This is a genomic window from Devosia sp. XGJD_8 (assembly GCF_046614475.1).
Lineage (GTDB): Bacteria > Pseudomonadota > Alphaproteobacteria > Rhizobiales > Devosiaceae > Devosia.
This window is the reverse complement of sequence record NZ_JBKJHF010000001.1, coordinates 2,304,673-2,416,654: the sequence shown is the minus strand read 5'-3', so window position 1 is coordinate 2,416,654 and position 111,982 is coordinate 2,304,673. Positions and strand designations below refer to the sequence as shown.

Here is a 111,982-nt window from a genome sequence, read left to right as displayed (position 1 = left end):
GCGCGAGGGGGAGACCACGGCGGCGAGCTGGTCGAGCTGCTGGGGGTGGTCGATTGTGAAGGAGCGGACGCCGAACTCTTCGTAGGCGCGGGCGATCTCGCGCTTGTTCTTGATGGGGTTGTTGTAGTGCATGACCGCGCCCGGCGCGTAGTCGCGGACCAGTTCCATCTCGGTGTTGGATGCCACGTCGAAGGCCTTGACGCCTTCCTGGTGCAGCTGGGCGATGATGTGCGGGGAGGGGTTGCACTTGACCGCATAGGTCAGCAGTCCGTCAAAGCCCTTCTTGAAGACCTTCGTGGCCTTGTGAAGCTCACGTTCGGAGAACAGGAAAGCCGGAAAGTCCGGCTGTTCGGCCGCGATCAGGGCGGAGGTGTTCGGGTAAACGTGCTTCGGCTCGGTGGTCATCGACGACTGGCCTTTCGGGGCTGGGGAATGCGTGAAACGAGCGCTGCATATAGGGCTCACGGACCCCTGGCGCAAACGATTATTTGCCCGGCAATTGCGACCGTCGCGTGACGCCATTTTCATGACAGAATTCAAGCGTTTGCCTCGGCTCGTGCGATAGACGAGGTGGTTCGATGAACATGCGGTCGCTGATGCTTGCAGTCGGGACGGTGGTGGTTCTCGCGGTTGGGGGCACGCTGGCCTTTTCACCCTGGAATGCCCCGAGCCTGGCCCAGGCGGACACATTGGCGCCGGCCGAGGATGGGCGGCAGGTGCCCGAGAGCGACGCGCAGGTCAAACTGAGCTTTGCACCGGTGGTGCGCGCGGTCGCTCCCTCGGTCGTCAATGTCTATGCCACCCGCATCGAGCAGCAGGCGGTTTCGCCCTTTGCCAATGATCCCTTCTTCTCGCGGTTCTTCGGGCAGGGCCAGTTCCAGAGCCGGCCGCGCCAGTCGCAGTCGCTTGGGTCTGGCGTGATTGTCGAGGCAAGCGGGGTCATCCTGACCAATCGGCATGTGATCGAGGGCGCCACCGATGTGCGCATCGCCTTGTCCGACGGGCGGGAATATGCCGTGGACATCGTGATCGAGGATGCCCAGACCGACCTGGCCGTGCTGCGGGTGCGGGAGCCCGGCGGGGCGGCCTTTCCCGCGATCGGCTTTGCGGATTCCGACGCCTTGCAGGTGGGAGACCTGGTGCTGGCCATCGGCAATCCCTTCGGGGTGGGGCAGACTGTGACCAGCGGCATCGTCTCGGCCCTGGCCCGGACGGGCGTCGAGAGTTCGGATTACGAGTTCTTTATCCAGACCGATGCGGCGATCAATCCAGGCAATTCCGGCGGCGCACTTGTCGACCTCGACGGGCAACTGGTTGGGATCAATACCGCCATCTATTCCCAGACCGGCGGCTCTGTCGGCATTGGCTTTGCCATTCCGGCCAATATGGCGCGGCTGGTCGCCGAGGCCGGCGTCAGCGGAGGCGAGATCGTTCGCCCCTGGTTTGGCGCCAAGCTGCAGGCGGTCAATGCCGATATTGCCGCCAGCCTGGGCATGGCAGCGCCGCACGGCGCGCTGATTGCCGAAGTGGCGCCGGATGGGCCGGCCGACCGGGCGGGGTTTGCCGCAGGCGATGTCATCCTGTCGGTGGATGGCGTGGCGGTCGACGACCCCAGTGCGTTCAATTTCCGTTTAGCCACCAAGCCGATCGGGCAGGCGACCACGCTGGAGCGGTTGCGCGGCGGCGTGAGCGAGGCGGTCTCGTTCACTGTCGAGGCAGCGCCCGCGGCCGGGGCCGACATGGTTGCCAGCATCGTGGGCAATTCCCGCTTTGCCGGCACCAGTGTGCGCCAGCTCGACGCGGCGCTGGCCGAGGCCAAGGGGCTGCCCTATGATGCCGAGGGCGTCATCGTGACAGCGGTGCAGCCGGGCTCCCCGGCCGAGCAGATGGGCCTGCGCGTGGACGACATCATCCTGGCGCTCAACGACATGCCGATGAACACGGCCCGCGCCTTTGCCGATGTGGCCAACCAGCGGGTGCGGACCTGGCAGATCATCCTGCAGCGGGACGGACGGGTCACGCGGAGTATTGTCAGCGGGTAGGGCCTCCGGCACGGCTGTAACAGCGCGCCGCAATCCGCTAGAAGACAGCCATGTCCGATCTCTTCGCCGCCGACTCCTCCGAAACCGACCGCGCCCGGCCGCTGGCCGATCAACTGCGTCCGCGCTCGCTCGACGAGGTCATCGGGCAGACACACCTGCTGGGGCCAGACGGCACGCTGCGCCGCATGATCGCCAGCGGGCGGCTGGGTTCGCTCATCCTCTGGGGGCCGCCGGGCACGGGCAAGACAACGGTGGCGCGACTGCTGGCCGACCAGATCGGCTATACGTTCGAGCAGATTTCGGCGGTATTTTCCGGCGTCGCCGACCTCAAGAAAGTGTTCGAGAAGGCGCGGTTCGAGCGCTTTTCCGGGCATCGGACGCTGCTGTTTGTCGACGAAATCCACCGCTTCAACCGCGCCCAGCAGGATGGCTTTCTGCCGGTGATGGAGGACGGCACGGTGGTGCTGGTCGGCGCCACCACTGAAAATCCGTCTTTTGAACTCAACGCGGCTTTGCTGTCGCGCAGCCAGGTGCTGCGGTTCGAGTCGCTGGGTCTTGAGGATCTCGAAAAGCTGGTGCAGCGGGCCGAGGCGCTGACCGGGGCGGCGCTGCCGCTCGATGCGGAGGCGCGCCATACGCTCCTGACGCTGGCGGACGGCGACGGGCGGGCGCTGCTGGGGCTGGTAGAGGAAGTGCTGGCCTCGGCCAAGGCCGGTGAAACGCTGGATGCGGCGACCATGCTCACGGTCATCCAGCGCCGGGCGCCGATCTATGACAAGGCGCAGGACGGCCACTACAACCTGATCTCGGCCCTGCACAAGACCATCCGCGGTTCGGACCCGGATGCGGCGCTGTACTATTTTGCGCGCATGCTCGATGCGGGGGAGGATCCGCTGTTTCTGGCGCGCCGACTGATCCGCATGGCCTCCGAAGATATCGGGCTGGCCGATCCGCAGGCGCTGACGCTGGCCGTGGCGGCCCGGGACGCCTTCCAGATGCTGGGCTCGCCCGAGGGCGAGCTGGCCCTGGCGCAGGTGGTGGTCTATCTGGCGCTCGCGCCGAAGTCGAATGCCGTCTATACGGCCTTCAAGCAGGCCATGGGCGTCGCCAAGGCAACCGGCTCACCCATGCCGCCCATGGTGATCCTCAACGCTCCCACCAAGCTCATGAAGGGCTCCGGCTATGGCGAGGGCTATATCTACGACCACGATACGCCGGAAGCCTTCTCGGGGCAGGAGTATTTTCCAGAGAAGATCGGCCGGCAGAAGTTCTACGAGCCGGTGGAACGCGGCTTCGAACGCGACCTGCGGAAGCGGATCGATTATTTCGAGCGGCTGCGGGCGGTCAAGCGGGGTGACGCCGAGTGAGAGACATGCCAGCAGCGCCCATTGAGCGGCCGGAGCACACCTGAATGTATCCCTTCATCCTCGTCGGCGCCGGTGGCGCGATTGGTGCCATGGCACGCTATGGGCTTGCCAGCGCTGTCGGCCGGCTGTGGCCCATGGGTTTTCCGCTGGCTACGCTGCTGATCAACATCATCGGCTCCTGCGCGATGGGCGTTTTCGTTGGTCTCATGGCGCGCTTCCTGCCCGATTGGCAGGAGGATGCGCGGCTCTTCGTGGCCGTCGGCCTGCTCGGTGGATTCACGACATTCTCGTCGTTTTCGCTCGATACGATCGTGCTGATCGAGCGCGGCGCGTTGCTGCAGGCTGGGGCCTATGTGTTGTTGTCGGTTGTGGTTTGCGTCATTGGGCTTTATCTCGGGCTTTTGGTGACCCGAGGCGTGGCATGAGTGGCGTTCAACAGCGGCAGGTGAATGACGATGAAGACGGGATGCGTCTTGATCGCTGGTTCGCCACCCATTTCCCCCAGCTGGGTTTCGGGCGGCTGCAGAAGCTGATCCGCAATGGCGAGATCAAGGTCGACAAGGCCAAGGTGACCACCAGCACGCGCCTGGCGCCCGGGCAGACCGTGCGCATCCCGCCGATCGACGATGCGGAGACGGTCAAGCCGGTCAAGCTCAACGATGCCGATGCGGAATTCCTTCGCGGGTTGATCCTCTATGAGGACGAGGACATCTATGTCTTCAACAAGCCGCATGGCCTGGCGGTGCAGGGCGGCAGCGGCACCAAGCGGCATCTGGACGGCATGCTCAAGAGCCTGCCCAACAAGAAGGGCGAGGCGCCGCGCCTGGTGCATCGCCTCGACCGCGACACGTCCGGCTGTCTTGTCGTCGCCAAGACCAAGCAGGCTGCCAGCCATTTCGGCAATGTGTTTCGCTCGCGCTCGGCCCGCAAGATCTACTGGGCCATCGTGGCTGGTAACCCGCATCCGCAGCAGGGCGAAATCTCGTGCTTCCTGGCCCGCCAGAGCACCGAGGACGGCGAGCAGATGGTGGTCGTGCGGAACGGCGCTCCCAATGCGCAGCACTCGCTAAGCTATTATTCGACCACCGACACGGCCAGCAAACGCTTCGCCTGGGTGACGCTGAAGCCGGTGACAGGCCGCACGCACCAGCTGCGCGTGCATATGGCGCAGCTGGGCACGCCGATCATCGGCGATCCGCGCTATTTCAACATCGAGAACTGGCAGGGCGCCCCTGGGCTCAGCGAAGGGCTGCACCTGCATGCCCGTCGCATTGCCATCCCGCTGCGCAATGGCAAGCGGCTGGATATTTCGGCGCCGCTGCCGCCGCATATGCGGCAGAGCTTCGAGACGCTGGGCTTTGACCCAGACCGGTACGATGTCAGCGGCGATCCGGAGGATGGCGCGTGAAGCTCGTCGTCTTTGACATGGATGGCACGCTGATCGACACGCAGGCGCTGATCGCCGAGCACATGGCGACGACGTTTCTGGGCGCAGGCCTCGCGGCGCCGACCCCGGCGCAGTCGCGCCGGATCATCGGGCTGTCGCTGCCGCTGGCCATGGCGCGGCTCTCCCACAGCGACGATCCGATACTGATCGACAAGCTCGTCAACGACTACCGGGCGCATTATCGTGCCGCGCTGTTGACCGAGGACAGCCGCGAAGGACTGTTTCCGGGCGCAATGGAGGCGCTGCAGCGGCTTCGGGAGATGCCCGACGTCCAGCTGGGCATTGCGACCGGCAAGGGCCTCGGCGGCGTGCACCGCATCCTGGCGCTGCATGGCCTGTCGGACTATTTCGTCACCCTGCAGACGCCGGACCACAATCCATCCAAGCCGGATCCCGGCATGCTGGAGACGGCGATGCGCGAGACCGGGGCGACGCGCGCCGAGACCGTGATGATCGGCGACACCACCTTCGATATCGAGATGGGCGTTGCGGCGGGCTGCAAGACCATCGGCGTCACCTGGGGCTATCACGAGCCGCGCGAGCTGATCGCGGTGGGCGCCCATACCATGATCGACCGCTACGACCAGCTCGACGCTGCGGTTCGCCAACTTCTGGACTAGACCCATGCGCGACCAGCTTGATGACATTCAAAAGCACCTGAACGACGGCTACGGCCGGGCCCAGCACCTCAACAAGGTCGAGTTGCCCAAGCGCTTCTACAAGGATGTCGGCGTGGCGCCGGTCGACGCCGGCTTTGTCGTGACGCTGGACGGGCGACAGGTGCGCACGCCGGGCACGAAGCTGCCGGTCGTGGTGCCGGCTGCCTCGATCGCTACGGCTATGGCGGAGCAGTGGGCCGCGCAGGGCGAGTTCATCGATCCGGCGACCATGCCCACGGTGCGGCTGATCAATTCGGCGATCGAAAGCGGGGACGCGATGATCCCCGCCTTCCGGGATGAGGTGGTCAAGTTCGCGGCCAGCGATCTCATGCTCTATCGCGCCGAAAGCCCGCAGGAGCTGGTTTCCGAGCAGGAACTGGCCTGGGACAATGCACTGGTGACGCTGGCTCGGCATTTCGGCGTGAGCTTCCAACCCACAGTGGGCATCATTCACCAGAGCCAGCCAAAGACGACGCTGGATCGGCTGGCGGAGTCGCTGCAGGGGGAGAACCTGCTGGTATTGACCGCGCTTGTCTCGATTACCGGACTTACCGGTTCAGGACTTCTGGCCATAGGCCTCTGGAACAAGCTGTTTTCGACCGACCAGGTCTGGAAAGCGGCGCATATCGACGAGGATTTCCAGATCAGCCAGTGGGGCGAGGACGAGGAAGCGGCGGAGCGGCGTGCGAAGCGGCGGGTGGAATTCGATACGGCCGTGGCCGTGCTGGATGCGCTGCGCAGCTAGCGGGACGTGATCCAGCTTGCGACGCTTTCGTCGATCTGCCGGAGCGGATCGAGGACGAAGCTGCGCTCGTGGGCGTGGGGATGCGGCAGGGTGAGGCGCGGGGACTTCACCTCGATCCGGTCATAGGCAATGATGTCGATGTCGATCAGCCGGGGGCCCCAGACCTCGTCGCGGACACGGCCCATGTCGCGCTCAATGCCGAGGACAATATCAAGCAGTTCAAGGGGTTGGAGGCTGGTCTCGATGGCGATTGCCATGTTGGCGAAGTCGGGCTGATCGGTCTTGCCCCAGGGCTTGGTGGTGAGCACGGCGGATTGGGACGCGACGGTGATATCCTGATGCGCGGCGATGCGGCGGACGGCCTCGGCCAGTTGCGCGGGCGGATCGCCGATATTGGCGCCGAGACTCAGCCAGGCCTTTGACATCATTGGCTTTTCCGGTGGCGGTGCAATTCGATGCCGGCTTCACCGCGCACCATGGCGATGGGGGCTTCGGGCTTGCGGACGCGGATTACGATCCAGTTAACGCTTTGAAAAGTCTCGAAAATTCCGTCGACGATGTTTTGCGCCACGGCTTCGAGGAGCTTCATGCGGCGGGTTTCGAAGCCGGCTTTCACCACGTCATAGATATCCGCATAGGATATCCCCGTGCTGAGCCGATCCGTCGTCGCCGGAACGGAAAGGTCGATGCCCAGCTCGATGTCGATGAAGAATCGCTGGCCGAGCGTCGCCTCCTCGGCGAAGACGCCGTGGTAGCCGTAAAAACCCAGATCCTTCAAGATGATACGGTCGCCCGTAAATGTCTCGGCCATGTGCTAACCCTGTTGCGCCGGCGGACCATACAGCGTCGCCTGCGCCACGCGAAGGGCGTCGCGATTGGCGCGCACGTCGTGGACCCGAAAGATATGCCCGCCATTTGCATAGCCCAGGACCGTGGTGGCGATGGTGCCCGCGAGACGGTCCTCGGGCTGGTTGCCGAGCAGCTTGCCGATCATGGATTTGCGCGATGTGCCCACCAGGATCGCAAAATGGTCACGTTGCTGAACGGTGAATGAACGCAGTTGGCCCAGCTTTCCCAGCAGTTCGTAGTTTTCGGCCAGCGACTTGCCGAAGCCGAAGCCCGGATCGAGGATAAGCTGGTCAAGACCCATCCCGGCGCGCTGCGCCAGGTCGATGCTGCGGGCGAAGTAGCTGCGCATGTCGTCGAGCAGCGGAACCGTGCTGTCGCGATCCTTCTGCCAGTGCATGACGATGACGGGGACGCGGTGCAGGGCGGCGACGTCGGCCATTTCCGGCGCGCCCTGCAGGCCGTGCACGTCGTTGATGATGGTTGCGCCAGCCTGGACGGCCTGGTCGGCCACCAGGGGCTTGTAGGTATCGATGGAGAGCGGCGTGGTGATGCCGGCGGCCACCAGCGCATCGATGACCGGCATGACGCGATCAAGCTCTTGCTGCGTGCCGACGGGCTCGGCGCCCGGGCGGGTGCTTTCGCCGCCGATATCGATGATGTCGGCGCCCTCGGCGATCATCTGGCGGGCATGGGCGACGGCGCTCTCCACCAGATTATGCTGGCCGCCATCCGAGAAGCTGTCCGGCGTGACATTGAGGATGCCCATGACGAGCGGCGCCTGGCCCAGGATGAGCGGGGCACGGTCGGGCAGGGGGATGATATGGCTGGTGTGCATGGCGTGGTTCCGCGTCAGCGGAGGCTTACCTCCACCCTGAGGGTGACGACAAGTGTTCATCTTGGTCCGGCCCCGCTGTGGCCTCCATCACCCCACCCTCGGTCCCTCCCCATTCAGGGGAGGGAGGCGCCAGAGCCAGCGTTTGTGCTCATAGGCTCCCTCCACTCCGTGCGGGGGAAGGTCCGCTGCGGCTAGAACGGCCAGACCAGCATCAGCATGGGAACGGCGACGAGGACCACCAGCAGTGAGAGCGGCGCGCCGAGGCGTGCGTAGTCGCTGAACTTGTAGCCGCCGGGACCCATGACCAGGGTGTTGCACTGATGGCCGATGGGGGTGAGGAAGTCGCAGCCGGCGCCGATGGCCACGGCCAGCAGGAATGCCTCGGGGGCATAGCCGAGCTCGGTGGCGAAGGTGGCGGCGATCGGCGCCATGACCAGCACGGTGGCGGCATTGTTGAGGAAGGGGGTCACCGCCATGGCGGCGACCATGATGAGAGCCAGCGCGCCCCAGCCCGGAAGCGTGCTAGCGGTCATGGAGAGCCAGCTGGCGATAAGTTCGGTGCCGCCGGTGGTGCGCAGGGAATCCGAGACCGGAATCAGGCAGGCGAGCATGATGAGAATGGGCGCGTCGAGCTGGGTATAGACGTCGCGCAGGGGAATGGAGCGGGTGAGGACCGCCGCCACGGCGGCAGCGAAGAAGGCCGGGGCGACAGGGACCACGCCAAAGGCGGTGGCGGCCATGGCGACCAGCAGGATGCCCAAGGGAACAAGCCCGTTGCGGACGCTGCCCAGCCGCAGGCCGCGCTCGACGAGGGGAAGGCAGTCCCATTCGCGCAACAGCTCGGGCAGGCGCTTGAGATGCCCCTGCAGGAGGATCACGTCGCCATTCTGAAAGCGGATCTGCCCGAGCCGTTCGGTGAAGCGCTGGTCGCGCCGGCTGATGGCCAGGAGGTTGAGGCCGGTGCGATCGAACAGGGTGAGTTCCTGGGCGGTGGCGCCGATGAGAGCAGAGCTTTCCCCGATGACGGCCTCGATGATGCCGATGTCGGCGGCGTCCTTGGTGGCCGCGCCGCGCCGTTCGGAAAAGACGAGGCCGGACTGGGAGACCATCTTGTCCAAGGCATCGGCGGCGCCCTCGATGAGCAGGATGTCGCCGAGGCGCAGCTTGACGTCGGGCAGTGGCGTACGGCGCTGGCCGGTTGCGCCGAGGATGCGGATGATCATGGCCTGGCCGTCGGCATTGCGCTGGATTTCGGAGACGGTCTTGCCGATGGCCGGAGAATCTTCGGTGACGCGCGCCTCGGTGGTGTAATTCTTGATCTCGATGGCGCTTTCGAGCCCGGTTTCCTCGCGCCGGCGCTCGGGCAGCAGGCGGTAGCACAGCGCCAGGAAGATCACGCCAACCACGGACAGGGCCAGGCCCGTCGGGGTGTAATCGAACATGGTGAAGGGCTGACCGGTCATATCCTGGCGGACGCGGGACACGATGATATTGGGCGAGGTGCCGATCTGGGTCATCAACCCGCCCAGCAGCGAGCCGAAGGACATCGGCATCAGGAAGAGCGAGGGCGAGACGCCGGACTTGCGGGCCATCTGGAAGGCGATCGGCATCATGATGGCCAGGGCGCCGATATTCTTGACGAAGGCGCTGAGCACGGTGACCACGACGACCAGCAGGATCAGCTGGGCGCGCGGCGTGCTGATATTGGGCGCGAAGCGGCGCATGGCCACTTCCATGATGCCCGAGCGCGACACGGCGGCGCTGACCACCAGGGCGCTGGCGACGATGATGACGATATCGTCGGAAAAGCCGCTAAAGGCTTCGCCCGGTGACACGACTCCCAGAGCGAGGGCGGCGAGCAGGGCGCAGACCGCTACCACGTCATAGCGCCAGCGGCCCCATATGAAGGCCACCATCATGGCGCCAATGATCAGAAAGGCGAAGATTTGCGGCAGAGTCATTGCCATTCCATAAGTGGCGCAGGCGTCAATCGCAACACATCGCAGCTTGGGGCGGGCGGCAAGGGCGAAAATCGACATGCGATGATATATAGATGTGGAACCAGCCCAGAGACGCCGAATGGCGCGGAGGAAATACCCAATGAAGCAGCTTTTCACCACACTCGGCCCACGCAGCAAGGCGGAGCTCGGCATGATCCTGCCGCACGAGCACGTGTTTGTGGATCTGCGGACGCCCGACAAGGAGGGGTATGCTCAGGCGGACGTGGCGGAGGTGGTGGCGCTGATGGCGCCGCAGATCGAGGCGATCAAGGCGCAGGGGGTGACGGCGCTGGTGGAATGCTCCACCGGTGGGGTCGGGCTGCGGGTGGATTTCGACCTGGCCGTGTCGAAGGCCACCGGCTTTCCCATCGTGGTGCCGACGGGCAATTATCGCGAACCGTGGATCCCCGACTGGGTGCGGGCGGCGAGCGAGGATGAGCTGGAAGCCTGGATGCACAAGGAGCTGAGCCAGGGCATCGGCGAAACTGGGGTGCGGGCAGCCTGGATCAAGGTCAGCGCCGGCGATGACGGAATTACGCCGCTCGAGAGCAAGATCCTGCGCGCCGCGGCGCGGGCGGCCAAGGCCAATGATGCGGTGATCGGCTCGCACACCATCAAGGGGCGGGTGGTGATGGACCAGCTCGATATCATCGAGGCCGAGGGCCACAGCGCCAGCCGTTTCATTTCGATCCATACCCAGGCCGAACCCGATTTCGAGATGCACAAGGCGGTAGCGGCGCGTGGCGCCTGGATCGAATATGACAATCTGGGCTGGGTGCCGGACGAAGAAAGCGTGCCGCTGATCCTCAAGGCGCTGGAAGCCGGGCTCGGCAAGCAGCTGCTGCTGAGCCACGACATGGGCTGGTTTGACCCCGCCAAGCCCGGCGGCGGCGAGCCGCGGCCTTATACGCATCTGGTGGGCAGCATATTGCCCAAGCTGCGGGCGGCGGGTGTGGACGAGGCGATGATCGTGCAACTGACGGAGATCAATCCGTTCGAGGCCTTTGCGCGGTAGGGGCTTGGGGCACGCTGCAACGGGGGTGTTCGTGGAGATGACCCCCACCCAACCTCCCCCTGGAAGGGGGAGGGGCTGATCGCGTGTGGGGCACGATCTGCAACACCCACCAAGCGGTTCCTCCCCCTGTCAGGGGGAGGTTAGGTGGGGGTACTCGGATCTGCCGACTACCCCAGGAACGCCGCCCGATACGCCCGCGGCGTCGTGCCCTTCAGGGCCTTGAACTGGCGGTTGAAGTTGGCGAGCGAGTCGTAGCCGACCTCGCCGGCGATCGTGCCGATGGGCATGGGGCCGGAGGAGAGCAGGGCGCAGGCGCGACCGATGCGCAGGCGGATGAGATACTGGCTCACGGTCTGGCGCGTGTGGCGCTGGAAGGTGCGGTGCAGGCCCGAGGGGCTGAGCGCGGCGATATCGGCAAGCTGGGAAATGGTGATCGGCTCGGCGAAGTGGGCGTGGATGTGATTGAGCACGCGGTCGATGCGGCCCCGGTCGGTGGCGGCGGGCGCCAGCTCGGGGGCGGTGGCCGAGAGCGGCGTCGCGGCGCGGTCGCCGGCCAGCCGGGTCAGGATGCTAACCAGGCGCAGGAAGCGCTCGACGGGCGGCTGGGTGAAGAGATCCTCGACCTGTGGCCGGACGGCCTCCGCTGTCTCGGGGGAGAATTGCAGGCCATGCGCAGCGCGGGCCAGCATGGCGGCGACGGCGCGCAGCTCGGCATTGGCGGTGAGCCGTTCGGCCCAATCGGGCAGGAACCACATGACAAGCGCGACATGGGGCTGGCCGGCGTCCGGACGGTCCAGCGAATGCCAGGTATGGGGCAGGTAGGGGCCGATCAGCACCAGATCGCCGGGCTCGTAGCGGCCGATATGGTCGCCGATGAAGCGCTGGCCGCGTGAATTGAGCGTCAGCGTCAGCTCGAATTCCGGATGGTGATGCCACTGGAAGGGAATGCCGTCATCGAGGCGCCGGTTGAGACTGGCCCAAGAGGCGCCTTCGTCGGGGGTGAGGCGTTCCAGATAGGGCTTCATATGGCGCCGTTCGGTCTCCGTACGCCAGAATAATATCAATATTGGCCAGCCTTGGGCAAGCGGGACTGGAGGCAGGCGGCTAGGATCACTGCATCAGCAAGCCCGAAGGGGACGCAAAATGGGAGTGAACCATGCAGCCGAGCACCAAACGCGACAGCCATCCCACCACGCAGGTGGTGACCACCCAGCTCAAGGACATCGTCAAGAAGCTGCCCCTGCGGGTGCTGAGCCCGGAAGACTGGGAACACTGGGTGACCAGGGGCTATGTGATTGTTCGCGCTGCGGTGCCGCCGGAAAATGTCGAGCGGCTCAAGGCCTTGCTCTGGGAATTTGATGAAAAGAATCCGGACGACCAGTCCACCTGGTACGCGCCGCAGCGTCGCGATCACATCATGAAGGAGCTCAACGGCACGGGCATGGTGGAGATCTACAACCACCAGTATCTGTGGGACAACCGCATGGAGCAGCGGATCTATGATGCCTTCGTGGACATCTGGGACATGGAGGAGCTGTGGACCAGCATCGACCGGGCCAATCTCAACGTGCCCAAGAAGGTGCATGGCAACCCGAACGGGTTCATCCACTGGGACAGCGATACTTCGCTCGATCCGCTGCCGATCGGCGTGCAGGGGGTGTTGAGCCTGGTCAAGCAGGACGGCGATGTCGGCGGGTTCCAGTGCATTCCCGAGCTGTTCTACGACTTCGACAACTGGGTGAAGACCCAGCCGGCCGACCGCGACCCGATGCATCCGGATACGACCGGGCTGACGATCACCAATATCGAGATGGAGCCGGGCGACCTGATGATCTTCAACACGCTGCTGGCGCATGGCGTGCGGCCCAACCACTCCAAGGACCGGGTGCGCATGGCGCAGTATATCTCGATGTTCCCGGCCGATGAGGCCAACGTGGCCGAACGCGCCGAGCGCATCAGGCTGTGGCGCGAGCTGGACCACCCGCAGCGCGATGCCTTTCCCGGCGATCCGCGCGAGTGGGAGAAGAAGCACGCCACGACGGCCAAGCTGACACCGCTGGGCGAGAAGCTGCTGGGGCTCAAGAGCTGGCACCAGGCGGGTTGAGACACAAGGCGGCACGGCAGGAATGAAATTCCCGTCGTGCCGATTTCTTCGGAATATCCAGTGCCTGTAGCCGGTTGGCGGGGCTGCGTGCGCCTGCTACATCCCGCGGCAATGTCCAGCGTCATCCCCTTCATCAAGCGCTTTGTGCCCGGCCTGGCGCCTGTCAGCCTGGGCGAGCGGCTGCGCGCGTCGATCGGTGCGCTGATCGGCATCCTGGTGACTGGGGCGGTGGCGAGCCTGGCCCTGGGGGGAAGCCCCGATGCACCGCTGCTGATCGCGCCCATGGGGGCTTCGGCGGTGCTGCTGTTTGCCGTGCCGACAAGTCCCCTGGCCCAGCCCTGGTCGATCATTGGTGGCAATACGATCTCAGCGCTGATCGGGGTGAGCTGCGCGCGCTATGTGGGCGACCCGATGCTGGCTGCGGCGCTGGCGGTGGGGCTGGCGATCGCGGCGATGATGGCGCTCAAATGCCTGCACCCGCCGAGTGGCGCGGTGGCGCTGACCGCGGTGCTGGGCGGGCCGGCCATCCAGGCGGCGGGCTTCGGTTTCGTGGTCTGGCCGGTGCTGGTGAACTCGATCCTGCTGCTCGTGGCGGCGCTGCTGTTCAACAACCTGACCGGGCGGCGCTATCCCCACCTGGCGCCTGTGCCGGGCAATCCGCACCGGACGGCCGATCCGCTACCGATGGGGCGGCTGGGCGTGACGCAGGACGATATCAGCGCGGTGCTGGCGCAGTATGATCTAGTTATGCCGGTGGCGACGGATGACCTCGAGGATATCCTGCATAGGGCGGAATTGCGGGCCTATGACCGGCGCTCGGGCGGTGTGACCTGCGGGCAGATCATGAGCCGGGACGTGCAATCGGTGGGGCCCAAGACGAGCCTGCGCGAAGCCCTGCGGCATCTGCGCGAGCATCACATCAAGGCGCTGCCGGTGGTGGACCTCGACAACAAGGTGATCGGCATCCTGACGCAGACCGATTTGCTGGACAAGGCCGACTGGGGGATGTCGGCGACGGGCTCGGGGCTGGGCTGGCGGCTGCGGGCAATCAGCAATTCGGACCGGGCGCTCAAGGGCAAGGTCGAGGATATCATGAGCGCGCCGGTCAAGGCCGCGCGGCCGGAGACGCATATTGCCCAGATCGTGCCATTCATGGCGGATGCGGGGCTGCATCACCTGCCCGTGGTGGATGGCGAGGGGCATCTGGTGGGCATGGTGACGCAGTCGGACTTGATGGCAGCCATGTTCGCCGTGGCGACAGACAGCCCGGCCTAGCGCCAGCCGCCCCTGGCTTCGAGGGTGGATTTCAGCAACAGCGTGAGCACGGCCATGAAGGCCAGCGTCGAGCTGGCGGCGAAGGCGCCGGTGACGTTGAAATCGTTGAAGAGCTGGCTGATCTGGAGGGGCAGGGTGTTGGTCTGGCCGCGAATGGAGCCCGAGACGACCGAGACGGCGCCGAACTCGCCCATGACGCGGGCATTGGTGAGGATGGCGCCGTAGAGGATGGCCCAGCGGATATTGGGCAGGGTGACGAACCAGAACATCTGCCAGCCATTGGCGCCGAGCGAGAGCGCGGCTTCCTCATCCTCGGTGCCCTGCTGCTGCATCAGCGGGATCAGCTCGCGGGCCACGAAGGGCGCGGTGACGAAGAGGCTGACAAGCACGATGGCGGTGGTGGTGAACATCAGCTGGATGCCGGCGCCCTGCAGGGTGGGGCCGAGCAGGCCCTGGCCGCCATAGAGGAAGAGATAGACCACGCCGGCCACGATGGGGCTGACGGCGGCGGGCAGCTCGATGATGGTGATGAGCACCTGCCGGCCGGGGAACTTGAAGCGGGTGACTAGCCAGGCGACGCAGATGCCAACCACGATATTGATCGGGACGACGATCAGCGCCGTCAGAACGGTGAGGCCGATAGCGTGCAGGGTGTTGGGTTCGACGATATTGGCGAGATAGACGCCCAGGCCCTCGCGCAGCGCAAAGGCGAAAATCAGCAGCAGCGGCACCACCAGGATGGCGGCGGACAGCCCGAAGGCGAGGGCGATCAGCGTGATTTCGGCGAGGGAACGCGGCTGGGTGCGTGTGGCGTGCATCAGCGGCTCCGATCGGCATAGCGCGTCTGCCAGGCCTGGAGGGCATTGGTCAGCAGCAGGGTGAGGAAAGCGGCGAGGAGGAGGACGAAGGCGAGGGCGGCGGCGCCCTCGTAATTGTATTCCTCAAGGCGGATGAAGATTAGCAGCGAGACGATCTCGGTGAGGCCGGGCAGGTTGCCGGCGATGAAGACCACGGCGCCGAATTCGCCGAGCGAGCGGGCAAAGGACAGCACGCAGCCGGCCATGAAGGCGGGGAGGATGGTGGGCCAGATGACGCGGGCAAAAATCTGCCATCGCGTGGCGCCCAGGGTACGGGCGGCCTCTTCCAGCTCGACCTGCACCTCTTCGAGCACCGGCTGGACGGTGCGCACCACGAAGGGGATCGAGGTGAAGGCCATGGCGAGGATGATGCCGAGCTGGGTGTAATTGACCTTGATGCCGTTGGGCTCGAGAAACTGGCCATACCAGCCGCTATCGGCGAAGAGGGTCACGAGGACGAGGCCAGCCACCGCGGTGGGCAAGGCGAAGGGCAGGTCGACCAGGGCATCGAGGATGCGCTTGCCGGGGAAGCTGTAGCGGGTGAGCACCCAGGCCAGCAGCAGGCCGAAGGCGCCGTTGAACAGGGCGGCGATGAAGGCCGAGCCGAAGGTGATGCGATAGGCGGCGAGCGAGCGGTTGGAGCCGACGATGCGCCAGAACTCTTCCCAGCCCATGCCCCCGACCTTGAGCAGCATGGCGAGCAGGGGCAGGGCGATGATGATGGTCAGATAGAGCATGGAGACGCCCAGCGTCAGCCCGAAGCCGGGCAAGAGGTGCTTGCTGCGTCGCGATGCCATGGATGGTCCTCAGAGGCGGACGGCGTGGCCCCGGGCCACGCCGCAAAGGTCGGAACGGCAGATTACTGGTTCAGGAAGACCCGGTCGAGCAGGCCGCCATCGGCGAAGTGCTCTTCGGAGGCCTTGTCCCAGCCGCCAAAGGCATCCTCGATGGTCACGAGGCGCACTTCGGGGAAGTCCGCGGCATGTGCTGCGGCGACGGTTTCGTCCTGCACGCGGTGGAAATTGGCGGCGGCGACTTCCTGGCCGGCGGGCGAGAACAGGAAATCGAGATAGGCCTTGGCCAGGTCACGGCTGCCACGGGCGTCGACGACCTTGTCGACGATGGCGACCGGGAATTCGGAGAGGAAGCTCACCGAGGGGATGACCGTCTCGTAGTTGTCGGCGCCGAGCTGGTTGCGCACGCTCAGCACCTCGGCCTCGAAGGTGACCAGCACGTCGCCAAGCTGGCGCTCGGTGAAGGCGGTGGTGGCGGCGCGACCGCCGGTCTCGAAGACCGGGACATTGGCGAAGAGCTTGGTGAGGAAGGCCTCGATCTGGGCTTCATCGCCGGCATATTCCTCGACCGCCCAGGCGCGGGCGGCGAGATAGGTATAGCGGCCGTTACCCGAGGTCTTGGGATTGGGGAAGATGACCTGCACGCCGTCGCCGGCCAGATCGCCCCAGTCGCTGATGCCCTTGGGATTGCCGGCGCGCACCAGGAAGGCCGGGAAGGAATAGAAGGGCGCGGCATTGTTGGGGAATTCGCTGGCCCAATCCTCGGACACGACGCCGCCCTCAACGAGGCGGGCGATATCGGTCACCTGGTTGAAGGTCACGACATCGGCGGCGAGGCCTTCCAGAATGGCGCGGGCCTGGGTGGAGGTGCCGGCATGGGACTGGTTGACCGTGACAGTGGCACCCGAGGCCGCATAGGCGGCGTTCTGCGCCTCGAACAGCTCGCGGGCGATGTCGTAGGAGGCGTTGAGGATGTCGGTGGGCTGGGCAAAGGCCGGGGTGCCGAGGGTGAAGACCGCTGCGGCGACGGCAAGGAGCTTGTGCATGGACGCTGTTTTCCAACGATTGAGAGGCATTGGGCAGGGTGATGCAACGGCCCCCGTTGCGCCGTCCAGCGGTAAAGCACTGGTTTGGATGAGTAATTTACGGGCAGGCGCAGCGGCGCTAGCGGCATTGCGCGGGAAGGGAAGGTGGAGGGATTTTGTTTCGAGGGCAGTTGGCACCACAGACGGCAGCAGCCCGCCTTCCCCTTGTGGAAGAGAGTAGGGGGTGGGGTGGGTTGGCCCCGATATCGGGGCTCTCTCACCCCCTCCCGGCCTCCCCATCAAGGGGGGGAGGTGCTGTCCGGCGTGTTTGGCAAAATATTGCCTCAAAAACGGAGAGGACCTCCCCCTTGATGGGGGAGGTAGGAGGGGGTGGTGTGACGGGTGCCGGACACGCGGCGACATACCCCCACCCGACCCCTTCGGGGCCACCCTCCCCACAAGGGGAAGTCGGCAAAGAAAAGGCGCCGCTGGTGCGGCGCCTTGTGGAGTTGAGTCCGGAAAGGGCGCTAAGCCGCTGTCAGTTCAGGGACTTTACCGGCTCGGCGAAGAGGTCGTATTCGTCGCTTTCGGTGACGAGGACGTCGATCATGTCGCCGGGCTTGATGCCGGTGGCGTTGGAGACGATCACCTGGCCGTCGATTTCGGGCGCGTCCCACTTGGAGCGGGCGATGGCCTTGTTGGTCTCGGGCTGCACATCGTCAACCAGCACCTGGATGGTGCGGCCGACCTTCTTGGCGAGCTGGCCGGTCGAGACATTCTGCGCCACTTCCATCAGGCGCTCGAAGCGATCCTGCATGACATCGTCGGGGACGATGCCCTCGAGCTCATTGGCCGGCGCGCCGGTAACGGGCTCATATTTGAAGCAGCCGGCGCGGTCGATCTCGGCCTCTTCGATGAAGTCGAGCATCATCTCGAAGTCTTCCTCGGTCTCGCCGGGGAAGCCGACGATGAAGTTGGACCGGACCGTGAGATCGGGGACCTGCTCACGCCACTTCAGAATGCGGTTGAGCGTCTTGTCCTGGTGGGCAGGACGGCGCATCGCCTTGAGCACCTTGGGCGAGGCGTGCTGGAAGGGAATGTCGAGATAGGGCAGGACGAGGCCCTCGGCCATCAGCTCCATCACCTGGTCGACATGGGGATAGGGATAGACGTAGTGCAGGCGCACCCAGGCGCCGAGCTGGCCCAGCTCCTTGGCCAGGTCGTAGAACTTCGCCTTGACCGGGCGGCCGCGATAATTGCTCTCGGCATAGCGGATATCGACGCCATAGGCGCTGGTATCCTGGGAGATGACCAGCAGCTCCTTGACGCCCGAGCGGATCAGGCCCTCGGCCTCGCCCAGGATTCCGGCGGCAGGCCGGCTGGCCAGGTCGCCGCGGATCTGGGGGATGATGCAGAAGGAGCAGCGATTATTGCAGCCTTCGGAAATCTTGAGATAGGCGTAGTGGCGCGGGGTCAGCTTGAGGCCGGTCTCGGGCACCAGGTCGACGAACCTGTTGGGCACGGGCGGCAGATGCTCGTGCACGGCCGACACGACGTTCTCATACTGATGCGGGCCGGAAATGGCGAGCACCGAGGGATGGGTGGCGCGGATCAGCTCTTCCTCGACGCCCAGGCAGCCGGTGACGATGACGCGGCCGTTCTCGCTGAGGGCTTCGCCGATGGCTTCGAGCGATTCCTGCTTGGCGCTGTCGAGAAAGCCGCAGGTGTTGACGAGGACGATGTCGGCGCCGGCATAGTCGCGGCTGAACGAATAGCCCTGGCTGCGCAGGGTCGACATGATGCGCTCGCTGTCGACGAGGGCTTTGGGGCAGCCGAGGCTGACGAGGCCAATTTTTGGCGCTTGGCTCATGTGAGCGGTATTTCCGATGTGGGAATGGTTGCGCGCGTCATACAGAATGTTTGACGGTTACGCAATGTGACTGCCCCTCGCATGGCGCGGGGCAGGCCTGATCGTGACGGATGGCCGCGGGGTGATTGGTGCCGATCAGCGAACGCTGCGTTACGAATTGTTTAGTTTTCACTGAGGGTTGCGGCGGCTATGGGTTCGGCTGCTGCGCCAGCGCGGCCAGTTGATTCAAAGGAAATTCAATGTTCGATCGTCTCTCCGCATATGCGCCGCAGGCCCTCGCCGTGCTGCGCATCGTCGCCGGCCTGCTGTTTCTCCTGCATGGTACCCAGAAGCTGTTCGGCTTCCCCGCGACCGAAATGTCGCCGCCGCTGATGAGCCTGTTCGGCGCTGCCGGCCTTATCGAGCTGATCACCGGCGTGATGATCATTGCCGGCTTCTTCACCCGTCCGGGCGCCCTCATCGCTTCGGGCACCATGGCCGTGGCCTATTGGATGGTCCACGCTCCCAACAGCCTGTACCCGACGAATAACGGTGGCGATGCCCCGATCCTGTTCTGCTTCGTGTTCCTGTACCTGGTGTTTTCCGGTCCGGGCGCCTGGAGCGTCAACAACAAGTAAACTTGTTGGGTGAATGAGAAAGGCCGCCGGGATGGATGTCCCGGCGGCCTTTTTTGTTCTTGCCGTTGCCTCAACCGATGCCCCTGCCCATCACAGATCGTCACCCTCGGGCTTGACCCGAGGGCTCTGTACTTGCGGAGCGCCCATCAAGTTAAGTGCCCTCGGGTCAAGCCCGAGGGTGACGTCCGGTGGGGGTGAGGCACCGGGCGTGTAGTTGCTGCCAACGAGGTTCCCCCAGCTCACACCTTTGGCGGTGGGGTGCGCTTGGCGGTGCGGCGGGGCTTGAAGACTTCGCCGGAGGTGGTGGCCGGGGCACGGGGTGGTTCCGGCGTGGCGGGCGTGGCCGGCGTCACATAGGGTGCGGGCTCGGTGGCCGGGGTGATGTATTCATCGGCCTCGGCATAGTCGGCGTCTTCGCCCTCTTCGGCCAGGTCGCGGATGGCTTCGCGGACCTCGTCGAGCAGGGATGCCGAATAGCGGGAGCGGTTGACCGTCTCGCCGCTCGATTCATGGGCCTTGAACCACACCAGCAGCGCCTCGCAGGCAATGCGCAGGCCGACCAGGGACAGCAGGCCGAAGACGGCGATTTCGAGCAGGCCCCAGAGGCCGGTGCCGAAACCGAAGCCGAAGCTCCAGAACAGATGGCTGATGGCCCAGAGCAGGATGCCGGCCAGACCCAGCGCATAGAGGATGGGCACCAGCTTGGGCGACAGGATCGCGTCGAGCCGGAACAGGGTCTGGCGCGTAAAGAGTCGTTTCAGGTCGTCCAAGGTCATCTCGTCCCTCCAGGGCGGCGCGATTGAATGTTACGCAACTAGGCCATGCAGACCAGTGCTGACAAGGCTTTCCTCTGTTGCGGAAATGGTGGGGCCGAAATGGCGCTCGAAAGCGGTGCGGAGCACCGAGTCGACCTCGGGCATGGAGGCCAGCTGGCCCAGATCCTCAAAGCTGGTGACGCCCTGGTCGGAAATGCCACAGGGCACGATGCCGTCATAGTGGCCGAGATCGGGCATGACGTTGAGCGAAATGCCGTGGAAGGTCACCCATTTGGAGACGCGGACGCCGATGGCGGCGATCTTGTCTTCCCTGAGCACGCCCTTGTCCGGCCGCCGGACCCAGACGCCGATGCGGCCCTCGCGGCGCTCGCCGACGATGTTGTGGGCGGCCAGTGTATCGATCACCCAGCTTTCGAGCCCCTTGACGAGACAACGGATGTCGCGCCCGCGCCGGGTGAGGTCCAGCATGACATAGGCCACGCGCTGGCCCGGGCCATGATAGGTATATTGGCCGCCCCGGCCGGCATCATAGACGGGGAAGCGATCGGACAGCAGGTCGGCCGCGAGAGCAGAGGTGCCTGCGGTATAGAGCGGGGGGTGTTCGAGCAGCCAGATGGCCTCCTCGGCCTCGCCCGCGGCAATGGCGGCGGCGCGGGCGCGCATGGTTTCCAGCGCCAGCGGGTAGGGCACCGGCTCGGGCGAAATGATCCACTGCACCGGCCGGGCATCGCTGCGTGCCAATTTGCTACTGATTTCGCAGTCCGCGGGGCTCGTCGTTAACGCTTCCATAACCATGCTTGCCAGAGAGTTGCCTGTAACAGATTCAGCGGCGCCATGATGTCGGCGCCGGAACGGGTTCAATCCATATCTATGAACACACTAGACAATATTGAAGTGGACATCACCGTCGAGCTTGGCGCGACGACGATGCCAATCCATCACCTGCTTCGGATGGGCCGCGGCGCGGTGATCGAACTCGATGCCGACGAAAACGACCCGCTCAACATCTACGCCAACAATACCCTGATTGCCCATGGGGAAGTGAGCGTCGAGGACGGACACCTGCGGGTACTGATCTCCGAAAAAATCTACCGCCGCGGCTAGGGGCATCGCCTTTCAGGTGATGCCGGCCTGCAAGCCCCGGTTTGCTGCGCTCCGGTGCTCACGTACATTTCGGTACGCTCCGCTCCGGTGCTCGCAAACCGCGCCTTTCGGCTCGGCCTGACCTGAAATGCGACGCCCCTCGTGCCCGCCATGAGCGCCTCATGGGAAATCTCGATTTAATTGCTTGAGGTTCCGGGAGACCTTTGCTACATCCCCACTCGCTTCGCCCCCGGGCGTGGCTCTACCAAAGCGTGCGGTCGTGGCGGAATTGGTAGACGCGCAGCGTTGAGGTCGCTGTGTCGCAAGACGTGGAAGTTCGAGTCTTCTCGACCGCACCAAAATCTTCCCCTCGGGGTCGATCTGCAATAAAACGCAACGGGTTAGCTGAGTGATATCGGCGCCCGTTGTTTTTTTGCCCAAATGTTCCCCAGTTGATTGCCATGCCTTGCCGTTTCGAGCGCCCCGGCTCTTGCCAGCGGGGTTCGCGCTGCTCCAAGCTCGCGAGGGGCCGGTGGAACCGGAATGGGTAGTGCGGCGTTTCCTCGCGTTACCTTGGGGGTCAGATGACATCGATTGAATTGGCGGCTCCATCCGCTGAACAATATCGTCTGCTGGTCGAGGCCATAACGGATTACGGCATCTATATGCTGACACCCGAAGGACTGGTGTCGAGCTGGAATGCCGGCGCAAAGCGCTTCAAGGGCTATGAGGAACACGAAGTGCTGGGGAAGCACTTTTCGATGTTCTATACGCCCGAGGACCTGGCGAGGGGGCTGCCTGACCACGCCTTGCAGGTGGCGGCCAGCGCGGGACGGTTCGAGACGCAGGGCTGGCGGCTGCGCAAGGATGGCACGCGCTTCTGGGCCCATGCGGTGATCGATCCGATCATGGGCCAGGACGGGGCCCTGCTGGGCTTTGCCAAGATCACCCGCGACATCACCGACCGGCGCCGTGCAGAGATCGAGCTGGCGCGCTCGCAGGACATGTTCCGGCGGCTGGTGCTGGGCGTGACCGACTATGCGCTCTACATGATCAGCCCCGATGGCATCGTCACCAACTGGAATGCCGGGGCCGAGCGGATCAAGGGCTATACGCCCGAGGAGATCGTCGGGCAGCATTTCGAGCGCTTCTATACGCAGGAAGACCGGGCGTCTGGGGCGCCGGCCCGGGCGCTGGAGGTAGCGCGGGAGACCGGCAAGTTCGAAAAGGAAGGCTGGCGCGTCCGCAAGGACGGCACCCGGTTCATGGCGCATGTGGTGATCGACGCCATCCGCGACCCGGATGGCAGCCTGATCGGGTTCGCCAAGATCACTCGGGACATTACCGAGCGGATGCGGGTGCAGCAGGAGCTGGAGACGGCGCGCGAGCAGCTGCTGCAGTCCCAGAAGATGGAGGCCATCGGCCAGCTCACCGGGGGCGTGGCGCATGACTTCAACAATCTGCTGATGGCGGTGCTGAGCAGCCTCGAACTGCTGCGCAAGCGGCTTCCGGACGACCCGCAGGCCTTGCGGCTGCTGGAAAATGCCCGGCAGGGCGCGGAACGCGGGGCAGCGCTGACGCGCAGCATGCTGGCCTTTGCGCGGCGCCAGGACATGGCGATCCAGCCGGTGGATGTGGCGGACCTGGTGCGCTCGATGCAGGAGATGCTGAGCAGCTCGCTGGGCGCCATGATCGCGGTGGATATTGCCTTTCCCAGCAATCTGCCTCCGGCGCTGAGCGACCCCAATCACCTGGCCGCGGCCATCCTCAACCTCACGGTCAATGCGCGCGACGCCATGCCGGGGGGCGGCACGATTCGAATCTCGGCCAGTCAGGATGGCGAATTCGTGCGGCTCAGCATTGCCGACAGCGGCGAGGGCATGGATGAAGCGGTTCTGGCGCGGGCACGCGAGCCGTTCTTCACCACCAAGGGCGTGGGCAAGGGGACCGGGCTGGGCCTCTCCATGGTGCATGGCATTGCCGAGCAGTCTGGCGGGCGGCTGGAGCTGAGGAGCAAGCCGGGCGAGGGGACGGTGGCCGAACTCTGGTTGCCGGTGGCGCAGGCTGAGGCGGGCGTGCAGACGCCGGCGCCGGTAGCGGTGGTGGCCGCCGAGCCAGAGCAGCGCCGGCTGCGCGTGCTGGCGGTGGACGACGATTATCTGGTGCTGATGAACACCGCGACGATGCTGGAAGATCTGGGCCACGAGGTGGTGGAGGCCACGTCGGCGGCGGAGGCGCTGTCGCGGCTGGAGGAAGCGACGTTCGACCTCGTGATTTCCGACCACGCCATGCCCAAGATGACCGGTGCCCAGCTGGCCGAGGTGGTCGCTGGGAAATGGCCGGGCATGCCGGTGCTGATCGCCACGGGCTATGCGGAGCTGCCCGAGGGCGCCGGACGGCGCCTGCCGAAGCTGTCCAAGCCATTCTCCCAGAACCAGCTGCATGACGCGATCTGGGAGATCGTACGGTGAAGGCCTAGTCGGGGACCTTGGCGGCCTCGAGCGCCGTCGTGATGGTGCCCTGATCCGGCGGAAGATCGAGATAGCCCTGGCCGATAAGCCAATCGCGCAGGATGACGTTGAGGGCGTCATTATGCGTCATGCGACCGCGCGGCGGCTCGTCCCGATGCGCGATGAAGCGTTCGAGGGCTTCGATCAGATCATCTTCGAGGGTGATGTCGGGTTCGGAGCGCAGCAGCTCGGTCATCGCCGCGGACCCTCGTCCTCGACATTGCGGGGCTTGGGAGGCGCCTTGCCATCATGCTTGCCGCTGTTGGGGCCGATGTCCTTGCGAGGCGGGTTGGCGCCCCCGGGTCGCTCCTGCCGGTCATAGTGTTCTTCGGTCGCCGGATGTGGATCGGCCACATCATGCGTTTTCGACGTGTTCGAACCGGTTGGCAGGCCGTCGCGGCCGGTTGATGTTGGGGTGGTCATGTGACCCTCCTGATCCCTGTGGGACCAGTAACGCTGCGGACACCGCGAGGTTCACGCCGCGCCGGGCAAAAGAAAGGGCCGCCCTTGGGCGGCCCTGATTTCGCGCGCTAGCTGGCGGGCGGCGTTACCGGCTCGGTGGTCGGAGCGGCATCGGCCGGGGGGGCGGTGCTGTTATCGGCCGGCGGCGCCTCGCCACACGCGGCCAGCGCAAGAGCCATCACCACGGCAAGTGGCGCGAGCAGTTTTCGGGACATGGGATCTCCTTTGGATGAACCTCTGATTGATCTTGGTCTTCACACGGCCGTGAGCTAACGGCCCCTTTGAGGCAAAGATGCGGCCAACGAAATCCGGACTGCTGATAGCCTAGCTGGGGGGACGCGCCTTGCGATGGGCCGCCAGGCTGGGCGGCGCCTCGAAGAACCAGGCGTCTTCGAGTCGGAGCGACAGCTCTTCATCGGTGATGGCGTCGAGGTGGATGAGCAGGGCGGGCTGGCCGATATAGGGATCGGTCTCAAAGTAGATATCAGGCGAGATTTCCATCAGCAGCGCCTTCTGGTCGGGCGGGCACTGCAGCACGAGCGTGGTGGCGTCGAGCAGGTGGGCGAAATCATTGTCGTGAACCTTGAGCGCCGGCGTGCCATTGCTGGTGGCTCGCGCGATGCCGGGCAAAGCGCGCTGTCGGGCCAGTTGCTCGATGCGAATGAATGCCTGGTCGAGATCGTTCGTCATGTGCGCCTGACCATCCTGAATCTCTTCCCCCTAGTCTGGCGCATCGCGAGCCAATTGGCTACAGCTTGGCCTGCCCCGAAACCCGGTCACACAAGGGCCTCCAATGAGCACAGATCCCGAGACAGCGCCCGGCCCTGAGGCCGGGATGGACCCCAATGCGTTCCGCGATCGCGAAGACCGCATCAGCACGCTCTGGATGGAGCGGCTGCGCGCCTATCTGGCCGCCAACCGGGATGACGATGTCGCCACCGTCATGGAGCCGCTGCATGCGGCCGATGTGGGCGACGTGCTCGAATCGCTCGATGCCGATGAGCGGCTGCACCTGGTGCGGCTGCTGGGCGATCGTTTCGACTATTCGGCACTGACCGAAGTCGACGAATCGGTCCGCATGGAGCTGATGGACGAGCTGGCCAACGCGGAAATCGCGCGGGGTGTGGCCGGACTCGACAGCGACGACGCCGTGGCGATTCTCGAGGATCTCGAGCAGGAGGACCGGGACGAGGTCCTGGCCAAGCTGCCGACCTTCGAGCGGTTGAGCCTCAAGCGCAGCCTCGATTTTCCCGATGATTCCGCCGGGCGGCGGATGCAGACCGATTTCATCGCCATCCCGCCATTCTGGACGGTGGGGCAGACGATCGACTACCTGCGCAGCGAGCCCGACCTGCCGGACGAATTCTACCAGATCTATGTGGTCGACGCCTCCTATCAGGTGCTCGGGACCCTACCGCTGGACAAGTTCCTGCGCGCCCAGCGCGCCACCTCGATCGAAGCGCTGATGAACACCAATTTCGTGCTGGTGGACGCCAACGAGGACCAGGAAGAGGCGGCACGCGACTTCGAGCGCTACGATCTGGTCGAAGTGGGCGTGGTCGACGAGAGCAAGCGGCTGGTCGGCGTGCTGACCATCGACGACATCGTGGACGTGATCCACGAGGAAGCCGACGAGGACATCAAGCTGCTGGCCGGCGTCGGCGACGAGGATATTTCGGACACCACGATCGACACGGTGCGCAGCCGTGTGCCGTGGCTGGTGGTCAACCTGTTCACGGCGGTGGGGGTCTCCTTTGTCATCGGTCTGTTCGGGGCGACCATCGACCAGATGGTGGCCCTGGCCGTGCTGATGCCGATCGTCGCCTCGATGGGCGGCAATGCCGGCACGCAGACCATGACGGTGACCGTGCGCGCGCTGGCCATGCGTGAACTGGACGGGCGGCGGCTGCGGCGGCTGATCGGGCGCGAGGTGATCGTCGGTTTCGTCAATGGCGTGATCTTTGCCATCCTGATCGGGCTGGTTACCTGGCTACGCTTCAACGACATGCAGCTTGGCATCGTCATTGCCCTCGCCATGGTGATCAACCTGATCGTGGCCGGCACGGCGGGCATACTGATCCCGCTGATGCTCGACAAGTTCAAGGCGGACCCGGCCATTGCCTCGGCGGTGTTCGTGACGACGATCACCGACGTGGTCGGCTTCTTTGCCTTTCTGGGCATTGCCGGGCTGTGGTTCGGGCTGTTCTAGCCGTGGCGGAGCCGGGCAAGATCATCTTCCTGCATGGCGCGTCGAGCAGCGGGAAATCGACCATTGCACGCAGCATACAGGCCCGGATCGGGCTGCCGTTCTGGCACATTTCCATCGATCACCTGCGCGATGCAGGCGTGCTTCCGACGGCGCGCTTCAAGGCCGGCGAGTTTGACTGGAAGGCGGCCCGTCCAGCCTTCTTTGACGGGTTCCATCACTCGCTGGCCGCCTATGCCGGTGCGGGGAACAACCTGGTGCTGGAGCATATCCTGGACACCGATGGCTGGCTTGACGACCTCGTACGGCTATTCGCACCGTTCGACGTGTTCTTTGTCGGGATCCATTGCCCCTTGCCGCTGCTCATCGCGCGGGAAAAGGCGCGCGGGGACCGGCCGGTGGGGAGTGCGGAGCAGGATTTCCACACCATTCATGTCGGCAAGAGCTACGATCACGAGGTTCATACCGACGGTGACGCGCACGGGAATGTGACCCGGATCATAGCCGCGTGGGACGCGCGGTCCGGGCTGTCAGTCTTTGCGCGGCTCGCGGCGGAGCAATCCGGACGCGGTAGTTAAAAGGCCGTGGAATTGGGTCTTGGGCGGTTAACCGCATTGTCAGCGGGGCGGGGCCGTCGGGCAACGCCTTGGCCTTGGGACCGTTTCTTGTGTTGGCGGCAGGCTGGTTATTGGAACTGCTGAAGGAATTGCGAGCCATTCGGGCGTAGCCCTCATGGCCTCGCTGCCTAAAATCGCTCCACTGGAGCGATTTTGCCTGTGGCCGGCAGCGAGTGTGGCAACTTGGCCGCTTGCAAAGCATTTATGACGCAGTTAACGATTTGCTACCGGGTGCTGTAGGCGAGCAACGCCGACGTCCCGGAGTGAACGGCTGACAAGGAGCGATTATGCGTAGTCAACCGAAGGCCACTATGTGGCGAGCAGCAAGCTGGACTATGGTTTGCCTGTTCTCAATGGGATTGGTTTTCTCCGTCGTTGCTGGCGTCTAGGCGCTAGAGTTATTCACGAGCAGCAATTCGGAAGGGCGCCCGTGCCACTGGGCGCCCTTCTTTTTTGAACAGGAGGCATCGCATGAAGCTGTTGATCGGCAACCGCAATTATTCGACCTGGTCGCTGCGGCCCTGGCTGGTGCTGAAGCATTTCGACATCCCCTTCGAGGATGAAGTCCTGCTGCTTTCGGGCGAAGGCTGGCGCGACGTGCTGGCCGAACGTTCGCCGACCGGCAAGGTGCCGGTGCTGATCGATGGCGACCTGGTCATTCCCGAGACCATCGCGATCATCGAATATGTGGCGGACAGTTTCCCCGACAAGACGATCTGGCCGGAAGACCGCGGCCAGCGGGCACTGGCGCGCGCCGCGGCCGCCGAGATGCATGCGTCGTTCCAGGCGCTGCGCAGCCATGCGCCGATGAACCTGCGGGCCTCCCATCCCGGCAAGGTCAATTGCGACGCGGTGGCGCGCGACCTGCACCGGCTGGAAACCCTGTGGGGCGAGCGCCTCGCCCAGTCGGGGGGGCCCTTCCTGTTCGGCGCCTTCACGGCGGCCGACGCCATGTTTGCGCCGGTGGCGACGCGCATCCGCACCTATGCCCTGCCGGTGTCGGACCTGCTGGGTGGCTATGTCGAGGCCATCTACAGCCTGCCCGCCTTCCAGGAATGGCTGACCCTGGCGCTGCGCGAGCCGTGGATCGTGGATGATGACGAGATCGATGTCATCCAGGGCCGCGTCAAACCCGGAATGCTGGCATGATCCACATGATCAAGCTCTGCGTGGGCGTATCGAGCCTTGAAGAGCTCGAAAGCTATCGTAATGAGCGGGCGCATTGGTGGGATGCCGACTATGGCGAGGACGTGCATGTGCATCGCACCCGCATGATGCCCAAGCGCGCGACGGAGATGGAGGGCAAGGCCTCGATCTACTGGGTCATCGCCGGGCAGGTGGTCTGCCGGCAGCCGATCCTGCGGCTGGCGCGCCATACCAATGCCGAAGGCATCGACTATTGCGACATCATCATGGCTCCGGACATGGTGCGCACCGTGCCCTATCCCAAGCGGCCATTCCAGGGATGGCGCTATCTGCGCCCCGAGGATGCGCCACCCGACCTTGGCGCCAACGAGAATGCCGAATCGCTGGCGCTGGCGGCGGACTTGGCCAAGCTGGGCCTCATTTAGGTCACCTCTGCGTGGGACGCGGCCAGCGGGCTTGCGGCAGGGCCGGGGGGGCCACATATTCAAGCCATGACAGACAAGGACGCCATAGCACGACATAGAGCGGGCCTGCCCGAGCAGGGCAAGGTGAGCGGCGATATCGCGGCCTTCGTCCAGAAGGTGGGACAGATGGCGCGGCCCGGAGCGGCGCAGGACGGCAGGCTGCTGTTCGCGCTGGACGCGACCATGAGCCGGCAACCGACCTGGGACCTGGCCTGTTCGCTGCAGGCTGAAATGTTCCGGGCGATTCCCAAGGCCAGTGCGCTGCAGGTGCAGCTGCTGTATTTCCGCGGCTTCGGCGAGTGCCGGGCCTCGAAATGGGTGGTAGATGCCGATGCGCTGGCCAAGCTGATGACCGGCATTGCCTGCCAGGGGGGCAATACGCAGATCTCCAAGGTGTTCGCGCATGCCCGCACGGAGCATGCCAAGAGGCGGATCAATGCCGTGGTCTATGTCGGCGATGCCATCGAGGAAAATGTCGACGACCTGGCCGAGAAGGCCGGACAGCTTGGCCTGCTCGGCTGCCCGATGTTCGTCTTCCAGGAGGGACGGGACGCGCGGGTCGAAGCGGCGTTCCGCGAATTCGCGCGGCTCACCAAGGGCGCCTATGCCCGCTTTGATGCCTCGGCACCCCAGGAGCTGGCGGCGCTGCTCAAGGCGGTGGCGGCCTATGCCAGCGGCGGCAGGGACCTGCTCAAGCTGCAGGGCAGCGGCCAGGCGCAGGCCTTGCTGGCGCAGTTGCCAAGATGACCTATTTCTTCATCGGCGGAGCGCTGCTGCTGGCGGCGCTGGCCGCCTATCAATACATGCGCAAACTGGGGCGGCGGCAGCTGATGCGCGGGCTGCGCTGGGTGGTGGGCATCGGCGCGGCCATGGTGGCGGTGTTCATGCTGCTGGCGCGCCGGATCGATATCGCCATTTTTGTCGGCGCGGTGGCCTTTTCCGTGCTGCGCAGCGGACGGCTGGGCCCGTTCTCGTTCGAGAGCGCGGCCGAGGACGGGGGCAATGTCTCCAAGGTCAAGAGCTACCGCTTCGCCATGGAGCTGGACCACGATACCGGCGCCGTCACCGGCCGGGTGCTGAACGGCCAGTTCGCGGGCGCCGACCTGATGGACCTGGGCGAGATGGAGGTGCGTACGCTTTTGGCCGAGGTGGAGGGTGACAGCGACAGCCTGAGCCTGCTGGAAAGCTGGCTGGATGCCAACCGCAGCGGCTGGCGGGAATATTTCGCCGAATCCCAGACGGCTGATGCCGCCACGCCCGAGACCGCTGCCGACCCGCTGGCGGAGGCCTATGAGGTGCTCGGGCTGCAGCCGGGAGCCTCGGACGAGGCGATTCGGGCGGCGCATCGGGAGCTGATGAAGGCCGTGCATCCCGACCATGGCGGGTCGAGCTATCTCGCCTCCAAGATCAACGAGGCCCGCGACCGGCTGCTCCGGCACTAGGCGCAGCAAGTTTGCGGCGGCATTAACGCCCCGTTAACCATGCCGGGCCTTGTTAGCAGCAAGTGGAGAATTCACTGATTTGGGGGCGGGCGATGGCGCGTGATGGTGCGCATGTCATTGTGGTGGGGAATGAAAAGGGCGGGTCGGGCAAATCGACCACCGCGTTTCACCTTGCCGTCTACCTGCTCTATGCGGGCCATCGCGTCGCAACGATCGACGTGGACAGCCGCCAGCAGACGCTGACGCATTACCTGCGCAACCGGCGCATGCATGCCCAGGAGACCGGGCGGAAGCTGCCCAACCCGACGCATTTCCACCTGCCGTCGGCCTGGGGCGACTCGGTCAAGGAAAACCAGAAGGCCGAGTTCGAGGTGTTCCGCCGGGCTGTGGGCGAGGTGGAGCGCGGTGTCGACTTCCTGATCATCGATACGCCGGGCTTTGACACCAACCTGACGCGGCTGGCGCATTCGCTGGCCGACACGCTGGTGACGCCGGTCAATGACAGCCTGATCGATCTTAACGTGCTGGCGCGCACCGATCCGGAAACCGGGCTGCCGGTGGAAACGAGCCATTATGCGCGGCTGGTGCAGCGGGCGCGGTCTGAGCGGCTGGCGATCGGGGGCGAGACCATCGACTGGGTGCTGGTGCGCAACCGCATCTCGATGCTGTCCTCGCGCAATGCGCGGCAGGTGCATACCACGCTGGAAGGGATTGCGACGCGGTTTGGCTGCCGCATGGCGGACGGGATTGCGGAGCGGGTGATCTTCCGGTCGCTGTTTCCCAGCGGCACCACGGTATTCGATCCGCTGGACGAGGAGGGCGAGACGTCCTCGGTGTCCCATGTCAGTGCGCGGCAGGAATATCGCAACCTGGTTTCGGCACTCAACCTGCCGCTGATCGAGAAGCGGGTGGCCGAGCCGATCCTGCTGTCGGCCTGAAGGCTAGCGCTGGCTGCCCAGGCTGAGGCGGATGGCGCGGGCGCCGCCGGGTGCGAAGACGTCGAGGTCGATGCTGACGGGATCCTGCACCATGCGCCGTGTGCGCGAGGAGAGGGCCAGCACGACGCCCAAAAGGTCGCCGACGCTGCGCTTGCGCGGCAGGATGCGCCCGGTAATGCCGGCCAGGGCGCGGTTGCGCACAGCCATATTTTCCGAGGCCAGGCTCGAGCGGCCGACAAAATTGGCCAGCTCGGTGAGGGCAGTACGTTCGCTCATTGGGCTACTCCAAACACAGGCACCAATTTGCTTCCCTGGGTGGACGGCGCTTCAGCGGCGCCGTCTCATTTGTCCGGTGTGATCAGCTCTGCATGGCCAGGCAGCTGAGATTCTGCTGCTTGAGCTGGTTGCACATGGCCGTCGCATCATCGCGTCCGCCGAAGCCGACGAAGCGGGCGCGGAAGAAGGTCTGGCCGTTCTTTTCGAAGCGCTCCACATAGGAGCGGAAGTCGCCCAGCGTGCCGACCTTGCCGGCGGCATCGGACAACATGGCGCGGGCGCTGCCCTCGGATGGGCCGGCGCCGATCTGCACGACCCAGCCACCAGGCGCGGCATCGGCGGTCTGCACGCTGCCCGAGGTCAGCAGGTCGACCGGCTGGCTGGGTGCGCCGACTTCGGCAGGCGGCTGGATGCCGAGCGGGGCGGAGGGGACGGTCTGGCCCAGGGCCGCCGGAGGGGCGCCCAGATTGTAGCTTTCGCTGAGCCAGGCGCCGATGATGTCCTGGCTGGGATAGGCGGGCTGCGGCGCCTGGGAGGGCGCGGCGAGGGTATTGGCGGCCTGGACAGCCGGTTGCAGGCCCAGATCGGCCGGCATGGGCGCAGGCTGTGGCGCGGCGCTCGCCACGACCACTTCGGGCATGGGCTGGATGGCCGGCGCCTGCGGCTGGGCACCATTGGCGGCCACGAGCTGGGCAAGGCGGAAGCCGGGCAGGGGCATGGGCATGACGAAAACGGGGCGGGTCGGCTGGGCAACGGCAACCTGCACATTGCCCTGGCGGCCCGGGACCGGGATCATGGCGGTCTGCAGGTAATCGCCGCGGCGGCCCTTGGAGAGATAGTTGGCGACAAGCTGGCGCACCTTTTCGTCGCGGGCGCCGGCGGAGTTGAAGCCGAAGGCGACGACGACGATATGGCGGCCGTCCTTGCGGGCGGCGGTCAGCAGGTTGGAACCGGCGGCGTTGATATAGCCGGTCTTGATGCCGTCGACGGCGCCCATATAGCCCAGCACGCGGTTGTGGTTGCCGTAGGTCGACTTGCCGTAGCGGAAGCTGGTGGTCTGGAAGAACTCGTAATAGCTCGGGAAATGCTGGTAGACGGCGATGCCGAGAATGGCCTGGTCGCGCACGGTGGTGACCTGGCCACCATCGGGCAGGCCCGAGGCATTGCGATAGGTGGTGCTGCGCATGCCCAGGGCGCGGGCCGTGGCGGTCATGCGTTCGGCGAACTTGGATTCGGTGCCGGAAATGTGTTCGGCGATGACGCGGGCCATGTCATTGGCCGACAGGGTCACCAGCGACTTGATGGCGTCTTCCACCGTGATGGTGGCGCCGGCGCGCAGGCCCAGCTTGGTGGGCACGGCTGCGGCCGCATGGCGCGACACAGTCATCTTGGTGGAAAGCTTGAGGTTGCCGGCGCTCAGCTCCTGGAAGAGCACGTAGAGCGTCATCACTTTGGCGACGGAAGCGGGATAGCGCCGGCTGTCGGCGGCCTCTTCGTAGAGGACGTGACCGGACTTGGCGTCGACCACGATGCCGGCGTATTTGCGCAGGTTTTCAATGGCCTGCGCTGGCGCCATGGTCGGGACGGTGACCGCGAGGGCGATCAGAACTGCGGCAAAGGCGCGCAAAAATACAGCGCGCCATGGGGATTTCGCCTGGGAAGCCACCCGGTACTCCAACTTTACTCTCGGGCAACTCTGCGCCCGTACGCAACACAACTGCTCGGATATCCGGGTGAGCCCCACGCGCCCGGACGATCCACTAATCCCTGAAGGATAGGGCAGCCCCGTTACGAATCCGTAAAATGCCAACGATTTGGGCGAGGGTGTGGAAACGTGGTCACGGCTGGGTGATCAATCCGCCGCCAGCGGCTCAGCAGGTGGGTTGGGCGAGAGAGGCGGGGCTATTCCGCTGCGGCTTTTTCCGCCACGGGCTGGCTGCCGGCCAGGGCGACGAGATCGAGGCCGATCAGGGCGAAGATCAGGCGGTCGAGCAGGGCGCGGATGGGATCGAAGCCCTCATTCTTGGCCAGCGTGACCTCGTTCATATAGAGGTGCCGGCTGATCTCTATCTGCAGGGCATGCACGCCGTGTTGCGGGCGGCCATAGGTGCGGGTGGCAAAGCCGCCGGCATAGGGCCGGTTGCGGGCGACGCGCAGGCCGGCGCTGGTGAAGATGGTCTCGACCAGATCGACCAGCATTGGCGCGCAGGTGGTGCCGTAGCGGTCGCCCAGCACAATGTCCGGCGCCGCCTTGTCGTTCGTGCGGGTGATGCGCGGCATGGAGTGGCAATCGATCAGCAGGGCCACGCCAAAGGCGCCGATGGCTTCGCTCAGCAGCTTCTGCAGGGCTGCGTGATAGGGGTGGTAGATGCCCTCGATACGCATGCGCGCATCCTCGAGCGTCAGGCGGTCCCGATAGATCGGTTTGTTCTCGGCGACGACGCGGGCCAGCGTGCCCAGGCCCGCCGCGACGCGCGGGGAGGTGGTGTTGAAGCGGTCCGACAGGGGTTCGACGAACATTGTCGGATCGAGTTCCCAGGGCTCGCGATTGACGTCGAGATAGGCCCGGGGGAAATGCGCGCGCAGCAGGGGCGCACCCAGATGGGGGGCTCGGGCGAAGAGTTCATCGACCCATGCATCTTCCGATTGCCGGATGGAGAGGTGATCCAGCCGGGTCATGGCCATGAATCGCTCGGGATAGACGCGGCCGGAATGGGCGGAGTTGAACACCAGCGGCGCCACCAGCCGGCGGGGCCGGATCGTTTCAAATGCTGGCTGATCCCAATAGTCGGACCGCACGCTGCCTCCCAGGCGCCGTTTGCCGCGCCCCACTGATTTACCCAATGAGTGTGGCCGTTTGCGCCCGATTTGTCCAGATTCTCGCAAAATCGGGAACTGAGCCTGCAGTCGTTCGGGCATAGGCCTCATGGCCTTCTCGCCCTGACTTCGTTGTGCGGCATCGCTCTAGCCATTCGGGCATAGCCCTCATGGGCTTCTCGCCTTAAATCGCTCCACAGGAGCGATTTACCCTCCGGGACGGCTCAAAGAGTTGCAGAACGGCAAACTTCGCTTAAACATCGCGGGCTACAATGCGACTCAATCATGCCAAACTGGCGTGCAGTGTGTTTCGCGATGCGCCGGGCCGGATAAAACCCATCCAGCGGCGCAAATCGAACGGCCGGAGATTTCCATGAAGCGAATTCTGCTCGCAGAAGACGACAATGACATGCGTTCCTTCCTGACGCGTGCGCTCAAGAACGCGGGCTATGAAGTCGTTTCGTTCGACAACGGGCTCTCTGCCTATGAGCGGCTGCGCGAGGAGCCCTTTTCCCTGCTGCTCAGCGATATCGTGATGCCGGAAATGGACGGCATCGAGCTGGCCCGCCGCGCCACCGAGCTCGACCCCGATCTCAAGGTGATGTTCATCACCGGCTTTGCCGCCGTGGCGCTGAACCCGGACAGCGATGCGCCCAAGGATGCATCGGTGCTCTCCAAGCCGTTCCACCTCAAGGATTTGGTCAACGAAGTCGAGCGCCTGCTGGCCGCCTGATCACGGAATTTCCACAAGGCCAAATAGACCACTTGACCCCAAACCGGGTTTTATGGTCTATCCGCGCCACTGGAAGGGCTTAGCGGTTCTTCCTTCCCGGAGAGATGGGCGTATAGCTCAGCGGGAGAGCACCTCGTTGACATCGAGGGGGTCACAAGTTCGATCCTTGTTACGCCCACCATCTCTCTAAGACTTTCGCCTTTGGCGATGGGAGTATAGCTCAGCGGGAGAGCATTCGCTTCACACGCGAAGGGTCACAAGTTCAATCCTTGTTACTCCCACCATTCCCCTTTTCGTGACGCCGGTCTGCAAATGGCAATCGGCTGCGCTTGTGGTGCTCACGCACCAAAGCGTACGCTGCGCTCATAGCCCTGCGAGCGTAGCTCTCCGGACCTTCTCCAAGAAAGCTCATCACTCTCGCCGATCACCGTTTTCGACTCGGCCTGACGAAAAGACCCGACTGAGAAGCCGGGCGCTTGCCTGATCGTTTCACCCCACAAATCGTCACCCTCGGGCTCGACCCAAGGGCTCTTCATTTGCGGCGCACCTTTGCAGCCCAGGGGATCAGTCGTCCCCGACAAAAATCTCTGCATTGCCGTCGATGAAGTCGTCGAACAGCACCGTGGTGCTATCGGGCGTGCCGATGACGAAGGCCATCTGGCCAGGGCCGGAGAGGTAGCGCATCGGGACGTGCGGCTGGTCGACACTGACCGAATAGTGCCCGCCTGCCAGCGTGGTGAAGGGCAGGCCGCGCCAGGTCGCGGTCGAGGTCAGGTGCACATGGCCGGCGATGACCTGGCGGATGTCGGGATGGGTCTTGAGCGCATCGATGAAGGCGTCCGGCTCGAGCATGCGGATATTGTCCGCCTCGATATGCAGGGCATTGGCATTGTGGTGGAGAATCACGATCACCGGACGGTCCATGGCTTCGGCCAGCCGGGCATGCAGCCAGGCGATCTGGCCGGCATCCAATACGCCATCGACGCGGCCCGGTTCGGACGAATCGAGCAGGATGATGCGGTAGCCCTTGACGTCGATGATCTTGTCGACCTTGCCGGTTTCGGCCAGCAGGCCCTTGCCGAAGACGGAGACAAAGGTAGCGCGGTCATCGTGGTTGCCCAGGGTGATATGCACCGGGATGGGGATGTGGGCGATGATGGCCTTGAGGTGCTCATAGGCCGCCGCCTGGCCCAGATCGGCCAGGTCGCCGGCCAGCACGCAGAAATCGGCATCATGATAGCGGGCAATCACCGCATCGACGGCTTGCTGCAGCCGGGCGCCGGTATGGAGCGTCATGGACAACTCGCCCTCCGGCATCACATGCAGGTCGCTCATCACCACGAATTTGAGGGTCATTTCCCGCCTCTGGAAAGATCGATGCTCCTGCCTATCGGTAGAGCATGACTGGCGGGTGACAGAACAGGTTCAGATGCCCTTGGCCGCCGCATAGCGTTCGCGGGCCCGAGCAACCCGATCGCCATTGCGCTCGGTCCACTCGCTGATGGCAGTCAGCGGCGCCTGGAGTTCGCGACCCATGTCGGTGAGTTCGTAATCGACGCGCGGGGGAATGATCGGTGTGACCGTGCGATGCACGATGCCATCTTCCTCCAGCTCCCGCAGGGTCTGGGTCAGCATCTTTTGGGAAACGCCGTGCACCTGACGGCGCAGCTCGGAAAAGCGCATCGGGCCACGCATCAAGGCCATGATGACGTAGAGCGACCAGCGACCGCTGATACGGCCGAGGACCTGGATCATCGGGACGGCGACGCGGGTGCATTCCGCGAAGGTGTGGGGTGGTTCCGTCGGGGTAATCGGGGTTTCCATCGGGTGCCTCCGGAGAGAAAAAAGTGCCGTCTTGCGCGGTCTGTGGACAGTCACCAACATAGAGTGAGTTACGCTAAGTGACTAGATATCGAATCGTTCCTCAGTCAATAAAAGAGACCAAATCCATGAGCAAGCCCCGCATCGGCATCGTCATTTCCACCACCCGCGAAGGCCGCTTCGGCGAGCGGGTGGCGCGCTGGGTGACTGACCTGGCTGCCGGCCGGACCGACATCACCACCGAGATCGTCGACCTGCGCGATTATCCGCTGCCCTTCTTCGAATCGGTCGCCTCGCCGCGTTTCGTGCCGATCGATACGCCCGAGGCCAAGAAGTGGTCGAGCAAGCTGGCGGAACTGGATGGCTATGTGTTCGTCACCGCGGAATACAATCACTCGATATCCGGCGTGCTCAAGAATGCGCTGGATTTCGTGTTTGCCGAGCCGGCGCGCAAGCCGGCCGCCTTTGTCGCTTATGGCGCCGTGGGTGGGGCGCGGGCGGTCGAGCACCTGCGCAATATCGTGGTGGAGCTCAGCATGGTGCCGCTCAACCGGGCGGTCCATGTCAACATGGAGCCCTTCCTCGGCTTGATCCGCGATGGCAAGGACTTCGCCGACTATCCGTATCTGGCGCCGACGGTCGAGACGATGCTGGAGGAACTGGCCTGGTATGCCGAAACGCTGAAGGCCGGCCGGGATGCGGCGGAGCTGAAGGCGGCCTGAGCCGCCTTCACCACATCGTCTGCTTGGCGCGCTCCGGCCAGGCCTGGTCATAGGCCGTTCCGCCGACCTGGTTGTCGGTCATGCGGGCGAGGATTTCGCCCGGTGTCGGCAGGGTTTTCGGGTCGAGGTGGCGGGCCGGGTTCCACAGGTCGGAGCGCACGATGGCCCGGGCGCACTGGAAATAGAGTTCGTCGATCTGCATGACGATGACCGAGCGCGGCGCCTTGCCCTCGACCTCGAAACTCGCCAGCAGGGCGGGGTCGATGCTGAGATGTGCGCGGCCATTGGCGCGGAAGGTGGTGCCGCTACCGGGCAGGAGGAAGAGGAAGGCACAGCGCGGATCGCGCACGATGTTGCGCAGCGAATCGATGCGGTTGTTGCCGCGCCGGTCGGGCATCATCAGCGTCTCGTCATCATGGATGCGGACAAAGCCGGGCTGGTCGCCGCGCGGAGAGCAGTCGATACCCTCGGGGCCGACGGTGGCGAGCGCGGCAAAGGGGCTGGCTTCCACGAGGCGTCGATATTCCGGCGTCATGCGGCGGGCTACCTTGACGGTGGAGGCGGCGGCGGGAGCGGGCGCATAGAGCGCTTCGAGCTGCTCAAGAGAGGTAACGATGGTCATCGGAACGCCTTCGGGCCCTTCAGGCCGATGTGATGCAAGGGGTCTATGGGCGGGGTGTAACTCATCCTATATGTTGGCCGAATGACAGTGCGACGAGACTTTAGTTTGTGGCGCTTCCTGTTCGGAGGCGCCCGGAAGGAGCAAATGATGGACACCCACGCCTTCAAGGTGACCCGCACCGATGCGGAGTGGCGCGCGAAGCTGACGCCGGAACAGTATCAGGTGATGCGCAACCATGGCACGGAGCGCCCGGGCAGCTGTGCGCTGCTGCATGAAGAGCGGCAGGGCACCTTTGCCTGTGCGGGCTGCGATACGCCGCTGTTTGCCTCGACGCTGAAATTCGAGAGCGGCACCGGCTGGCCCAGCTTCAATGATCCATTGCCGGGCTCGGTGGAGACGACGACCGACAAGAGCTTCGGCATGGTGCGCACCGAGGTGCATTGCGCCACCTGCGGCAGCCATCTGGGCCATGTGTTCCCCGACGGTCCGCCGCCGACCGGATTGCGCTATTGCATCAATGGCGTGGCGCTGAACTTTAGTCCTGCTGCGTAAGAAGAGGCCCCGGAGTGATCCGGGGCTTTTTTTATGTGGTAGAGGTCGGCGTACCCCTCCAGCTCACGTCCCCCGCGGCTTCGCTCGTGCCGTGGGCGCGGCCCTTGCGGGATCGTCCGGCCAGGGGTGGCGGGGGTAGCGGCCCTTGAGGTCCTTGGCGACGTCGGCCCAGGAGCCGCTCCAGAAGCCGGGCAGGTCGCGGGTGGTCTGGATCGGGCGGTGGGCCGGGGAGAGCAGTACCAGCAGCAGGCGGATGCGGCCCTGGGCGATGGTGGGATGGCGGGTCAGCCCGAACAGTTCCTGCACGCGAATCTCGATCGCCGGGCCGCCTTCGGCGGAATAATCGATCGGCACGGCATTACCGGTCGGGGCGGTGAAGTGACTGGGAAGCAGGGCCTCGATCTCCTGGCGGCGGGCATAGGGCAGCAGCAGGTCGAGCGCGGTGCGCAGGTGTTCGCCGGTGATCTCAGAGAGTTTGGTCAAGCCGAACAGGGCCGGCGCCAGCCATTCGGCGACGCCGGGGGCCAGGGTTTCGGCGCTGAGGTCGGGCCAGTCGTCGCCCAGCGTGCCGCGCAGGAAATTGGCGCGGGCGCGCCAGGCTTTCTGCTCGCGGCTCCAGGGCAGGGCGTCAAGGCCGCGGCGGGCGGCAGCTTCGGCCAGGAGAAGAGCCGCGGCTTCCGGGTCTTCGACAGCGACGGGTTCATCGGCGAGGCGGAGGGCGCCCAGGCGCCGGATGCGGCGGGCGCGGACGCTGGCCGACGGCTCGTCGAAGGTGAGGACAGTCTCGCTAACAATATGGGCGGCAAAGAGATTTTCGAGATCGGCTCGGTCGAGCGCAGCGGCGCCTCGGATGCGGGCGGTGGCGGCGGCACCGGTTATGTCGGTGACAACGAGAAAGGGTGATGCGGCAAGGGCTTCGGTCAGCTCGAGGCTGGCCTGGCGGCCATTGGCGAGACGGAACTTGCCGCGACCGGTGGCCTGGGCGACGCGGTCGGGAAAGGCGCGGGCAAGGTGCCAGCCTGCCGGCAGATTGCTGGCAGCATGCTTGCCGTTTGCTTGCGCGGCCCAGCGACGCGCCAGGGCACGGGCATCGTCGGCGCGTTTCGAGCGATCGGTGCGGAAGCGGTCGAGGCGATGGGCGAGGTCGATACTGTCGCCGCCCAGGCCGCGTTCGCCGATGAGGACGGCCAGTTCGGCGGCGGTGAGGGCATCACCTTCCGCGGCAGCGGCGACAACCATATGCGCCAGGCGCGGATGCAGCGGCAGGCGGGCGAGGGCCTTGCCGTCGGCAGTGAGGCGGCCGGTGGCGTCGAGCGCGTCGAGCGACTTGAGCAGGGACACGGCCTCGGACCAAGCGGGGGCGGGCGGGGGATCGAGAAAGAGCAGGGCGGCTGGGTCGGAAACACCCCAGGCGGCCAGGTCGAGGGCGAAGCCCGCGAGGTCGGCAGCGAGAATTTCCGGCGTGTCGAAGGGCTCGAGCGCGGCGGTCTGGCCCTGGTTCCACAGGCGGATGGCGACGCCGGGGCTGGTGCGGCCGGCGCGGCCGCGGCGCTGGTCGGCGCCGGAGCGGGAGACGCGGGTGGTGGCGAGCGTGGTGAGGCCCGTGCCCGGCTCATAGACCGGGACGCGGCGGAAGCCGCTGTCGATGACGATGCGGACGCCATCAATGGTGAGGGAGGTTTCGGCGATGGAGGTGGCGAGCACGACCTTGCGGCGGCCGGGCTCGGCCGGGCGGATGGCGCGATCCTGCTCGGCGGCGGTGAGCTGGCCATAGAGCGGGGCGATATCGGTATTGGCGGGCACGCGGGTGGCGAGGCGTTCGGCCACGCGGGTGATCTCGCCCTGGCCGGGCAGGAAGACGAGGGCGGAGCCTTCATGTTCCCGCAGGGCAGCGAGGACGGCATTGGTGACCTGGTCCTCGAGGCGCTGCAGCGGGTCGGGCTCGCGGTGGATGGTTTCGACCGGGAAGGCGCGGCCGAGGCTCTCGATGACAGGCGCATCATGCAGCAGCCGGGCGACGCGGGCACCGTCGATGGTGGCCGACATGACGAGGACGCGCAGGTCGGGGCGCAGTGCGGCGGCATCGAGGGTGAGGGCAAGGCCCAGATCGCCGTCGAGGCTGCGTTCGTGGAACTCGTCGAACAGCACGGCGGCAATGCCGGTGAGTTCGGGATCGTCCAGCAGCATGCGGGTGAAGACGCCTTCGGTAACGATCTCGATACGGGTTTTGCCGGTGACCCGGCTGTCCATGCGGACGCGATAGCCCACGGTCTGGCCGACCTCTTCGCCGAGCAGGCGCGCCATCTGGGCGGCGGCGGCCCGGGCGGCGAGGCGGCGCGGTTCGAGCACGATGATACGGTGATCCGCGCGCCAGGGGGCGTTGAGCAAAGCGAGCGGGACGCGCGTGGTCTTGCCGGCGCCGGGCGGGGCGACGAGGACGGCGTATGGGCCATCGGCGAGCGCGGCGTGCAGCGCGGGCAGGGCATCGTCGATCGGGAGGGGCGGCAGGGATGCGGGCATTGCCGGTTCATGGCGGATCGGCGAGGGTAGGGCAATAGTTTCGTCAGCTTCGGAGACCCTCGCGCATGCAACTGACCCGGATCGGCAATGAGCACGTCACCGTAGAAGTCTCCCCGCTGGGATCGGAGATGCAGTCGATCGTGACCAGCGACGGGCAGAGCTGGCTGTGGGATGGCGATGCGGCCTTCTGGAATGGACGCTCGCCCGTGCTGTTTCCGATGGTGGGAAGGGCGCCCAATGATCATGTCAGCATAGACGGACAGCGCTATCCGATGGGGCAGCACGGCTTTGCGCGGCGCAGCGAATTCGACCTCGTGGAGAGCGGGGCGGATTACTGCCGGTTCGAGCTGCGTTCGAGCCAGGCGAGTCAGTCGATCTATCCCTTCGCCTTCCGGCTGGCGCTGGAGCATCGGGTAGTGGGCCGGGCGGTGAGTGTCACGGCCGAAGTGAGCAATCTCGATCACCGGCCGATGCCGTTCGGGATCGGTTTTCACCCGGCCTTTGTGTGGCCGCTGCCGGGCTGCGAGGGGCTGGGGCACCGTGTGGTGCTGGAGAATGGCGGAGAGCCGCCGCTGGTGCGACTGTCGGGCGGGCTGGTGAAGCCGGAGCGGCTGCCATCGCCGTTCGAGGCGGGCGAACTGGTGCTGGAGCATGACCTCTTTGCCAGCGATGCCATGCTGTTTCCCGAGGGTGCCGGGGCAGGGCTGCGCTATGGGGCGGGGAGCAAGGCGATCCGGTTTACGTGGGAGAATCTGCCGAACTTTGCGCTGTGGTCCAAGCCGGGGGCACCCTTTGTGTGCCTCGAGCCCTGGCATGGGACAGCGGCGGAGGTGGGTGGCGGCGATGACCTGGCGGAGCGGCCCTATGGCGATGTGCTGGGGCCGGGGGCGACCGGGCGATATGGGTTCAGGGTGGAACTGGTGGAGTAGGTCGGGGCCCCTCAGCGCTCGGCGAGCGTGGCTCCTCCCCCTCCTACCTCCCCCATCAAGGGGGAGGTTTCCCTCCACTCTGGGGGCACGATCGAGTTCAATCCACTGGAGGAGGGTGGGAGGGGGTGGCGGTTGGCCCGGATATCTGGGCCAGACACCCCCCTCCCTTGATCCCTCCCCGCAAGGGGGGAGGGTGTCGACTACACTTTCAGCGCCGCACCCCCAACCTCGCCATTTTCTCGCTCAGCGTTCGCCTTGGCACCTGCAGCGCATCCACCACGGCGGCGATGGAATCGCCGTGCCTTGCGAGCTCGGCTTCGATGACGTGGCGTTCGTAGGCGGCGACGCGGTCGGCGAGGCTGGCGGAGGAGCTGACGGGTTTCGATCTGGGGCCGAGGATGGTGTCGAGGGAGCGGCCGGTGGCGTCGAGGCCGAGGGCGAAGCGGTCGGCGGCGGCCTTGAGTTCGCGGACATTGCCGGGCCAGGTGTGGACCAGCAGGGCATTGACGTCGGCCGGGTGCAGTTGCGGGGCGGGCTTGTTGAAGCGTTGGGCGGCAAGGCCTAGGAAATGGTGGAAGAGCAGCACGCTGTCTTCGCCGCGATCGCGCAGGGGGGCGAGCTGAATGGTCGCCATGTTGAGGCGATAGTAGAGATCGGCACGGAAGCGCCCGGCCTCGCTTTCGGCAGCCAGATTGACCTTGGAGGCGGCGACGATGCGCACGTCGAGCGGGATCTGGCGGTTGGAGCCGACGCGCTCGACCATGCGCTCCTGGATGACACGGAGCACCTTGGCCTGCGCCAGGAGCGGCATGGATTCGATCTCGTCGAGCAGCAGCGTGCCGCCATTGGCGAATTCGAACTTGCCGATGCGCTTGTCGCGGGCGCTGGTGAAGGCGCCGGCCTCATGGCCGAAGAGCTCGGATTCGATCAGCTCGGCCGGAATGGCCGCGCAGTTGACCGCAACGAAGGGGCCGGCGGCGCGGGCAGAGAAATCATGCAGGCAGCGGGCGACGACCTCCTTGCCGGTGCCGGTCTCGCCCAGGATGATGACATCGGTGGGGATGGAGGCCAGTTCGCGGATGGCGTGGCGCACGTCTTCCATGACCCGGGACGAGCCGATCAGCCTGGTGGCGAGCTCGGTCTCGCCGCCATCGAGCCTGCGGCGCAGTTCGGCGACCTCGCGCTTGAGGCCGGTCTGTTCGGCGGCGCGGCGCAGGGTCTTGACCAGCTGGTCGGGGACATAGGGCTTTTGCAGAAAATCGAAGGCGCCGGCGCGCATGGCTTCGACGGCCATGGGCACGTCGCCATGGCCGGTGATCAGGATGACTTCGGCGGCCAGAGCGCGTTCGCGCACCGTGCGCAGCAGGTCGAGGCCGGACAGGCCCGGCATGCGCACATCGGTGAGGATGACGGACGGGTGAATGTCGTCGAGCATGCGCAGGGCATCGGTGGCGCTGCTGGCGACATGGGTGTCGAAACCGGAGAGGCGCAGCCACTGTTCAAGCGCGGTGCGCACCATTTCTTCGTCGTCGACGATGAGTACGGCGGGGTTGGTCAAGCCTGTTGCCCTTCGGTTCTTGCTGTCTGGGTGAGCGGGAGGCGCACGGTGAAGGTGCTACCCTTGCCGGGAACGCTGGCGACGGTGATGGCGCCGCCGATATCGCGCACCAGCCCGTAGGAGATGGAGAGGCCCAGGCCCAGGCCGCGCCCGGCCTCCTTGGTGGAATAGAAGGGGTCGAAGAGGTTGGCCAGTTCCCCCTCGGGAATGCCCGAGCCGGTATCGGAGACGGCGACCTCGACATTGCGGCCCTTGGCGCGGATGCCGATGGACAGGACGCGGATGGCGGTGTGCTCCATGGCGTCGGCGGCATTGGCGATGAGGTTGATGAAGACCTGTTCGAGGTGGATCGGATTGCCGGTGACCACAAGCTGGCCGCGGTGGCGGGTGTATTCGACGTCGATGCCGAAGGCGCGCAGCTTGTGATCGACCAGGTCCAGGGCATTGGCAAGGACCGCGCCCAGGTCGGCCTGCATCTCGATGCGGGTTTCCTTGCGGGCAAAGGTCTTGAGGTGGCCGGTGAGGGCGGCGAGGCGATCGACCACCCGGTCCATGGTGGAGAGGATCGAGCCGATATCGGCATCCTGCTTCTGGGCGGCGACGAGGCGGGCGCTGGCAATGTGGGTGGTTAGGGCGGCGACAGGCTGGCTTACCTCATGGGCGACGCCGGCCAGGGCCTGGCCGAGACTGGCCATCTTGGCGGCCTGGACCAGCCCGGCCTGGGCCTCGCGCTGGGCATTTTCGGCGCGAATGCGATCGGCGATTTCCTCGCGCAGGGCGGCATTGGCGATGTGCAGGTCCTCGGTGCGCTCGGCGACGCGCTGTTCCAGCCGCTCGTGATCGGCCAGGCGCTGGGCGATGATGCGGCGGCGCTGGACCAGCAGCACGACGATCAGCAACAGCGCGGCGGCACCAAGGCCGGCAGCAGCGGCGGCGGTCCAGGCGCCGCCATAGAGCGGGGCAAGCGGCGTGAAGGCGATCAGCTGCCAGCCATGCTTGGGCAGGCGGAGTTCCTGAAGGATGAAGTAGCCCGAGGTTTCCGGATCGTTGCCGGCCAGCAGGGCGAATTCCGCCCCACGCGAAAACCAGCGGTCGGTGATGATGCCGGTATTGTCGACGCCGTATTCTCCATAGCGCTGCTGACTCGAAATACTCTCGATCCGGGCGCGGGAAATGGACTGGAGTGGGCGATAGCGCCAGTCGGGGCGGGTGGAGAGGATCACCACGTCATTGACGTCGACAATGCCGATCAGCTCGCCCGAGCGCCACCAGGCGGCTTCGATCTCGCCCAGATTGATCTTGGTGACGGCGACGCCCAGCGGACCATCGGGTCCATCGACGCGCTGGGAGAGGAAATAGCCCGGCACATTGGTGGAAATGCCGAAGGCATAATATTCGGCACGGCCCAACCGCAGGGCCTCGGCGAAATAGGGGCGGAAGGAATAATTGGTGCCGACGAGGCTGGTGAGGGTCCACCAATTGCTGGCGGCGACCACGGCGCCATTGTTCTCCATGAGGAAGATCTCGCCGGCGCCGGCCGTCTCGTTGAGCTTGGAGAGAAAGCCGTTGGCTGCCTCGACGGCGGCAGCATCATCGGGATTGGCCAGTGCCGCGCGGGTTTCGCGCGCCTGGGAGATGGCCACGGGCAGGTAATGGAAGCGCTCGATGATGGCCTCCAGCGTGCGCTCGAACAGCGCGAGGCGGCGCTGGGCCTGTTCGCGGGAATCGTGGATCCGGGCGTTGAGGGTGGTCTCGAAGGCGAACCAGGCGATCAGCGTGACAGCCAGCAGGCCGAGGGTGCCGAACACCAAGTGGCGGCGACCAAACCAGTTCCGCAATGTGGATCGAAGGGCCACGGGCATGTTTCCGCTCGGCCAATCGGCAAGAAGTTGCCGATAACTTGGCCGAACCTGAGCAAGTTCTTGCCGGTTTGGTCGTTGCGTTCAAGAGAAAAAGCATATCAGCATTGCGTTTGGCGCGTGGCACGCGGCTTGCATTGCTGAAGGCGACCCCCGGGGAAACGCCGGGATCAAAACCAATGGGAGGACAACTCTATGAAGACCATCGTCAAGATTCTGGCCGCGGGCCTTGTGGCCGGCTCGGCGCTCAGCGCCGTCACCGTCATGGCACAGGACTATCCGAACCAGCCCGTGACCATCGTCGTGCCCTTCGCGGCCGGCGGCCCCACCGACACGGTGACGCGCCTGGTTGCCGCGGCCATGAGCGAAGACCTTGGCCAGCAGGTTGTGGTGCAGAATGTCGGCGGCGCCGGCGGTACGCTGGGTGCCGGCCAGGTGGCTGCTGCCGCCAATGACGGCTATACGCTGCTGCTGCACCATATCGGCATGTCGACCGCCCCGGCGCTCTATGCCAGCCTGCCCTATGACCCGATGACCGATTTTGCCCCGATCGGGCTGGTCACCGAAGTGCCGATGACCATCGTGGCGCGCAAGGATTTCGAGCCGGCGACGCTCGAAGACCTCATCGCCCATGTCAAGGAAAACGGCGAAGACATCACCTATGCCAATGCCGGCATCGGCGCGGCAAGCCAGCTCTGCGGCCTGCTGTTCATGGATGCGCTCGACACCAAGATGACCGAAGTGCCCTACCAGGGCACCGGCCCGGCCATGACCGACCTGCTGGGTGGCCAGATCGACATGATGTGCGACCAGACCACGAACACGACCAGCCAGATCCTGGCCGGCGAGATCAAGGCCTATGCGGTGACGACGTCTTCGCGCATCGCCGTGCTGCCGGACGTGCCGACCATGGCCGAAGGCGGGGTGGAGAATTTCGAGCTGGGCATCTGGCACGGGCTCTATGCGCCCGCCGGCACGGACCAGGCCATTATCGATCGCCTGGCCGCCTCGCTGCAGAAGGCCCTGACCAGCGAAACGGTCGGCACCAGCTTTGCCGAGCTTGGCACCTATCCGGTGCAGGCAAGCGAAGCCACTCCCGCCGCGCTGGCACAGAAGCTTGAAGGCCAGATCGGCCTGTGGGCTGAAGTGATCGCCGCGGCCGGCGTTTCGGCGCAGTAAGCCGACCAGCCGGAAGAGAAAAGGACCCTCGGCCCCACGGGCCGGGGGTTTTCACAGGGGAGAGGGACAATGGCACTGAATGCATCACGGAACGACCTTGCCTCGGGGGCGCTGTTCGTCGCCCTGGGCGGCTATTTCGCGCTCGAAGCCATGAAATACGATTTCGGCACGCCGTTCCGCATGGGGCCGGGCTTCATGCCCGTCGTGCTCGGCGGCGTGCTGGTGGCGCTGGGGGTGGCGGTGGCCGCCACGGGCATCGGCAAGCCGGATGCGGAGGCGCCGCCGGCCTGGCCGTGGCGCGGCATTGCCCTGGTGCTGGGCACGATCCTGTTCTTTGCCACGACGATCCGCGGGCTGGGCTTTGTGCCGGTCGTGCTGATTTCGGGCTTTGCGACGGCGCTGTCGAGCCGGCGCAACTCGCTGCTGGCGGCGCTGGTGGTCAGCGTGGGGCTTTGCGTGCTGTGCCTGCTGATCTTCGTGGTGGGGCTGGGGCTGCAATTGCCCTGGTTCGGCCCCTGGCTGCGCTTCTAGACCGGGAGAGACCAGATGGACCTGCTATCCTCGCTTGCCCTGGGCTTTTCGGTCGCGCTTGACCCGATCAATATTCTCTACTGCTTTATCGGCGTGCTGCTGGGCACGCTGGTGGGCGTGCTGCCGGGCATCGGCCCGACGGCGACCATCGCCATGCTGCTGCCCATCACCTTCACGCTGGGGCCCGAGACCTCGCTGATCATGCTGGCGGGCATCTATTACGGCGCGCAATATGGCGGCTCGACCACTGCGATCCTGATCAACCTGCCGGGGGAAAGCTCATCGGCGGTGACGGCGATCGACGGCTACCAGATGGCCCGCAAGGGCCGGGCGGGCGCGGCACTGGCCACGGCGGCCCTCGGATCTTTCTTTGCCGGCACGGTGGCGACACTGCTGCTGGCCTTCTTCGCGCCGCCGCTGGCCCGCGCGGCGCTCAATTTCGGGGCGCCGGAATATTTCTCGCTGATCGTGCTGGGTCTCCTGGTCTCGATTGCCCTGGCGCATGGTTCGATCCTCAAGGCGCTGGCGATGATCGTGCTGGGGCTGCTGCTGGGCATGGTGGGGCAGGATATCTATACCGGCACGCCGCGCTTCACCTTCGGGGTGCGCGAGCTGTTCGGGGGGCTCAACTTCGTGGCGGTGGCCGTGGGCGTCTTCGGCGTGGCCGAGATCCTGCGCAATCTCGAAAACGAGAAGGAGCGCGAGGTCGGGGTCAGCAAGGTCAGCGGACTATGGCTGACCAAGGACGATATCCGGCGGATCATCGGGCCGGTGCTGCGCGGCACGGCGCTGGGCTCGGTGCTGGGGGTGTTGCCGGGGGGCGGGCATATCCTCTCCTCCTTTGCCTCCTATTCGGCGGAAAAGCGGCTCTCCAAGACACCGGAAGAGTTCGGGCATGGGGCCATCGAGGGCGTGGCCGGGCCGGAATCGGCCAATAATGCGGCGGCGCAGACCAGCTTCATCCCGCTGATGACGCTGGGCATTCCGGCCCATCCGGTGATGGCGCTGATGATCGGGGCCTTCATCCTGCAGGGCATCACGCCCGGCCCCAATGTCATCAACCAGGAGCCGGCGCTGTTCTGGGGCATCATCGCCTCGATGTGGATCGGCAACCTGCTGCTGGTCATCCTCAACCTGCCGCTGATCGGGCTGTGGGTGAAGATGCTCTCCATCCCCTATCGCGTGCTGTTCCCGGCCATCGTGCTGTTTGCCTGCATCGGCACCTTCTCGATCAACCAGAATATCTACGACATCTACGCGATCGCCTTCTTCGGCATCGTGGGCTACCTGCTGATCCGCTTCGGCTGCGAGCCGGCGCCGCTGCTGCTCGGCTTCGTGCTGGGGCCGCTGCTGGAAGAGCATCTGCGGCGGGCGATGATCATTTCACGCGGCGATCCGATGATCTTCATCGAGCGCCCCATCTCGGCGACGCTGCTGGGACTGGCGCTGCTGGCAGTGATCGTGGCGGTGCTGCCGAGCATAAGGAAGAAGCGCAACGAGGTGTTTGTAGAGGACGACTGAGGTTCTCTGAATTCTCAGTCGACACCCTCCCCCTTGCGGGGAGGGATCAAGGGTGGGGGGTGTTTAGCCCGGATATCCGGGCCAACCGCCACCCCCTCCAGCCTCCCCCGTCAAGGGGGAGGTGCCGCTCGGTGCCTGTGGCGCCATCACGGACCTACTCGGCTGCGCCGCGTTCGTCGATCATGGCGTCGGGGCCGTTGGGATCGCCGGGGGCGGTTTCGGCGCCGAGGTCGGGGAAGGCGACGACGCGGTTGTTGCGGAAGTCGAGGCGGACGACCAGCAGGCCGCGTTCCTCGAACCAAGTCAGCAGGCGCCGGGCGCGGCTGGCCGAGTGGGTGCCGTAGAGGCGGGCGAGGGTCGCGTCGGAGGGGCAGGGGGCGCCGGTGACGGCGGCCTGCGCCAGCACCAGGAACACGCCCTGCACGTCGTCGGTCAGCGCCTCGGACATGGCAAGCGCCTGCCGCCAGGCATCGCTGCTGGCGACTTCGGCATCGGGGGCCACGCGGGCGACGGCCAGCTTGCGCTTGAAGGCGGGCAGGGCCGGGGGCTCGCCCGGAACGCGCCGGATGCGGCAGCGCACCAGGAAATCCTGATAGAGCACGGCGACGGTGCGGAAGCTCGCGTCGGGATCGCCCAGCAGTTCGGCCATGATGGCGTCGATCTGCCGGTCGCGCTCGGCCTCGTCGATTTCGGGGAAGAGGCTCTGCGGGGCTTCCTCGGCCGGGGCGCGGGGGCGCGAGAGCTGGGCCAGCAACTCGTTGGTGGAGGGCGGCGGAGGCGGTGCCGGCCGGCGGGTGACCGGACGCGCCTGCTCTTCGGGCGAGGCGGTGAAGATGAGATCGGCCGCGTCGACCGGCGCCTCGGGCAGGGGGGTGAGCTTGGGGCTCGAGGAACGGGCCGAGGTTTCGACTGCGCCGATGGTGACCGGCAGGGGCCGGCGGGAAATGGCGGGGCCGAGGGCGACGAAATGGCCGCGGGCGAGGTCGCGGAACTGCTCGGCCTGGCGCTTTTCCATGCCCAGGAGGTCAGCGGCGCGGGCCATGTCGATATCGAGGAAGGTGCGGCCCATGAGGAAATTGGAGGCCTCGGCGGCGACATTCTTGGCCAGCTTGGCGAGGCGCTGAGTGGCGATGACGCCGGCCAGACCGCGCTTGCGGCCGCGGCACATCAGGTTGGTCATGGCGCCGAGCGAAAGCTTGCGCGCCTCGTCGCTGACTTCGCCGGCCACGGCGGGCGCAAAGAGCTGGGCTTCGTCGACGACGACGAGGACGGGATACCAGTAGTCGCGATCGGCATCGAACATGCCGCCGAGAAAGGCGGCGGCGGCGCGCATCTGCTGCTCGACATCGAGCCCTTCGAGATTGAGCACGACGGAAACCCGGTGCTGGCGCACGCGGGCGGCGATGCGGGTCAGCTCGGCCTCGGTGCGGGTGGCGTCGACGACGGTATGGCCATAGCGCTCGGACAGGGTGGTGAAATCGCCCTCCGGATCGATGATGCATTGCTGCACCCAGGGAGCGGACTGCTCGAGCAGGCGGCGCAGCAGGTGGGACTTGCCCGAGCCGGAATTGCCCTGGACGAGCAGGCGGGTGGCGAGCAGCTCCTCGAGGTCGAGCGTCGCGGGCGCGGCGCCCGTGGTGGCGCCCATGTCGATTGCTACCTTCATCGGGTCTCCGGATCGGCGGGTCACGTCCCGGTCGATCGGGAGGCACGCACGCAACTTGTCAGGCCACTGTTAGCACATGCGGGCAGCGATTCGTCGCCGCTGCGACAGCGGACTCCACAGGCGAGCGGGCCGGGTGTCGATCGGCGGGGGCTTGTGTCGGTGGCGGGAAGATTGAAGACGCATGGCAGGGCAGCGTCAGGGCGGAGGTTCACGACCGGGCGCGGCTAAAGCCGCCAAATCCGGGGCTTTTGGCTCATCACGAATTCGGGACACGATGCCCCTTAACACGGCGCTGTTTTTGCCTACATAATGCTCCTCACCATGCTGCTTCGTTTCCACTACGACAGATGTCTTGCCATGAATTTTGATGACCTCCTCGCTTTGACCGATGAGGCCCCAGTCGCGATGCGTCTGGCGCCTGTGCCTGCCCATGCCGGGCCGAAGGAGGATGATCCCGGCAAGGGTGGTGGGGACGGCAAGGGCGGCACCGAAACCGGGACCATCACCAAGACCCGGCCCAAAACCAAGCGTCCGAACCTCTATCGGGTGCTTCTGCTCAACGACGACTACACGCCGATGGAGTTCGTCGTTCTGGTCTTGCAGGACGTCTTCAACAAATCGCGTGAAGAGGCCATGCAGATCATGCTGCACGTTCACCAGAAGGGGGTGGGTGAGTGCGGCGTATATCCATACGAAGTGGCCGAGACCAAGGTCACACGGGTCATGGATACGGCACGCAAGAACCAGCATCCGCTGCAATGCGTGATGGAAAAGCAATAGGAACATCATATGCCCTCATTCTCCCGCGGACTTGAAAAGGCTCTGCATCAGGCGATGAACCTGGCGCGTGAGCGCAACCACGAGTTCGCTACGCTCGAACACCTGCTGCTGGCCCTGACCGACGACCGTGAAACGATCGCCGTGCTGACCGGCTGCGACGTCGATATCGACGCGCTCAAGAGCGACCTCGAAGATTTCATCAATGAAGAGCTGGACAGCCTCATCGTGGCCAATGGCCAGGATGCGCGGCCGACCGCTGCCTTCCAGCGCGTGATCCAGCGCGCCGTCATCCACGTCCAGTCGTCCGGTAGAGAAGAGGTTACGGGTGCCAATGTGCTCGTGGCGATCTTTGCCGAGCGCGAAAGCCATGCCGCCTACTTCCTCGAACAGCAGGACATGAGCCGGCTGGACGCGGTCAATTTCATCAGCCACGGGATTACCAAGTCGGGTCCCAGCGAGGAGCGCAAGGTGCGCGGTGCCGAGGACGGGGAAGGCAATACCGAAGGCGGAGCAGAGGCCAAGAAGAGCTCGGCTTTGGCCGACTTCTGCGTCAACCTCAACGAGAAGGCCCGCTCGGGCAAGATCGACCCGCTGATCGGGCGCGATGCCGAGCTGCGCCGGACCATCCAGATCCTGTGCCGCCGGAGCAAGAACAACCCGCTCTATGTCGGCGATGCCGGCGTGGGCAAGACCGCCATTGCCGAGGGCCTGGCCCGCAAGATCATCGAGGGCGACGTGCCCGAAGTGCTGCGCGAGGCCGTGATCTATTCGCTCGACATGGGTTCGCTCCTGGCCGGCACGCGCTATCGCGGCGACTTCGAGGAACGCCTCAAGGCCGTGATGAAGGAGCTCGAAAAGCTCCCCAATTCGGTACTGTTCATCGACGAGATCCACACCATGATCGGTGCGGGCGCGACGTCAGGCGGGGCGCTCGACGCCTCCAACCTGCTCAAGCCCGCGCTGGCATCGGGCGCGATCCGCTGCATCGGCTCGACCACCTACAAGGAATATCGCCAGTTCTTCGAGAAGGACCGGGCCCTGGTGCGCCGGTTCCAGAAGATCGATGTCAACGAGCCGTCCGTGCCCGATGCCATCGAGATCGTGAAGGGCCTGCGGCCCTATTTCGAAGAGTTCCACAAGATCAAGTATACCGACGACGCCCTCAAGGCGGCGGTGGAACTGAGCGCGCGCTATATCAGCGACCGCAAGCTGCCGGACAAGGCCATCGACGTGCTCGACGAGACGGGCGCCAGCCAGATGCTGGTGACCGAGGACAAGCGCAAGAAGGTGATCGATGTCGAAGACATCGAAGCCACCATCGCCACCATTGCGCGCATTCCGCCCAAGTCGGTCTCCAAATCCGATGCCGACCTGCTGGGCAGCCTCGAGCAGAGCCTCAAGACGGTGGTGTTCGGCCAGGATGCGGCGATCACCGCCCTGTCCTCGGCGATCAAGCTGGCCCGCGCCGGCCTGCGCGAGCCGGAAAAGCCGATCGGTTCCTACCTGTTCACCGGCCCGACCGGCGTGGGCAAGACCGAGGTGGCCAAGCAGCTCGCCGATACGCTGGGCGTGGAACTGCTGCGGTTCGACATGTCGGAATATATGGAGCGGCACACCGTGTCGCGCCTGATCGGCGCGCCTCCGGGCTATGTCGGGTTCGACCAGGGTGGTCTGCTCACTGATGGCGTGGACCAGCATCCGCACTGCGTGGTGCTGCTCGACGAAATCGAGAAGGCCCATCCGGACCTCTACAACATCCTGTTGCAGGTGATGGACCACGGCAAGCTGACCGACCACAACGGCAAGTCGGTGGATTTCCGCAATGTCATCCTGATCATGACCTCCAATGCCGGGGCCATGGACCTGCAGAAGGCGCCGATCGGCTTTGGCCGCAAGCGCGAGCAGGGCGACGACGAAGAGGCGATCAACCGCCTGTTCACGCCGGAATTCCGCAACCGTCTCGACGCGATCATCTCGTTCGCGCCGCTGCCGCGGGAAGTGGTGCGTCGCGTGGTCGAGAAGTTCGTGCTGCAGCTGGAAGGCCAGCTGGCCGAGCGCGGTGTCACCATCGTGCTGCAGCCGGAAGCCGCCGACTGGCTGGCCGAGCGGGGCTATGATGAACGCATGGGCGCGCGTCCGCTGGGTCGCGTGATCCAGGAATACATCAAGAAGCCGCTGGCCGACCAGGTACTGTTCGGCGAACTGGTCAATGGCGGCACGGTGACCGTGGCCGTGGTCGGCGAGGGCAACGAAGCCAAGCTGGAGCTGATCGCGGTTCCGCCAAGGCCGGCCAAGCCCAAGGCCCTGCCCAAGCCGAAAAAGCCCAAGGCGACGGCCGACAAGAACTAAGCAAGAAGCCCCGGAGTGATCCGGGGCTTTTTTGTTGGGGGGTAGGACTTTCGGTCCGATGATGAGCATGTGCTAGTAGCTGGCAAGGCGGATACGCGGTCATAGAAATGCCTAGAACAACCACGTCTTTCAGTTAGCCGCCGCGTAGCAGTTGCGGTACAGAACCTTTTGCCCGTTGCACAGTTTCAAGATGCCGAAGGATCAATGCCCGATTTTGACAAAGAGTGCTTTGTTGTTTGCGCTATCGGCGGGAGCGGAAGTCCCGAGCGAAAACACGCCGACTGGGTTCTTGAAGAGATTATCGAGCCGGTTTTTGAGAGACATTTTGCCGACTTCAAGGTCACTCGCGCCGACAAACTCAAGACGCCGGGGCTCATCGACGCCCAAATCATCGACCGGCTGCTCAATGCGAAGCTTGTTATCGCCGATCTGACGTTCCTCAATCCAAATGCCTTCTATGAGATCGGCATTCGGCACGTTGTCGGCCTGCCAGTTATCCACATGCATCTGGAAGGCGAAAATATCCCGTTCGATGTCAGCTTGTTCCGCTCGCTGCCTTTCGATCTATCGGAACCGAAACATCTGAAGGCCGCAAGAGCGGGATTGAAGGAGCTGCTGGCTGAGGTCCTGCACAAGGACCACAAAGTTGAGAACCCTGTCACGAAGGCTCGGGGGCAAGTGGCTTTTGAGAAGAACGCAACACCTGCGGACGTCGTTCTGATGGATCAGGTTGAAGCGCTCACAGCTGCGGTTTCTCAAGTCCAAGGCCGTCTTAACCGAATGGCGCATGATCCGCTTGGGCTGGCCATTGGCGCGCCCGGCGAGAGTTGGAGACAGCGTTATGGTGGAGAACCGATTGTTTCGAATGATGGCGTCTTGCTGAGGGTTGCGTTTCGGAACGTCACCCGTGGGGACACCCAGACGCTTCTTGATTTTGTGGAGCAACGATTGGCGCCATCGCTCGGTGGTTGTACAGTAATAGAGAGCAACTCCAACAACATAGTCGTACAAATTGGTCACGAGGGAATTCCAGAATTTGTTCTCAAGGACATAGATGTTCTTGCTAAAAATTCAGGGGTCCTAGTCCGAAAGGTCTAGATAGTAACGCGTGGAGAAAGGCAATCCGGCATGAGTATTTCGACCTGGAGCGAGCTGGTCCAAGACAATGTCGCGCGCTTTGGCGATCTCGTTGTCGGCATTGACCCATCATTGGCGGACCTTCCGGAGTTCTTTGGCGAGGAAAGTTCCTGGATTGCCGACTATGTGAATTTCACCCTCGACGTGGTCGAGGGGCAGGTCGGGTTCGTCAAGTTTCAGTCGGCCTATTTCGAAGCCTGTGGCTTGGCGGGGCTTGCGGCGCTGTCGTCCGGCATGAAGCGGGCGCGGGAGGCGGGCATTGCCGTCATTCTCGATGCCAAGCGCGGCGATATCGGTGCGACGGCTGCTGCCTATGCGCGGGCCTACCTCACCCCGGCTGCCGCCGGCGGGAGCGGGGATTTCGAGGCCGATTGCCTGACGGTCAATCCGCTGATGGGGCCCGATACGCTCGAACCTTTCGTCGATTGCGCCACGCGCCATGGCAAGGGGCTGTTCGTGCTGTGTCGCACCTCCAATCCCGGCGCCAGCTGGCTGCAGGACCGGATGGCCGGCAACCGGCTGATCTCGGACCGCGTGGCCGAGCTGATCGGGGGCTATGGCAAGGCCGATCCGGCTTCGCCCGGCCTGGGCGTGGTTGGCGCGGTGATCGGCGCGACGGTGCCCAATGAAGGGCGGCGGCTGCGCCAGCTGCTGCCGCGCACCATCATCCTGGCGCCCGGCCTGGGCGCCCAGGGCGGCGATCCGGCGGCCATCCATTCGCTAAGGGGCGATACGCCGGGAGACCTGCTGGTGCCGGTTTCGCGCGGCCTGAGCCGGGTCGAAGACCGCGGCATGTCGCCGGCCGACTATCGCGCGCTCGTGCTGGACCGGATCACGGGCTTCAAGGCCGCCATCGCCTATGACTATGCCGGCGCCGGCCGCAAGCTGGCCTAGCAGGCCGCCGTCAGCGCCGTTCACCAAGGCATTCTCAGCACCACGTAAAGCAGCGCAAAGCCGATGAGGCCAAGGGCGAAGCGGAGGCGGTCGGCGGGGGACAGGTCGGGCGGACGGGACGGGTTGTTCAGATCCAGCCTGGTCACAGTGGCAGCCATGAGAATGTCGATCATCATCGGTTGAACTCGCTGCAGCGGCACCACGCCGCGTGCTTTGCAGTTCATCGACCGGGACATGCCGCCTTCGACGCGACAAAAAAGAAATTCCGCCCTTGTCGAAATGGGGCGGGGCTGTTCGGCTAGGGAGCGTCAACCCGCGCGCCCAGGAGGCCGGCATGCAGTATATGTTTCTGATCTATCTCGATGAATCCAAGTTCGCCGTGATGAGCCAGGCGGAACGGGACGGCTTCGGAGACGGCATGCTCGACTATGACGAGGAGCTCAAGGCCAGCGGCCACTACATCACGGCCGAGCCGCTCAAGAGCCCGGCCGAGGCCACGACCGTGCGGCGGTGGAATGGCGCGCTGACCACCACGGATGGCCCGTTCATGGAAACCAAGGAACATTTGAGTGGCTTTGTGCTCGTCGAGGCGCGTGACCTCAACGAGGCCATCCAGCTGGCGGGGCGGATGCCTCTGGCGAGCGTTGGCTCGATCGAAGTGCGGCCTGTCGGCGTGCTCAAGCGCAGCACGGCATGACATTGGCGCAACCAGTCGATCTCGATCTGGTCTGGCGGCAGCAGTCGCGCAGGGTGCTGGCGACGCTGATCCGGCTGTTGCGCGATTTCGACCTGGCGGAAGAGGCATTGCACGACGCGTTTCTTGCCGCGGCGCAGAAATGGCCGGTCGAGGGCATGCCGGAAAATCCGGGTGCCTGGCTGGTGTCTGCCGGGCGGTTCAAGGCGCTCGATCGGCTGCGACGGCGCAAGCGGTTCGATGCGGCGCAGGTGGATCTGCTCGCCATGGAAGCCGAGGACGTGGTTGCCGATGATGGCGACCTGCCGGATGACCGGTTGCGGCTCATGTTCACCTGCTGCCACCCGGTGCTGTTGCCGGAGGCACAGGTGGCGCTGACCTTGCGCGAGGTCTGCGGGCTGACCACCGAGGAGATTGCGCGCGCATTCCTCGTGCGGACGCCGACCTTGGCGCAGCGCATCGTGCGGGCCAAGATGCGGATCAAGGAAGCCGGGCTGCCCTACGAAATCCCTTCCAGCGCCGAGCTTCCGGCGCGGCTCGATAGCGTGTTGCGGGTGATCTACCTGGTCTTCAACGAAGGCTATTCGGCCTATTCGGGCGAGACCATCACGCGGGTCGAGCTGTCGTCGGAAGCGATCAGGCTGGGGCGCATGGTGGCCCAGCTGCTGCCCGATGGCGAGGTGCTCGGCCTGCTCGGACTGATGCTACTCAACGAGGCCCGGCGGGCCTCCCGACAGACGGCGGATGGCGATGTCGTGCTGCTGGCCGACCAGGATCGAACCCTCTGGGATCGCGACATGATCGCCGAGGGCAGGGGCCTCGTCGAGCGGGCCTTTGCTTCGCGTCAGGTCGGGCCCTATGCCCTGCAGGGCGCCATAGCGGCCGTGCATACCGCGGCCCCGACGGCCGCCGAGACCGACTGGACCGAAATCGTGGGCCTCTATGGCGTGCTGCAGCGCGCGGCGCCGTCGCCCATCGTGCAGCTGAACCGGGCCATCGCTATCAGCATGGTGCGCGGGCCGGAGGTGGCCTTGCCCATGGTGCAGGCCTTGCTCGACACCGGGGATTTGGCCGACTACCACCTGGCCCATGTCGCCGAGGCCGTCCTGCTGCACCAGCTGGGACAGCGCGATGCGGCGGTGGCGGCCTATGGCCGGGCCCTGCAGATCTGCAGGCAAGAGCCGGAGCGCCGGCTATTGCTGAAACGCCTGGCAGAGCTGGATGCGGAAGCGGCTGGCGATCGCTGAGCTATTTGCTGCGACCGACCAGCGACAGGATGGCCTCGACGACACCCGGCATGTCCTGCTCCAGCAGTTCGTGACCGCGGCGGTCGAGCAGCAGCAGTTGCGCCCCTCTGATCGCGGTGACGCTCGCATGGGCGGCGGCGACGGAGATGATCGGGTCCTCGCTGCCGTGGATCAGCAATACCGGCAGATCCAGGTTGCTGGCGTTGAGGTGCGGTTCCAGTTCGCCCGCGACCATGGCGTGGTTGAAGGCGCTCTGCATGCTGCTGGTGCGGTGCAGCTCCCGCTCGATGCGGCGCTGTGCTGCCTCCCGGTCAAAGGGGACGGCCGAGCCGGCGCTGAGTTCGGCAACCCGCAGCATGAACTGGCCGACCGCTGCATGATCAGACCAGTCAAGCTCGGCCATGGTGGCGAAATGGTCCATGAAACGGGGATCGATGCCCTCGCCCTGATAGGGCATGCCGAGCGGCTCGCTGGCAATCAGGGTGAGGGAGCGAACCCGCTCGCGATGGGTGAGCGCCGCGATCTGGGCGACATAGCCGCCCAGCGACATGCCCACCAGGTGGGCGGCCTCGACCTCGTAGGCGTCGAGGATGGCGATCAGGTCCGCCGCCAGGTCGAAGATGTCGTATTGCAGATCGCCCGGTGCATTGGTCGTCGACTGCCCGGTGTCGCGATGGTCGAACTGGATAACCCGATAGCCGGCATCGGCAAGCCCGGTCACCATGCTTTCTGGCCACCAGACCATTGAGGCGGTGGAGCCCATGGCCAACAGGATGGTCCCGAGCCGTGGCTGCCCCGTCGCCTTGGTGGCCAGTGTGACGCCATCGGCAACCCTTACCTGCGTGGTTTGGCTCTGCATCGCCTCGTCTCCATGCGCGAGTGGCAGGCCGCCCAGCACCAGGGCCCCAGCCATGAAGCTGCGCCGTCGCATCAGTCGCTCCTATTTATAACCTACATATTGGTTATAAATGGATGCAGGGCTTGTCAAGTCGAGGGCGTGAGATGGTCCATCGCCCAGCGCAGGCGTTGGAGCACGAAGGCAGAGAGCGCTGTCGTGCCGTCCGAGGCGACCCATTGCATGGTGGCGCCGGCAATGACGGTGTGCAGATGCACCGCCGTCTGGTCCCGATCCGGGGCGGGCGGCAGCCGCGCGGCAATTGCCTGCTGGACCAGGGCATAGCGCTCCCCGGCCAGATTGCGGAGAGTGGGGTTCTCCATTTCGAGTGCGGCCACCGTTACCCGTACGGCAAAGCCCTCGCCACTGCCCATGCTGCCCACGATCTGTTCGAGAAAGTGCCAAAGGGCGTCCGGCCCCGTCTCGACCGGCAGGCTGTCCAGCCAGGCGCGGGTTTCCGCCACTTCATGCTCCGCCATCCGGATGAGGATGGCGTTGCGATCGCCGAAGCGCTGGATCAGCGTGGCGCGCGACAAGCCGACATGCTCGGCTAGGTCGGACAGGGTGAAGCCGGGCCCGCGGCTGCCGAGCACCTGCAGGGCTGCAGAGAGGACGTCGTGGTCGGAGACGGTTTTGGGGCGCGGCATGGTCACCAATACGGGTGGAAGGAGAGGGGAGTATGCATGCTGCGGCGCTGCGCGCCATCCCGCCGCTGAAAAGGCCTACGGCAGTATCCCCGTCAATAGAGCGTCTTGCTGTATTCCACCTCGAGATCGGCATCGATCTGGCGCATCCTGGCGTCATCGTCCGGGGCGCCATTGGTCTGGTCGAGGATGATCTTGGACAGCGAGGGCATTTCGCTGCGGTCCTGGAAATGGGCCGGGTCCCAGAGATGGGAGCGGCGGAAGGCCTTGGCGCAGTGCATGAATATCTCGTCGACGCTGACGATGATGGCGAGCCGGGGTGTGCGGTCATTGACGCGCATGGTTTCGAGCAGGGCCGGATCGGTGACGAGGCGGGCCGTGCCGTTGACTCGCAGGGTGTCGTCATAGCCGGGAATGATGAACAGCAGGCCGACGCGCGGATTGGCGATGATGTTGCTCAGGCTGTCGAGGCGGTTATTGCCCGGCCGGTCGGGGATGGCGAGGGTTTGAGAATCGAGGATCTGGACGAAGCCCGTCGGGTCGCCGCGCGGGCTGACATCGGCATTGCCCGCCATGTCCTGCGTGCCGATGCAGAGGAAGGGCGAGCGCGCGATGAAGGCCCGGGCGTGCTCGTCGAGCGCACGCTGGACCTTGAGCGTCGCCAGTGTGTGGGTGGCCGGAAACAGGCTGCGAAGGGCCGCTTCATCGGCAATGACATGTTCGGGACGGATCATCGACTCCTCCAACCTCGTTGCTGCTCGCCGACCGGTTGACCCGGTCAGTCGTGAGGTACGTACCTCAAATCTAGCCTGACTTGTCTGTGACAGGCAAGGGGGTGGGCCAGCGAGCGTCTTCCAAGGCGGGGATGGGTAACGCGTCGTGAACCTTTCCTAACACTTTGCTAACCAAGCAAGCCCAATCCCCGCTGTTCCCGCTGGTCACACTGGACAGGAACAAAAGACGAACTTATAAGAACATTATAGCAACACGGGAGATGCAGATGCTCACTTTCATCAAGGACTTCGCCGCATTCGTCACGCTGGGCGCCTTCACCATCGGTTCGCTGACCTGGATGGATGTGCTGGCCCGACTCGTGTGACCCTGAGTCGTTTTCAGCAAGAGCGGACCCTGGTTTTGCCCTTTGCAGACGCGGCGAAAAGAGACGGCGCCAGCGCCGCCTGTGGATTGCGGTCCGGTAGCGGTATGATCTGCGCGCCGGGACGGTCATAAAGGGCGTGTCATGAGCGGTCCCGGTTTTATCCATCTTCACGTCCATTCTGCCTATTCCCTGCTCGAGGGAGCGCTGCAGCTTGAGACCATTCTCAAGCTGGCGGCGGAGGACAGCCAGCCGGCGCTTGGCATTGCCGATACCGGCAACCTGTTTGGCGCGCTGGAATTCTCCGAAAAGGGCAGCAAGAAGGGCATCCAGCCGCTGGTGGGGGTGGAGCTGTCCGTGGACTTCGCCGCTGCCGAGGAGCGGGTCAGCGAGCGCGGGCATGTGGCCTGGGCCGGCAAATCCAGCGTGGTGCTGCTGGCGCAGACCGAGGAGGGCTTTGCCAACCTGTCGCGGCTGGTGTCGCAATCCTATCTCGAGGGCGATGGCGGCACGGCGCGGGCGCAGCTGGACTGGCTGAGCCGCGAACGGCTGGAGGGGCTGATCTGCCTCAGCGGCGGGCCGGAAGGCGCCATCGACATGGCCTTCGCCCAGGGGCAGGACGCCAATGCGGTGCGGCGGCTGGATCGGCTGGCCGAGCTGTTCGGGGACCGTTTCTATATCGAACTGCAGCGGCATGGCCGGGTGCAGGAGGCGACGGTCGAGCCACGGCTGATCGACTATGCCTATCGCAAGGGCATCCCGCTGGTGGCTACCAACGAGCCCTTCTTCAAGTCGGCCAAGGAATTCGAGGCGCATGATGCGCTGCTGGCCATTGCCGGGGGCACCGTGCTGGCGCAGACCGAGCGGCGCAAGCTCAACGACCAGTATTATTTCAAGACGCGTGCCGAGATGACGGCTTTGTTCTCGGACCTGCCCGAAGCGCTCGATTCCACCGTCGAAATTGCGCGGCGCACCTCATATCGGCCGCGCACGCGCAGCCCGATCCTGCCCAAATTCGCCGCCGCGCCCGATCTCAGCGAAGCCGATGCCGTGGCGGCCGAGGCGGCAGCCCTGCGCGCCATGGCAGAGGAGGGGCTGCGCGAGCGCCTCGCCACCGTCGGCACCGCGCCGGGCAAGACGGAACAGGAATACTGGGACCGGCTGGAATTCGAGCTGGGCATCATCCAGTCGATGAAGTTTCCCGGCTATTTCCTTATCGTGGCTGACTTTATCCGCTGGTCGAAATCGCAGGGCATTCCGGTGGGGCCCGGGCGTGGCTCGGGCGCCGGGTCGCTGGTGGCCTATGCCACGACGATTACCGACCTCGATCCTCTCGCCTACAACCTGCTGTTCGAGCGCTTCCTCAATCCGGAACGCGTGTCGATGCCGGATTTCGACATCGACTTCTGCCAGGATCGCCGCGAAGAGGTGATCCGCTACGTGCAGCGCAAATACGGCACCGACCAGGTGGCGCAGATCATCACCTTCGGAACGCTGCAGGCACGCGCCGTGCTGCGCGACGTCGGCCGCGTGCTGCAGATGCCCTATGGGCAGGTGGACCGCATCTGCAAGCTGGTGCCGGCCAATCCGGCCGATCCGTGGTCGATCGAGCGGACCATGAAAGAGGTGCCGCAGTTCAAGCAGATGGCGGACGAGGACGAGACGGTGGCCGATCTGGTCGCCATCGCCAAGAATCTCGAGGGCCTCTACCGCCACGCCTCGACCCATGCCGCCGGCATCATCATCGGCGACCGGCCGCTGCAGGACCTGGCGCCGCTCTACCGCGATCCGCGCTCGGACATGCCGGTCTGCCAGTACAACATGAAGTGGAGCGAGGCGGCGGGCCTGGTCAAGTTCGACTTCCTCGGCCTCAAGACGCTGACCACGGTGCAGTATGCCGTCAATATGGTGAACCTCGACGGCGGCAGCTTCCGCATCGAGGACATCCCGATCGACGACAAGCCGACCTATGACCTTTATGCCAAGGGCGACACGTTCGGCGTGTTCCAGGTGGAAGGCGCGGGCATGCGGCGCGCGCTGGTCGACATGAAGCCGGACCGCTTCGAGGATATCATCGCCCTGGTGGCGCTCTATCGGCCCGGTCCGATGGACAATATCCCGCTGTTCAACGACCGCAAGCATGGCCGCGAGGAGGTGGAATATCCCCATCCGGACCTGTCGCAGGTACTCGACGAGACCTATGGCATCATCGTCTACCAGGAACAGGTGATGCAGATCGCCCAGCTGCTCTCGGGCTATTCGCTGGGCGAAGCCGACATGCTGCGCCGCGCCATGGGCAAGAAGATCAAGTCGGAGATGGATGCGCAGCGCGAGCGCTTCCGCGAGGGCGCCATCAAGCACGGGCTCAAGCAGAGCCAGGCCGATACGATCTTTGACCTGTTGGCCAAGTTCGCCAATTACGGCTTCAACAAGAGCCATGCGGCGACCTATGCGCTCGTCTCCTACCAGACGGGCTATCTCAAGGCGCATTATCCGCATGAATTCCTGGCCGCGTCGATGACGCTGGACATGGGCAATACCGACAAGCTGGCGGAGTTCCGCAGCGAGGCCAAGCGGCACAATATCGAGCTGGTGCCGCCCTGCGTGAACCGCTCGGAAGTGGTGTTCTCGGTCAAGGACAAGCGCATTCTTTATGGCCTCTGCGCCGTCAAGGGCGTGGGCCGGCAGGTGGCCGAGCATATCGTGGAGGCGCGCGGCGATACCCCGTTCAAGGACCTGGGCGATTTCGCCCGCCGGGTCGATCCGCGCATCCTCTCCAAGCGGACGCTGGAGACGCTGGTCAATGCCGGCGCCTTCGACGATATCGTGCCGCGCCGCGAAGTCGCCTTTGCCGCCATCGAGGCGGTGATGGGCATGGCCCAGTCGCTCACCCATGAGCGCAATGAGGGCCAGTGGAACATGTTCGACGTCGGCGAGCCCGAGCCGGTGCGCCTGCCGGCGGGCGTGCCGGCCTGGACCACCACCGAGCGGGCCGACCGCGAGCTGTCGGCCATCGGCTTCCACCTCTCGGCCCATCCGCTCGATGCCTATGTCGACATGTTCGAAAAGCTGCGGGTGCAGCGCTGGGGCGATTTCGAGCGGGCGGTCAAGGACGGGGCCTCGGCCGGGCGGCTCGCCGGCACGATCAGCGGCCGGCAGGACCGGCGCACCCGCAAGGGCACGCCGATGATGATCCTGACGCTGTCCGACCAGAGCGGGAGCTTCGAGGTCATCGCCTTTTCCGAGCAGATCAACGAATTCGGCGCCATTTTGCAGCCGGGCAAGTCGGTCATCCTGCAGGTGGGGGCGGACGAGCGGGCCGAGGGCGTGAGCCTGCGTCTGCTCTCGGCCCAGCCCATTGACGGCATCGAGAACACGATCGAGCGACGGCTGACGGTGTTCACCGCCGACGCCAAGGCCCTGGGCTCGATCAGCGCCCAGCTCAAGCGGGGCGGGGAGGGCAGGGTGAACTTCGTCGTCATCCGTGACGGCGGGGCGAAGGAATACGAGATCGAACTACCGGGCGCCTATCGCCTGACGGCCGAAGTCGCAGGCGGCATCAAGGCGCTGGAGGGGGTTACGGACGTGAGGTTTCACTGAGGGGCGAGGCCCGATAGAACGACCCCGCCAGTAAGCGAGGTCGCGTCGGCATCGCCTAGTGTGTGCGAAGGTCGTAGTGCAGGGCTGCGATATCTGAGTCCGGGAGCTGCCGGTGGCTCAGCAGCCTGAACCGCGCGTTCAAACCGGGATGGAACGTGCGAACGCCTTCGCCCAGCACAACATTGCCAAGCAGAAGGTGAAGCTCATCGACTAGACCCTGCGCGAGCAGGCCGTTGAACAAGATGCTGCTGCCGTAGATCAGCATGTCCTTGCCGGGTTGGGCCTTGAGTTCGGCGATCCGGGTGTAGGCCTGGTTGCGCCGCACGACCTCGGCGCCGGCCCAGGGCGAGTTTGGCGATATGGTCAGTGTATCACTGACTGCGATCTTGCGGGCGCCCTCAACCCGCTCGGCTATCTCACGTTGGATGGGATCGCCGTGCGGGCTGCGATCAACGTTCGGCCAGTAGGCTTCGAACATTGGGAAGGTGACGGCACCGAAGAGCAGCGTGTCGGCGCTGCGCAAGAGTTCGAGGTTGTGGGCATCAAACGCCCCGCTCATGGGCAGGGCATCGAGCCGGCCGTCGGGGCCAGCGCAGTGGTTGTCGAGGGAACTCAGGATACTGACAATGAGCTTGGCCATTGCAACTGCCTTTCTGTTTAAAAGAGTAGACACAGCCCAGTCCTGTGGGTTGGTCATCTCTTTAGAGACGCGGCAATGCTGAAACTCATCGGTCTCGGCGCGATTTCTTACGGCACCGTCTCGAGCATGCCGAAGCGACGGCATACGGCCGGGTCCAAAAAACTCTCGATAGCGCAGATGCGGCCATTTTCCACCCGCAGCAGCACGACGCCGCCTGGGCGGAAGCGGTCGTCGCCCACCTGCTTCTGGTAGCAGGCGAAGCCGGGCTGGCCGTTGCCGCCGAGTGGCCGGAGCCGCCAGGGCGTTTCGAACACGCGTTCGGCGAAGAAGTTTGCGACGAACGCGCGGCCGCGGAACCAGGCCGGCAGCGGTGGCATAGTGAAGCGAACGTCTTCGGTCAGCAGATCCAGCATCGTCGTCACGTCGCGCTGTTCCCAGGCGGAGACGAAGGCGCGAAGCAGCCTGTCGAGCTGCTTTTCGTCCACCGGATGCTTCTCCACGGGATGCCTGCCTGGCAACTTCGTCTCGATTGTCTTGCGAGCGCGCTGCAAGGCGCTGTTGATCGACGCGACGCTGGTCTCAAGCATAGCGGCGGTTTCGGAAGCTGAGTAGCCAAGCACTTCGCACAGCAGTAGCGCGGCGCGCTGCGTGCCGGTGAGGTGTTGCAACATGGCGACGAACGCGAGACCGATATGCTCGCGGCGCAGCAGTGTGGACCCCGGATCGTCATGGACCGCGGCGTCGGACACCAATTCATCGTCGGGGATCGGCTCGAGCCAGACGGGCCCGGGCACAATCTCGCCAAGGTCAGCCGTGGACAGAAGCGGTGCTCTATAGTCGCTCGACGTCAGGCGGCGCGGGCGCCTTGAGATCATGCGCAGACATATCCGGCTGGCGATGATGACAAGCCAGGTGCCCAATGAGCTGCGACCTTCGAACGACCCTATGCCACGCCATGCGGCAAGCAGGGTTTCCTGCAAGGCGTCGTCGGCATCAAATGGCGAACCAAGCATGCGGTAGCAATGCACATGCAGTGGTCGCAGGTAGGGCCTTGTGAGCGTGTCGAAAGCGGTGGTGTCGCCCGTCGCCGCTCGCCGCAGCAATGCACTTTCGGTAGGGTTGGCGAATTGCGGAGACGTCATGTGTGGGTCTGCAGGTTCAGGCGGAACTGCCCGGGTGGGTGGTTGGCCTTAACAGGGGCGTGTCGCAGAGTAGTGGCTGACAACACCAGGGACAACAGTTAGGCCGTCGCCCCAGCGGGGCTCGGTGCGATCGCCGCACATGCGCAGCACTTTTCCCGCCCTCTAAGCCAAGTGGCAAAAGATGCAGAATGTCTGGTCGATAATTGGGCCCATGAGCCATGCGGCCCTTCGCGACGAAAAGTGCCCCGCCGCAGTTCATAGCGTTATCGGCGTCAATTGGTGGGCAGACGCGCGTAGTCGGGCCCGAATGAAGTAAGTGACCCAAAAAAAGCGCGGGGGAGGCGAGCCGGGGCCCATCCTCCTCCGCTTGGGGGTTTTCACCCTTGCCCCCGCGTCGATGCGCGGGTCTATGCAGGGATAATGCAGGAGGGGGTGTGTGCGGTTCCCTAACAGATCCGTGAGCATTTTGCCGATTCCGCGCTTTGCCATTGTGCGGCTGGAAGAGGCGCTAGCCAGGATGCCGGGTCGGACATAGTGCTCCTTCGGCGCACCATCTCACCCACCTACAGATCGTCACCCTTGGGCTCGACCCGACGGCTCTACACTTGCCGGATGTCGCTCAAGTACAGTCCCCTCGCGTCAGGCCCGAGGGTGACGACCGCGTTTGCTGGGCTTTCCGATGCTCATCCCCAACTTATCCCCCTCGCCAAAGACCGTGGCACAATCCTGCCATCTTCCGGGATACGGCGGCGCTGCAGCGACCAGTGGCCGGGAGATGTCGGGAGGGGACGTCGCTGTCTCCCTCAGGTTCGAGAGCCGGCCGCAACATGGCGAGCGTTCATGTTGCGCGATAACCGGTCCTGTTCCAAAAACCGGCAACCCCGGGACGGCAATCGTCTCATATTTATCTACTCAGAGACGAAAGACGTCTCGGGGTCCGTCCGTCCATGACAACCGCGCTGCAGGCGGCGCTTTGGCGCGGGCCTTGCTCTTTTGCGGTTCATCGCCTATATCGCCCCTGCGTTTGACTGCGTGTCAGCGCGATTTCACACACGAGGCAGGCTTTTCGGGCGTTCCGAAGATCCATCCGGTGGCGGGCAACCGCCGCAAGGCCCCGTGGCGGCATCAACCGGTAAACAAGGAGCAGCCATCATGGCACTGCCCGATTTTTCTATGCGTCAACTGCTTGAAGCAGGCGTCCACTTCGGTCACCAGAAGCATCGCTGGAACCCCAAGATGGAACGCTACATCTTCGGCGTTCGCAACGACATCCACATTCTCGACCTGAGCCAGACCGTGCCGGCCCTGAGCCGTGCGCTGCAGCTGGTCAGCGACACCGTCGCTGACGGTGGCCGCGTGCTGTTCGTCGGCACCAAGCGCCAAGCCGCACCGCTGGTGGCCGAGGCTGCCAAGCAGTCCGCCCAGTACTTCGTCAATTCCCGCTGGCTCGGCGGCACGCTGACCAACTGGCAGACGATCTCGAACTCGATCTCGCGCCTGCGCGAACTCGAGTCGATGAGCGAAGACGCCCTGGCGCTGCGCACCAAGAAGGAACGCCTGATGATGAGCCGCGAGCAGGAACGCCTCGAGCGCGACCTGGGCGGTATCAAGGACATGGGCAACCTGCCGTCGCTCCTGTTCGTCATCGACACCAACAAGGAAGCCAACGCGATCAAGGAAGCCCGTCGCCTGGGCATTCCGGTCGTGGCCATCGTCGACACCAATTGCGATCCCGATACGGTCGACTATGCGATCCCGGGCAATGACGACGCCTCGCGCGCCCTCGAGCTCTATGTGTCGCTGATCTCCAAGGCTGCCATCGACGGCATCGGCCGCTCGTCGTCGGCCCTGGGTGCCGATCTCGGTGCTGCCGATCGTGCTCCGGCTGAAGATCTGCCGGGCGAAGAGGCTCCGGCGGCCGCCGCCAACTAAGCGCGTTTCGCTTAATTCATACTGATTTGAACCATGCGACCCCGGAAATGGGGTCGCCAAGAGGTGAACCCATGGAAATCACTGCAGGAATGGTCAAGCAGCTCCGTGACTCGACCGGCGTCGGGATGATGGACTGCAAGAAGGCCCTGGCCGAAACCAATGGCGACATGGAAGCCGCGGTCGACTGGCTGCGTACGCGTGGCCTAGCCAAGGCTGCCAAGAAGGCTGACCGCGTTGCGGCAGAGGGCCTCGTTGGCGTTGCCACCGCCGGCACCAAGGCTGCCGTTGTCGAAGTGAACTCGGAAACCGACTTCGTTGCCCGCAACGAGCAGTTCCAGGCGATCGTCGCCAATGTCGCAAAGCTGGCCCTCGACGCCGATGGCGACGTGGTCAAGCTCGGCGAAATGCCGTTCCCCGGTTCGGGTCACTCGGTTTCGGCCGAGCTGACCGAAGCCATCGCCAAGATCGGCGAGAACATGAACCTGCGCCGCACGCAGACCGTTTCGGTCTCCGATGGCGTGGTCGAGAGCTATGTCCACAATGCCGTCAAGGCTGGCCTGGGCCGCATGGGCATCCTCGTGGCGCTCGAATCGACCGGTGACAAGACCGCGCTGTCCGCCCTGGGCAAGCAGCTTGCCATGCATATCGCAGCGACCAATCCGCTGTCGATCGATCCGGAAGACCTGGACCAGGACGTGGTGGCTCGCGAGCGCGCCATCATCCTCGAGCAGGTCAAGGAATCGGGCAAGTCGGCCGAGATCGCCGAGAAGATGGTCGATGGCCGCATGCGCAAGTATTTCGAAGAAGTCACGCTCCTGGCGCAGACCTTCGTGATCGACGGCGAGACCAAGGTCCGCGATGCGATCAAGAATGCGGAAAAGGATGTTGGCGCCCCGATCAAGCTGACCAAGTTCGTGCGCTTTGCACTGGGCGAGGGCATCGAGAAGGTCGAGACCGACTTTGCTGCCGAAGTCGCGGCCACGGCCGGCGTGAAGTAATTCCGCCGCAGACAATTGCGGGTGGACCCAAGGGCCCGCCCGCCGCTCTCCCGAACGGTCATGATTTGGCCCGGGATTGAGCGCAGAAGCCCGCTGTAATTTGTATTTCAACTGGCGCGCCGCTTTCTTTTGAAGTTGCTTTTGCCTTAATGTCTGTCGGGCGTCGCCGGATTCGGTGCCCCGCCGCGTATTCCAAAGAGGGGTTTGCCGATGGCGCCTGCCTACAAACGCATTTTGCTCAAGGTTTCGGGCGAAGCGCTGTCTGGCGACCAGCAGTTTGGCATTCAACCCGAATTTCTCGACGGCGTGGCCCGCCAGATCGCCGACGTGGCGCAGACCGGCGTCGAAATGGCCATTGTGACCGGTGGCGGCAATATCTTCCGCGGCATGGCCGTAGCCGCCAATGGCGGCGACCGGGTCACTGCCGACATGATGGGCACGCTGGGCACCGTCATCAACGCACTGGCGCTGGCCGGCGCCCTGACCGCCATCGGCGTCAAGGCCAAGGTGTTCAGCGCCACAACCATGCCATCCGTCGCCGACACCTATACCGCTCGCGCTGCCAAGGCGGCGCTTGAGGACGGTTACGTGGTCGTGCTGGGCGGCGGCATCGGCAACCCGTTCTTCACCACCGATACGGCCGCTGCCCTGCGGGCGATCGAGCTGGAATGCGACATCGTGCTCAAGGGCACCAATGTCGATGGCGTCTATTCGGCCGACCCGAACAAGGACCCCACGGCGACCCGCTATGAGCAGATCAGCCATGACGATGTGATCAGCCAGAACCTGCGGGTGATGGATACGGCGGCCTTCGCCCTTGCCCGTGACAACAACATGCCGATAATCGTGTATTCGCTCGACGACAAGGAGGGCCTGTCCGGCGTTCTCGCCGGGCGCGTTCGCAGCACCCGCGTCGGCAAGCCGATCTAGCCTAGAAGGACGAAACGATGGCCTACAATCTCGCCGAACTCAAAACCCGCATGCAGAAGTCGATCACGTCGCTGCGTGACGAACTTGCCGGGCTGCGCACGGGCCGTGCCAGCGCGAGCCTGCTGGAGCCGGTGATGGTGGAAGCCTATGGCTCGCGCACGCCGCTGAGCCAGCTGGCCACGGTGACGGTGCCGGAGCCGCGCATGCTGAGCGTGCAGGTGTGGGATCGCTCGCTGGCCATGGTGGTCGAAAAGGCCATTCGCGACAGCGGCCTGGGGCTCAATCCGATGGGGGAGGGGCAGGTGATCCGCGTGCCGCTGCCCGAGCTCAACGAAGAGCGCCGCCGCGACCTGTCCAAGGTTGCGCATAACTATGCCGAGGCGGCCCGCGTGGCAGTGCGCCACATCCGCCGCGACGGCATGGATGCGCTCAAGAAGGCCGAGAAGGATGGCGATCTGAGCCAGGACGATGCGCGCGCGCAGGCGGACCTGGTGCAGAAGGCAACCGACGCCGCGGTCGCGGAAATCGACCAGGTGGTGGCGGCCAAAGAAGCGGAAATCATGCAGGTCTAAGTCGGCTGAGCTGCGCCGGAGGCGTAGATGTCCATCGATCCAGCCATCACAGCCGATATTGAGCAGCGTCCGCGCTTGCGCATTCCAAACCATATTGGCGTGATCATGGACGGCAATGGCCGCTGGGCCAAGGCCCGCGGCAAGCGCCGGACGGAGGGGCATATCGAGGGCGTCAAGGCGCTCCGCAACCTGGTTCAGCTCTGCATCCGCTATGGCGTGGCGCATCTGACGGTGTTCAGCTTCTCGTCGGAAAACTGGACGCGCCCGAAGGACGAGATATCGTTTATCTTCAACCTGCTGCGCCGTTTTGTTGCATCTGATCTACAGAATCTGATCCGCAATAATGTCCGGGTTCGCATCATCGGCAGCCGCGAGGGGCTGGAGCCCAGCCTGGTGCGGCTGATCGAGGATGTCGAAGCCAAGACGGCCAGCAATACCGGCCTCGTGCTGATCGTCGCCTTCAACTATGGCGGCAAGGCAGAAATCGCCGACGCCACGCGGCGCATTGCGCGTGAAGTTGCCGCAGGGCGCCTGTCGCCCGAGGCAATCACCGAGGACACCATTGCCGGCGCGCTCTATACGGCGGGCCTGCCCGATCCGGACCTCATCATCCGCACCAGCGGCGAGCAGCGCATTTCCAATTTCCTGCTCTGGCAGGCCGCCTATTCCGAATTCGTCTTCGTCGACGAATACTGGCCCGACTTCGATGAAGCCAGTTTCGTCCGGGTGCTCGAAACCTTCGCGCTGCGCGACCGGCGCTTCGGCGGTATCGAGGCGAAACAACCTTGAGCGATCCGGACCATCACGCGACAGAGCCTGCGCCAGGTCGCCGCCGTAGCTGGTCCGATCTCGGGCCGCGCCTGCTGTCGGCAGCCGTCCTCGTCACCCTGACCGCCACGGCGCTCTATATCGGCAGCTATGTGTTTGCCGCCGTGGTGGGCGCCGTCTTCGGCGGCGCCTATCGCGAGTGGGAGACTATGGTGACGCGCGCCCCGCTGACCCCGGGCGGCATGGTGCTGATCGGGCTAGTGGCGCTATCGGGGCTGATCTACCCGGTCTTTGGGCCGCTGGGGACGATGACGGTCATTGGCCTGGCCTGTGCCGTCGCCATCGCCATGCGGGGCGAGGAGGCGCCGTGGCGGGTGCTGGGCCTGGTTGTCTATGGCGCCATCATTGTCGCTGCGCTGGCCATGCGCGGGGAGACTGTGGCGGGGGTTTGGGCGGGAGTTTATCTCGGCACCGTGGTGTGGATGACGGATTCTGCGGCCTTCTTCACCGGGCGGCAGATCGGGGGCGAAAAGCTGGCGCCTGAAATTTCGCCGTCCAAGACCTGGTCGGGCGCCGCGGGCGGACTGGCACTGGGGACCGGGGCAGGGCTGCTGGTGTGGGTCCTGGTGACGGATTCGCCCTGGTGGATCGGGCTGGTGCTGTCCGCGACGATCAGCGTACTGGGCCAGTTGGGCGATCTCAGCGAGAGTGCGGTCAAGCGGCATTTCCGGATCAAGGACAGCGGCGACATCATCCCGGGCCATGGCGGCCTGATGGATCGGCTCGACAGCCTCACATTCGGCATCTTGTTCGTGCTGCTGGTGGGGACGCTGCATGCCGGATACGGCGCGGTCGCCGAAGGACTGCTCTACTGGTAGGGCAGATGCCGCGGGCAGCCGCCTATAAGCAAGGAACACCATGTTCGAATTCATCTACTGGCTCTTGTCCTATGTGGTGCCGTTCCTGGCGGTGCTGACCGTCATCGTGTTCGTGCACGAGATGGGGCACTATCTGGTGGCTCGGTGGAACGGGGTGGCTATCCAGACCTTCTCGATCGGCTTCGGGCGCGAAGTGATCGGATGGAACGACAAGCACGGGACGCGCTGGCGCATCTCGGCGATCCCGCTGGGCGGCTATGTGCGCTTCGTGGGTGATTCCAATGCGGCTAGCGTGACGGATGCCGATGTGGTCGCCAATGCCGATCCCGAACTAGCGCCAAGGCTGTTTGCCAACAAGAATGTCTGGCAGCGGATCGCGGTCGTGGCTGCCGGGCCGATTGCCAATGTCATCCTGACCTTTGTCATCCTCTATGCCCTGCTGCTGGGATATGGCCGCTACACCATTCCACCGGTCGTCGGCGAGGTCATTGCCGGCTCGGTCGCCGAGGCGGCGGGGCTTGAGCCCGGCGACGTTATCGTCTCGGTGGATGGCTACGTCGTCCGGGGGTTCGAGGATTTCCAGCGACTCGTCGCCACCAGCCCCGCGCGTGAGGTGACGATCGAACTCGACCGAGGCGGCAGCGCCGAGACCATCGTGCTGGTGCCCGACGTCGCCGAGGTCGAAGACCGCTTCGGTAATATGCAGAAGATCGGCAGAATCGGGGTGAGCCGGGACGTGGCTGATACCGATGTGAGTCTTTATCGACCCGGCCCGGTCGAGGCGATCGGCATGACTGTCGAGGAGATTCGCTTCATCATCCAGCGCACGGCAGCCTTTCTCGGCGATTTCTTTGTCGGGCGCGGCGACGTTGAGCAACTGGGCGGGCCGGTCAAGGTCGCCAAGGTTTCCGGGGAAGTGGCGACACTGGGCATTATCGCCCTGATCAATCTCACGGCGCTGCTCTCGCTAAATATCGGAATTTTCAACCTTTTACCTGTACCCATGCTCGACGGCGGCCATCTTCTGTACTATCTGGTTGAAGCCGTCAGGGGGCGTCCGCTCAGCATGAAGGTGCAAGAAATAGGGTTCCGATTTGGATTTGCCCTGGTCCTTGCGCTCATGGTGTTCACGCTCTTTAACGATACGATCTTCGCTCACTTCGGAATCTTGCGTTAACATGCTGTTAACCTTGGTTCGCAAGGTGTTGCAGGAATACAAGTGCACCAATCATTTGCTAACCGCGTCGAGGCTTGCGCCTTGTCCTTGGTTAAAAAGACGGTAAAACGGTGCAATGGAGTTAGCTTGGGGGAGCGCTGTGCATGGCGATTCTCCGGGCCTGGTCGCAGAAGGCAATAATAATATGATCCATCCCACCAAGCTGATGCGCGGCGCTTTTCTGGCGCTTGCGATTCTGGGTGCAGCGCCGTTCGCCGGACCCAGCATTCCGCTTCTTGGCGTTGTGACTGCTCAGGCTCAGGAACAACTCGTCGGTTCCGTGCTGTTCGAGGGCAATCGCCGCTTCTCGGATTCCCAACTCCTCGCCATGGTCGATGTGTCGGCCTCCGGCATCTACTCGCAGCAGCGTGTGGCCTCGGATATCGAGAGCATCCGCCAGGCCTATGACCGCGACGGGTTCCTTTCCGTTTCCGTGACATCGCGCACCGAAGCCACCGCCGATGGCCGCGTCCGCGTCGTCTTCGTGGTCAATGAAGGCACTCGCGCGGGTATCGCTGCGATCAACTTCACCGGCAACAACGCCTTTGCCGGCAACAGCCTCAAGAGCACGATGCTCACCAAGGAAACGGGTATCCTGAGCTGGCTGTTCAAGGATGACAGCTACGACGAGCAGAAGCTTGCCGTCGACCGCGAGCGCATCCGCCTCTATTACGCGAACCGGGGCTATCCCGATGCGCAGGTCACCTCGGTTGGTGAATATGATGCAGCGCGCAATGCGTATTTCATCAACTTCACCATCAACGAGGGCCAGAAGTACGAATTCGCCAATGTCGGCATCGAGACCAGCATCTCGGGCTTGAACACCGACGCGCTGCGCGGCACCGTGCAGACGGCGGACGGTCGTAGCTACTCGGTTTCCGATCTGCAGGAAACGATCGAGGAAATGGCCTACGAGGCCACCGTGCAGGGCTATTCCTTCGTGGATGTCCGTGCCCGTCTTGATCGCGACGTTGCCAATGGCACGTTCAACGTGACCTACCTGGTTGACGAGGGTGCGCGCCTTTATGTCGAGCGCATCAACATCACCGGCAATACCAAGACCCGCGACTTTGTCATCCGCCGTGAGCTGGAATTTGCCGAAGGCGATGCCTTCAATCGTGCCCTCGTGGTTCGTGGTCGCAAGAACATCGATGCGCTTGGCTTCTTCTCGTCGGTCAACGTGACGACGGGCCCGGGCTCGTCGGCCGACCGCGTGGTGATCAACATTGCCGTGACGGAAGCCTCGACCGGTGAATATGGCGCCACGGCCGGCTACTCCACGCAGGACGGTATCCTGGGTGAAGTGTCGCTGACCGAACGCAACTTCCTGGGTCGTGGCCAGTATCTGCGCGCTGCCATCGGCGCTTCGCAGGCCGGCCGTACCTTCGACTTCTCGTTCACCGAGCCGCGCTTCATGGGGCTCAAGGTTGCGACGGGTATCGACGTCTATCATCGCATCGACGACGAAAATACCGCGACCGTCTATGGGTCGCAGTCCACGGGCGGCCAGCTGCGTGCCGGCGTGCCGCTGACCAGCGATCTCTCGGCCACGCTGTTTGTCGGCGGTGAACGCAAGGTCATCAAGGACAACAACCCCGACAACTCCCTGCTCGTTAATGACGGTCAGGAATTCTACAAGGCCTTCGTTGGCTACACGCTGACCTGGAATGGCGTGGACGACGTCAAGAAGCCGACTGAGGGTCTCTATGCGACCTTCACCCAGCAGTATGTCGGTTGGGATCACAGCCTGATCCGCAGTGAAGCGCGTGCCCGCTACTATGTGCCCCTGCTTGACGATAGCGGCATTGTCGGCAGCGTCCGTGGCCAGGCTGGCATCATCAACGACCTGAGTGGCAATGGCGTTCACGCCGTGGAAGCCTTCTCCCCGGGTTCCCAGCTGATCCGCGGCTTTGAAGGCCGTGGCCTGGGGCCGCGCCTGGCGAATGGTGAGTATCTCGGTGCGGTGGCCTATGCCGGCGCTTCGGCGGAAATCCAGTTCCCGATCCCCGGCCTGCCCGAGAATTACGGCGTGTCCGGCGCGATCTGGGCCGATGCGGCCTGGGTTGATGGCGTCAATGTTCCGCGCCTCGGTGGCAATACCGTGGATCCGAACAGCATCGACGTGCCATGGCGGACTTCGATCGGCGCCTCGCTGATCTGGGACAGCCCGTTTGGCCCGCTGCGTGGCGACTTCGCCCACGTGCTGAACAAGTCGACCGCAGACCGTACCCAGGTCTTCCAGTTGACCATGTCGACCTTGTTCTAGCCGCCGTGGCGTGAGACAGTTCATTGAGCCGCGGGGCGGTAGCGCCGCGGCTCAATGCTTTTTAAGTGACACTGACTGATGGTCGACACCCGCTTTCATCGCTTTGCCGGCCCGTTCACTATCGGCAGCATTCTCACCGAGCTCAACCGGCGCGACCTCCTGGCGGGGCTGGCTGATCCGGACCTCTCCATATCCGGCGTCACCGAGCTCGACCTGGCGGTCGCCGGTGACCTGGCCCTGGCGGCCCATTCCAGTTATGGCGAGCAGTTGCGTGCGACATCGGCGGGCGCAGTCATCGTGCTGGCCTCGCTGCGCGACCTTGTGCCGGCCCACAGCATGGCCATTGTCTGCGACAAGCCACACCAGCTGTTCGCCGACGTGCTGGACTACCTCTATCCTTCGAACACCCGCTCGATCATCGCTGCCGGCCGGGATGATCTTGGGGCGCCGGTGTTTGAGCGCGACGTCCTGACTGGTTCCAATGTGGTGATCGGACCGGGCGTGGAGATCGGGCGGGGTACGGTGATCGGCGCCAATACGGTGATCGGGGCCGGGGTCACCATCGGTCGAAACTGCGTCATCGCTGCCAATTGCACCATCGATTGCGCCCATCTCGGCAATGACGTGGTCATCCATTCCGGCGTCCGTATCGGCACTGAAGGCTTTGGTTGGCTGGATTTCGGCCAGTCCAACCGCAAGGTGCCGCAGCTTGGCCGGGTGCTGATACAGGACAGGGTCGAGATCGGCGCAAATTCCACGATCGATCGCGGCGCGCTTGGCGACACGATGATCGGCGAAGGCACCAAGATCGATAACCTCGTGCAGATCGGTCACAACTGCAAGATCGGCCGCAACTGTCTGATTGCCGCGATGAGCGGGTTATCCGGCTCGACCGTGGTGGGCGACGGCGTGCTGCTGGGCGGTGGGGTAGGGACCTCGGGTCACCTGACCATCGGGGCCGGCTCGGTGGTGCATGGCCGTGCCGCCGTTACCAAGGATTGGCCGCCGGGCAGCAAACTTGCCGGTGCGCCAGCTCAGGATATAAGAGATTTTTGGCGTGAACTCGCCACGATGCGCAAACTTTCCAAGGGGGACAAGCGGGGATGACCGACAACGCACCAACGAGCACCGAGCTCGGGGCAATGAGCATTGCCGAAATCCTCAAGAGCCTGCCACACCGCTATCCCTTCCTGATGATCGACAAGATCATCAAGATCGACGGCGACGAGACTGCCATCGGCATCAAGAATGTCACGTTCAACGAACCGATCTTCCAGGGCCACTTCCCCGAGAACCCGATCTTTCCGGGCGTGCTGATCATCGAGGGCATGGCCCAGACGGCCGGGGCTATCGTGATCAAGCATGACGCGGGCGGCGGCAAGAAGAACATCGTGCTGATGCTGGGTGTCGACAAAGCCAAGTTCCGCAAGCCGGCGGGGCCGGGCGACACGATCGAGTTCCACATCGCTAAGATTCAGCGCCGTCGCAATGTCGGCCGCTACGAGGCCAAGGCGATCGTCGATGGCACGATCATTGCGGAAGCCGAAATCACCGCGATGATCATCGAGGCCAATTCGTGAGCGGACCCAGCGTTCACCCGACAGCGATTGTCGGCCCGCGCGCGCGACTGGGCAATGGCGTCAAGATCGGCCCCTATTGCATCGTCGGCGACAATGTCGTGCTGCATGACAATGTCGAGCTGGTCTCGCATGTCTCCATCGACGGCCATACCGAGGTCGGCGCGGGCAGCCAGATCTATCCGTTCGCCTCGATCGGCCACAAGCCGCAGGATCTCAAGTATCACGGCGAAGAGTCGCGTCTGATCATCGGCGAGCGCTGCACGATCCGCGAGTCGGTGACCATCAATCCGGGAACGGAAGGTGGTGGCATGGAGACGCGGATCGGCAATGACTGCCTGATCATGGCGAGCGCACATGTGGCGCACGATGCCATCATCGGCAACAATGTCATCATGGCCAATTATGTGGGGATCGCCGGTCACTGCCAGATCGGCGACAATGTGATCTTCGGCGGCACCTGCGTGATCCACCAGTTCACCCGCATCGGCTCGCATGCCTTTATCGGCGCGCAGTCGATGGTCGATGGCGACGTGATCCCCTATGGCATGGCCGTGGGCAATCGCGCCTCGCTCACCGGTCTCAACCTCGTGGGTCTCAAGCGTCGCAAGTTTGATCGCGAGGCGATCCATCGGCTGCGTGCCGCCTACCGGCTGATCTTTGCCAGCGAGGGCACATTGCGCGAGCGCGTCGAGGATGCCGCCGAACTGTTCAAGGACGACCATCTGGTGCAGGACGTCGTTTCCTTCATTGCCGCCGCTTCGGATCGCCCGATCCTGATGCCGCGCAACGGCCATTCCGCAGAGTAGATGTCCGAGCCAGGCGACCGGCTCAAGCTGTTCATCTTGGCTGGCGAGCCTTCGGGCGACCGCATTGCCGCCGATCTGGTGCGTCGGCTGAAGCAGCGTGTGCCGCTGGCTTTCAGCGGCGTGGGGGGCACGGAGCTGCAGGCCGAGGGCCTGCGCTCGCTGTTTCCCATGAGCGATCTGGCGGTGATGGGCATCAGCGATGTGCTGCTGCGCCTGCCGCTGTTGCTGTGGCGCGTGGAGCAGACTGCGCGGGCCATCCGCAAGGCCAAGCCGGATATCGCCGTGCTCGTCGATTCCCAGGACTTTTCCAAGCTGGTGGCGCGGCGCCTCAAGTCGCTGGAATTTGCCGGCCGGCTAATCCTTTATGTCGCCCCTTCCGTCTGGGCCCGTGCGCCGCAACGGGCCGCCAAGCTCAAGCCGCTCTTTGCGGAGGTACTGGCGGTGCTGCCATTCGAGCCGGCGGTGATGGAGCGCCTGGGCGGTCCGCCGACGAGCTATGTCGGTCATCCCGCGCTGGGTGAGCGCCTGAGCCGAAAAGCAGTCGACCGCGGACCGCTGGTCTTGCTGCCCGGCAGCCGGGACGGCGAATTGCGCCGGCACATGCCGCTGTTCCGACAGGTGGCCGAGCGGCTGGCGGGCCATGCCGCCGTCGATGGGATGGTCATTCCCACGCTGCCGTCGCTCAAGGCTCGCCTGGAGCGTGAAGTGGCCAGCTGGGCGGTGCCCGTGCGCGTTGTTGCCGACAGGGCCGCGCGCGGAGAACTCTATGACCAGGCGGTCATGGCCCTTGCTGTCTCCGGGACGGTGACGCTGGAACTGGCGCTGGCGCAGGTCCCCAGCGTGGTCAGCTACGTCATGGACGGCCATCAGGCGCGGTTCTACGCCAGGCTGGGCTCGCCTGCCGTGTCGCTGCCCAATATCATCCTGGGCCGGGGAGCTGTGCCCGAGCGGGTGCAGGCGCAGCCGGATGCGGATGCCCTGACAGCCGCCGTGCGCGACCTGCTGGACCACAAAAAAGCCCGCCAGGACCAGATTGCGGCCTTTGGCGAGCTTTCTAACCTTATGGAGCGCGGCGAAGAGCGCTTTCCCCGTCAGGACCCGGCGGACCGGGTCCTCGCACACTATCAGCGGCCGTTGAGCGCTTCGTAGTCGCGCGCAGGGGCTCCGTCATAGAGCTGGCGCGGGCGCCCGATCTTCTTTTGCGGATCGCCGATCATTTCCTTCCACTGGCTGATCCAGCCAACAGTACGGGCGACCGAGAACAGCACGGTGAACATCGAGGTGGGGAAGCCGATCGCCTCGAGGATGATGCCCGAATAGAAATCGACATTGGGGTAGAGCTTGCGTTCGATGAAGTAGGGGTCTTCGAGCGCGATCTTCTCGAGCTCCTGGGCCACCTGGAGCGTCGGATTATTGTGCACGCCGAGCAGGTCGAGCACTTCCTTGGCGGTCTTCTGCATCACGGTCGCGCGCGGATCGAAGTTCTTGTAGACGCGGTGACCGAAGCCCATCAGCTTGAAGCTGTCGCCCTTGTCCTTGGCGCGCGCGATGAATTCGGGAATGCGGTCGACGGTGCCGATTTCCTTGAGCATGTTGAGCGCCGCTTCGTTGGCACCCCCATGGGCAGGACCCCAGAGGCAGGCAACGCCGGCAGCGATACAGGCAAAGGGGTTGGCGTCGGACGAGCCGGCCAGGCGCACGGTCGAGGTCGAGGCGTTCTGCTCGTGATCGGCATGCAGGGTGAAGATCAGGTCCATCGCCTTGGCAATGGTGGGATTGATCTGGAAGGGCTCGGCCGGGACCGAGAAGCACATGTGCAGGAAGTTGGACGCGTAATCGAGGTCGTTGCGCGGATAGACGAAAGGCTGGCCGACCGAATATTTGTAGGCCATGGCGGCGATCGTCGGCATCTTGGCGATCATGCGGATCGAGGCGATCTCGCGCTGCTGCGGATCGGTGATGTCGGTGGAGTCATGGTAGAAGGCGGCCATGGCGCCGACCACGCCGGTCATGATGGCCATGGGATGCGCGTCGCGACGGAAGCCGCGGTAGAAGTAGTGCATCTGCTCATGCACCATGGTGTGGCGCGTCACCAGTTCGCTGAACTCTTCGAGCTGCGCCTTGTTGGGCAGTTCGCCGTAGAGAAGCAGGTAGCAGACTTCGATATAGCTGCTCTTTTCGGAAAGCTGCTCGATGGGATAGCCGCGGTAGAGCAGCTGGCCCTTGTCGCCGTCGATATAGGTGATGGCGCTGTCGCACGCGGCCGTCGAGGTGAAGCCCGGATCGTAGGTGAACATGCCGGTCTTGGCGTAGAGCGATCTGATGTCGATGACATCCGGCCCCACGGTTCCGGACAGCACTGGAAATTCGTGCGTCTGGTCCCCGATGACGAGTTTGGCGACTTTATCGGTCATTTAGCTCTCCTCGAAGGCCCCTTGTTCCAAACAGCAAGATTCGGTCGGGTGGGGCCGTAAACTGGGCAGTCGTGGCTGCTTTGGACAGGTATCAGCTTTTGCCCGCCCGAGGCAACCAATGGGTAAGCAAGGCTTACCCTCCTAATAGCACTAGACAGCGCCGATTTGATCCCCGAGACGAGCCATACTTTCGTCCCGTCCGATCAGCACCATAACCTCGAAAATGCCCGGGGAAACGGTGCGTCCGGTGAGGGCGGCGCGCAGCGGCTGCGCCAGCTTGCCGAGCTTGAGTCCCTTAGCTTCTGCGAGCGCGCGCATGGCGGCGTCGATCTCCGGCACGGACCAGTCATTGAGGCCACGCAGCGTCTCGGCCATGTCCTTGAGGACAGCGCGCGTGTCCGGCGTCAGCAGCGCAGATGCTGCCGCATCAATAGCAAGCGGACGTGTCGCATAGATGAACTGGGCGAGGTCAATCAGCTCCAGCACGGTCTTGGCGCGCGGCTGCAGCTCGGGCAGGGCGGTCAGCACCGTGTCCTTGTTGGCGCCGAGGCCGTCAACGTCGACCTGGCGACCCACTTCGGCGGCCGTCGCGAGCATGACGTCGTAGAGATAGGCAGGGTCGGCTTCGCGGATATAGTGGCCGTTGATGTTCTCGAGCTTGACGAAATCGAAGCGGGCCGCGCCCTTGTTGAGGCCTTCCAGGCTGAACCACTCGATCATCTGGTCGGTGGAGAAGATCTCGTCGTCGCCATGGCTCCAGCCCAGGCGGGCAAGGTAGTTGCGCAGGGCCTCGGGCAGGTAGCCCATCTGCCGATAGGCCTCGACACCCAGCGCACCGTGGCGCTTGGAGAGCTTGGCGCCATCCGGGCCGTGGATCAGCGGGATGTGGGCCATTTCCGGCACGGTCCAGCCCATGGCATTGTAGATCACGATCTGGCGGGCGGCGTTGGTGAGGTGGTCGTCGCCGCGGATGATGTGGGTAACGCCCATGTCATGGTCGTCCACGACCACGGCATGCATGTAGGTCGGCGTGCCATCCGAGCGAAGGATGATGAAGTCATCAAGGTTCTCGGCCTTGAACACGACCTTGCCCTGCACGTGGTCGTCGACGACGATGTCGCCGGTCAGTGGCGCCTTGATGCGGATCACCGGCGCTATGCCGGCGGGTGCCTCGCTCTGGTCTCGGTCGCGCCAATAGCCATTGTAGCGGGGCGGCTTGCCGGCAGCGCGGGCCTCTTCACGCATCTGGTCAAGCTCGGCGGGCGAGCAGTAGCAGTAATAGGCGTGGCCCATCTTCACCAGTTCATGGGCGACTTCGGCGTGGCGTGCGGCGCGGCCGAACTGGCTGATCGGCTCGCCTTCCCAATCGAGACCCAGCCATTTCAGCCCGTCGACCAGGGCGATGACAGCGGCCTCGGTGGAGCGTTCACGATCCGTGTCCTCGATGCGCAGCAGCATCTTGCCGCCCTTGTTGCGGGCATAGGCCCAGCTGAAGAGCGCGGTGCGGGCGCCACCGATATGCAGATAGCCGGTGGGCGAGGGGGCGAAACGGGTGACGACCTGGGACATGAGACCGGAGTGCTTGGAGGATTTCGAGGCCGTGTGTAGCATAGAGCGGCACGAGCGCAAGGGCGGGGCGAAGCGGGTGCAGGGGGCTGAAACACTCGATCGGGATGCCGGCACGGCACTCGCGCCGACGCAGCCGGCCGCGCGACCGTCGCTGCCTCAGGTGCTGGCAGCGCGACAGCAAAGAGGTCTGGCGCACTCGCTTGGCGATGCCGTGGCCGCGCGGCGGCTGTTCGTGCTGCTGCCGTTCATGATGATCGCAGGTCTTGCGGGCTATGCGGCCCTGCCATTCGAACCCGAAGCCTGGGCGTTGATGGCAGTGGCGGCCGGGCTGGTTCCGGGTGCTGTCCTGCTGTGGCGGTCCGCTGCCTTGCAGGCTGTGGGACTCGCGGCTGCTGTTTGGGCGGGGTTCTGCCTGCTGCCGCTGCACGGCATGTGGTTCGGAACGCAGATGCTTGAGCGGCCGGCCTATGGACTGTTCGAGGCGCGGGTCGACGAGATCGTCTCGGCCACCGAGGAGGCGCGGCGGGTAGTCGTTTCGGGAATTGTTCCTGTTACGGGAGATCGGCCGGTCGATATTGAAAGGGCGCGGCTGGTGGTTCCGCCTGCACCGGTGCTGGCGCCGGGCGATGTCATCCGGGCCAGCATGCGGCTGGCGCCGGTGCCTGGGCCCATACTGCCGGGCGCCTTCGACGGGCAGTTCCACGCCTATTTTTCCGGTATTGGTGCCTATGGCACGGCAACCGGGGACTTTGGGCTCGTCTCCACCGGCAGCGCCCTGGATGCCACGCGCGCCGTCGAAGGGTTGCGCATGGCGATCGGCGGACGCATCGATGCCGTTCTCGATGGCGCATCCGCCGCCATAGGCCGGGCCATGGTGGTGGGAGACCAGAGCGCGATCAGCGACGAGACGCGGGAGGTGATGGCGGCCTCGGGGCTGGCGCATATCTATTCCATTTCCGGATTGCACCTTTCCATCGTGGCTGGCGGAATCTATTTCCTGCTGCGGCTGGGTCTGGCGTTCATTCCAGGCGTGACGACGCGATGGCCGGTCAAGAAGATTGCTGCCACTGCCGGCATCGTCGCAGCATTGGGTTATTTGTTGCTGGCGGGCGGTCTGGCCAATGTGCCGGCTTTGCGCTCGACACTGATGCTGGCCCTGGTCTTCGGGGCGGTTCTGGCGGGGCGGCGGGCGCTGACCATGCGCAATGTGGCAATCGCAGCGCTTGCCATCATCGTCATCGATCCGGCCAGCGTGTTCCGCGCCAGCTTCCAGCTCTCTTTCGCCGCAGTGGTTGCGCTGATCGGCATCTATGAGTTGCCGCGGTCGGCGCCGGGTGGCGAGCGCGGCTGGGGCCAGCGTATCTGGGCGACCGTCTGGGCGACGGCCGCTACCAGCTTCATTGCCGGAACCGCGACGCTGCTGTTCTCGGCCTATCACTTCCAGCAGACGGCGCCGCTCAGTGTGCTGGGCAATGTGCTGGTGCTGCCGGTGGTGAGCCTGATCATCATGCCCTTCGCAGTGCTTTCGGTGCTGGCCATGCCGTTCGGCATCGAGGGGCCGTTTGTTGCCATCATGGGCTGGGGTATCGATCGCATGGTGGATGGTGCGGAACTGGTCGCCGGCTGGAGCGAGGGCTGGACCGGTAACCCGCTGCTTACCAGTGTGGCGTTGATCATTGGCCTGCTGGCCTTGGCCTGGTTTGCCTTCATCAACAGTTGGTGGCGGTTTGCTGGACCGGCCGTTGCGTTGCCATTGGTCCTGCTGTTTGGCCTGGACACGCGGCCGGACGTGTTGGTTGCCGACACCACCCAGGCAGTCGTGCTGCGGACCGAGGCGGGCATGGGGCTGATCAGTGGCCGGCCCGGTAGCTTTGCGGTCGAAGTGTGGGGCGAGCACTACCAGGAGACGATTGCGGCCAGTGTCACCGGGACACGCTGCGATAGCCTGGGCTGCATCGACGAGACGCCGCAGTTCTCGGTGGCGGTGATCCGCAATGCCGCTGCCTTCGCGGAAGATTGCGGCCAACATGACCTGATCATTGCGCGGATGCGCGTGCCGACCAATTGCGTGGGTGGTCAGGTAATTGATGCCGACACGCTGGCGGCGGGTGGCGTGCATTGGTTGCGCTGGGACGAGGCGGCGGCGCGGTTCGAGATCCGCACCGCCATCCCCAATCTCACGCGCCCCTGGCGAGTCGCGCCACCGTAACGCCTGCCGCTGGCATGTCAGCGGAACCCAGTACATATCCGGCTTCGTCCCCGGCCGGGTTCAGGATGGCCGGACCCGCGGCATAGTTCACATAAATGCGGAAGCCGTCGCGGGTGCGGCAGCGCACGCCGGCCGGCAGGGCCAGGGTGGGGAGATCGGCCTCGGCGATCAGGTAATCAACAACGCGCTGCACCAGTGCCTTGGTGCCGCTGGCGCCGAGGTAGAACAGTTTGCCCTGCGAGACCAGAACCGGCCAGCCATCGACATCCTCGATGATGACGTTGGCCTTGGTTTCAAGGCGCTCGCGCCAGTGATGGATGGCGCCGCTGCCCTTGACCTCGATTTCAAGCGCGGGATCGAGGCTATCGATGCGGGCGACTTTCACGTCGAGCAGATTACTCGGCAGATCTGGCGCCAGGGTTGGCGGAATAGCAAAGTCCTGCGTCTTGGAGCCAGAGCGAGGGCCGATCAGCAAGTGGCCCTCGAAGTCGGCAATGGCGGTGCGCAGGTCATCATTCCAGGCGAAAAGCGCGGGAATGGCGACGATGTCATACCCGGCAAAGCTGCTGGTGCTGGGCGGCAGGATGTCGATATCGACGCCGTGCTTGCGGAAGGCGGCGTAGAGTGCCCTGACATGCGCACCATGGCTGAAGCCCTTGGCCTGAGGCTGGATCTCCCAAGCCCATTCGCTCTGATAGTCGAAGATGATGGCAACGCGGCCCTTGTTTGCCGTGCCGTCAAGGCCGACGGCCTTGAGCTCCTCGGCAACCTGAATGGCTTCGTGATAGGCCGGTGCGGGCTCGCTATCGGGGCGCAACAGGCCGGCATGCATCTGTTCCTGCGCGAAAGGCGCCTGGCGCCAACGGAAATAGGTCACCACTTCGGCACCGTGGGCAAAGGCCTCCCAGGCCCAGAGGCGGGCCATGCCGGGCAGGGGATCGGGGTTGAACTGTGCCCAGTTCACGGGGCCGGGCTGCTGCTCCATGATCCACCAGCGGCCGTGACCCACGGCGCGGTAGAGATCGTGATGGAAGGCCGCGTTGTCCGGGTCGCCCTGGCGCATATAGAGGCGCTTGATCTCGTCGGGCTCGGCACTGACCGCAAGATGGCCAAGGGGGTAGCTGTCCCAGCTGGCAATATCGAGCGTTTCGGCCACGTCATAGTGGTCAAACTCCGTGTAACGGCTCATGAAATTGTGGATCACCGGCAGGTCGGGCCGCACACCCTTGAGGATGTCGAACTGCACCTTGTTGAAGGCCGCGACCTGATCGGAGGCATAGCGGCGGAAGTCGAGGTCATGGGCCGGCGCCGCCTCGCAGACCAACAGGTTGGGCAGCTCGATCTGGTCGAAGCGATTGTATTCCATGGACCAGAAGACGTTGCCCCAGGCCTGGTTCAGCGCATCGACCGTGCCATATTTTTCGGCCAGCCAATGCTGAAAGCCCTGCTTTGCAGCGGGCGAATAGGAATAGGTGGTGCCGTGGCAGCCATACTCGTTGTCGGTCTGCCAGGCGCCGAGCGCGGGGTGGTTGCCCACTGCATCGGCGAGCAGGCGGGTTATGCGGCCGGCTTCTTCGCGATAGCCGAGATGGCTGAAATCATAGTGACGGCGAGAACCGAAGCCCTTGCGACGCCCCTGCGCGTCGACGGCGAGCATGTCGGGAAGCTTGTCGATCATCCAACGCGGCGGGGTGGCGGTGGGGGTGCCGAAAACCACCTTGAGCCCATGTCGTCCGAGCACGTCCATGGCCCGGATGATCCAGTCGAAGGTTAGGTTGCCGGGCGTCGGCTCCAACCTGGACCAGGCGAACTCGCCGATGCGCACCCATTTGATGCCGACCTCGGCCATGCGGGCCGCGTCTCGGTCCCACCAGTCCTCGGGCCAGTGTTCGGGATAGTAGCAGACGCCGAGGGCAGGGGTGGTCATGGCAAGGGTCTCAGAGTGTGATGGTCGCTTCGGGCAGGCCGGGCACGTCAAGGTCTATGGCGAAGAGGCCGCCAGCTACCTTTTCGGCGGCCAACTGCTCGGCGCTCAAATTCTTGTTGGCGGTGGTGATGAACATGGTCTTGAGGTCGGGTCCGCCAAAGGCGGGGCAGGTGACCTGGCTCACCGGGACTTCGACGATGCGGTCGATGGAGCCATCCGGCGCGTGGCGCACGACACAGGAGCCGCCCCATTTGGCGTTCCAGAGGTAGCCCTGGCTGTCGACCACGGCACCATCGGGATAGCCGCGCCCTTCGCTCACATCGGCGAACAGTGTCCATTCCCCAACCGGCAGGCCGGTGGCCGGGTCGGTCGCGACCTGCATGATCTTCTTGGTCGGCGTATCGGTCCAATAGGCGATCCGGCCATCGGGAGAAAAGCAGGTGGCGTTGGGGATGGCGATGCCAGACTTGAGCGTGGTCAGGGTGCCGGCGCGGTAGTGATAGACCGAGCCAATTGGCGCCTCGGCAGAACCGCGATCCATGGTGCCGATCCAGAAGGCGCCAGAGGGATGAACGCGGCTGTCATTGGTACGTGTCGCGGCATTGTCCGCCTCGATCTCGTTGATGCGGTTCATGCCGCCGGTCGAGAGATCGAACTGCTTGAGGCCGGTATCGGTGGCAAGGACCAGCATATGGTCGTCAACAATCGCGGCTGCTGCAACGGTCTCGTTGAACAGCCAGCTGTCGACAATTTCGCCAGCGGCGGTCACCGCGAACAGGGTCTGTTCGTTGATATCGAAGAAGAACAGCTGCTGTCGTCCGGCATGCCAGATCGGGCCTTCGCCCAGAGAACATTGGCTGTCGAGCAGAAGGCGGGCCGTATCGGTCATTGGGCTTTCCCCGCGTCATAGGCAGCAACGGCCGTGGCCGCGCGCTCGGCGACCTGTGTGACGTCCATGCCGGGCTTGTAGAGGTAGGTGCCCAGGCCAAATCCGGTGCAGCCGGCGGCAAAATATTCGCCGAAATTGTCGGGGTTGGCGCCGCCCACGGCATAGACGGGCAGTTCGGGCGGCAGAACGGCCTTCATGGCCTTGATGCCCTTGGGACCCAGCACCTCGGCGGGGAAGAATTTGAGGCCGGTCGCGCCGGCCTTGATGGCCCGGAAGGCATCGGTAGGGGTGAACACGCCGGGATAGGACAGGAGCTGAATGCGCACCGTCTCCTCGATGACCGCCTTGTTGGTGTCGGGTGAGACGATAAAGGTACCGCCGGCATCGGCCACAGCCCAGACCTGCTTCTTGGTGAGCACCGTGCCGGCGCCGATCGCTGCGTCATCGCCCAGTGCGTTGGAGGCGAGCGCAATGCTGGTCAGCGCGTCTGGCGAATTGAGCGGCACTTCGATCATGGTGATACCGGCGGCAATCAGAGCCTGGCAGACATGAACGGTCTCGGACGGCGTGATGCCGCGGAGGATGGCGATGAGGTGGCGATGGTTCATCGATATGAACTCCAGTTATGCGGCGAAGCTGCGCGCGGCCTTGAGGCCGGCCAGTACGATTTCGGTGGCGTCCCAGGGTTCGCCCCGGGCGCCGGCCATGTCCAGCACCCTCGTATAGAGCGTGCAGAGGGCCGGCGAGCCGATCAGTGGCACGGCCTGTGAGCCGATCAGATGACGGTTGCTGCCAATTTCGGTGCCGATCAGCAGACCAGAGAGATAGCCGGCGCACCAATCGGGCTGACGGCCCGAGAGCAGTGAACTGGCGCGGACCTGGAACAGCGTGCCGAGCAGTTGTTCGGGGTGCTCGAGGCCAGCGGCGGCGCCAAGGTCGAAACCTTCGGCGCGACCCGGACCGTCGAGATCGCCCGCCAAGGAATGGCGCAGCACGGAATGGGTACGCAGCACCTCGAACAGCTCGCCCGTCATGGCGGTCGAGAAGCGCTCGATACGTGTGCCGGAAAGCCGGGCCCACTTGGAGTGGGTGCCGGGCATGCAGACCATGCCGGCAAAGCCCGGCGACAATGCCGCGAGGCCGAGCAGCTGGGTTTCTTCGCCGCGCATGACATTGTCAGCGCCGGCCTTCTGGCAGACGCCAGGCAGAATTGCAGGCGCGAGATAGCTGTTGGGCATGGCGGGCCGCACGGCTCCTTCGCTCAGGCCGCGCAGATCGGCGGGGGCTTCGAGGTACGGCGCCTCCATCCAGCCCTGGCGGGCGCCGGCCATGCCGCAGATGAGCACGTCAAGCTGGCTGTTGCGGGCAGGGGGGATACCTTCGAGCAGCTCGGACAGGGCGGCGGGGAACTCCTCGCGGGTGAGCTTGCCCATCCCTTTGGGCGAGGTCTTCTCGAACGCTACCGAGCCGTCGGCGGCGATCCCCCAGGCGCGGAGGTTGGAGGTCCCCCAGTCCACAGCAACCCAGTCAATGATCTCAGTCACGAATTTACCTCACCGCGGCAGCCCCGTCGCGGCGCGACCCTAATGGCTGAGAGTTGTTTCAGCCAGTCCGATTCTCGGCTTCCCACGGCGCAGAACATCACCTCCAAGCGGTGCAGCCGGTCCCCTCGTTTGGTAAGATTTTCAGAGCGATGGGAAAAAATTTCAACGGCGTTTTGTCGTCAATCTCATTTGTATGATTTTTTGTGCGGAATCGCGTTCACTCTGGCAAAAGCCATGCTAGAACCACTCCAAACGCTGACGCGTCCACACGCGAGCGGATCCAAGAGGAAGATGAGATGACGGCAGGAAACGGCGGCTCGGCGCCCAAGAAGTTGCGCTCGCGCGCCTGGTTCGACAATCCGGACAACCCGGACATGACGGCACTCTATCTCGAGCGCTACATGAATTTTGGCGTGTCGCGCGAAGAGCTGCAGTCTGACAAGCCGATCATCGGCATTGCGCAGACCGGGTCCGATCTCAGCCCCTGCAACCGCCATCACATCGTGCTCGCCGAGCGCGTTCGCGAAGGCATTCGCGAAGCCGGCGGCATTGCCATCGAGTTTCCGGTGCATCCGATCCAGGAAACTGGCAAGCGCCCGACGGCGGGTCTGGATCGTAACCTGGCCTATCTCGGACTCGTGGAAGTGCTCTACGGCTATCCGCTGGATGGCGTGGTGCTGACCATCGGTTGCGACAAAACCACCCCGGCAATGCTCATGGGGGCGGCGACCGTCAATATTCCGGCTATCGCGCTATCGGTCGGTCCCATGCTCAATGGCTGGCACAAGGGCGAGCGCACCGGGTCGGGCACCATCGTCTGGAAGGCCCGCCAGATGATGGCGGCCGGCGAGATCGACTATGCCCAGTTCATTGAACTGGTGGCATCGTCCGCGCCCTCAACCGGCTATTGCAACACCATGGGTACGGCCACGACGATGAACTCGCTGGCGGAGTCGCTGGGCATGCAGCTGCCGGGTTCGGCTGCCATTCCCGCACCCTACCGTGACCGCCAGGAAATGGCCTATCGCACGGGCAAGCGCATCGTGGACATGGTGCATGAGGACCTCAAGCCGTCCGATATCCTGACCAAGGACAATTTCATCAACACCATCGTGGTCAATTCGGCCATCGGCGGATCGACCAATGCGCCGATCCACATCCAGGCCATTGCCAAGCATATCGGCGTGGAACTCGAACTGCAGGATTTCCAGACCTATGGCCACAAGGTGCCGCTGCTGGTGAACCTACAGCCGGCGGGCGAATATCTGGGCGAGGACTATTATCACGCTGGTGGCGTGCCGGCGGTGGTCAACGAGTTGATGACCCAGGGCCTGATCCGCGAGAACGCGCCGACCGTCAATGGCAAGACCATTGGCGAGAATTGCCGCAACACGACGATCCAGGACGACAAGGTCATCCGCCGCTTCGACAATCCGCTCAAGACCGAGGCGGGCTTCCTCGTGCTGCGTGGCAACCTCTTTGACAATGCCATCATGAAGACCAGCGTGATCTCGTCGGAGTTCCGCGATCGCTACCTCAACAACCCCGAGCATCCGGGCATGTTCGAGGGCAAGGCGGTGGTGTTCGATGGACCGGAGGATTACCACCACCGCATCGACGATCCCGCGCTCGATATCGACGAGAATACGCTGCTGTTTATGCGCGGCGCCGGGCCGATCGGTTATCCAGGCGCGGCGGAAGTGGTCAACATGCGGCCGCCCAGCTATCTGATCAAGAAGGGCGTGCATGCGCTGGCCTGTATCGGCGATGGCCGCCAGTCGGGTACTTCGGGCTCGCCCTCGATCCTCAATGCTTCGCCAGAGGCGGCGGCGGGTGGCAATCTCGCCATCCTGCAGACAGGCGACCGGGTGCGGATCGATCTCAACCAGGGGCAGGCCAATATCCTGATCTCGGACGCCGAGATCGCCAAGCGCCGAGCCGATCTCGAGGCTTCCGGCGGCTACAAGTTCCCCAAGCACCAGACGCCCTGGCAGGAAATCCAGCGCGGTCTGGTTGGCCAGCTCGGCGATGGTGCCATTCTCAAGCCAGCCGAAAAGTACCAGCGCATCGCGCAGAACAACGGCATCCCGCGCGACAACCACTGATCGCGGATTTTGTAAGACAAGGGGGACCGCATGCATGCGGTCCCCCATTTTGTTTGCTGCTGGCGACCAGACAAAGAAAAGGCCACCGCGACAAATCGCGGTGGCCTCGCCGAGCGGCGCCGAAGCGCGCTCGCTATGATCTAGCGCAGACTAGAGCAGGGTCAGGTTGGTCGCCGATTCCTTGCCGTCACGGCCGGTCTCGAGCTCATAGGTGACCTTGTCGTTCTCGTAGAGGCCCTGCAGGCCCGAACGCTGAACAGCAGAAATATGGACGAAGGCGTCCTTGCCGCCATTTTCAGGCGAAATGAAGCCGAAGCCCTTAGTGGTGTTGAAGAACTTTACGGTGCCGGTGATTACGGACATGATAGTTTCCTTTTGCTCGTAGCATCAGCGAACGAGCGGTTATCCAATGGCAACATGCCAAAGGGACATAACGTTCGCATGGTAGAGAAGGAAGCCACGGTCCGGCGAACCGGCATTAGGCAGCCGACTTAGGCTGAAAACGTATGCTACCTATGTGGCACGGAACAGCGCCATCTGCAAGGTCCCGGCACTGTCGGCCGTTAAATTCCGCTTAAGTCGCTAGAAAAATCCCAAGAAAACCAAGGGAGTGGCTTCGCGCGTAAGTACCACGGCCGGCCTCATCGGCCGCCAGAGGCGGTTCGATGCCCCGGTACGATCTGCCAAAATGAGGGGGTGGCAGGGTGACGCGCCTGTGCTGGCCCACGCCTCGCGTCACGCTGCTGAGGGCTATAGCGCCCTAATACTTGCGGAGAAGACCGACAAGGCGGCCCTGCACCTTGACGCGGTCAGGCGGGAAGATGCGGGTTTCGTAAGCGGGGTTGGCCGCCTCCAGCGCCACGGTATTGCCCTTGCGGCGCAGGCGCTTGAGCGTTGCTTCCTCATCGTCCACCAAGGCGACGATGATTTCGCCCGTCGAGGCCTGATCCTGCTTCTTGATGAGCACAGTATCCCCGTCGAAAATGCCAGCATCGATCATCGAGTCACCGCGGACTTCAAGCGCGAAGTGCTCACCGGCGCCCAGCATTTCCGGCGGAACCATGATGGTGTGCGAGTGGGTCTGGATGGCCTCAATGGGCGTGCCGGCCGCAATACGGCCCATGACCGGGATGGAAATCGGTCGGGCATAGTCTTCGGCCGCCGACATGCGCGAGGGCGGGGAGCTGACCTTGCCCAGACTGCCTTCGATGACCGATGGCTCAAAGCGGGCCTTGCGGCCGCCGAGTGACGGGTTCATCGAATCCGGGAGCTTGACCACTTCGAGGGCCCGGGCCCGGTTGGGCAGGCGACGGATGAAACCGCGCTCCTCAAGGGCGGTGATCAGCCGGTGGATGCCCGATTTGGACGCCAGGTCGAGCGCATCCTTCATCTCGTCGAAGGATGGCGGAATGCCGCTTTCCTTCATCCGCTCATGGATGAACATAAGCAGCTCGTGTTGTTTGCGCGTCAGCATGGGCCCCTCGGGGAGTGAATCAGAACATAGGCAGAACGACTATAGGTGTTCCAGTTATGTTCCGCAATATGCTTTGCAAAAGATCAGTCGTCGTTGCGATCGCGACAGTCAGAAAGCATCCAGCGGGATGGCTTCGACAATGGTGCCGGGCAATTGGCCGGGATCGAACTCTGGTTGGACGATGAGCATATCGGCCCGCGCCAGCGAAGAGGTGTGGCCGCTGTCCGTCTGGGAGATCGGCAGCAGCTCAGGTCCAGTGAGCGTGTGCAGCAATTGCGCGCGCATGAAGTGGCGGCGGGCGGTATTGGGGGGCGTTGGGCCGGCCAGCGGCAGGTGCCAGGGGGATGGTTCTGGATAGCCAAGCCACGCGCGCAATGCGGGGCGAATGAACACCATGGCGGTGACCATGGCGGAAACCGGATTGCCGGGGAGGCCGAAGATCAGGGTGCTGCCGCGTGTTCCGAACATGAGGGGCTTGCCGGGCCGCATGTTGATCTTCCAGAAATCCAGCGTGACACCCAATTCCAGGAGGATGTCCTGCACGATGTCGTGGTCGCCGACGCTTGCGCCACCTGTGGTGATGACTATATCCGGCCCAGTGGCGAAAATGTCTTGGAGTGCGTTGCGAAGCTGAGCCGCATCGTCGCGGGCAATGCCGTGATCGGTGACCGTTTCGGCGTAGGGCGTCAGCATGGGCCGCAGCCCAAAACTGTTTGATGCCACAATCTGGTCGGGGCCAAGTGGCGTGCCGGGCAGCACGAGTTCGTCGCCCGTGGCGAGCAGGGCGATGCGGGGCCGTTTGGCGACCTTGAGCGTGGCCGCGTTGGCAGCGGCGGCAACCGCCAGCTGCATTGGTGCCAGGCGAATGCCGGCGTCGACGAGCTGTTGACCGGTAGCGAAGTCGTTACCCAAAGGCCGCACGCTGTGGCCCTGTCGTGCCGGAACAGTGAAGGAAACCGAGTCTCCGTCGCGCTTGGCCTCTTCCTGCATGATGACCGTGTCGGCGCCTTCGGGTACCGGTGCACCAGTGAAGATGCGGACAGCCTCGCCCGGCCCAAGCGTGCCGAGGTAGCCGGCGCCCGCCTGTGACGTGCCGACCACGGTCAGCCCGTGGCCAGCGACGACATCGGCAGCGCGGATGGCGTAGCCGTCCATGGCGCTGGAATTGAATGGAGGCTGATCGTGGGTGGCAAATACGGGTTCAAGCAGCACGCGCCCGGCAGCCTCGGACAGCGGCACGGTCTCGGCGATGGGCGCCGGCACGCGCCGGAGGATCGCGGCAATCGCGTCATCCACGGGGAGCAGGCTCATGACCGGGAAAAGTCTCCGGACTTTCCGCCGGATTTTTCGACCAGGCAGATATCGGTGATGGTCATGGCCCGGTCGATGGCCTTGGCCATGTCGTAGAGCGTCAGTGCCGCGGTCGAGGCGGCGACCAGGGCTTCCATCTCGACACCGGTCTGCCCGGTGGTTTCGGCCGTGGCACGGATAAGGATGGCATCGGGGCCATCAGCTTCGATGTCGACGCTGACCTTGGTCAGTGGAATGGGGTGGCAAAGCGGGATGAGGTCGGACGTCTTCTTGGCGGCCATGATACCGGCAATGCGAGCAACTGCCAGGGCATCGCCCTTCTTGAGGCCACCATCCATGATGGCGACAATCGTGCCGGTCTCGGCGACAATCCTGGCCTGCGCCAAGGCGCGGCGCCGGGTGATCGCCTTGTCGCCGATATCGACGATATGGGCTTCGCCCCGCTCGTTGAGGTGAGTGAGGCCCTGCGCCATCACCGCACGGCCTGTGGGGCGCCCATCAGCAGGGCGCGGGTTGCCGCGGCAACATCGTCCTGACGCATCAGGCTTTCGCCGACGAGGAAGGTGCCAATACCGGCGCGCTGGTCGAGCATGGTGATGTGCTCGTGGGTCATGATGCCGCTTTCGCTCACCAACAGGGTGTTCTTCGGTACGCCGACGGCCAGATTAACCGAGGTTTCGAGCGTGGTCTCGAAGGTGCGTAGGTTGCGGTTGTTGATGCCGATGAATTCGGCGCCGAGGGCCAGTGCCCGGTCGAGCTCGAGCTGGTCATGCACCTCCACCAGAGCGTCCATGCGCCATTCCTCGGCGGCGTCGAGCAGGTAACGCGCGACGTCGTCGCCCACGGCGGCGAGAATGATCAGGATGCAGTCGGCGCCCCAGGCGCGGGCTTCGGCCACCTGGTAGGTTTCGAACAGGAAATCCTTGCGGAGCACGGGAAGCTGGGTCGCGGCGCGGGCCTCGATCAGGTAGCTCGGCGAGCCTTGAAAGCTCGGCCGGTCGGTGAGGACGGAGAGGCAGGCGGCGCCGGCCTGCTCATAGGCGCGGGCGATCGCCGCGGGGTCGAAGTCGGGCCGGATCAGACCCTTGGATGGGCTGGCCTTCTTTACCTCGGCAATCAGGGCGTATTTGCCCTGTTTGCGCTTGGCCTTGATGGCGTTGAGGAAGCCGCGAGTCGGGGGCTGGTCATGCGCCTGGGCCACCACCTCGGCCCAGGGCCGCATGGATTTGGCCGCGGCGATTTCTTCGCGCTTATAGGCTTCGATCTGCTGGAGAATGTCGCTCATCAATCTCGTCCGTTCGATACCGCCACGAGGCGGGCGAGGGTTTCTCTGGCCTTGCCGCTGTCGACCGTCTGGGCGGCCATGGCAATACCGTCTTCAATGGTTGCCACCTTGTCGGCCACCAGCAGCGCGGCGCCAGAGTTGAGCAGCACGGTGTCCCGATAGGCACCGGGGGCGCCTTCAAGCAGGGCCTGGATTGCCAAGGCGTTTTCCTCGGGCGTCCCGCCCAGCAGGTCCTTGGGGTCGGTCAGTTTGAGGCCGACCTGCTCGGGGTTCAGTTCAAAGCTGCGCAGGTCGCCACCGGCGATCTGGGCCACGAAATTGGTGCCCGAGGTCGACAATTCGTCGAGGCCTTCGCTGGAGTGGACAACCCAGGCCTTGATGGCCCGATTGGCCAGGAGGGCAGCAGCCACAGGCTCCACCCATTGCTGCGAATAGACGCCAAGCAGATAGCGCCGCACGCCCGCGGGGTTGGATTGTGGTCCCAGCAGGTTGAACAGGGTCCGCACACCCATTTCGCTGCGCGCCGGGCCGACATGGCGCATGGCGGGGTGATGACTGGGGGCGAACATGAAGCCGATGCCAGCCTTGGCAATGGTGGTGCCGATCTGCTCCGGTGTCAGGTCCAGTTTGACGCCCAGTGCCTCGAGCACCTGGGAGGCGCCGGAGCGGGAGGACAAGGCCTTGTTGCCATGCTTGGCGACCGGCACGCCGGCCCCTGCAACCACAAGGGCGGTGGCGGTCGAGATGTTGAGGCTGCCGATACCGTCACCACCGGTGCCGACAATGTCGATGGCGCCTTCTGGGGCAACTACCGGCACCATCTGCTCGCGCAGGATGGAGACGGCCGCGGCGATCTCGCCAACGGTTTCGCCCTTGATGCGCATGCCCATGAGGAAGGCGCCGATCTGGCTGGGTGTGGCTTCGCCAGCCATTATGATGCGCATGACGCCGCGCATCTCCTCGCCGGTCAGGTCCTTGCGGTCGGCGATCTTGTTGAGGGCTGCCTTGAGATCCATCATGCAGCCTTCTTCTGGTTGAAGTCGCGGGCCAGGTTCAGGAAGTTCTGCAGCAGGGCGTGGCCGTTTTCGCTGGCAATGCTCTCGGGATGGAACTGCACGCCGTGGACGGGCAGGCTCTTGTGCTGCATGCCCATGATAAGGCCGTCCTCGGTAGTGGCGGTAACTTCCAGGGCCTCGGGCAGGGTGTCCTGTTTGACGATGAGCGAGTGATAGCGCGTCGCTTCGAAGTCATTGTTGAGACCGCGGAACAGGCCCTTGCCGGTGTGGTGGATCTTGCTGGTCTTGCCATGGACCAGGTGTGGCGCCCGGATCACGTCGCCGCCCAGGGCCTGGCCTATGGCCTGGTGGCCGAGGCAGACCCCGAGGATCGGAATCTGGCTCTTGAAGCGGTCAATCAGTGCCAGGCAGATGCCGGCTTCGTTGGGGGTGCAGGGCCCCGGCGAGAGGACGATAGCCTCGGGCGCCATGGCGGCAATTTCATCAAGGGTAATCTTGTCGTTGCGCACAACGGTGATGTCGGCGCCCAGCTCGCCCAGGAAATGGACGAGGTTGTAGGTGAAGCTGTCGTAGTTATCGATGACGAGCGTGCGGGTCATGTGGCTGGCTCCAGCGCGGCTGTGGGAAACAGGTTCGGTGTTCAGAACCCGTTGCGCCATCGATGTTGAATGAGTGTGTGCGCCTTCATTGCCCGATCCTCGCCTCGCCAGCATAGCGTAGCGCTTCCTCGGCGGCGCTGAAAAGGGCGCGGGCCTTGTTTTCGCACTCCATCTGCTCAAGCTCGGGCACGCTGTCGGCGACGATACCCGCGCCCGACTGCACGTAGAGCTTGCCGTCCTTGAGGATGGCGGTGCGCAGCACGATGCAGGTGTCCATGGTGCCATCGGCACCGAAATAGCCGACGCAACCGCCGTAGATGCCGCGCCGGGACTTCTCCAGTTCGTCGATGATCTCCATGGCCCGCACCTTGGGGGCGCCGGAGACCGTGCCGGCCGGGAAACCGGCCGAGAGCGCGTCGACGAAGTCGTATTTGGGATCGAGCTGCCCCACGACGTTGGAAACGATGTGCATGACGTGGGAATAGTATTCGAGGAAGAACTTGTCTGTCACCTTGACCGTGCCGGTCTTGGCGACGCGGCCCACGTCATTGCGACCCAGATCGAGCAGCATCAGGTGCTCGGCCAGTTCCTTGGGGTCGGCCAGCAGTTCGGCCGCCAGTTCCTGGTCGCGGGTCGGGGTCGAGCCGCGCTTGCGGGTGCCGGCGATGGGGCGGATGGTGACTTCACCATCCTGCACCCGCACGAGGATTTCCGGGCTCGATCCGGCCACAGCAAAGCCGCCGAAATCAAGGAAATACATGTAAGGGCTGGGATTGGTCCGGCGCAGCGCACGATAGAGCGCGGTGGGCGGCAGGGTGAAATCTGCCGAGAACCTTTGGCTCAGCACCACCTGGAAGATGTCGCCTGCCGTGATGTATTCCTTGGCCTTGGCGACCATCGCGAAATACTCGTCCTTCGACGTATTGCTGGCGATGGCGATGCTCTCGAGATCGGGCAAAGCTGGGGTTGCCGGCATGGCGCGTCCCAGGCGGCCGATGGCATCATCGATCCGCGCTTCGGCGGCTTCATAGGCCTGGCGAGCCGATACACCGGCCCGGACATAGACCGGCGCCGTCAGGTAGAGCTCATCCTTGAGCGTATCGAAAATGGCCAGCAGTGATGGCCGCATCAGCACAGCCTCGGGCGTCTGCAGGTGGTCCGGATTGCTGTCGGGCAGCACTTCCATGTAGCGGACCATTTCGTAGCCGAGATAGCCATAGACGCCGGCGGATTGCGGCGGCAGGCCGGGCGGCACGTCGATCTTGCTGTCGGCGACCAGGTGGCGGAGCGCATCGAGCGGCAGGTCGGGCAGGGGCTCGAAGCTGGTATCGTCGATCTGCGCCGAGCGATTGATTGCCGCCGAGCCAGCCTCAACCTTGAGGATCACGTCCGGTTGCGTGCCGATGATGGAATAGCGCCCGCGCACCGCCGCATCCTGCACGGATTCGAGCAGGAAAGTGTTCTTCCGGCCCTCGGCGAGCTTGAGATAGGTGCCGATCGGCGTTTCGAGGTCCGCCACGATGCGACGCCAGACGATCTGCGACTTTCCAGCATCATATTGATCTTGGAAGCGCTGATAGAAGTCGTCGTCCATCGCTGTGGTGTCCAGTTTAGGGTTGGTCCGGCTTGTGAATTACTGGCCGGTATTGAGTGCCAGCGCCTGGCTGAGTGCCTGCTGGTTGATGCGCAGGCCAGCATCGTCCCGCACGGCGCTGACGAAGTCGCCATAGAGACCGATGCGCGCTTCGTTCTCAAGGCTGGCATTGGCTGCCTCTTCCAGCGGGCCGGTCGCCGGCGTCAGGTCCGTCACCTCGAAGACGATGAATTCGCCACCCTGGCTGACAGCTGAACCGTGGTGGTTCTCATCGCCAGCAAAGGCGGCCGATGCCACGGCGCCGTCAATGGTGCCGTCTTCCGAGCCGAAGCGTGTGAAGGGCGCGCTGATCTGCGGGAAGACATTGTAGGACGCAGCGATGTCGGCCAGGGCCTCACCATTGTCCAGGCGGGCGACCGCGTCGGCCTGTGCCGCCAGAATGGCATTGTTGGTACGTTCGGTGGTGAGAGCCTCGGCCACGGCGTCGCGGACTTCATCCAGCGTCTGATCACGGGCCGGCTCAATGGTATTGAGGTCGAACCACAGGTTGCCGTTGCCGGCGAGCGGGACTGCGGCCGTCAGCGCGCCTTCCTCCGCCTTGAAGATCGCCTGGGCGACGCGCGGGCTGTCCTCAGCCGCGAGATCGGGGATGACGGTCAGCTCGGCGCCACCGGCGGTTACGTCGGCTTCGTAGAGGTCCAGGCCGAAGCGCTCGGCGATCTCGGTCAGTGGCCGGAAGGCGGCGCGCAGTTCCTCGATCTGATCCTGGACATCACCGAGCTCGTTGCGAGCCTCGGCCAGCGCCAAGGTCTGAGAAATCTGCTCGCGGACGTCATCGAGTGCGGGGACGCCGCCGGCCTCGATGGCCGAAACATGTACAGCGCGCTTGCCCGCAACCCCATCGATCAGGGCAAAGTCACCCTGCTGCAGGCCGAAGGCGGCAGTGGCAAGGTTGGCATCCGTGATATCGGCCTGTGCCAGCGTCCCCAGATCGGTAGGCGTAATGCCCGCCTCGGCGATCAGGGTCTCGAAGGGCGTGCCCGCGGCCAGGCCGGCTTCGAACGCGGCGACCTGGTCGGCATTCAGTACGACCTGCTGGATGGTACGGCGTTCCGCCCGGGTCAAATTGGCCTTGGTGCGCTCGTATTCTGCGGCGATGGCTTCCTCAGATATTGTCTTGGTGGCGGCCAGCTCGGCGGCAGAGAGCCGCAGCATCTGCACATTGCGGGTCTCAACCGTACGGAACTCGGCCTGATGCTCGGCGAGATAGGCGGCGAGCTCGGCTTCGGTCGGCGCGGCGGGTGTCTCGATATTGGTCTCGCCCAGCGCGAAATAGTCGATGGTGCGCTGGTCGGCGACATAGCGATTGATCAGGCCCGACGCGGTTTCGGGCAGAGCAGTATCGCCAAAGAGGCTCAGGATCAGCTGCTGGCGCCGGGCGGCGTCGCTCTGGTCCTCGAAATACTCGGCCTCGGTGAGGCCGCTCATCTGCAGCACCTGATTGAAGTTTTCCGGCGTGAAGGCGCCCAGCGCATTGTGGAACGACGGATCGGCGCGCAGCATGTCGCTCAGCTTCTGTTCGGACACGCCAAGACCGAAGCCTGTGGCCAACCGATTGAGCGCCGCGTCCTGTGCCAGGTTCTGCAGCACCATGGAGGGAATGCCCAGATTGACGGCTTCCTCGGCAGTCGGGAAGGAGCCAAGTTGCTGGGCGACCTCATTGAGCTGGTTCTGGTAAGCGCGGAGGAACTCGCGGGAATTGATCTCCTCATCGCCCACGCGCGCCACGGTATTGGTACCGAGATCGGTGATAACGTTGTTGATGCCGAAGCCTGCCACGCCTACCAGAAGGAAGGCCCCCATGACCTTGCCGGGCCAGGATTTTGCAAAAACACGCAAACTATCGAGCATCTGAGACGTTCCACTTAGGCAACACCAGGCTTTACCGCAGCAGCGGGAGGGCACTAGTAATCCATTTTGACAGCCGGGGTTAGGGCAAAGCCAGCCACGGTGCAAGAGGCAGCAGGAGCAAAGAGTGACAACGACAATAACGCCGCTGATCGCAGGGAACTGGAAAATGAACGGCCTGAGGGGCTCGCTGGACGAATTGACAGCGCTTGCAGGCATGCTCACGACCGGTGAGGCGCCGCGTGCCGTCGTGGTGATCTGTCCGCCGGCCACCATCGTTGCCGCGGTCGCGCGGCAGGGCGCCAGCGCCGGGATTCTGGCGGGCGGCCAGGACTGCCATGCAGCTGCATCGGGTGCGCATACCGGTGATATCGCGGCGGGCATGCTGGCGGATGCCGGGGCGCAGTATGTCATTGTCGGCCATTCTGAACGCCGTGCTGCCTATGGTGAAACCGACGAGCAGGTGCGCGCCAAGGCCGAGGCCGCGATCGGCGCCGGACTCAAGCCCATCATCTGCGTGGGGGAAACCGAAGCGGAGCGTGATGCCGGCAATGCCGAAGACGTGGTCGCGAACCAGCTGGCGGGTTCGATCCCCGATGCGGCCGAACAACATGAGGTGATCGTCGCCTATGAGCCCATCTGGGCCATCGGCACCGGCCGCACGCCGAGCAATGACGACATTGCCCAGATGCATGGCTCGATCCGCCGCCAGCTCACAGATCGGTTCGGCGAAAAGGGCGCTGGGGTCCGTATTCTCTATGGTGGTTCGCTCAAGCCGCAGAATGCGCGTGAGATTCTCCAGGTGGAAAACGTCAATGGTGGCCTAGTCGGTGGTGCCAGCCTCTTGGCAAAGGACTTCTACACCATTATCTCAGCGGTATAGCGCATCATGAATGCTTGGAGGCTGGCCGGAAATTCCGCCCGGCCTCTGGCATTTGCGGCGCGGGGCGTGTAAGACGCCGCATCTTTTGACAGACCAATAGACTGAGACAGAATGGCAAACGTCCTGATTGTGGCCTATTTGCTGATCGTCCTGGCGCTGATCGCGGTAATCCTGCTGCAGCGCTCCGAGGGCGGCGCGCTAGGCATTGGCGGTGGCGGTGGTGGCGGCGGCTTCATGACCGCGCGCGGCTCGGCCAACCTGCTGACCCGTACCACGGCTATTCTGGCCACGCTGTTCTTTGCGACGGCCATCGGGTTGACCATTCTTTCCGAACTGGATCGGACGACGTCGGGCATTCTCGAGCGCGCGACGACCACCGAGGACGGTGCGGCGCCGACCAGCGTGCTCGATGCACTGAACTCGCTGCAAAGCGGCACGCCGTCCGACCTGCCGGTTCCCGCCACCGACCCGGTTGCCCCTGCCGGCACCGATCCGGTGACCGAAGACACAGCACCGGCGCCCGCGGCCACGACTCCCGCAGCGACGAGCGACCTGCCTGTGCCCGAGGCTCCGGCGGCCGCGCCGGCCGAGGAACCGGTCGCTCCGGCGACCAACTGACCGCCGCAAGGCGCAAACAAAGAGGGGGATGGAAACATCCCCTTCTTCTTTTTTGTGTGGGGGCGTTCGCAGCCTCTACGAATCGACGTTGATGTGATTAAGGTGAACGCCCATGGCTCGGTACGTATTCATCACCGGAGGCGTGGTCTCCTCATTGGGTAAAGGTCTTGCATCGGCGGCGCTTGGCGCCGTGCTGCAAGCGCGCGGCTACAAGGTTCGCCTGCGCAAGCTCGACCCCTATCTCAACATCGATCCGGGCACGATGTCGCCCACCCAGCATGGCGAAGTCTTCGTCACCGATGACGGGGCGGAGACCGATCTCGATCTTGGCCACTATGAGCGCTTCACCGGCCGCGCCGCCAACAAGCGCGACAATATCACGACGGGGCGCATCTATTCCGACATCCTGGCCAAGGAGCGGAAGGGCGAGTATCTCGGCGCCACCGTGCAGGTCATCCCGCATGTGACCGACGCCATCAAGAATTTCGTCATCGAGGGCAATGAGGACTTCGATTTCGTGCTGGTCGAGGTCGGCGGCACGGTCGGCGATATCGAGGGCTTGCCGTTCTTCGAGGCGATCCGCCAGCTGGGCAATGATCTGCCGCGTGGGGATACCTGCTACCTTCACCTGACGCTGATGCCCTATATCCCGTCGGCAGGGGAGCTCAAGACCAAGCCGACGCAGCACTCGGTGCGCGAATTGCGTTCCATTGGCATCGCGCCGGATGTGCTGCTGGTGCGGTGCGATCGCCCCATTCCCGAGGGCGAGAAGAAGAAGCTCAGCCTGTTCTGCAACGTGCGCGAGAGCGCCGTTATCCAGGGCCTCGATGTCGGCTCGATCTATGACGTGCCGCTGGCCTATCACAAGGAAGGCCTCGACCGCGAAATCCTTGCCGCCTTCGGCATCACCGATGCGCCGGCCCCCGATCTTTCGGCGTGGGAAGATGTGTCCGCCCGCCTTCACAATCCGGAGGGCGAGGTCAACATCGCCATCGTTGGCAAGTATACCGGCCTCAAGGATGCTTATAAGTCCCTTTCAGAGGCCCTGACCCATGGCGGCATCGCCAACAAGGTCAAGGTCAACCTGCAGTGGATTGATTCGGAAGTCTTCGAGCGCGACGATCCGGCGCCCTATCTCGAACATGTGCACGGCATCCTGGTGCCTGGCGGCTTCGGCGAGCGCGGTTCGGCCGGCAAGATCGAGGCGGCCCGTTTTGCCCGCATCAAGGACGTGCCCTATTTCGGCATCTGCTTTGGCATGCAAATGGCTTGCGTCGAGGCTGCTCGCAACACGGCCGGCATCAAGAATGCCTCATCCACCGAGTTCGGTCCGACCAAGGAGCCGATCGTGGGCATGATGACCGAGTGGGTGAAGGGCAACGACACCGAAAAGCGCGCCAGCGAGGGCGATCTCGGCGGCACCATGCGACTCGGTGCTTATCCGGCCCAGCTGACACGCGGTTCTCGCGTTGCCGACATTTACGGCACTACCCGCATCTCCGAGCGCCACCGTCACCGCTATGAGGTGAACATGGATTACCGCAAGCTGCTCGAAAAGAACGGCCTGCTGTTTTCCGGCGTTTCCCCCGACGGCAAGCTGCCCGAGATTGTCGAGCGCACGGACCATCCGTGGTTCATCGGCGTGCAGTTCCATCCGGAACTGAAATCCAAGCCGTTCGAGCCACATCCGCTGTTTGCCAGCTTCATCGCTGCAGCGATGGAACAGAGCCGCCTCGTCTGATGGAAATCCGCACGGAGCGTCTATTGCTCCGTCGCCCCGCGCGCCGTGATCTCGATGCCTTTTTCGAGATCATGTCCGACCCGTCTGCCATGCGTTACTGGTCGACGCTTCCGCACCCGGATCGCGAAGTGACCCAGGCCTGGCTGGAGCGCATGCTCGCCCGGCTCGCGTCTGGTGGTCAGCATTTTGCCATCGAGCTGGATGGCAGGTTGATTGGCGAAGTCGGGGCAGGGCGTCTGCCCGACTTCGGTTTCATCATCCACCCCGCATTCTGGGGCCGCGGGATCGCCACCGAGGCCGCCCAGGCGGCCATCAAGCATATCTTCGCGGTGACGGACGCGGCCGAACTCAAGGCCGACGTCGACCCGCGCAATGGGGGCTCTTTGAAGACCCTGAACAAGCTGGGCTTTGTCGAGACCGGAAGGGCGGAGCGCACCTTTCTGCTGGGCGAAGAATGGTGCGACAGCGTCTACCTTCGCCTCAAGCGCGATGCACAGACGAAGTGAATTGGCCGTGGCACTTGTACCGTGTTAGCCATGGCTAACCAGCCGCCGGAGCCACCCATGGCCGAGATCATCAGCCTCAAGACCGTTCGCAAGCAGAAGGCCCGCTCGGCCAAGGAAGCGCAGGCCGAACAGAACCGCATCAGCTTTGGTCGCACCAAGGCCGAGAAGCAGCTGACAGCCGCTGAAAAGGCGCTGGCCGACAAGCGTATTGCCGGGCATCAGCGCGACGACAAGGATCAGGACAAGCCATGAGCAAGGTTGTCGTCATCGGAGCCACCGGCCATATAGGCACCTATCTGATTCCGCGCCTCGTCATGGCCGGCCATGACGTCACCGCCATCAGCCGCGGTGTCGCCAAGCCCTATCAGCAAAGCCCTGTCTGGCGGCATGTGACGACCGTTGTTCTGGACCGCGAAGCAGAGGAGGCGCGGGGACAGTTCGGCAGTGCCATCGCCGCGCTGGAGGCGGACGTCGTCATCGACCTCATCTGTTTCACCCAGTCCAGCAATAGCCAGCTGGTGGACGCCCTGCAGGGACGCGTCAGCCAGTTCATCCATATCGGCACCATCTGGACGCATGGTACCTCCGCCATCGTGCCAACGCTGGAATCGGCTGCCAAATATCCCTTTGGCGACTATGGCGTGCAAAAGGCCGCCATTGAAACTGACCTATTGACGCGCGCCCGGCGACAGAATTTTCCGGTCACTATCTTGCATCCTGGTCATATCGTCGGTCCGGGCTGGGCGCCACTCAATCCCGCCGGCCATTTCAATCCGGCCGTGTTCAGCGCGATTGCCCGCAATGAAACCCTGTCGCTCCCCAATTTCGGCATGGAGACCGTGCATCATGTCCATGCCGACGATATTGCCCAGTTGGTTATCCGAGCCATCGACAATCGCCATGCGGCGCTGGGGGAAGCGTTTCACGCTGTGTCTGACGCCGCATTGACGCTCCGCGGCTATGCCGAGGCCATGTATCGCTGGTTTGGCCACCAGCCCAACCTTGCCTTTGCCGCCTATGCCGAATGGGCGAAGGGTCAGGACCCGGAGGAGGCGAAGGCTACCTGGGAACACGTTGCGCGCTCGCCCAACTGTTCCATCGACAAGGCACGGCGCCTGCTGGGCTACGCGCCGCGCTATACGTCGCTGGAGGCCGTCCAGGAGGCAGTGACTTGGCTCATCGGCGATGGCCAGGTGGAGTCGCCCGCCTGACCGCTACCAGTTGACCTGGCAGATGCCACCATGCGGTTTGAACTGCATGCTCTCTGGCGTGTACTGGAATATTTCCAGCTTCACCCCGTTTGGGTCACTGGTCCATGCCTGCCATGTGCCATCCACGCCAAGCTTCTTGTCGGTGATCTCAACTCCCTGAGCGCGCACGTGTGCGAGCAGGCCGTCGAGGTCCTCTGTTTCCAGGCAGATATGATTGATCTGGTTGGTCTCGGCGAAGCTCGAATCCGCCTTGCGGAAGACTTCGACGAAGGTACGTGCGCCGAAGTCCAGATAGTAGCCGATACGCTCTTCGCCCCGCATGAAGGTGAATGCCGTGGGGATGCCCAGAACGTCCCGATAGAAGGCCTCGGTCTTGTCGAGATCGTGGGCGAAGATACAGGTATGGGCGACCTGCTTGATGAACGGCTTGGGCATTGCAAACTCTCCAGGCGCATTAGCGCTAATACGCGTCAGGCGTAACGTGATCTCCACCTGACTGCAAGTTGCCGCGGGCAGTCCGTCTGGGTGTAGCTGACTGCCCGCGGTTTCATCAGTCCGGCCTGCCTTGCCTCGGTCCGAGGCATTATTTTGCGGTATGCCTCTTTTCCTTGTCACACTCTGCGTCTAGACAGGCGCAAACACTGTGCAATCCCAATCGGGAAGGGGCTTTCCATGTCTTCGATTATCCACGTCACCGGCCGCCAGATCTACGACAGCCGCGGCAATCCCACGGTCGAAGTCGATGTGGTGCTCGATGATGGCAGCTTCGGCCGCGCTGCAGTGCCCTCGGGCGCTTCGACGGGCGCTCATGAGGCGGTGGAATTGCGCGATGGCGGCAAGAAATATTCCGGCAAGGGCGTGACCCAGGCTGTCGAGAACGTCAACACCGCTATCTTCGACGAAATCCAGGGCATGGATGCGCTGGACCAGCTCGGCGTCGATCAGGCCATGATCGAGCTCGACGGCACGCCAAACAAGTCGCGCCTCGGCGCCAATGCCATTCTCGGCGTGTCCCTCGCCGTGGCCAAGGCCGCTGCTGAATCCAGCGAGCTGCCGTTCTATCGCTATATCGGCGGCCCGAACGCGCATGTGCTGCCGGTGCCGATGATGAACATCATCAATGGCGGCGAGCATGCCGACAATCCGATCGACATGCAGGAATTCATGATCCTGCCGGCAGGCGCCGAAAACCTCGCCGATGCCGTGCGGATCGGCTCGGAAATCTTCCATACCCTCAAGAAGGGTCTGTCCGCAGAAGGCCACAACACTGCCGTGGGCGACGAAGGCGGCTTCGCGCCAAACCTCAAGTCGGCCGACGATGCGCTGGGCTTCATCATGCGTTCCATCGAAAAGGCCGGTTACCGTCCGGGCGAGGACATTTTCCTCGGCCTCGATTGCGCGGCGACTGAATACTACAAGGGCGGCAAGTACGAGATGGTCGGCGAGGGCAAGTCGCTCTCCTCGGACGAAAACGTGCGCTTCCTCGAAGACCTGGCCAATCGCTACCCTATCATCACCATCGAAGACGGCATGGGCGAAGACGACTGGGAAGGCTGGAAGGCCCTGACCGACGCCATCGGCAAGAAGGTGCAGCTGGTTGGTGACGATCTGTTCGTCACCAATACCCAGCGCCTCGTCTCCGGCATCAAGATGGGCGTTGCCAACTCGATCCTCGTCAAGGTCAACCAGATCGGCTCGCTCTCCGAGACGCTCAATGCGGTCGATACCGCCCACCGCGCCGGCTATACCTCGGTGATGTCGCATCGCTCGGGCGAAACCGAAGACTCCACCATTGCCGACCTCGCAGTGGCGCTCAACTGCGGGCAGATCAAGACCGGCTCGCTCAGCCGTTCCGATCGCCTCGCCAAGTACAACCAGTTGATCCGTATCGAAGAGCAGCTGGGCACCTCGGCCAAATATGCCGGGTATTCGGTGGTCAAGGGTCGCTGAGGACAGCGGACCAAATCAAAAGCCCGGCAGTGATGCCGGGCTTTTTTGTTTTGCGCTCGCCCCTCATACGCCCGTCGGGCCCCTTCTCCCACGAGGTGAGAGGGGGGGCACCGCTACAACGGGATCTATTGGAACGCGGTCTCGGCGAAGCTGCGGAGTTTGCGGGAGTGGAGGCGTTCTGCCGGCTGGTCGCGGAGGATTTCCATGGCACGCAGGCCGATCTGCAGGTGGCGGTTGACCTGGGTGCGGTAGAAGTCCGAGGCCATGCCGGGGAGCTTTAGCTCGCCATGCAAGGGTTTGTCGGAGACGCAGAGGAGGGTCCCGTAGGGCACGCGGAAGCGGAAGCCGTTGGCGGCGATGGTGGCACTTTCCATATCGAGCGCCACGGCGCGTGACTGGCTAAGGCGCTGGGTGATTTCGGCCTGGTCACGCAATTCCCAGTTGCGATTGTCGAAGGTCGCCACCGTGCCCGTGCGCATGATCTTCTTGGTCTCGATGCCTTCGGTCTCGGTGATCTCGTGCACGGCCTGTTCCAGCGCGACCTGGACTTCGGCCAGAGCGGGGATGGGGACGGAGAGGGGGAGGTCGGCATCGAGGACGTGGTCCTCGCGCACATAGGCGTGGGCCAGGACGTAATCGCCCAGTTCCTGGCTGTTGCGCAGGCCGGCACAGTGGCCCAGCATGATCCAGGCATGCGGGCGCAGCACGGCGATATGGTCGGTAATGGTCTTGGCGTTGGAGGGGCCGACGCCGATATTGACCATGGTGATGCCGCGACCGCGATCGGCCGTGAGGTGATAGGCCGGCATCTGCGGGGCGCGCACCGGCGCTGTACCTTCGACATTGCCGCCCTTGAGGGCATTGTCGGTCACCACATTGCCCGGTTCGATGAAGCTGTCGTAGTGGGCATGGCCGTCGGCCATGTACTGCTTGGCCACCCGGCAGAACTCGTCGATGTAGAAGGCGTAGTTGGTGAAGATCACGAAATTCTGGAAATGGGCCGCGTCGGTACCGGTGTAATGGCTGAGGCGGAACAGGGAATAGTCGACGCGCGGGGCGGTGAAGGCCGAGAGCGGGTAGGGACCGCCCTTGGGGGGCACGAAGGTGCCGTTGGCGATCTCGTCGTCGGTATTGCCCAGGTCGGGGGCGTCGAACACGTCGCGCAGCGGCACGTTGAGGGCGTTGAGCGCCTCGCCATCGATGCGCTCATTGGCCTTGACGGCGAAGTGCAGCGGAATGGGCGTGTCGGACTCGGCGATATCGATGGTGCCGCCGTGATTCTTGAGGATGACGGTGAACTGTTCCTGGAAATAGGTGCGGAACAGGTCCGGCGCGGTGACCGTGGTGCGGTAGAGGCCGGGTGTGTGGAGGAACCCATAGGGCAGGGTGCTCTCGTGCCGGCTGTAGCTGGTGGAGCGGACCTCGACCTGGGGGTAGCAGGCGCGCACGCGGCCGGGCGGCACTGTGCCCTTGGCAAGGGCGGCGAGATGGCCGCGGATGAACTCGGTATTGCGGTGATAGAGCTCGGCCAGATATTCCCACGCCTTTTCCGGGTCGGTGAAGGACTGCTTTTCTAGGCGGGGCGGGCTGATCGTGGTCATGATGCTCTTTCATTGCACAGGCCCCGGATCGGGCCTGCCTTGCGGGTGGGAATCGCGTTTTCTGACGCAACAAGTATAGCGGCGGTGTGACGGCTTTGCTCTATACCCGTTTCCGCCCGATTGGGAATGACTGCGTCAAGGCGCGACGACGCTCCACGCTTTGCTTCACACTTCAGTGAAGCCACTTTTCTCGCCGCAATTTGCGCCCATCTTTTAGGGCAGTTCACTGGCACGGCAAGCGACCCATGCAAACCGGTGAGCGAGGAACGTTGTGCTGGCCGCTTGTCCCCCAAGCCCTCAACAGCGCGGTTGGCCGATGTTTCCAAAGGGCTGCAATGACAGAGATGTCATTGCAGCCCTCTTATTTTGAGCAGGATCAAACCAGTGCATTTCCGAACGCGCTACGATCTCTATCAACTCGAAGGAGATTGTCGGCATGGCCAGATATTGGGTCTTTGCGTCCAGTGATGCCAATCGGGCGCGGTTGCACCTGGGATCCTGCATGTATTGCCGAGATGGCCACGGGCCGGCCCGCAGGCTGCTTGTGCCCGGCGGCCCGCAGACCTGGACGCCGTTCGCGACGGTCGAGGCGGCGCAGCAATGGATGGATCAGCTGCATTACAAGGACAAGTCGCTGTGCAAGACCTGCATGGGCGAGGCGGTGGACGGGCGACAGCCTGCGTCTGCCGGGGCAGGTTCGGACGCGCTGACCTGAGAGCATTGGTTGCAGGCGGGCCGCGGGGCGCCTATCTGGAGAGCCATGACCCGCGCCAAGAAGATCAAGAGCGAGCCGCAGCTGACCGCGGAATGGACCCTGCCTGCCGCAGCCACGCTGGGCTCGTCGGTGCGCGCCAAGGGGATTTTGCTCGAGACCCGGGCGCGGATGCCGAAGGCGATGGCCAAGGCACTCGATGTCCGGGCGGGGACGCTGGTGCTGGGCATGGCCGAGAGCGAGGCGGCGGCATTTCGCGCGGCCTCGGCGATCATCGCCCAGGCGCTGGTGGGCATTGAGAGCCTGCCGGTCATACCGCGCGAGATCGAGGATATCCTCACCATCAAGACGTCCGAGCGGCATCGCTGGCTCAAGGACGGAAGGCTGCCCAGCGCCGGAACGCGGACCGTCAAGCTGCGGGGCAGGGCGCGCAAGATTACTTTCCATGTCTTCGACCCGCTCGTGGTGGAGGAGCTGCTCGACAGCGACCGGCTCGATGCCTGGCGCGAGCAGGACGCCGAGACCTCGCGCGAGAACCGGCGGCGTGCGGCCTGGAACCGGAAGCTGGCGCGGGCCGAAAAGAGCGGCAAGATCGCGCCGGCCGACGGGGATACCGCCGAGCGGGTGCAGCTGGTGGGCTGGGAAGAGTTTGCGCGCGAAGGGCTGCTGCGGTGAAGCCGCCGGCATGCGGTGTCGGGCATGGCTCGCCTCTCATGATCCTTTGTCGTGCAGGCACAGGTTCGCGCCGCCCGGCCCTATGGCCTCACGGTTTCACGGTATGAAGCGGCTTTCGCCCCGACGGCTTGCGCCGCCAAATTGTCTAGTTTGAAGAGGCGAAAGCCGCTTCACACGAGCTGGTATTCCTGCGCACGCATCGAGCGGCCGCCCTTTCGGGTTTTATCGTGTCGCTCCGCCTGGGGGTCGTGCCATTCGCGCATGGCGCTCATGGCCTTCCAACCTCAAATCTCTCCACTGGAGAGATTTGCCCTGCGGGACGGCGCGAAGCCGGTGGTCAGCATACACGCATCGGCCTGGGCGACCCCATGCAGCCAGTCCCCCCGCCCGGTGCTTCGTCGGCACCGCGTGAATGGCGGGGATGGGCAGAGTATGCGGGAGGTTTTGGGGACGGGGACAAGTTTTCTGACGGTGCGCCCGAGCCCTTGTGGCGTGCGGGTTTGCGCCGTTTCGCGGCTGGGAATAGACCGCGCCGCTGCGCTGTCGCTCGTCCGGTTCAAACCTTATGGCAGGCGACACGATGGTTGCCGGCCACCATGCGCAATTCCGGCATGGTCTGCTGGCATTCGGAGGTGGCGATGGGGCAGCGGGGATGGAAGGGGCAACCGGAGGGGGCGTTGATCGGGCTGGGAACCTCCCCCTTAAGGGTGATACGCGTCCGCTTCTGTTCCAGATAGTAGTCGGTGATGGGAATGGCCGATAGCAGGGCCTGGGTATAGGGATGGAGGGGATTGATGTAGAGGTTGCGAGCATCGGTGACCTCGACCAACCGCCCCAGATACATCACCCCGATATTGTCGCTGACGTGCCGTACCACAGCCAGGTCATGGGCGACGAAGAGATAGGTGATCCCCATTCGCTTCTGGATCGCCTTGAAGAGGTTGATGATCTGGGCCTGGATCGACACATCGAGAGCCGACACCGGCTCGTCACAGACGATCAGTTCCGGATCGCAGGCCAGCGCGCGGGCGATGCCAAGGCGCTGACGCTGGCCGCCGCTCATTTCATGCGGATAGCGCCGGCCCATGGACGGTCCGAGCTCGACGATGTCGAGCAGCTCTTCGATCCTTTCCCTGACGCTGCCCGGAGCGTGGCGCTTGCCATCAGCCTCAACGGCTTCACGCAGGATGGAAAATGCAGACTGCCTTGGGTCGAGGGAGCCATAGGGATCCTGAAAAATCAGCTGCAATTCGCGCCGACGTGCCCGCGACTGCCGATTTTCATGCTGGGCAAGGTCATCGCCCTTATAGAAAATTCGACCGGCGACCGGCTTGTTGATCTGCAGGATGCATTTGCCCGTTGTCGTCTTGCCGCAGCCGCTCTCGCCGACAAGGCCAAAGGTCTCGCCCTTGTTGATCGTGAACGATACGTCGTTGACCGCCTTGAGTTCGCCGACCTGCCGCTGCATCAGGCCACGGGTGACGGGAAAGGACATGCTGAGGTTCTGAACCTCCAGCAGCGGTGAGCCCGGAGCGATATGCTGGTTCATGATGGGGATTTCCGTCATTGCAGGTGGCAGGCGGCCAGATGCCCCGCCTGGCCCGCCGCACGCATGGCCGGAAAGCCCTGGTTGCGGCAGATGTCGCTCGCCATGGGGCATCGCGGCAGGAAAGCGCAACCGGCGGGCAGGTTGCTTAGGCTGGGCGGCGCGCCTTCAATCGGCAACAGATCGTCGTCGGCATCGCCCTCCAGCTTGGGCATCGAGTTCAACAGGCCCATAGTATAGGGGTGGCGCGGATCGGTCAGCAGCTGCTCGGTGGTGCCGGATTCGATGATCTTGCCCGCATACATCACGTAGACCCGTTTGGCGTAGCGAGAGACCAAGCCGAGATTGTGCGTAACGACGATAAGCGACTTCTGTCGCGTCTCTACCAGGTCGAGCAGCAGCTCCATCACCTGGGCCTGCGTGGTGACGTCCAGCGCGGTCGTCGGCTCGTCGGCGATGATGAGTTCGGAATCGCAGGCGACGGCCACCGCAATCATCACGCGCTGGCGCATGCCACCGCTCATTTCGAAGGGGTAGTTGTTCATCCGGCTCGCGGGTTCGGGAATGCCTACGGCCTCCAGCGCCGCGATGCCGCGCTGCCAAGCCTGCTTCCGACCTATCCTGGCATGAACCCGGATGACCTCCGAGAGCTGTCGCCCCACGGTCAAGACCGGGTTGAGCGAGGTCATCGGCTCCTGAAAGATCATGGCGATGCCGGCGCCGCGCACGGCTCGCATCTGTCGCGACGTTGCACCGAATTCGAGCAGGTTCTGCTCATTGAAGCGCACGTCGCCGCCCAGTATGCGGCCGGGTGGTGACTGGATCAGCTGGATGATCGAAAGCTGCGTCATCGACTTGCCGCAACCACTTTCGCCAACGATGGCAACGACCTCGCCCTTGTCTACATGAAACGACACATCGTCGACGGCCTTGACCTCGCCGTCATCGGTAAAGAAGGAGGTTCGCAGGTTGCGAACGTCGAGCAACCGTTCAGGGACAGTCATCAGAGCTTGCCTCGCAACCTGGGGTCGAACGCGTCACGCAGGCCATCTCCGACGACGTTGAATGAAATGATGATCAGGATGATGCAGGCGCTTGGTGCGATGACCAGCCACGGCGCGCTCAGCAGGTAGGGGTAGATATCGGACACCATGCTGCCCCATGAGGCGGTGGGTGGCGC

At 64.3% G+C, this 111,982-nt stretch carries 108 protein-coding genes and 3 tRNA genes (2 of these 111 running past the window's edge); 59 read left to right on the top strand and 52 right to left on the bottom strand.

Annotated elements, in window-relative coordinates; all coding sequences use genetic code 11:
• Positions 1-405, bottom strand: partial view of a hypothetical protein gene (locus tag ACLI1C_RS11400; RefSeq protein WP_411396967.1) — the 5' portion only. It extends 777 nt beyond the left edge of the window; the window shows 405 of its 1,182 coding nt (coding positions 1-405); it begins with the start codon at positions 403-405; the stop codon falls past the left edge of the window.
• Positions 406-578: 173 nt separating this feature from the next.
• Here ACLI1C_RS11400 and ACLI1C_RS11395 point away from each other — a divergent pair, with 173 nt between their 5' ends.
• From ACLI1C_RS11395 to ACLI1C_RS11370, 6 genes are read left to right on the top strand one after another with little or no spacing between them, the layout of a single operon-like run.
• Positions 579-2,042 (top strand): Do family serine endopeptidase, encoded by a 1,464-nt coding sequence (locus tag ACLI1C_RS11395; protein ID WP_411396966.1) that lies wholly within the window; start codon positions 579-581, stop codon positions 2,040-2,042.
• Positions 2,043-2,092: 50 nt separating this feature from the next.
• Entirely contained in the window at positions 2,093-3,409 is a 1,317-nt protein-coding gene (locus ACLI1C_RS11390) for a replication-associated recombination protein A (RefSeq protein ID WP_411396965.1), read from the top strand.
• 44 nt (positions 3,410-3,453) lie between these two features.
• Positions 3,454-3,834 carry a fluoride efflux transporter CrcB gene (crcB, locus tag ACLI1C_RS11385; RefSeq protein WP_411396964.1) on the top strand — a complete coding sequence of 127 codons (381 nt, stop codon included), beginning with the start codon at positions 3,454-3,456 and terminating at the stop codon, positions 3,832-3,834.
• Complete coding sequence (locus tag ACLI1C_RS11380; RefSeq protein WP_411396963.1) at positions 3,831-4,817, top strand: RluA family pseudouridine synthase; 987 nt, start codon at positions 3,831-3,833, stop codon at positions 4,815-4,817. The genes crcB and ACLI1C_RS11380 overlap by 4 nt, the downstream gene beginning before the upstream one ends.
• Positions 4,814-5,476, top strand: a complete 663-nt coding sequence (locus tag ACLI1C_RS11375; protein WP_411396962.1) for an HAD family hydrolase — start codon at positions 4,814-4,816, stop codon at positions 5,474-5,476. Before ACLI1C_RS11380 ends, ACLI1C_RS11375 begins: the two co-directional genes overlap by 4 nt.
• Before the next feature lie 4 nt (positions 5,477-5,480).
• A complete protein-coding gene (locus tag ACLI1C_RS11370; RefSeq protein ID WP_411396961.1) occupies positions 5,481-6,260 on the top strand; it encodes an ATP12 family chaperone protein in 780 nt (259 codons plus the stop codon).
• On the opposite strand, the gene folK is transcribed toward ACLI1C_RS11370, so the two are convergent.
• The 4 genes from folK to ACLI1C_RS11350 all read right to left on the bottom strand — a co-directional run bounded on the left by folK (position 6,257) and on the right by ACLI1C_RS11350 (position 9,905).
• A complete protein-coding gene (folK, locus tag ACLI1C_RS11365; protein WP_411396960.1) occupies positions 6,257-6,688 on the bottom strand; it encodes a 2-amino-4-hydroxy-6-hydroxymethyldihydropteridine diphosphokinase in 432 nt (143 codons plus the stop codon). The two genes, ACLI1C_RS11370 and folK, sit on opposite strands and share 4 nt — an antisense overlap.
• Entirely contained in the window at positions 6,685-7,071 is a 387-nt protein-coding gene (gene folB / locus ACLI1C_RS11360; RefSeq protein WP_411396959.1) for a dihydroneopterin aldolase, read from the bottom strand. The genes folK and folB overlap by 4 nt, the downstream gene beginning before the upstream one ends.
• 3 nt (positions 7,072-7,074) lie before the next feature.
• Positions 7,075-7,944, bottom strand: coding sequence for a dihydropteroate synthase (folP, locus tag ACLI1C_RS11355; protein WP_411396958.1), 870 nt, complete (start codon positions 7,942-7,944; stop codon positions 7,075-7,077).
• Between the two features lie 191 nt (positions 7,945-8,135).
• Positions 8,136-9,905, bottom strand: coding sequence for an SLC13 family permease (locus ACLI1C_RS11350; protein ID WP_411396957.1), 1,770 nt, complete (start codon positions 9,903-9,905; stop codon positions 8,136-8,138).
• A gap of 139 nt (positions 9,906-10,044) precedes the next feature.
• Between ACLI1C_RS11350 and ACLI1C_RS11345 the strand changes: the two genes are divergently transcribed.
• Complete coding sequence (locus ACLI1C_RS11345) at positions 10,045-10,959, top strand: phosphotriesterase (protein ID WP_411396956.1); 915 nt, start codon at positions 10,045-10,047, stop codon at positions 10,957-10,959.
• A gap of 167 nt (positions 10,960-11,126) precedes the next feature.
• Here the strand turns inward: ACLI1C_RS11345 and ACLI1C_RS11340 are convergent, their stop codons facing one another.
• On the bottom strand, positions 11,127-11,984 hold the full coding sequence (locus ACLI1C_RS11340) for a helix-turn-helix domain-containing protein (RefSeq protein ID WP_411396955.1): 858 nt from the start codon (positions 11,982-11,984) through the stop codon (positions 11,127-11,129).
• 131 nt (positions 11,985-12,115) lie between these two features.
• Between ACLI1C_RS11340 and ACLI1C_RS11335 the strand changes: the two genes are divergently transcribed.
• On the top strand, positions 12,116-13,063 hold the full coding sequence (locus ACLI1C_RS11335; RefSeq protein ID WP_411396954.1) for a phytanoyl-CoA dioxygenase family protein: 948 nt from the start codon (positions 12,116-12,118) through the stop codon (positions 13,061-13,063).
• 111 nt (positions 13,064-13,174) lie between these two features.
• On the top strand, positions 13,175-14,338 hold the full coding sequence (locus tag ACLI1C_RS11330) for an HPP family protein (protein WP_411398306.1): 1,164 nt from the start codon (positions 13,175-13,177) through the stop codon (positions 14,336-14,338).
• Here ACLI1C_RS11330 and cysW read toward each other — a convergent pair.
• From cysW to rimO, 4 genes are all read right to left on the bottom strand, one after another.
• Positions 14,335-15,156 (bottom strand): sulfate ABC transporter permease subunit CysW, encoded by an 822-nt coding sequence (gene cysW / locus ACLI1C_RS11325; protein ID WP_411396953.1) that lies wholly within the window; start codon positions 15,154-15,156, stop codon positions 14,335-14,337. The two genes, ACLI1C_RS11330 and cysW, sit on opposite strands and share 4 nt — an antisense overlap.
• Complete coding sequence (gene cysT, locus ACLI1C_RS11320; protein ID WP_411396952.1) at positions 15,156-15,992, bottom strand: sulfate ABC transporter permease subunit CysT; 837 nt, start codon at positions 15,990-15,992, stop codon at positions 15,156-15,158. Before cysT ends, cysW begins: the two co-directional genes overlap by 1 nt.
• A 62-nt stretch (positions 15,993-16,054) precedes the next feature.
• Entirely contained in the window at positions 16,055-17,035 is a 981-nt protein-coding gene (locus ACLI1C_RS11315) for a sulfate ABC transporter substrate-binding protein (RefSeq protein WP_411396951.1), read from the bottom strand.
• Between the two features lie 517 nt (positions 17,036-17,552).
• Positions 17,553-18,884 carry a 30S ribosomal protein S12 methylthiotransferase RimO gene (gene rimO, locus ACLI1C_RS11310; RefSeq protein ID WP_411396950.1) on the bottom strand — a complete coding sequence of 444 codons (1,332 nt, stop codon included), beginning with the start codon at positions 18,882-18,884 and terminating at the stop codon, positions 17,553-17,555.
• 239 nt (positions 18,885-19,123) lie between these two features.
• Here rimO and ACLI1C_RS11305 point away from each other — a divergent pair, with 239 nt between their 5' ends.
• Positions 19,124-19,501 carry a DoxX family protein gene (locus ACLI1C_RS11305; protein ID WP_411396949.1) on the top strand — a complete coding sequence of 126 codons (378 nt, stop codon included), beginning with the start codon at positions 19,124-19,126 and terminating at the stop codon, positions 19,499-19,501.
• A gap of 239 nt (positions 19,502-19,740) precedes the next feature.
• Here ACLI1C_RS11305 and ACLI1C_RS11300 read toward each other — a convergent pair whose 3' ends face one another.
• On the bottom strand, positions 19,741-20,277 hold the full coding sequence (locus tag ACLI1C_RS11300; RefSeq protein WP_411396948.1) for a DUF4282 domain-containing protein: 537 nt from the start codon (positions 20,275-20,277) through the stop codon (positions 19,741-19,743).
• 30 nt (positions 20,278-20,307) lie between these two features.
• Positions 20,308-21,066 (bottom strand): lipoyl(octanoyl) transferase LipB, encoded by a 759-nt coding sequence (lipB, locus tag ACLI1C_RS11295; RefSeq protein ID WP_411396947.1) that lies wholly within the window; start codon positions 21,064-21,066, stop codon positions 20,308-20,310.
• Positions 21,067-21,147: 81 nt separating this feature from the next.
• Here lipB and ACLI1C_RS11290 point away from each other — a divergent pair, with 81 nt between their 5' ends.
• The 3 genes from ACLI1C_RS11290 (at position 21,148) to ACLI1C_RS11280 (ending at position 23,831) form a co-directional block, all read left to right on the top strand.
• A complete protein-coding gene (locus ACLI1C_RS11290; protein WP_332686128.1) occupies positions 21,148-21,381 on the top strand; it encodes a FliM/FliN family flagellar motor switch protein in 234 nt (77 codons plus the stop codon).
• Between the two features lie 253 nt (positions 21,382-21,634).
• A tRNA-Leu gene (locus tag ACLI1C_RS11285) sits at positions 21,635-21,719 on the top strand.
• 225 nt (positions 21,720-21,944) lie between these two features.
• Positions 21,945-23,831, top strand: a complete 1,887-nt coding sequence (locus ACLI1C_RS11280) for a PAS domain S-box protein (protein WP_411396946.1) — start codon at positions 21,945-21,947, stop codon at positions 23,829-23,831.
• 4 nt (positions 23,832-23,835) lie between these two features.
• Here ACLI1C_RS11280 and ACLI1C_RS11275 read toward each other — a convergent pair whose 3' ends face one another.
• The 4 genes from ACLI1C_RS11275 to ACLI1C_RS11260 form a co-directional block, all read right to left on the bottom strand.
• Entirely contained in the window at positions 23,836-24,066 is a 231-nt protein-coding gene (locus ACLI1C_RS11275; protein ID WP_411396945.1) for a hypothetical protein, read from the bottom strand.
• Positions 24,063-24,293: a hypothetical protein gene (locus tag ACLI1C_RS11270; RefSeq protein ID WP_411396944.1), complete on the bottom strand. Its 231-nt coding sequence runs from the start codon at positions 24,291-24,293 to the stop codon at positions 24,063-24,065. The genes ACLI1C_RS11275 and ACLI1C_RS11270 overlap by 4 nt, the downstream gene beginning before the upstream one ends.
• 107 nt (positions 24,294-24,400) lie before the next feature.
• On the bottom strand, positions 24,401-24,547 hold the full coding sequence (locus tag ACLI1C_RS11265) for a hypothetical protein (protein WP_411396943.1): 147 nt from the start codon (positions 24,545-24,547) through the stop codon (positions 24,401-24,403).
• 109 nt (positions 24,548-24,656) lie between these two features.
• Positions 24,657-25,022: an MmcQ/YjbR family DNA-binding protein gene (locus tag ACLI1C_RS11260; protein ID WP_411396942.1), complete on the bottom strand. Its 366-nt coding sequence runs from the start codon at positions 25,020-25,022 to the stop codon at positions 24,657-24,659.
• A 103-nt stretch (positions 25,023-25,125) separates the two neighbouring features.
• Between ACLI1C_RS11260 and mgtE the strand changes: the two genes are divergently transcribed.
• The 7 genes from mgtE to ACLI1C_RS11225 all read left to right on the top strand — a co-directional run bounded on the left by mgtE (position 25,126) and on the right by ACLI1C_RS11225 (position 31,145).
• On the top strand, positions 25,126-26,541 hold the full coding sequence (gene mgtE, locus ACLI1C_RS11255) for a magnesium transporter (protein WP_411396941.1): 1,416 nt from the start codon (positions 25,126-25,128) through the stop codon (positions 26,539-26,541).
• Positions 26,542-26,543: 2 nt separating this feature from the next.
• On the top strand, positions 26,544-27,116 hold the full coding sequence (locus ACLI1C_RS11250; RefSeq protein ID WP_411396940.1) for a chloramphenicol phosphotransferase CPT family protein: 573 nt from the start codon (positions 26,544-26,546) through the stop codon (positions 27,114-27,116).
• Positions 27,117-27,626: 510 nt separating this feature from the next.
• Positions 27,627-28,304 carry a glutathione S-transferase N-terminal domain-containing protein gene (locus ACLI1C_RS11245; protein ID WP_411396939.1) on the top strand — a complete coding sequence of 226 codons (678 nt, stop codon included), beginning with the start codon at positions 27,627-27,629 and terminating at the stop codon, positions 28,302-28,304.
• Positions 28,301-28,726 carry a DUF1489 family protein gene (locus ACLI1C_RS11240; protein ID WP_411396938.1) on the top strand — a complete coding sequence of 142 codons (426 nt, stop codon included), beginning with the start codon at positions 28,301-28,303 and terminating at the stop codon, positions 28,724-28,726. The genes ACLI1C_RS11245 and ACLI1C_RS11240 overlap by 4 nt, the downstream gene beginning before the upstream one ends.
• A gap of 66 nt (positions 28,727-28,792) precedes the next feature.
• Entirely contained in the window at positions 28,793-29,512 is a 720-nt protein-coding gene (locus ACLI1C_RS11235) for a VWA domain-containing protein (protein WP_411396937.1), read from the top strand.
• Complete coding sequence (locus ACLI1C_RS11230) at positions 29,509-30,207, top strand: DnaJ domain-containing protein (protein ID WP_411396936.1); 699 nt, start codon at positions 29,509-29,511, stop codon at positions 30,205-30,207. The genes ACLI1C_RS11235 and ACLI1C_RS11230 overlap by 4 nt, the downstream gene beginning before the upstream one ends.
• Positions 30,208-30,299: 92 nt before the next feature.
• The gene (locus tag ACLI1C_RS11225; protein ID WP_411396935.1) at positions 30,300-31,145 is read left to right on the top strand and encodes a division plane positioning ATPase MipZ; all 846 of its coding nucleotides are present in this window, start codon (positions 30,300-30,302) and stop codon (positions 31,143-31,145) included.
• 3 nt (positions 31,146-31,148) lie between these two features.
• Here the strand turns inward: ACLI1C_RS11225 and ACLI1C_RS11220 are convergent, their stop codons facing one another.
• The 3 genes from ACLI1C_RS11220 to ACLI1C_RS11210 all read right to left on the bottom strand — a co-directional run bounded on the left by ACLI1C_RS11220 (position 31,149) and on the right by ACLI1C_RS11210 (position 34,220).
• Positions 31,149-31,421 carry a hypothetical protein gene (locus tag ACLI1C_RS11220; RefSeq protein WP_411396934.1) on the bottom strand — a complete coding sequence of 91 codons (273 nt, stop codon included), beginning with the start codon at positions 31,419-31,421 and terminating at the stop codon, positions 31,149-31,151.
• A gap of 82 nt (positions 31,422-31,503) precedes the next feature.
• A complete protein-coding gene (locus ACLI1C_RS11215; protein ID WP_411396933.1) occupies positions 31,504-33,087 on the bottom strand; it encodes a serine hydrolase in 1,584 nt (527 codons plus the stop codon).
• Between the two features lie 236 nt (positions 33,088-33,323).
• Positions 33,324-34,220 (bottom strand): N-formylglutamate amidohydrolase, encoded by an 897-nt coding sequence (locus ACLI1C_RS11210; RefSeq protein WP_411396932.1) that lies wholly within the window; start codon positions 34,218-34,220, stop codon positions 33,324-33,326.
• Between the two features lie 391 nt (positions 34,221-34,611).
• Here ACLI1C_RS11210 and cpdR point away from each other — a divergent pair, with 391 nt between their 5' ends.
• From cpdR to ACLI1C_RS11195, 3 genes are all read left to right on the top strand, one after another.
• Positions 34,612-34,971, top strand: a complete 360-nt coding sequence (gene cpdR, locus ACLI1C_RS11205) for a cell cycle two-component system response regulator CpdR (protein ID WP_046139960.1) — start codon at positions 34,612-34,614, stop codon at positions 34,969-34,971.
• Positions 34,972-35,077: 106 nt separating this feature from the next.
• Positions 35,078-35,152, top strand: a tRNA-Val gene (locus tag ACLI1C_RS11200).
• Positions 35,153-35,180: 28 nt separating this feature from the next.
• Positions 35,181-35,255, top strand: a tRNA-Val gene (locus ACLI1C_RS11195).
• 280 nt (positions 35,256-35,535) lie between these two features.
• Here ACLI1C_RS11195 and ACLI1C_RS11190 read toward each other — a convergent pair.
• Both ACLI1C_RS11190 and ACLI1C_RS11185 read right to left on the bottom strand, forming a co-directional pair.
• Positions 35,536-36,327 carry a metallophosphoesterase gene (locus ACLI1C_RS11190; protein WP_411396931.1) on the bottom strand — a complete coding sequence of 264 codons (792 nt, stop codon included), beginning with the start codon at positions 36,325-36,327 and terminating at the stop codon, positions 35,536-35,538.
• A gap of 69 nt (positions 36,328-36,396) precedes the next feature.
• Positions 36,397-36,795: a winged helix-turn-helix transcriptional regulator gene (locus ACLI1C_RS11185; protein WP_411396930.1), complete on the bottom strand. Its 399-nt coding sequence runs from the start codon at positions 36,793-36,795 to the stop codon at positions 36,397-36,399.
• A gap of 125 nt (positions 36,796-36,920) precedes the next feature.
• Here ACLI1C_RS11185 and ACLI1C_RS11180 point away from each other — a divergent pair, with 125 nt between their 5' ends.
• Positions 36,921-37,514: an NADPH-dependent FMN reductase gene (locus tag ACLI1C_RS11180; RefSeq protein WP_411396929.1), complete on the top strand. Its 594-nt coding sequence runs from the start codon at positions 36,921-36,923 to the stop codon at positions 37,512-37,514.
• 7 nt (positions 37,515-37,521) lie between these two features.
• Here the strand turns inward: ACLI1C_RS11180 and ACLI1C_RS11175 are convergent, their stop codons facing one another.
• The gene (locus ACLI1C_RS11175) at positions 37,522-38,136 is read right to left on the bottom strand and encodes a pyridoxamine 5'-phosphate oxidase family protein (RefSeq protein WP_411396928.1); all 615 of its coding nucleotides are present in this window, start codon (positions 38,134-38,136) and stop codon (positions 37,522-37,524) included.
• 147 nt (positions 38,137-38,283) lie between these two features.
• Here ACLI1C_RS11175 and msrB point away from each other — a divergent pair, with 147 nt between their 5' ends.
• Entirely contained in the window at positions 38,284-38,688 is a 405-nt protein-coding gene (gene msrB, locus ACLI1C_RS11170) for a peptide-methionine (R)-S-oxide reductase MsrB (protein ID WP_332700281.1), read from the top strand.
• Between the two features lie 63 nt (positions 38,689-38,751).
• Here msrB and hrpB read toward each other — a convergent pair whose 3' ends face one another.
• Positions 38,752-41,208, bottom strand: a complete 2,457-nt coding sequence (hrpB, locus tag ACLI1C_RS11165; protein WP_411396927.1) for an ATP-dependent helicase HrpB — start codon at positions 41,206-41,208, stop codon at positions 38,752-38,754.
• Positions 41,209-41,273: 65 nt separating this feature from the next.
• Here hrpB and ACLI1C_RS11160 point away from each other — a divergent pair, with 65 nt between their 5' ends.
• On the top strand, positions 41,274-42,137 hold the full coding sequence (locus ACLI1C_RS11160) for an aldose 1-epimerase family protein (protein ID WP_411396926.1): 864 nt from the start codon (positions 41,274-41,276) through the stop codon (positions 42,135-42,137).
• A gap of 208 nt (positions 42,138-42,345) precedes the next feature.
• On the opposite strand, the gene ACLI1C_RS11155 is transcribed toward ACLI1C_RS11160, so the two are convergent.
• Positions 42,346-43,695 (bottom strand): sigma-54-dependent transcriptional regulator, encoded by a 1,350-nt coding sequence (locus ACLI1C_RS11155; RefSeq protein ID WP_411396925.1) that lies wholly within the window; start codon positions 43,693-43,695, stop codon positions 42,346-42,348.
• Entirely contained in the window at positions 43,692-45,551 is a 1,860-nt protein-coding gene (locus ACLI1C_RS11150; protein ID WP_411396924.1) for an ATP-binding protein, read from the bottom strand. The genes ACLI1C_RS11155 and ACLI1C_RS11150 overlap by 4 nt, the downstream gene beginning before the upstream one ends.
• A gap of 198 nt (positions 45,552-45,749) precedes the next feature.
• On the opposite strand from ACLI1C_RS11150, the gene ACLI1C_RS11145 reads away from it, so the two are divergent.
• The 3 genes from ACLI1C_RS11145 to ACLI1C_RS11135 all read left to right on the top strand — a co-directional run bounded on the left by ACLI1C_RS11145 (position 45,750) and on the right by ACLI1C_RS11135 (position 48,785).
• Complete coding sequence (locus tag ACLI1C_RS11145) at positions 45,750-46,733, top strand: tripartite tricarboxylate transporter substrate-binding protein (protein WP_411396923.1); 984 nt, start codon at positions 45,750-45,752, stop codon at positions 46,731-46,733.
• 69 nt (positions 46,734-46,802) lie between these two features.
• Entirely contained in the window at positions 46,803-47,264 is a 462-nt protein-coding gene (locus ACLI1C_RS11140; RefSeq protein WP_411396922.1) for a tripartite tricarboxylate transporter TctB family protein, read from the top strand.
• Between the two features lie 15 nt (positions 47,265-47,279).
• Positions 47,280-48,785 (top strand): tripartite tricarboxylate transporter permease, encoded by a 1,506-nt coding sequence (locus ACLI1C_RS11135; protein WP_411396921.1) that lies wholly within the window; start codon positions 47,280-47,282, stop codon positions 48,783-48,785.
• Between the two features lie 154 nt (positions 48,786-48,939).
• Here ACLI1C_RS11135 and ACLI1C_RS11130 read toward each other — a convergent pair whose 3' ends face one another.
• Entirely contained in the window at positions 48,940-50,451 is a 1,512-nt protein-coding gene (locus ACLI1C_RS11130) for a helicase HerA domain-containing protein (RefSeq protein ID WP_411396920.1), read from the bottom strand.
• 405 nt (positions 50,452-50,856) lie between these two features.
• Here ACLI1C_RS11130 and clpS point away from each other — a divergent pair, with 405 nt between their 5' ends.
• The 4 genes from clpS (at position 50,857) to pyrF (ending at position 55,611) form a co-directional block, all read left to right on the top strand.
• Positions 50,857-51,231 carry an ATP-dependent Clp protease adapter ClpS gene (clpS, locus tag ACLI1C_RS11125; RefSeq protein WP_411398305.1) on the top strand — a complete coding sequence of 125 codons (375 nt, stop codon included), beginning with the start codon at positions 50,857-50,859 and terminating at the stop codon, positions 51,229-51,231.
• A 9-nt stretch (positions 51,232-51,240) separates the two neighbouring features.
• Positions 51,241-53,580 carry an ATP-dependent Clp protease ATP-binding subunit ClpA gene (gene clpA / locus ACLI1C_RS11120; protein ID WP_411396919.1) on the top strand — a complete coding sequence of 780 codons (2,340 nt, stop codon included), beginning with the start codon at positions 51,241-51,243 and terminating at the stop codon, positions 53,578-53,580.
• Positions 53,581-53,784: 204 nt separating this feature from the next.
• Positions 53,785-54,678, top strand: coding sequence for a hypothetical protein (locus ACLI1C_RS11115; protein WP_411396918.1), 894 nt, complete (start codon positions 53,785-53,787; stop codon positions 54,676-54,678).
• A gap of 30 nt (positions 54,679-54,708) precedes the next feature.
• Positions 54,709-55,611, top strand: a complete 903-nt coding sequence (gene pyrF, locus ACLI1C_RS11110; protein WP_411396917.1) for an orotidine-5'-phosphate decarboxylase — start codon at positions 54,709-54,711, stop codon at positions 55,609-55,611.
• Positions 55,612-55,631: 20 nt separating this feature from the next.
• Here the strand turns inward: pyrF and ACLI1C_RS11105 are convergent, their stop codons facing one another.
• Entirely contained in the window at positions 55,632-55,847 is a 216-nt protein-coding gene (locus ACLI1C_RS11105; protein WP_411396916.1) for a hypothetical protein, read from the bottom strand.
• Positions 55,848-55,945: 98 nt separating this feature from the next.
• On the opposite strand from ACLI1C_RS11105, the gene ACLI1C_RS11100 reads away from it, so the two are divergent.
• Together ACLI1C_RS11100 and ACLI1C_RS11095 are read left to right on the top strand one after the other, a co-directional pair.
• Positions 55,946-56,308 (top strand): YciI family protein, encoded by a 363-nt coding sequence (locus tag ACLI1C_RS11100; RefSeq protein WP_411396915.1) that lies wholly within the window; start codon positions 55,946-55,948, stop codon positions 56,306-56,308.
• On the top strand, positions 56,305-57,552 hold the full coding sequence (locus tag ACLI1C_RS11095) for an RNA polymerase sigma factor (RefSeq protein ID WP_411396914.1): 1,248 nt from the start codon (positions 56,305-56,307) through the stop codon (positions 57,550-57,552). The genes ACLI1C_RS11100 and ACLI1C_RS11095 overlap by 4 nt, the downstream gene beginning before the upstream one ends.
• A 1-nt stretch (position 57,553) precedes the next feature.
• On the opposite strand, the gene ACLI1C_RS11090 is transcribed toward ACLI1C_RS11095, so the two are convergent.
• From ACLI1C_RS11090 to ACLI1C_RS11080, 3 genes are all read right to left on the bottom strand, one after another.
• Entirely contained in the window at positions 57,554-58,483 is a 930-nt protein-coding gene (locus tag ACLI1C_RS11090; protein WP_411396913.1) for an alpha/beta fold hydrolase, read from the bottom strand.
• A 53-nt stretch (positions 58,484-58,536) separates the two neighbouring features.
• Complete coding sequence (locus tag ACLI1C_RS11085; RefSeq protein WP_411396912.1) at positions 58,537-59,094, bottom strand: TetR/AcrR family transcriptional regulator; 558 nt, start codon at positions 59,092-59,094, stop codon at positions 58,537-58,539.
• Between the two features lie 92 nt (positions 59,095-59,186).
• A complete protein-coding gene (locus tag ACLI1C_RS11080; protein ID WP_411396911.1) occupies positions 59,187-59,825 on the bottom strand; it encodes a pyridoxamine 5'-phosphate oxidase family protein in 639 nt (212 codons plus the stop codon).
• Positions 59,826-60,331: 506 nt separating this feature from the next.
• On the opposite strand from ACLI1C_RS11080, the gene dnaE reads away from it, so the two are divergent.
• Positions 60,332-63,787: a DNA polymerase III subunit alpha gene (gene dnaE / locus ACLI1C_RS11075; RefSeq protein ID WP_411396910.1), complete on the top strand. Its 3,456-nt coding sequence runs from the start codon at positions 60,332-60,334 to the stop codon at positions 63,785-63,787.
• 55 nt (positions 63,788-63,842) lie between these two features.
• On the opposite strand, the gene ACLI1C_RS11070 is transcribed toward dnaE, so the two are convergent.
• Positions 63,843-64,427 (bottom strand): dihydrofolate reductase family protein, encoded by a 585-nt coding sequence (locus ACLI1C_RS11070; RefSeq protein WP_411396909.1) that lies wholly within the window; start codon positions 64,425-64,427, stop codon positions 63,843-63,845.
• 107 nt (positions 64,428-64,534) lie between these two features.
• Complete coding sequence (locus ACLI1C_RS11065) at positions 64,535-65,569, bottom strand: RNA polymerase subunit sigma-70 (RefSeq protein ID WP_411396908.1); 1,035 nt, start codon at positions 65,567-65,569, stop codon at positions 64,535-64,537.
• 1,152 nt (positions 65,570-66,721) lie between these two features.
• Between ACLI1C_RS11065 and rpsB the strand changes: the two genes are divergently transcribed.
• The 12 genes from rpsB to ACLI1C_RS11005 all read left to right on the top strand — a co-directional run bounded on the left by rpsB (position 66,722) and on the right by ACLI1C_RS11005 (position 78,664).
• On the top strand, positions 66,722-67,501 hold the full coding sequence (gene rpsB, locus ACLI1C_RS11060; protein WP_411396907.1) for a 30S ribosomal protein S2: 780 nt from the start codon (positions 66,722-66,724) through the stop codon (positions 67,499-67,501).
• A gap of 71 nt (positions 67,502-67,572) precedes the next feature.
• The gene (gene tsf, locus ACLI1C_RS11055) at positions 67,573-68,499 is read left to right on the top strand and encodes a translation elongation factor Ts (RefSeq protein ID WP_411396906.1); all 927 of its coding nucleotides are present in this window, start codon (positions 67,573-67,575) and stop codon (positions 68,497-68,499) included.
• 210 nt (positions 68,500-68,709) lie between these two features.
• Complete coding sequence (gene pyrH / locus ACLI1C_RS11050; protein WP_411396905.1) at positions 68,710-69,429, top strand: UMP kinase; 720 nt, start codon at positions 68,710-68,712, stop codon at positions 69,427-69,429.
• A 17-nt stretch (positions 69,430-69,446) separates the two neighbouring features.
• Entirely contained in the window at positions 69,447-70,001 is a 555-nt protein-coding gene (gene frr, locus ACLI1C_RS11045; RefSeq protein WP_411396904.1) for a ribosome recycling factor, read from the top strand.
• Positions 70,002-70,058: 57 nt separating this feature from the next.
• Positions 70,059-70,790: an isoprenyl transferase gene (locus ACLI1C_RS11040; protein WP_411398303.1), complete on the top strand. Its 732-nt coding sequence runs from the start codon at positions 70,059-70,061 to the stop codon at positions 70,788-70,790.
• Positions 70,787-71,647 carry a phosphatidate cytidylyltransferase gene (locus tag ACLI1C_RS11035; protein WP_411396903.1) on the top strand — a complete coding sequence of 287 codons (861 nt, stop codon included), beginning with the start codon at positions 70,787-70,789 and terminating at the stop codon, positions 71,645-71,647. The genes ACLI1C_RS11040 and ACLI1C_RS11035 overlap by 4 nt, the downstream gene beginning before the upstream one ends.
• Before the next feature lie 40 nt (positions 71,648-71,687).
• On the top strand, positions 71,688-72,824 hold the full coding sequence (gene rseP / locus ACLI1C_RS11030) for an RIP metalloprotease RseP (protein ID WP_411396902.1): 1,137 nt from the start codon (positions 71,688-71,690) through the stop codon (positions 72,822-72,824).
• Positions 72,825-73,008: 184 nt separating this feature from the next.
• A complete protein-coding gene (gene bamA / locus ACLI1C_RS11025) occupies positions 73,009-75,129 on the top strand; it encodes an outer membrane protein assembly factor BamA (RefSeq protein WP_411396901.1) in 2,121 nt (706 codons plus the stop codon).
• A gap of 78 nt (positions 75,130-75,207) precedes the next feature.
• Complete coding sequence (gene lpxD / locus ACLI1C_RS11020) at positions 75,208-76,236, top strand: UDP-3-O-(3-hydroxymyristoyl)glucosamine N-acyltransferase (protein ID WP_411396900.1); 1,029 nt, start codon at positions 75,208-75,210, stop codon at positions 76,234-76,236.
• Positions 76,233-76,709, top strand: coding sequence for a 3-hydroxyacyl-ACP dehydratase FabZ (gene fabZ / locus ACLI1C_RS11015; RefSeq protein WP_411396899.1), 477 nt, complete (start codon positions 76,233-76,235; stop codon positions 76,707-76,709). Before lpxD ends, fabZ begins: the two co-directional genes overlap by 4 nt.
• Entirely contained in the window at positions 76,706-77,515 is an 810-nt protein-coding gene (lpxA, locus tag ACLI1C_RS11010) for an acyl-ACP--UDP-N-acetylglucosamine O-acyltransferase (RefSeq protein ID WP_411396898.1), read from the top strand. The genes fabZ and lpxA overlap by 4 nt, the downstream gene beginning before the upstream one ends.
• Complete coding sequence (locus ACLI1C_RS11005; protein WP_411396897.1) at positions 77,516-78,664, top strand: lipid-A-disaccharide synthase; 1,149 nt, start codon at positions 77,516-77,518, stop codon at positions 78,662-78,664.
• Here ACLI1C_RS11005 and gltA read toward each other — a convergent pair.
• Positions 78,640-79,929 carry a citrate synthase gene (gene gltA, locus ACLI1C_RS11000; RefSeq protein ID WP_411396896.1) on the bottom strand — a complete coding sequence of 430 codons (1,290 nt, stop codon included), beginning with the start codon at positions 79,927-79,929 and terminating at the stop codon, positions 78,640-78,642. The two genes, ACLI1C_RS11005 and gltA, sit on opposite strands and share 25 nt — an antisense overlap.
• A gap of 150 nt (positions 79,930-80,079) precedes the next feature.
• The gene (gene gltX, locus ACLI1C_RS10995; protein ID WP_411396895.1) at positions 80,080-81,498 is read right to left on the bottom strand and encodes a glutamate--tRNA ligase; all 1,419 of its coding nucleotides are present in this window, start codon (positions 81,496-81,498) and stop codon (positions 80,080-80,082) included.
• A 31-nt stretch (positions 81,499-81,529) separates the two neighbouring features.
• On the opposite strand from gltX, the gene ACLI1C_RS10990 reads away from it, so the two are divergent.
• A complete protein-coding gene (locus ACLI1C_RS10990; protein ID WP_411396894.1) occupies positions 81,530-83,707 on the top strand; it encodes a ComEC/Rec2 family competence protein in 2,178 nt (725 codons plus the stop codon).
• Here ACLI1C_RS10990 and ACLI1C_RS10985 read toward each other — a convergent pair.
• Genes ACLI1C_RS10985 through ACLI1C_RS10970 form a run of 4 tightly spaced genes read right to left on the bottom strand, consistent with a single transcriptional unit; the run spans position 83,676 to position 88,067 of the window.
• Positions 83,676-85,634 carry a beta-galactosidase gene (locus ACLI1C_RS10985; RefSeq protein ID WP_411396893.1) on the bottom strand — a complete coding sequence of 653 codons (1,959 nt, stop codon included), beginning with the start codon at positions 85,632-85,634 and terminating at the stop codon, positions 83,676-83,678. The two genes, ACLI1C_RS10990 and ACLI1C_RS10985, sit on opposite strands and share 32 nt — an antisense overlap.
• A 10-nt stretch (positions 85,635-85,644) precedes the next feature.
• Positions 85,645-86,523 (bottom strand): SMP-30/gluconolactonase/LRE family protein, encoded by an 879-nt coding sequence (locus ACLI1C_RS10980; RefSeq protein ID WP_411396892.1) that lies wholly within the window; start codon positions 86,521-86,523, stop codon positions 85,645-85,647.
• Positions 86,520-87,131 carry a 2-dehydro-3-deoxy-6-phosphogalactonate aldolase gene (locus ACLI1C_RS10975; RefSeq protein WP_411396891.1) on the bottom strand — a complete coding sequence of 204 codons (612 nt, stop codon included), beginning with the start codon at positions 87,129-87,131 and terminating at the stop codon, positions 86,520-86,522. The genes ACLI1C_RS10980 and ACLI1C_RS10975 overlap by 4 nt, the downstream gene beginning before the upstream one ends.
• Before the next feature lie 15 nt (positions 87,132-87,146).
• Positions 87,147-88,067 carry a 2-dehydro-3-deoxygalactonokinase gene (locus tag ACLI1C_RS10970; protein ID WP_411396890.1) on the bottom strand — a complete coding sequence of 307 codons (921 nt, stop codon included), beginning with the start codon at positions 88,065-88,067 and terminating at the stop codon, positions 87,147-87,149.
• A 296-nt stretch (positions 88,068-88,363) separates the two neighbouring features.
• Here ACLI1C_RS10970 and ACLI1C_RS10965 point away from each other — a divergent pair, with 296 nt between their 5' ends.
• A complete protein-coding gene (locus ACLI1C_RS10965) occupies positions 88,364-90,172 on the top strand; it encodes an IlvD/Edd family dehydratase (protein ID WP_411396889.1) in 1,809 nt (602 codons plus the stop codon).
• 150 nt (positions 90,173-90,322) lie between these two features.
• Here ACLI1C_RS10965 and ACLI1C_RS10960 read toward each other — a convergent pair whose 3' ends face one another.
• The 9 genes from ACLI1C_RS10960 to ACLI1C_RS10920 all read right to left on the bottom strand — a co-directional run bounded on the left by ACLI1C_RS10960 (position 90,323) and on the right by ACLI1C_RS10920 (position 99,362).
• Positions 90,323-90,535, bottom strand: a complete 213-nt coding sequence (locus ACLI1C_RS10960; RefSeq protein WP_332688260.1) for a cold-shock protein — start codon at positions 90,533-90,535, stop codon at positions 90,323-90,325.
• A gap of 397 nt (positions 90,536-90,932) precedes the next feature.
• Positions 90,933-91,646 (bottom strand): transcriptional repressor LexA, encoded by a 714-nt coding sequence (gene lexA / locus ACLI1C_RS10955; protein WP_411396888.1) that lies wholly within the window; start codon positions 91,644-91,646, stop codon positions 90,933-90,935.
• Positions 91,647-91,754: 108 nt separating this feature from the next.
• Positions 91,755-92,957, bottom strand: a complete 1,203-nt coding sequence (gene glp, locus ACLI1C_RS10950) for a gephyrin-like molybdotransferase Glp (RefSeq protein ID WP_411396887.1) — start codon at positions 92,955-92,957, stop codon at positions 91,755-91,757.
• Entirely contained in the window at positions 92,954-93,430 is a 477-nt protein-coding gene (gene moaC, locus ACLI1C_RS10945; RefSeq protein ID WP_411396886.1) for a cyclic pyranopterin monophosphate synthase MoaC, read from the bottom strand. The genes glp and moaC overlap by 4 nt, the downstream gene beginning before the upstream one ends.
• On the bottom strand, positions 93,430-94,245 hold the full coding sequence (gene trpC, locus ACLI1C_RS10940) for an indole-3-glycerol phosphate synthase TrpC (protein ID WP_411396885.1): 816 nt from the start codon (positions 94,243-94,245) through the stop codon (positions 93,430-93,432). The genes moaC and trpC overlap by 1 nt, the downstream gene beginning before the upstream one ends.
• The gene (gene trpD / locus ACLI1C_RS10935; protein ID WP_411396884.1) at positions 94,242-95,261 is read right to left on the bottom strand and encodes an anthranilate phosphoribosyltransferase; all 1,020 of its coding nucleotides are present in this window, start codon (positions 95,259-95,261) and stop codon (positions 94,242-94,244) included. The genes trpC and trpD overlap by 4 nt, the downstream gene beginning before the upstream one ends.
• Positions 95,258-95,857: an anthranilate synthase component II gene (locus tag ACLI1C_RS10930; RefSeq protein WP_411396883.1), complete on the bottom strand. Its 600-nt coding sequence runs from the start codon at positions 95,855-95,857 to the stop codon at positions 95,258-95,260. The genes trpD and ACLI1C_RS10930 overlap by 4 nt, the downstream gene beginning before the upstream one ends.
• Positions 95,858-95,942: 85 nt before the next feature.
• The gene (gene trpE, locus ACLI1C_RS10925; RefSeq protein WP_411396882.1) at positions 95,943-97,451 is read right to left on the bottom strand and encodes an anthranilate synthase component I; all 1,509 of its coding nucleotides are present in this window, start codon (positions 97,449-97,451) and stop codon (positions 95,943-95,945) included.
• Positions 97,452-97,490: 39 nt separating this feature from the next.
• Positions 97,491-99,362, bottom strand: coding sequence for a SurA N-terminal domain-containing protein (locus ACLI1C_RS10920; protein WP_411396881.1), 1,872 nt, complete (start codon positions 99,360-99,362; stop codon positions 97,491-97,493).
• Between the two features lie 124 nt (positions 99,363-99,486).
• On the opposite strand from ACLI1C_RS10920, the gene tpiA reads away from it, so the two are divergent.
• From tpiA to ACLI1C_RS10890, 6 genes are all read left to right on the top strand, one after another.
• Complete coding sequence (gene tpiA, locus ACLI1C_RS10915; protein WP_411396880.1) at positions 99,487-100,242, top strand: triose-phosphate isomerase; 756 nt, start codon at positions 99,487-99,489, stop codon at positions 100,240-100,242.
• Positions 100,243-100,353: 111 nt separating this feature from the next.
• Positions 100,354-100,860 (top strand): preprotein translocase subunit SecG, encoded by a 507-nt coding sequence (gene secG / locus ACLI1C_RS10910; protein WP_411396879.1) that lies wholly within the window; start codon positions 100,354-100,356, stop codon positions 100,858-100,860.
• A gap of 112 nt (positions 100,861-100,972) precedes the next feature.
• Complete coding sequence (locus tag ACLI1C_RS10905; protein WP_411396878.1) at positions 100,973-102,601, top strand: CTP synthase; 1,629 nt, start codon at positions 100,973-100,975, stop codon at positions 102,599-102,601.
• Positions 102,601-103,107: a GNAT family N-acetyltransferase gene (locus ACLI1C_RS10900; protein WP_411396877.1), complete on the top strand. Its 507-nt coding sequence runs from the start codon at positions 102,601-102,603 to the stop codon at positions 103,105-103,107. Before ACLI1C_RS10905 ends, ACLI1C_RS10900 begins: the two co-directional genes overlap by 1 nt.
• Positions 103,108-103,164: 57 nt before the next feature.
• A complete protein-coding gene (locus ACLI1C_RS10895; protein ID WP_411396876.1) occupies positions 103,165-103,359 on the top strand; it encodes a DUF4169 family protein in 195 nt (64 codons plus the stop codon).
• Positions 103,356-104,318, top strand: coding sequence for an NAD-dependent epimerase/dehydratase family protein (locus ACLI1C_RS10890; RefSeq protein ID WP_411396875.1), 963 nt, complete (start codon positions 103,356-103,358; stop codon positions 104,316-104,318). The genes ACLI1C_RS10895 and ACLI1C_RS10890 overlap by 4 nt, the downstream gene beginning before the upstream one ends.
• Before the next feature lie 3 nt (positions 104,319-104,321).
• Here ACLI1C_RS10890 and ACLI1C_RS10885 read toward each other — a convergent pair whose 3' ends face one another.
• Positions 104,322-104,753: a VOC family protein gene (locus ACLI1C_RS10885; protein WP_411396874.1), complete on the bottom strand. Its 432-nt coding sequence runs from the start codon at positions 104,751-104,753 to the stop codon at positions 104,322-104,324.
• 237 nt (positions 104,754-104,990) lie between these two features.
• Between ACLI1C_RS10885 and eno the strand changes: the two genes are divergently transcribed.
• Positions 104,991-106,268: a phosphopyruvate hydratase gene (gene eno, locus ACLI1C_RS10880; protein ID WP_411396873.1), complete on the top strand. Its 1,278-nt coding sequence runs from the start codon at positions 104,991-104,993 to the stop codon at positions 106,266-106,268.
• A 125-nt stretch (positions 106,269-106,393) separates the two neighbouring features.
• Here the strand turns inward: eno and ACLI1C_RS10875 are convergent, their stop codons facing one another.
• A complete protein-coding gene (locus ACLI1C_RS10875; protein WP_411396872.1) occupies positions 106,394-107,869 on the bottom strand; it encodes an AMP nucleosidase in 1,476 nt (491 codons plus the stop codon).
• 436 nt (positions 107,870-108,305) lie between these two features.
• Between ACLI1C_RS10875 and ACLI1C_RS10870 the strand changes: the two genes are divergently transcribed.
• Both ACLI1C_RS10870 and ACLI1C_RS10865 read left to right on the top strand, forming a co-directional pair.
• Entirely contained in the window at positions 108,306-108,584 is a 279-nt protein-coding gene (locus ACLI1C_RS10870; protein ID WP_411396871.1) for a hypothetical protein, read from the top strand.
• Between the two features lie 45 nt (positions 108,585-108,629).
• Positions 108,630-109,256 carry a hypothetical protein gene (locus ACLI1C_RS10865; protein ID WP_411396870.1) on the top strand — a complete coding sequence of 209 codons (627 nt, stop codon included), beginning with the start codon at positions 108,630-108,632 and terminating at the stop codon, positions 109,254-109,256.
• A gap of 556 nt (positions 109,257-109,812) precedes the next feature.
• On the opposite strand, the gene ACLI1C_RS10860 is transcribed toward ACLI1C_RS10865, so the two are convergent.
• The 3 genes in view from ACLI1C_RS10860 to ACLI1C_RS10850 are tightly spaced (at most 14 nt apart) and all read right to left on the bottom strand, a layout consistent with a single transcriptional unit that may run on beyond the window.
• On the bottom strand, positions 109,813-110,805 hold the full coding sequence (locus ACLI1C_RS10860; protein WP_411396869.1) for an ABC transporter ATP-binding protein: 993 nt from the start codon (positions 110,803-110,805) through the stop codon (positions 109,813-109,815).
• Positions 110,806-110,819: 14 nt separating this feature from the next.
• Positions 110,820-111,806, bottom strand: coding sequence for an ABC transporter ATP-binding protein (locus ACLI1C_RS10855; RefSeq protein ID WP_411396868.1), 987 nt, complete (start codon positions 111,804-111,806; stop codon positions 110,820-110,822).
• On the bottom strand, positions 111,806-111,982 hold the 3' end of the coding sequence (locus tag ACLI1C_RS10850; RefSeq protein WP_411396867.1) for an ABC transporter permease. 711 nt of this gene lie beyond the right edge of the window; the window shows 177 of its 888 coding nt (coding positions 712-888); the start codon falls outside the window, past its right edge; it ends in the stop codon at positions 111,806-111,808. The genes ACLI1C_RS10855 and ACLI1C_RS10850 overlap by 1 nt, the downstream gene beginning before the upstream one ends.

Bases quoted from the DNA above. Each gene is read 5' to 3' on its own strand.
- rseP (WP_411396902.1), top strand. From the start codon at position 71,688: ATGTTCGAATTCATCTACTGGCTCTTGTCCTATGTGGTGCCGTTCCTG.
- trpD (WP_411396884.1), bottom strand. From the start codon at position 95,261: ATGATGGATCTCAAGGCAGCCCTCAACAAGATCGCCGACCGCAAGGAC.
- cysW (WP_411396953.1), bottom strand. From the start codon at position 15,156: ATGCACGCCACACGCACCCAGCCGCGTTCCCTCGCCGAAATCACGCTG.
- ACLI1C_RS11070 (WP_411396909.1), bottom strand. From the start codon at position 64,427: ATGGCCAAGCTCATTGTCAGTATCCTGAGTTCCCTCGACAACCACTGC.
- lpxD (WP_411396900.1), top strand. From the start codon at position 75,208: ATGGTCGACACCCGCTTTCATCGCTTTGCCGGCCCGTTCACTATCGGC.
- rpsB (WP_411396907.1), top strand. From the start codon at position 66,722: ATGGCACTGCCCGATTTTTCTATGCGTCAACTGCTTGAAGCAGGCGTC.
- clpS (WP_411398305.1), top strand. From the start codon at position 50,857: ATGCGTCTGGCGCCTGTGCCTGCCCATGCCGGGCCGAAGGAGGATGAT.
- ACLI1C_RS11130 (WP_411396920.1), bottom strand. From the start codon at position 50,451: ATGAAGGTAGCAATCGACATGGGCGCCACCACGGGCGCCGCGCCCGCG.
- ACLI1C_RS11185 (WP_411396930.1), bottom strand. From the start codon at position 36,795: ATGGAAACCCCGATTACCCCGACGGAACCACCCCACACCTTCGCGGAA.
- ACLI1C_RS11370 (WP_411396961.1), top strand. From the start codon at position 5,481: ATGCGCGACCAGCTTGATGACATTCAAAAGCACCTGAACGACGGCTAC.
- ACLI1C_RS10920 (WP_411396881.1), bottom strand. From the start codon at position 99,362: ATGCTCGATAGTTTGCGTGTTTTTGCAAAATCCTGGCCCGGCAAGGTC.
- hrpB (WP_411396927.1), bottom strand. From the start codon at position 41,208: ATGCCCGCATCCCTGCCGCCCCTCCCGATCGACGATGCCCTGCCCGCG.
- rimO (WP_411396950.1), bottom strand. From the start codon at position 18,884: ATGAGCCAAGCGCCAAAAATTGGCCTCGTCAGCCTCGGCTGCCCCAAA.
- ACLI1C_RS11235 (WP_411396937.1), top strand. From the start codon at position 28,793: ATGACAGACAAGGACGCCATAGCACGACATAGAGCGGGCCTGCCCGAG.
- ACLI1C_RS11265 (WP_411396943.1), bottom strand. From the start codon at position 24,547: ATGTCCCGAAAACTGCTCGCGCCACTTGCCGTGGTGATGGCTCTTGCG.
- ACLI1C_RS10980 (WP_411396892.1), bottom strand. From the start codon at position 86,523: ATGACCGATACGGCCCGCCTTCTGCTCGACAGCCAATGTTCTCTGGGC.
- ACLI1C_RS10865 (WP_411396870.1), top strand. From the start codon at position 108,630: ATGACCCGCGCCAAGAAGATCAAGAGCGAGCCGCAGCTGACCGCGGAA.
- ACLI1C_RS11220 (WP_411396934.1), bottom strand. From the start codon at position 31,421: ATGAGCGAACGTACTGCCCTCACCGAGCTGGCCAATTTTGTCGGCCGC.
- ACLI1C_RS11225 (WP_411396935.1), top strand. From the start codon at position 30,300: ATGGCGCGTGATGGTGCGCATGTCATTGTGGTGGGGAATGAAAAGGGC.
- ACLI1C_RS11175 (WP_411396928.1), bottom strand. From the start codon at position 38,136: ATGACCATCGTTACCTCTCTTGAGCAGCTCGAAGCGCTCTATGCGCCC.
- cysT (WP_411396952.1), bottom strand. From the start codon at position 15,992: ATGGCATCGCGACGCAGCAAGCACCTCTTGCCCGGCTTCGGGCTGACG.
- ACLI1C_RS10885 (WP_411396874.1), bottom strand. From the start codon at position 104,753: ATGCCCAAGCCGTTCATCAAGCAGGTCGCCCATACCTGTATCTTCGCC.
- clpA (WP_411396919.1), top strand. From the start codon at position 51,241: ATGCCCTCATTCTCCCGCGGACTTGAAAAGGCTCTGCATCAGGCGATG.
- gltX (WP_411396895.1), bottom strand. From the start codon at position 81,498: ATGTCCCAGGTCGTCACCCGTTTCGCCCCCTCGCCCACCGGCTATCTG.
- moaC (WP_411396886.1), bottom strand. From the start codon at position 93,430: ATGGCGCAGGGCCTCACTCACCTCAACGAGCGGGGCGAAGCCCATATC.
- ACLI1C_RS11005 (WP_411396897.1), top strand. From the start codon at position 77,516: ATGTCCGAGCCAGGCGACCGGCTCAAGCTGTTCATCTTGGCTGGCGAG.
- ACLI1C_RS11305 (WP_411396949.1), top strand. From the start codon at position 19,124: ATGTTCGATCGTCTCTCCGCATATGCGCCGCAGGCCCTCGCCGTGCTG.
- ACLI1C_RS11135 (WP_411396921.1), top strand. From the start codon at position 47,280: ATGGACCTGCTATCCTCGCTTGCCCTGGGCTTTTCGGTCGCGCTTGAC.
- ACLI1C_RS10855 (WP_411396868.1), bottom strand. From the start codon at position 111,806: ATGACTGTCCCTGAACGGTTGCTCGACGTTCGCAACCTGCGAACCTCC.
- pyrH (WP_411396905.1), top strand. From the start codon at position 68,710: ATGGCGCCTGCCTACAAACGCATTTTGCTCAAGGTTTCGGGCGAAGCG.
- eno (WP_411396873.1), top strand. From the start codon at position 104,991: ATGTCTTCGATTATCCACGTCACCGGCCGCCAGATCTACGACAGCCGC.
- ACLI1C_RS11290 (WP_332686128.1), top strand. From the start codon at position 21,148: ATGAACACACTAGACAATATTGAAGTGGACATCACCGTCGAGCTTGGC.
- ACLI1C_RS11390 (WP_411396965.1), top strand. From the start codon at position 2,093: ATGTCCGATCTCTTCGCCGCCGACTCCTCCGAAACCGACCGCGCCCGG.
- ACLI1C_RS11145 (WP_411396923.1), top strand. From the start codon at position 45,750: ATGAAGACCATCGTCAAGATTCTGGCCGCGGGCCTTGTGGCCGGCTCG.
- ACLI1C_RS11395 (WP_411396966.1), top strand. From the start codon at position 579: ATGAACATGCGGTCGCTGATGCTTGCAGTCGGGACGGTGGTGGTTCTC.
- ACLI1C_RS10870 (WP_411396871.1), top strand. From the start codon at position 108,306: ATGGCCAGATATTGGGTCTTTGCGTCCAGTGATGCCAATCGGGCGCGG.
- ACLI1C_RS11280 (WP_411396946.1), top strand. From the start codon at position 21,945: ATGACATCGATTGAATTGGCGGCTCCATCCGCTGAACAATATCGTCTG.
- ACLI1C_RS11260 (WP_411396942.1), bottom strand. From the start codon at position 25,022: ATGACGAACGATCTCGACCAGGCATTCATTCGCATCGAGCAACTGGCC.
- ACLI1C_RS11230 (WP_411396936.1), top strand. From the start codon at position 29,509: ATGACCTATTTCTTCATCGGCGGAGCGCTGCTGCTGGCGGCGCTGGCC.
- dnaE (WP_411396910.1), top strand. From the start codon at position 60,332: ATGAGCGGTCCCGGTTTTATCCATCTTCACGTCCATTCTGCCTATTCC.
- ACLI1C_RS11090 (WP_411396913.1), bottom strand. From the start codon at position 58,483: ATGCGACGGCGCAGCTTCATGGCTGGGGCCCTGGTGCTGGGCGGCCTG.
- ACLI1C_RS10965 (WP_411396889.1), top strand. From the start codon at position 88,364: ATGACGGCAGGAAACGGCGGCTCGGCGCCCAAGAAGTTGCGCTCGCGC.
- ACLI1C_RS11190 (WP_411396931.1), bottom strand. From the start codon at position 36,327: ATGACCCTCAAATTCGTGGTGATGAGCGACCTGCATGTGATGCCGGAG.
- glp (WP_411396887.1), bottom strand. From the start codon at position 92,957: ATGAGCCTGCTCCCCGTGGATGACGCGATTGCCGCGATCCTCCGGCGC.
- ACLI1C_RS10875 (WP_411396872.1), bottom strand. From the start codon at position 107,869: ATGACCACGATCAGCCCGCCCCGCCTAGAAAAGCAGTCCTTCACCGAC.
- ACLI1C_RS11080 (WP_411396911.1), bottom strand. From the start codon at position 59,825: ATGATCCGTCCCGAACATGTCATTGCCGATGAAGCGGCCCTTCGCAGC.
- ACLI1C_RS11335 (WP_411396954.1), top strand. From the start codon at position 12,116: ATGCAGCCGAGCACCAAACGCGACAGCCATCCCACCACGCAGGTGGTG.
- ACLI1C_RS11275 (WP_411396945.1), bottom strand. From the start codon at position 24,066: ATGACCGAGCTGCTGCGCTCCGAACCCGACATCACCCTCGAAGATGAT.
- lipB (WP_411396947.1), bottom strand. From the start codon at position 21,066: ATGGAAGCGTTAACGACGAGCCCCGCGGACTGCGAAATCAGTAGCAAA.
- ACLI1C_RS11100 (WP_411396915.1), top strand. From the start codon at position 55,946: ATGCAGTATATGTTTCTGATCTATCTCGATGAATCCAAGTTCGCCGTG.
- ACLI1C_RS11245 (WP_411396939.1), top strand. From the start codon at position 27,627: ATGAAGCTGTTGATCGGCAACCGCAATTATTCGACCTGGTCGCTGCGG.
- pyrF (WP_411396917.1), top strand. From the start codon at position 54,709: ATGAGTATTTCGACCTGGAGCGAGCTGGTCCAAGACAATGTCGCGCGC.
- ACLI1C_RS11345 (WP_411396956.1), top strand. From the start codon at position 10,045: ATGAAGCAGCTTTTCACCACACTCGGCCCACGCAGCAAGGCGGAGCTC.
- ACLI1C_RS11300 (WP_411396948.1), bottom strand. From the start codon at position 20,277: ATGACCTTGGACGACCTGAAACGACTCTTTACGCGCCAGACCCTGTTC.
- ACLI1C_RS11105 (WP_411396916.1), bottom strand. From the start codon at position 55,847: ATGTCCCGGTCGATGAACTGCAAAGCACGCGGCGTGGTGCCGCTGCAG.
- ACLI1C_RS11140 (WP_411396922.1), top strand. From the start codon at position 46,803: ATGGCACTGAATGCATCACGGAACGACCTTGCCTCGGGGGCGCTGTTC.
- tsf (WP_411396906.1), top strand. From the start codon at position 67,573: ATGGAAATCACTGCAGGAATGGTCAAGCAGCTCCGTGACTCGACCGGC.
- trpE (WP_411396882.1), bottom strand. From the start codon at position 97,451: ATGGACGACGACTTCTATCAGCGCTTCCAAGATCAATATGATGCTGGA.
- ACLI1C_RS11095 (WP_411396914.1), top strand. From the start codon at position 56,305: ATGACATTGGCGCAACCAGTCGATCTCGATCTGGTCTGGCGGCAGCAG.
- ACLI1C_RS11270 (WP_411396944.1), bottom strand. From the start codon at position 24,293: ATGACCACCCCAACATCAACCGGCCGCGACGGCCTGCCAACCGGTTCG.
- ACLI1C_RS11160 (WP_411396926.1), top strand. From the start codon at position 41,274: ATGCAACTGACCCGGATCGGCAATGAGCACGTCACCGTAGAAGTCTCC.
- cpdR (WP_046139960.1), top strand. From the start codon at position 34,612: ATGAAGCGAATTCTGCTCGCAGAAGACGACAATGACATGCGTTCCTTC.
- fabZ (WP_411396899.1), top strand. From the start codon at position 76,233: ATGACCGACAACGCACCAACGAGCACCGAGCTCGGGGCAATGAGCATT.
- ACLI1C_RS11380 (WP_411396963.1), top strand. From the start codon at position 3,831: ATGAGTGGCGTTCAACAGCGGCAGGTGAATGACGATGAAGACGGGATG.
- ACLI1C_RS11180 (WP_411396929.1), top strand. From the start codon at position 36,921: ATGAGCAAGCCCCGCATCGGCATCGTCATTTCCACCACCCGCGAAGGC.
- ACLI1C_RS10860 (WP_411396869.1), bottom strand. From the start codon at position 110,805: ATGAACCAGCATATCGCTCCGGGCTCACCGCTGCTGGAGGTTCAGAAC.
- gltA (WP_411396896.1), bottom strand. From the start codon at position 79,929: ATGACCGATAAAGTCGCCAAACTCGTCATCGGGGACCAGACGCACGAA.
- frr (WP_411396904.1), top strand. From the start codon at position 69,447: ATGGCCTACAATCTCGCCGAACTCAAAACCCGCATGCAGAAGTCGATC.
- ACLI1C_RS10960 (WP_332688260.1), bottom strand. From the start codon at position 90,535: ATGTCCGTAATCACCGGCACCGTAAAGTTCTTCAACACCACTAAGGGC.
- ACLI1C_RS11315 (WP_411396951.1), bottom strand. From the start codon at position 17,035: ATGCACAAGCTCCTTGCCGTCGCCGCAGCGGTCTTCACCCTCGGCACC.
- lexA (WP_411396888.1), bottom strand. From the start codon at position 91,646: ATGCTGACGCGCAAACAACACGAGCTGCTTATGTTCATCCATGAGCGG.
- ACLI1C_RS11340 (WP_411396955.1), bottom strand. From the start codon at position 11,984: ATGAAGCCCTATCTGGAACGCCTCACCCCCGACGAAGGCGCCTCTTGG.
- ACLI1C_RS11065 (WP_411396908.1), bottom strand. From the start codon at position 65,569: ATGACGTCTCCGCAATTCGCCAACCCTACCGAAAGTGCATTGCTGCGG.
- ACLI1C_RS11115 (WP_411396918.1), top strand. From the start codon at position 53,785: ATGCCCGATTTTGACAAAGAGTGCTTTGTTGTTTGCGCTATCGGCGGG.
- ACLI1C_RS11350 (WP_411396957.1), bottom strand. From the start codon at position 9,905: ATGACTCTGCCGCAAATCTTCGCCTTTCTGATCATTGGCGCCATGATG.
- ACLI1C_RS10890 (WP_411396875.1), top strand. From the start codon at position 103,356: ATGAGCAAGGTTGTCGTCATCGGAGCCACCGGCCATATAGGCACCTAT.
- ACLI1C_RS11330 (WP_411398306.1), top strand. From the start codon at position 13,175: ATGTCCAGCGTCATCCCCTTCATCAAGCGCTTTGTGCCCGGCCTGGCG.
- ACLI1C_RS11240 (WP_411396938.1), top strand. From the start codon at position 28,301: ATGATCCACATGATCAAGCTCTGCGTGGGCGTATCGAGCCTTGAAGAG.
- ACLI1C_RS11085 (WP_411396912.1), bottom strand. From the start codon at position 59,094: ATGCCGCGCCCCAAAACCGTCTCCGACCACGACGTCCTCTCTGCAGCC.
- crcB (WP_411396964.1), top strand. From the start codon at position 3,454: ATGTATCCCTTCATCCTCGTCGGCGCCGGTGGCGCGATTGGTGCCATG.
- ACLI1C_RS10930 (WP_411396883.1), bottom strand. From the start codon at position 95,857: ATGACCCGCACGCTCGTCATCGATAACTACGACAGCTTCACCTACAAC.
- bamA (WP_411396901.1), top strand. From the start codon at position 73,009: ATGATCCATCCCACCAAGCTGATGCGCGGCGCTTTTCTGGCGCTTGCG.
- folB (WP_411396959.1), bottom strand. From the start codon at position 7,071: ATGGCCGAGACATTTACGGGCGACCGTATCATCTTGAAGGATCTGGGT.
- ACLI1C_RS10900 (WP_411396877.1), top strand. From the start codon at position 102,601: ATGGAAATCCGCACGGAGCGTCTATTGCTCCGTCGCCCCGCGCGCCGT.
- msrB (WP_332700281.1), top strand. From the start codon at position 38,284: ATGGACACCCACGCCTTCAAGGTGACCCGCACCGATGCGGAGTGGCGC.
- ACLI1C_RS10905 (WP_411396878.1), top strand. From the start codon at position 100,973: ATGGCTCGGTACGTATTCATCACCGGAGGCGTGGTCTCCTCATTGGGT.
- ACLI1C_RS10975 (WP_411396891.1), bottom strand. From the start codon at position 87,131: ATGAACCATCGCCACCTCATCGCCATCCTCCGCGGCATCACGCCGTCC.
- ACLI1C_RS10985 (WP_411396893.1), bottom strand. From the start codon at position 85,634: ATGACCACCCCTGCCCTCGGCGTCTGCTACTATCCCGAACACTGGCCC.
- folK (WP_411396960.1), bottom strand. From the start codon at position 6,688: ATGATGTCAAAGGCCTGGCTGAGTCTCGGCGCCAATATCGGCGATCCG.
- mgtE (WP_411396941.1), top strand. From the start codon at position 25,126: ATGAGCACAGATCCCGAGACAGCGCCCGGCCCTGAGGCCGGGATGGAC.
- secG (WP_411396879.1), top strand. From the start codon at position 100,354: ATGGCAAACGTCCTGATTGTGGCCTATTTGCTGATCGTCCTGGCGCTG.
- ACLI1C_RS10895 (WP_411396876.1), top strand. From the start codon at position 103,165: ATGGCCGAGATCATCAGCCTCAAGACCGTTCGCAAGCAGAAGGCCCGC.
- folP (WP_411396958.1), bottom strand. From the start codon at position 7,944: ATGCACACCAGCCATATCATCCCCCTGCCCGACCGTGCCCCGCTCATC.